Raw genomic sequence first — 84,674 nt, 5'->3', positions numbered from 1 at the left:
ACGTGAAGAATCAGCGTTCCTACTCTAGTTGTCAGGGTACGCTCGCGATAGCCATTCCGATAGCTGACACGTCCATCACTTCGCTCATACGGCTCGGCATTCAATTGTTCGCTGGCCTGTCCTCGCAGCACCGCATCAAATACTTTTTCCAGTAATTTCGCCACCCCGTTCTCCCGATTTCCAAGCATAAGGTCTTTAAGAATTTCGTCTTCCAGTGTAAGATGTACTTGAGCCATGATCTCATTCCTTTCAGTTGTTAGTTTCGCAAAACCTATTATACCGAAAGCGAGCTCGTGGCTCTTTTTTATTTCTCAATTTACACCAAGTATACGGACTTTATCGCTGAATATGTATTTTATTTTTAAGTTTTATCTGCTTATGTACGATAATAAATAATGGTGGAACTTTATATGCAGATGGTTCTGCCATCTGATGTGGTAGAAAAAGTTTAACTGGGAGGATAATTATGACTGACGAAATTATTAATGACGGTCCGAAGCTTGAAGGTGAAATAACCAAAAGACCTTTACAGTTTTTCTGGCTGGTTGACTGTTCGGGCTCTATGCGTGGTAAGAAAATTGCTACCTTGAATCAGGCAATTCGTGAGGCTATCCCTGAAATAGCAAGGGCTTTGCAGGCACATCCGGAAGTTCAGGTAATGATGAGAGCTATTGCCTTTTCAACTGATGCAGGCTGGCATGTTGGTCCTGAACCAGAAACACTTGAGAACTTTATCTGGCCTGATCTTACTTCCGGTGGTTATACAGCTACAGCATCGGCTATTGAGCTGTTGCTGGAGGAGCTTGATATTGAAAGAATGAACAGGCGTGGTTTCCCTCCTGTATGCGTTTTGCTTTCTGACGGATTTTGTACGGAACCTGAAGAAAAGTATGAGAAGGCTATCAGAAAGCTTGATCATGCTCCTTGGGGCAAAAAAGCAGTACGTCTTGTTATTGCAATAGGAGATGGCAGTGAATATGATGAGCAAGCTTTGCTGCGTTTTACCAACCATCCTGAGGTAGGAGTTCTAAAAGCTGATACTCCAGGAAAACTGGTTGAGTATATTAAGTGGGCCAGTGTTACGGCATCAGTTAGTTCATCACAATCAAAAACTTTTTACAATGCCGATGAAGATGATCTGGAAAATGATGAAGGTGCCCGCAATGTAATTCTTGCAAGTGCACCTGTCAGTTTACAGATAGATGATGCCAACGAAGTATTCTGATTATATGGCAGCTGATATTCCAGAAAAGTTTTCCAGTAGATATGGAAAGAATTTGTCAGGAAAAGGGATACCGGATAATACTTTTGTATCGGTTAGAACCGGTTCTGCACATATTCGTGAAAACAGACCTTGTCAGGATGCTGCCTCGGTCTGGCGTGGCAGGTTGCCCCAGGGGCAGGTTACAATACTTGCTGTGGCAGATGGCCATGGTGATGAAAGGTATGACCTGAGTCAATATGGTGCAGAACTGGCAGTTAAGACTGCTCTTTGCTGTCTTAGGTCTTTTTGCCGGCGCTTTAATACTTCTTCGTCATTATTGTACGATGCCATCCGTCATGATTTTGCACATAGACTGACCAGACAGTGGAGACAGTCTGTTCAAAAGCATTATGTTGATAATTTTCCTGATGACAAAATGGTATTTAACCGTCCTTCTGCTTCTTTGTATAAAAGGTACGGAACCACCTTGCTGTTTGCCCTGGCTTTCGATGATTGCTTGATTGGTGGACAGATTGGTGATGGTGATATGACAGTCACTCAACAAAATGGCCTTGTCGGCAGACCTATTCCTGCGGCAGAAAATCTGATTGCCAACGAAACACATTCCCTCATCTCGACAGATTCGATCAGACTATGGCGCTTTTGCCGTTGGACATTGCATGAGCCTTGTCTGATAAGTCTTAGTACAGATGGTCTGTCAAACGGGTTTTCCGGTGATAAGGCTTTTGAAGATTTTTTGTGTAGCCTGATAAATAATATAAACAATTATGATTTTGCCAGAACTGTAGAAGTCATTCCTGGTTTTCTTGACCGTGTATCTGCAAATGGCAGCGGGGATGATATTTCTCTTGCACTTTTCTGGCAGTCTGACCCTAAAAAAAGGAGTAGATATGCTAAACCTTGATGATGTTATAACCGGGCAACTGAGCAGACAGCAGTACAGAATAACTGCCAGACTGGGAGAGGGCGGACAAGGCGCTGTTTTTCAGGCTAAGTGCGGCGGTAAAGTATGGGCTGTTAAATGGTATCATAAGCAAAATGCCACCAAAGAGCAAAAAGAAATGATTGCCCGACTGATCCGAATGGGACCACCTAAAGGCGAAGCTGGGAAAAGATTTGTCTGGCCGCAGGATATTGTGCTCAAAGCAGGAGATGCTTCTTTTGGTTATATAATGCCGGTTGTAGATTTGAAATCATATGCTGAATTAGGACAAATCTGGGCAAGATTAAGACCCTCTCCAGGGATGAAACAACGTTGCCGCATATCATGGCAGCTGGCTCAGGCTTATAGACAACTGCATTTATCAGGATATTGCTATAGAGATATATCAATGGGTAATTTCCTTTTTAATCCTGCCAGTGGAGAAGTTTTAATTATAGATAATGACAATATTGGTATAAACCAGCAGTCAGGATCCAGAATTCTGGGAACTATGGAATTTATGGCTCCAGAGGTTATTATTGGTAAAAAAGCACCTTCAACAGGAACAGATCTTTATTCTCTGGCGATATTATTATTCTATTTTTGGATTTGGCATCATCCAATGCATGGAATGCTTGAATATAATATTCGCGTATGGGATATTCCAGCTAAAAAAATGATCTATGGCGAAAAACCTGTTTTTATTTTCGATCCTCAAAACAGCAGTAACAGATTACCTGCTGATCCAGAATATCAAACGCCTTTAAAATTCTGGGATGCCTGCCCTCAGGTGATAAAAGATCTTTTCATCAGATCTTTTACTACTGGAATAAAACAACCTGACAGAAGAGTTACTGAGGGAGAATGGTTGTATGCTTTTCGCCAGCTTGAAAATCAGATTGCACGCTGTCCGCATGACCGTGCAGAAAATTTCTGGCAGCATGGGAGCAAACAGATTCAATGCTGGTATTGCAAACGTAAATTTGATACTCCTCCTAGATTTGTAGTTAAGACTTCTTCCGGATTACAGACAATTCTTGTAGCTGCTGATACAAAAATCCGTCAAAGCGAAATTGAACCATATTGTCAGGAAAGTGATATTGATAATATAGTGGCTGAAGTTATACGTAATCCTCAAAATCCTAAAATATGGGGGCTTTGTAATCTGACAGATACTGTCTGGAAATTCAAACCTGCAAGCGGTGCTCAGGAAATGGAGGTTGCTCCCGGCAGAGCTGTACCTATTATGGCTGGTAATGAGATAAAACTGAACGGACAGTCTGTAATAACAATAGAGGCCTGAAAATGAATGACAATTGTCTTGAAGAAATAGTAGATAAAATGTATCTGCTTTGGCAGGATTTTGGCGAAAGTCTATGGCTGCGTCCTTTTACTTTGCGAAATGCTCTTTCTGATATTTTGCCGCATGAAAAGAAAATAATACATTGTCTGCTTGTTTCTGTGCAGTCAGGAATAGCATATGAGCTCCTTCGTGTAATGAAAAAACATAAAGCTGCAGCAACCATAGACATAAGAAAATTTGAATCTGATTTGCATGAAGACTATGGCCTTGCCTGGCAATATGCCGGTTGGCTTATAAAAAGCTGGGAAACTCTTTTTTGCAGAATCTATGGTTTCAAAAACAGCAGACCATCTTTGCAGGTTGCAACTCGTGAAGAAGTAAAAAGATTAATTGATATGTTGCCTTATTATCTGAGACTTGAACGTTTTAAGGACTATATGCAGACTGCAGAATCGCTTTGCAGGTTAAATAAGCCGGAAGGATACTATGCCCGGGGAATATGCTATCTTAAGGGCTATGCCGTAAAAACTGATGAAATTGAAGCTTTCAAAAGTTTTTTACATGCCGCTGATCTTGGCTTGATGCAGTCTCAGTATGCTGTAGCTATTTGTTATGAATTAGGAATAGGTTGTATCGCAAATATCAGCAAAGCTATTTCATGGTATAAGAACGCATCCGAACAAGGATATCTGCCGGCAGAATATGAGTTGACAGAACTACTGTAACTTTTGTTTTTTACATTATATTAAATCAGTGCTATGGTATAATATATTGGAAGGATCATTATTTCCTAATAAGCGAACAGTTATTGACTGTTTTGCTTAAGATGAATCCGATAGTGACGAAGACAATAATAGATCAAAAGGAGGATTTATCCATGTTTAATGAAATCAGAGACACTTTGAATGGAAAAAGCAAACGCCGCGCTCGTAAGAATGTTGCTGCAGGAATAGGTATTGGTGCACTTGCAGGTGCTATAGCAGGTTTGCTGTTTGCTCCTAAATCTGGCAAGGAAACACGTGCCGATATTCGTATGGGTGCCGAACTTGGTGCAGAAAAAGCCAGAGAAGCTGCTTCTAAAGCTGCTGAAGTTACAAAAGAAAAAGTAGCTGAGGTTAAAAGCCGCTTCCATAAAGAGAAAAATGACGTCGAAGAAGCTGTTGAAGAAACTGTAGAAACTGCTTCTAATATCAAAGAAGATGTGAAAAAGAATGCTAAAAATCTCAAAAAAGATGTAAAGGAAGAGCTGGAGAAATAATATTTCAAAAAGCTCTTTGGTAAACCAGAAATAAAATCGGTTTCTGGTTATGAAGAATCATATGAGAGGTAATAGCATGTTGATTTCAGAAAATTATTTGCCTGCTGGCTTAAGTACTGTGGTAACAGTTGACATTATGCAGTTATTACTGGGTTTACTTATATTGACGGCAGTGGTTTGTTTAATTTTTCTGATTATTCTTATTGCACGTGCGATCAGAACGATTGGACAGATATCTAAGCTTGTTGATGAGCTGGACGAACCTGTAACACAGTCTGTGGAGCAACTGCCCGACTTGATAAAAAAACTTGACCGTACGGTTGATGATGTAAATGTTCTTACAGAAAGTATCAGTGAAACGGTGCCGGTAATTTTACATGATGTTGAAACTGTAACCGGAACAGTTTCTTCTGGAGTTGAGGCTGTTGGTGGAGCTGCCGAGGCTATTGGTGATAACGTTTCTGCTTTTTTTAGCAAAAGCAAGGAATATGCTGGAATACTAGGTGTTATAACACAGGTTATAGCTCAGATTACCAGTTTATTTGGTGGCAGAAGCAAAGGCCGCAGAAGGCGCAGACGTTAAATTACCAAAAATCATTATGAATTTTTAGATTAAGTAAACTGTCTCTTGAGATTAATTAAATCGGGGGACAGTTTTTTCGTATGCAAATATTTACTTGTTTTAAGTCAATTGTAAGCAAACTATTACTTGGCAGTCATATAATTGATATCGCAATTAATGCGCCTTTGGTATAATTTTTATAACGAAACAAACAGGAGGACAGCAAGTGCCAGATCGTTATAGAAAACAAAATGATTTTAACAATTATAATAGAAGCACTAATCCCGACTATGTCAGAACAGGCAGACAACCTGTTTATTCTGAACGAAGTGGTGTCAGAGCGAATCAGGCAGCTGAACGCAGACTTATGATGGAACGAAAACAGGCGGCTGAAAGGCGTAGAAGAATTAGAAGACGAAGAGCTGTGAGAAGGGTTTTTACATTCATTGCTGTTGTTTTGATATTTACTACGATTGCTGGTTTTATATGGTCACAAAAGCATAATGTAAAGGATTCTTTTTCCTCCGTAATGAATCTTTTTTCCTCAAATGATAAAAAGACAGAAAAGGATAAAGACAGCGCCAATGATAATCAGTCGGAAAAAATTAATGAAAATGATAATAAACAAGGAAATTCAAATGCGCCGGAAGTAAGCGAATATGCTTCTGATGGAATGGATTTCGTTCTTAATTCTCAGATTAAGCCTTTTATGAATAATCAGAGAGCGATTGTTCTGATTGATCCGGGACATGGAGGCATAGATGGCGGAGCGCCGGGCAGATTATCAGATGGAACAAGTGTAAAAGAAGCCGATGTAGTTATGAAAATAGCACTTAAATTACAGGCTGATTTAACGGAAAGAAATATTGAAAGCTATCTCATTAGAGAAGACGATACTTTTCATTCGCTTTATGCCAGAGTTGCCAGAGCCAGTTTGCTGTCTCTTGATTATATGAATGCATATCAAATAGATGTTGTTAGTGATCGGGATTTTGTTGAAGGCATAATAGATAAGCTTCAGGTTCCGATAGAAATAAATAGTGATAATCCCGATAGTGGAGGCTTTGGTTTTATGCGTGGCTATGGCATGAGTCAGGAACAGATGAGGCTATTGGATCTGCAGAAGGATTGTAAAAATGTAATTTTTGTTTCTTTGCATTGCAATGCACATGATTATGACACTTCTTTACATGGTATGCAGGCTTATTATTGCCATGATTCTAATGTTGAAGAATCAGAGGCACAAGGTTTATTGGAACAAACCGAGCCTTCAGGAAATGGTGTCTACTGGAATCGTGATAATGAGAGAAATAGAAAACTTGCTCAGTTTGTTTATGATGGTGCTGTTACCAAGGCTCCTCAGATAAGTGGTACGAATGCAGGTGATCCGGTACTTCAAGGCAATTATGCCGTTTTGCGTGAACACGGCCTGGCAGGTACTTTGCTTGAGTTAGCATATATGAGTAATAAAAATGATCTGCAGTTGTTAATGGATGATTCTTTTCAGAAAAATCTGGCTCAGGGAATAGGTAATGGTATTGAGAAATATTTTACCGAAATTTTTTCATAAACTCTTCTTTAGATCAAATTTAAAATATAATTTTCTTATGTCATGATATTTTGTCATTGACTTTTATTGACTCTTTTTTATCATTATTATTGTTTTCTGACTATTTTCCTTTGAAAAAATATATTTTAGCCTGATCGTACTGTATTTCTGATCTTTTTTGCCTTGACATCACCTTTATGATAAGTAAGAATTAGTATAGATTATGTTCCATAATAAATGACGTGAAACATAAAATATTTATCTTGTTAGAGGGGGTTATTTACATGGATCAAACCAGGGTAAAGCTAAGTGTAACTGCTTTAGGCATACTTGCAGTTGTGCTTGGCTATTTTGGTTATGTTGAATTACTGTTTTTGCTCATAGCATATGCAGTTTTTCTGGACAAAAGTCAGCCGCTTGCTAAGATGTCGTTTCAGGCTTTATATCTCAGATTGGGTTATAGGGTTGTTTTACTTGTACTTGGCTGGGTATTTGACTTTTTCCGCTGGTTCTTCAGGCTGATTGAAGCATACAAAGCTCTGGACAGGACCAATTCTTTCTGGGGATATATCAACACGATTTTATCTGTACTCCTTTTTGCTGCTTATCTGTTTGCTGCAATTCAGATAATTAGCAAAAAAAGCTGTAATCTTCCGTTCCTGGGAATGTTGGCTGATAAAACACTAGGACTTGTTACACCAAAGGCTAAACCTGCACCTGGCCCATCTGCTGGAGCTCCAGGGCAAGGCTATCAGCCACCACAGGGATATCAGGCTCCGCCACAACAGCAGCCACCAAGAGGATACCAGGCTCCGCCGCAACAGCCACCACAGGGATATCAGGCTCCGCAGCAGCCGCCTGTGTCCAATGTGCCTGTTCAGCCGCCGATACAAACTCCGGTTAATAATCAACCTGATTCTAAACCTGAGCCTGTCGAGACTGAAGCTCAGAAAAACATTTCCGATAAATGGAAATGTAATTGTGGACATGAAAATACAGGCAACTTCTGTATGAAATGTGGTAGTCCACGTTCTTAAATAAAGGGGGATAAAGTTATGATCTGTTCTTCATGTGGTAAAAATAATCCAGATGATGCTCGTTTTTGTGATGGCTGTGGAAATACACTAGGATCGGCAGCACCTCAGCAGACTTATTCATCTGCTCCGCCGCCTCCTCCGCAACCCCAACCGCAATATCAGCAGCCACCAGTAAATAATAGCTATCAACAGCCACAAAGTTATGCTGCTAATGTTGATAACAGTCCTCTTGGCACAGGACAGTTTTTGGGGATGATGTTTCTGATGTTAATACCGGTTGTAGGCTTTATTCTTCTTCTGGTATGGGCTTTCGGAGATGCAAATGCAAATAGAAAAAGTTTTGCCAGAGCTTATTTGATTTTCTACCTGATCATGATAGGTATTGCTATTGTACTGACAATTGCAACAGGCGGATTGTTGATGTCCTTGCTTGGTAGCTATTAATTTTTATTTAATTGTTGATTTAAAAATTAGCAATCAGAAGTATTAATAAAAGGGGTTGTCATAAGACAACCCCTTTATTTTGCCTGCAAAACAAAATATTTACAGGGAGTTATTTTCCTTTAAGGCATCAATGAATAATACTGTCAGATCAGGATCAAGCTGCATACCGGCGGCTTTTTTTAATTCCTCTATTGCTTCTTCCTTACTTAACGCCTTTCGATAAGGCTTAGGGCTTGTCATGGCATCATAGGCGTCTGCAATAGCGATTATGCGAGACTGCAGAGGAATCTGATATGCCGCAAGGCGTCTTGGATAACCGGTACCATCCCATCTTTCATGATGAGCAAGTACATAATCTGCAATTTCTGCCAGGTCATTTACGGTGCTAAGTATTCTGTATCCTACTTCCGGATGTTTTTTCATTGCTATCCATTCATCTTCGTTCAAGACGTCTGGTTTATTAATAATTTCAGGATCTACATCTATTTTACCTATATCATGCAATTGTCCAAGTAAATATAAATCAGATAAATCGGAATCGGGCAAGTCATACTCTCGTCCAAGCATAACTGCTAATTTCCCGACATTTTCTGAGTGGCTTTTTTCTATAATGCAGTTTTCACTTAATCTTGACATAATAGACTGAACTGTTTTGCTGCGCATTTCAGGACTTTCGTTCAGTTTACGTCTATACATATAATCTTCTGCCTGCTTCATTATGTCTGCGATATCTTCGCGCATATCTTTTTTTACTGCCCAGCCAAGTGAAATTGAAAGAGGGATAGAATCAATAAAGCATTCATCTATTTTTTCTCTCATTCTGGTGACTATTGCTTCTACGCCATTATGATCTGTCTTTGGTAGCAATACTATAAATTCGTCACCACCTAGCCTTGCAACTATATCATCGGCACGACAGGCATCTTTAAGGACATTTGCAGCGGCTTTTATAAGCCGGTCGCCGGTAGTATGTCCGAATGCATCATTGGTTAATTTCAAGCCATTAACATCTGCCTGTATCACTGCAAGAGGTAAATTACGTTCACGGTCAAGTCTATAGACTTCTTCTTCATAAAAATGACGATTATAAAGACCTGTGAGCTGATCATGAAAACTAAGAAAGCTGATCTTTTGCTGTGTCTTTTTCTCCTGAGTAAGATCTATAATTGAACCGACGATAAAAATTCTATCCTGATCAAAAAAAACAGGCGTTAAGCTGATTTGAAGATAAACTGTTTCGTAATTAAGATTTATCTGGAAATCATATTCAAGAGGTTTTACTTCCTGCAGACATTGCCTGCAATAATCTTCTACTATCTGTCCACGTTTTTCACCAAAAACATCGCAAGGGCTTTTGCCTGTAATATTAGCACAGATAGGTGCAAATAACTGCTGATTGGCAAGATTATCACGTATATAACGTATTTGCCCATCAGATCCTGCTTCCATCAAAAACATGGCAGTCTGTGAACTGTTAAAAATAATATCTTTTTCCAGAGTCAAGCGCTCTAGCTTTTCCTGCTGCTCGAATCTTTCTGTAATATCACGGGCAATAGCATATACATATTTCTCATCAGAAATCGCATTCCATTCAAAGTAGTATAGTTTATTGTCTGCTCCCTGATATCTATTGATAAAATTCCTAACCGGTTCCAACTGCCTTAAATTATCCATAGCATGTCTTGTTGTCTCAATATCTTCTAACAAAATATAGTCATAAATTGTTTTGTCTGAAACACTAGTGATATCACCACCAAGTACAGTTTCAAAAGCAGGATTTATTTTGTAAAAGAATCCATCATAATCATGTACGCAGACCATATCCGGATTAACCTTAAAAATAAGATCAGCTTCGACTGATCTGCTGCCATTAGTGTTTAAAGGCATAATTACTGTTGCAAAAAAACCAACTTCCACCTGGTATACATTCACATGCAACCAGCAATTCAATTCTGCTGAGAGATATTCATTATCATGAACAGCACCTTCATATGCTGCCCTGTAAAACAATTCAAGCCAGTATTCTCTATCCGAAAATACCGAGGAAAGATAAAATAGATCTGTTTTATTGAGATCATCTTTGGCAGAAAGACTAAGTAAATGCCGATATCCTGGATTTGCCTTAACAGTAAATAAAGACAAATTCTTATCTTGTTTATCGCCTGTTATTTCATGAACCGCGAAAGCAAAAGGTGCTTTTAATAAAGGATCGCAGGACTTTAAAGATAACATGTCTTCACTCCTTGGCGTGTTGATAACGATATCGTAAGAATATATTCAATAATAGTAAAAAGGCGTTACAAGGTATAAAATAGCATAATGAAACAGCTAATTCAAGGAAAAAACAACTACTTGTTCGATTGTAACTGAATCGTTATAATAACAGCAGTTATTGTGTGAATTATCCAAAAAATATTGCTTAAAAATAGATTGGGTAACTAAAATGTCAAAAAAAGCCAAAAAACCTTCAAGAATACAAATAATAATGCTTTTTATTTTGATTGCAGTCACTTCTGTATCTTTAATTATGATGAGTTATATCAGATTGAAATTAATGGATGATCTGGCTCAAAAAGAAGCCGGCCAGTCTTATACATATCATTATGTAATGATTGCGGAAGATATAGATTCATCATTCTGGCAGGAAGCTTATGCCGGTGCAAGAGCTGCAGCCAAAGAGTCTGATGCGGTTATTGAATTAGTGGGATCGGCGCAATTTACTTCCGATCAATCAATTACTTACCTTGATAGAGCAATTGCAGCAAGATCGGACGGTATTGCAACCTGCGTGACAGACCCAGATGGTGCTGCTAACATAATAGATAAGGCTGTTAACAGAAATATTCCTGTAGTTACGATGGAATACGATTCTCCTTCAAGTCAGAGGCATAGTTTTATAGGAGTGAATAGTTTTAATCTGGGACAGACTTTTGGCAAATTACTTGCTTCCCATGAAAAATCGCGGGATGTAGTTTTACTTATCGGTGACGACCCTGAGAGAAGTAATATTTCAGAGAATATAATTCTTTCTGGTATACAGGATTATCTTGAGAGCTGGCCGGAAATTAACCTTAGTACGGTGGAGGTTAGCAGAGCTAGTGCATTTAGTGCTGAAGAAGCAATACGCGATCTGCTGCTTGATCAAAGACCGCTTGACACTATATTATGCCTTAATGTTCAAGATACATTGCGTTGCGTTGAAGCACTGGTTGATTTTAATCAGACTGACCAGGTTGCTGTTATCGGATATCAAGATAATGCAGCTGTGCTTGAATATGTAAAAAGTGGGATTATTTATTCTGTAATATCTTCTGATGCCTGGCAGATTGGTTATGATAGCATCAAAGCTTTAAATGAAATAAAAACTGCAAATAGAGCCAGCGAGTACATACCTTCGAGACTGATTGTAATTGATCAGGATTCGGTTGATAGTTATATTTCAGACCGTCAGGAGGAGACACAATGAGCAAGGGCATTCGGATACTAAACCGTATCAAACGTGCTTTTACCGTTAATTCTTTGCAAAAAAGGCTGCTCATTCCTATTCTTCTCACCAGTATGTTGTTGGGATTGACTACGGTCTACAATGTTATGTCGATAAATTCTATTGTTAACCGTATAAATGAAACTTATCAGAGCAATGCTGATTTGTTTGAACTAGGTCAGGTTATTGCTAAAGTAGAAGAACACACTGAAAGCTATCTTTCTACAAGAAGCTCAACTGCTTTGGAGAATTATTATAAAGAACGCGAAAACCTGATGAAGTCAATGGATATTCTTAATGATGAAATAATTGATTCTGAAGCAGGTCTGCTTGAACTGAATATTCGCAATATGATTATGTCTTGGCTTGATGAAACTGAACAGGCAATTTCAGCTAAACGTGGGCGTAATATTGAACAATATATTTCACATTTTGATGAAGCGAGAATCATTTATGGATATATAAATGATTATATTTCCAGACTTAATACGGTTCAGTTTCAACAAAATTATGATAATTACCATAATATGGGCAGAGTTTTGAATACTGTTGAGCTGCTTGATTTAATTATTGTGGCTGTTGTACTGATTACAAATACAATGATTGTTCTTGTAACAACTCTTCGAATAACCAGACCGGTGGTTCAGCTTGCGCATCAGGCAGAGGAAGTGGCGCGTGGTAATCTTGAAGTAGAAGAGGTCTTTGTAGGTACTAAAGATGAGCTGAGCATACTGGCAAAATCATTTCATGGCATGGTGCTGAGTCTGCGTGAATATGTTGTTCAGATTAGAGAGAACACAATAAAAGAAAGCAGACATAAGCAGCAGGAGCTGACTATGCAGAATTATCTGCAGGAAGCAAGACTGAAAAATATGCAGGCTCAGATAAACCCCCATTTTCTTTTTAATGCACTTAATGCCGGTGCTCAGCTTGCCATGATAGAAGGTGCTGACCGCACAACTGAGCTGGTAGAAAATATCGCAGATTTCTACCGCTACAATATCAAGATATTTGATTATGATGCTACTCTTAAAAATGAAATAGAAATGGTAAGGCACTATATTTACATACAAAAGGTTCGTTTTGCAGATCGTTTTGATTATACTCAGGAAATTGATGAATCCTGTCTTAATATAAGAATGCCCAGCCTCATTTTACAACCTATAGTTGAGAATGCTTTTGCCCATGGATTAAAAGATGTTGAACAGGGAGGGCTTATTTCTATAAAGGTTGAAAGAGATGAAGAACATGTCATTGTATGTATAAGTGATAACGGTGCTGGATTTAAATCAGAAACAATCAGTTTGTTGATGCAGGCAGGCCCTGAGGAACTGGTTGTGTCTGAGAATCACAGAGAGAAGGAGCTTGTTTCAGATAAAAGAAGAAACCTTGATTCAATAAATAAAGAATATGGAGCCGGAATTGCACTTAGTAATGTTATTAATAGACTTAAGCTTTTTTATCGTCAGGAGCAAATTATGCAGATTAAATCAGGTGGAAAAATCAAAGGCTCTCAGATATATCTCAGAATTCCCTTAAATGAAAATAATATAAGATCATTTTCAGAAAAAAATCAAAAAGCAGAGTGAGGAGAAAATATGTATCGGCTGCTAATTGTAGATGATGAACAGATTGTGTTGGATTCTCTCCAGATAATTTTTAAAAAACAGTATGAGGATGAGTGCAGAGTGGAGACTGCCAAATCAGGTCGGGAGGCTATTGCCAGAGCGGAGGCAAATCATCCGGACATTATATTGATGGATATTAGCATGCCTGGTATTAATGGTATTGATGCTATTCGAACGATTCGTGATTTTTTGCCTTCTGTGGTTATTATTTTGCTGACAGCTTTTGATAAATTTGATTATGCTAAACAGGCAATAAATCTTGGAGTATATGAATATTTGATGAAGCCTGTAAATAAGTCTCGTATTATTCAGACAATTGATGGTGCTATCAGCCAGGTCGATCAATATCGTCAACGCCGTTACGATGATCTGGCAATGCGTGAAAAGCTTGAAAATGTAATAGGTGTTCTTGAAACCGGCTTTATACATGCTCTTTTATTTCCTGAAAGTGGACAGCAGGATTTGGGAAGATATCTGGAAATGCTTGATATAAATGGAGTTCACGGCATTGTTATGACATTGGAATTTGGTGAACAAGGTGATGAAAACGGTCAAATGCAAAACCGTATCGGCAGCCATGTGAGACTACATCGTAATTATCAGACTTTACGTGAAATTATTAAATCTGTTCATGCCTGTCTTGTGGGATCACTGCTTCTGAACCGCATAGTTATTTTTTTGCCGGTTGAACCTGAAATGCTAACAGCATTGAATCTGCGTTCTGTTTATCTTGGCAGAAAAATTATAGATAAAATTACAGAAAGACTAAATGTTGCGGTTAGAATTGGTATTAGCAACCCATGTGATACTATTGAGCATTTGCATCAGGCATGGCAGGAATCAGCACAAGCAGCACAGTATGCAATTGCAGGAAACCTTTTTCTATATAAGGATTTGATCAAAAGTTCATCTGATATGAAAAATTATGATATGCTGGAAAAGCAATACTTTGATGCTCTCAGAGGAGCAGACGCAGAATTAAGCTGTTTGCTCTTTGACGATCTTTTTAGCTGTATGCAGGTGCTGCCTTTAGATCAGTTAAAAAACAGGCTTATGCCGCTTATTGTATTAACTGAACAGGAGAGGCAAAAAAGGCAAAGTGTGATTAATAGTAATCTTGATTTTTGCCAAATAGCTGTGATGCAAAATGCTGAGGAAATAAAAGATCTGGCTCATATACAAATACGTCAGGTTTGCGATTTGATTGCCGGTGTTCGAAACAGGACTGCAACTGATATGATTGAACAGGCAAAAAAATATATTGCAGATAATTTTCATAATTCCAGATTATCTCTGGAAAGTACTGCTGAAGAGATATCTCTCAGCCCTCATTATTTTAGCAGATTGTTCAGTTCTCAAGTAGGAATGACTTTTATAGATTATCTTACCGATCTGAGAATGAGAAAGGCTATGGACTTGCTAAGAAATACGGATCAGTCGATTAAAGAAATAAGCAGTAATTCCGGGTATGCAGATCCAAATTATTTCAGCAGGATTTTTAAAAAAATTATTGGCAAAACACCTTCAGAATATAGATAACAGCACAAAATAGAGATACCAAAATGGAAAGCAGATCAGTGCTTTGGCCGGAGGTCGATATGAATAAATCCCAAAAAAACATATGCATTATGCTGGCTTTGCTAATAGTTTTTTCTTTGTTGACTTTATCAGCTTGTAAAGAAGATGATGACGAAAAAGAAAATGAAAAAAAAGATAATTTACAAGTTCCTGTGATTGGATTGTCAATGGATACTCTTGTTTTGGATCGCTGGATCCGAGATCGTGACGTTTTCGTTTCAACAGCTAATGCTTTGGGGGCGGAAGTGATCGTACAGAATGCTACAAGTGATGCAGAGGAACAACAAAGCCAGATTCGCTATCTGATAAGTAAAGAGGTAGATGTGCTGGTTATAATTTCAATTGATGATGAACAACTGGTTGATGAGGTATCGTTGGCACAAAGCAAAGGCATCCAGGTTATTGCTTATGATCGTCTTATTAAAAATGCTGATGTTGATTTGTATGTTTCCTTTGATAATGTAGAAGTAGGACGGCTTATGGCTCATTCCATGCTATCAGAAAATCCAAGTGGGAAATTTGCGATGATCAAAGGGTCCCGTGAGGATAATAATGTCGAACTTGTGAATCAGGGTATAGAAGAAGTTCTGAGTCTTTATCCTGAGTGTGAGATAATATTCGAAGATTTTGCTGAAAACTGGAGTGCAGATGATGCATATGTAAAAGTAAAATCATGGCTCGACGATGGTATGGAATTTGATGGTATTTTTTGCGGGAATGATGCTTTGGCCGGAGCGGCAATCAGAGCACTTGCTATGCATAAGCAATCGGGAAAAGTTTTAGTTACGGGTCAAGATGCTGATCTGGATGCATGTCAGAGAATAGCTGAGGGTTCACAGTTGATGACTGTTTATAAACCAATTGACAGTTTGGCACAAATAGCAGCCAGATCTGCAGTTAGCCTGGCCGCCAATCAAGATGCACCGGCAAACGATAAAATGAATGACGGAAAATATGATGTGCCATATTATAGAATTATGCCGATAACGGTAACAAAAGATAATTTGCTTGAAGAAATTATTGACAGTGGATTTCATTCTTTGAGAGATGTTTATAGAAATGTACCGCAGGCAAACTGGCCGGAACGAAATAATCATTCATAACCCGGATATGAAAAAATTCTTGAAAATTATAAAAAAGACAATAGTACTATTTTGCAATTAGCATTTTATTGCCATAAAAAAACTTTTTGAAAACAATTAGCAAAAATAATATTCGAAAATGCCAGAATCTGAGCAAGTATGTCCAGATTCTCCTGTGATAGTATGACCGCAGGCAGAAAAAAGTAACTGCCTGAGTAAATTCTTACTTATCTTAAGGAGGTCAATGGCATGAAGAGAATTGTCAGATTTGCAGCATTCGCACTAGTTATGTCAATGGGTTTGTCTTTAATTGCTGGATGCAGTAAAGACAAAAAAGATGATGGTGTTCTGAAAATCGGTATTTCTATACCAACTTTGCAGGAAGAACGCTGGGCACGTGATAAGGAAACTATGGAAAAAGCATGTGAAGATGCTGGTATAGCATATGTCAGTAATATTGCTGATCTTGATGCACAAAAGCAAAAATCACAGTGTGAAAACATGATATCAGAGGGTATTGATGTTTTGATTATTGCACCTCATGATGCAGCCGCAGCCGCAGCTATAGTTGAAGATGCTGTTGCCAGTGGTGTAAAAGTTATTTCTTATGACCGTCTGATTACAGCTACAGACAAACTCGATCTGTACTTGTCCTTTGACAATGTAAAGGTTGGAGAATTACAGGGTGAATATTTCGTTAATAATGTAGATAGTGGAAATATAGTTATTCTTTCAGGAGACCCTGAGGATAATAATGCCAAACTGTTCAAAGAAGGTGCTATGAGCAAACTGCAGCCTAAGATTGACAGTGGAGATTACGTTGTTCTGAATGAACAGGCTTGTCAGGACTGGAAAGCAGAAGAGGCAATGAATCATACAGAAGCAGCTTTGAATAAGAGCACAGATATTGCTGGAATACTTGCTCCTAATGACGGTACAGCCGGTGGTTCAATTCAGGCCTTAAACAAAGAAGGTCTGGCTGGAAAAGTCGTTGTAACAGGTCAGGATGCAGAACTGGCAGCAGCACAGCGTATAGTTGCCGGTGAACAGTCAATGACTGTTTTCAAAGATACACGTGAACTCGGTAAAGAAGCCATAAGAATTGCTCAGAAAATGCATGATGGCGAAACAATAGATACAAAGGGACAAGTTGTAAATAACGGTGTTAAAGATATTCCGTCAGTTCTACTTACTCCTGTTGCAGTAGATGCAAATAATCTAAAAAGTATACTTATAGACAGCGGATATCTTGCTGAAGCAGATGTTTACCAATAAACCACGATAGATCTGATCTTGTATTAGTAGCTGTCTGTCTGATTTGCATCGGGCAGACGGCTATATTAAAAATAGTAAATATTGTAACAAAAAAATAAACAATATTAGTAATCATATACAGGTTAGTTATACAGAAAAGTAATTCTGTTAGGTGGGGAGGGAACATGGCTGACTATATTTTAGAAATGAAGAGCATTACAAAAGAATTTCCAGGTGTTCGAGCCCTCGATGATGTTACTTTCCAGGTTGAACGTGGAGAGATTCATGCTCTTGTCGGTGAAAACGGTGCTGGCAAATCAACCCTGATGAAAGTTTTGAGCGGTATCTACCAGTATGGAACATATGATGGTGATATCGTTTTTAATGGTGAAGTGCAAAAATTTCATAATATTAAAAATAGCGAACATAAAGGTATTGCCATTATTTATCAGGAGCTTGCTCTGGTTAAACAAATGACAATCGCTGAAAATATTTATCTTGGATCAGAAATTACTAATCGAGGCTTGCTTAATGAAGCAGAGACTTATAAAAAAACAGCAGATGTTTTAAAAGAAGTACATCTTGATTTGAGTCCTACAACCAGAGTAATAAATTTAGGTGTAGGAAAACAGCAGCTGGTTGAAATTGCAAAAGCGATTTCAAAAAGAGCAGATCTGCTTATTCTGGATGAACCGTCTGCTGCATTAACAGAAAAAGAAACAGATAATCTTCTTGAGATTCTGCACGAGCTTAAACAAAAAGGAGTTACCTGCATTTATATTTCGCATAAGCTGGGTGAAGTTTTCAGAATAGCTGATACAGTAACTGTTTTGCGGGATGGTAAAACAATAACCACACAAAAAACAAAAGATATAAATGAAGAAAAATTAATATCTTATATGGTGGGACGCGAATTGACACAGTTATTTCCACGTAAGGAACATAAGGCGGGGGAAGTTGTTATGTCAGTTCGCAACTGGACTGTTCATAATCCGGAATTGCCAGACAAGGTTTTGATCGATAATGTTTCCTTTGACTTAAGAAAAGGGGAGATTTTGGGGATTGCAGGTCTGATGGGAGCCGGACGTACTGAACTTGTAATGAGTATTTTTGGTGCTTATGGTGTAGGAATTAAAGGCGAGTTGATTCTCGAGGGGAAAAAGATTGTTATCAAAAATCCTGAAGATGCGATTAATTCTGGTATAGCATATATTTCTGAAGATAGAAAAAGATATGGTCTGGTTTTACGTCAGGATATAAAGTTTAATACGGCTTTGGCATCTTTTAAAAGATTTAAAAAGAAATTTCTTCTCAATGACAATGAAATAATTAAACAAACCGAAAGATATGTAGGAGAACTGCGCACAAAAACTCCATCGGTTGAGCAGTTGACCAAGAATCTTTCCGGTGGCAATCAGCAGAAAGTAGTACTGGCAAAGTGGCTTGTTACAAATCCCAAAGTTATGATCATGGATGAGCCTACAAGGGGAATAGATGTTGGTGCGAAAGTTGAAATTTACAATATTATGAATCAGCTGATTGAGCAGGGCGTTTGTATAATCATGATATCTTCTGAGTTGCCGGAAATAATCGGCATGAGTGATCGCATTATGGTTATGCATGAAGGCAGACTAACTGGAGAAATGCTTTGGGAAGGTGCAAGCCAGGAGAAAATTATGCACTATGCGACTGGAGGTAAACTAGCAAATGAAAGCTGAATTAACAGAGAAAAAACACAATAATGAATCACCTTTTTCTGCTATTATGAAATCTGTACGTGGTAATATTCGTCAATACACCATGATAATAGCTCTTGTCGTCATCTGGCTGATTTTCCAGTTGCTTACAAGTAATTTTCTTACTCCCAGAAATTTGACCAATCTTTTAACACAAAGTGCTGTAGTAGGTATTGCAGCATGCGGTATTGTCCTTGTTATGGTGGCAGGTCATATTGATTTGTCGATTGGTTCTTTGGTAGGTCTTACCGGAGCAATTGCTGCAAATATGCTTGTTGTACAGGGCTTGAATGTTTGGCTTTCTTTGTTTATTACTTTAATCTGCGGCATAGGACTTGGTTGCTGGCAAGGATTTTGGATTGCCTACAGACAAGTTCCGGCTTTTATTGTAACTCTTGCCGGTATGTTGATGTTCCGTGGAGGTGTAATTGGAGTAACAGGCAGCTTGTCTTTATCCCCAAACAATGCGATATTCAGAGCAATCGGACAGGATTACCTGCCGGACATTCTTCCAGGCATGGGATTAAACGGAACTGCCTTGCTTCTGGGAGCTGTTTGTCTGGTAATTTATCTTATATTAAGCTTCAAAAGCAGATCTGCCAGAATTTCCTATGGCTTCCAAACTCTGAGCTTTGGTCTTTTTATGATCAAAATATTATTAATAAGTGGTGTAATAATAGCAATATCACTTGTTCTTGCTTCCTTTAGAGGTGTACCTTACTTGGCTCTCATTCTTGGTATGACGGTAATAGTATTTACAATTATTTCTACTAAAACAGCTTTCGGCCGTCATGTATATGCTATCGGCGGTAATAAAGATGCTGCAATTCTCTCAGGTATAAATATCAAGAAAACAAATTTCATGATCTTTGTTTTAATGGGGCTTGTTACAACTGTTGCTGGTATCTGTTATGCTTCCCGATTAAATGCAGCAGCTATATCTGGTGGTCAGGGCATGGAAATGGATGTAATTGCATCGGCAATAATTGGTGGAACATCTACTCTTGGTGGTGAAGGATCCATAATTGGTGCTATTATAGGTGCTTTGGTTATGGCTAGTCTTGATAATGGAATGTCTCTTTATGGACTGGGCTCATTTGAACAATACCTGGTAAAAGGAACTGTTCTGCTGCTGGCTGTATGGGTTGATATAGCAACTCGCAAAAGGGGCTAGAAGTTTACAATTGTTCTTTGAATATCAGATAAGATTTTTCGGGAAAAATTTTACAAAGGTTGAAAGTATACTGCTTTCAACCTTTGTTTTTGATCTGTACATAAAAGGACATTTTACTAAATAATATTCTATATTCTAAACGGTTTATTTTGTGTTAATATAATCCTTGAGATATTAGGCTGGTAATAGTTATTTTACCAAATTTTTTTCGAGGAGAATCTTGCAATGTCATCTTGGATCACTACTTTAAAAGCAAGCATGAATCCCCGCAGATTAGTGAAGGAGCATCGCTACACGCTCCTTTCGTTTGCAATTCCATTCTTCATGATGTGGCTTGCATATGCTACCCGTGGAATTTTTCCTTTTGGTAACAGAAATCTGCTTACTATAGATCTTTTCCATCAATATGCCCCTTTTATTGCTGAACTTCAGGAAAAAATGAGAAGTGGAGAAGGGTTGTTTTATAGCTGGTCTGGGGGACTGGGCACTAATTTTTATGCTCTCTTTGCATATTATCTGGCTAGCCCGCTTAACGTATTAACAATATTTTTTCCACCGTCTATGCTTTCAGAAGCTATTTTGTTTTTGACTTTGGTAAAAATAGGTCTTGCAGGAGCTTGTTTTTATAGATTCCTGCGCGGTACATATGCCCGGGAAGGTCATTATGCTGTTGCATTTTCGATAATGTATGCTCTTTCTGCATATGTTTTGTCGTATTCATGGAATATAATGTGGCTGGACGGGATTTATCTTTTGCCCCTTATAATGCTTGGCCTGGTCAGACTTTTGAGAGATAACCGGTATCTGCTTTATTGTATCAGTCTGGCATTGATGATTGCCAGTAATTATTACATAGCATTTTTCGTCTGTATTTTTACCGCTATTTATTTTCCCGTTTTACTGCTACTTTTTCTTTGCAGCTTACTTCAGCTGCCGGTGACAAGTTCCCGGATGCTGTTGCCCATTATTATGAACTTTTTGATTATATCGGTCAGCATATGATGCTGCCGGCACCAACTATTAGAGACGGCATGCCCAATATGTATGCTGGTCTTCTCATTTTGATTCTGCTGCCGATTTATTTTCTGTCAAAAAGAATATGTCTGCGTGAAAAATTTGCTCATATTATTCTGATAATTTTCATGATATTAAGTTTTAATATCAATACCTTAAACTTTATTTGGCATGGTATGCATTTCCCGAATCAGTTGCCGTACAGAAATTCTTTTGTCTATATTTTCTTGCTTTTGGCGATGCTTTATCCTGTGACCGGTTGGCTAAAAGAAGTTGGCAGCCGTTTTATAGGATCTGTTTGTCTTGGTTTGATGATACTTGTCTTGCTTGGACAAAAACTAAATCAAACTGAACCTTCTTTACTAAGCATTTATGCAACAATAATATTTTTAGCTATTTTTGCAGCTGTTCTTACAATTGACCGTTCACGGAAAATGAGCTTAAGAGATATATCAAGAGCTCTTCTCTTGATTGTTGTTGCAGAGCTGCTGGTTAATACGCTTCTAACCGTACACACAATAGATACAACCGAGCATTATTCCAGCAGAGATGGGTATGCCAGTGGTTCTCAGGTGGAGGCAATCAGAACTGCAATTAAAAGCATTGAGACTGAGGAAGAAGATTTATTCTACCGGATGGAAATAATGCCGCCCAAAACTACAAATGATCCTTATCTTTATCAATATAACGGCTTATCTATTTTTTCTTCAACTGCTGCTACTGCACCAGTAAGTATGTTTGAAAATCTAGGGTTCCACAGTAATGGCATAAACAGCTATAAGTATGAAGGTTCTACTATTGTACTTGATTCATTATTTGGTATACGCTACCTTATGCGAAGATCTGGCAATGTAAATGATCAAGTCAGGCAGATGATTATGCAAAACGATCATATTACGGTATATAAAAACCCTTATGCTCTACCGATTGGTTATCTTGGGACAGAGGCTGTCACTACCTGGAAAAGTGCTCCCGGAAATCCTCTTGAGGCCCAGAATAATCTGGTGCAGGCTCTGGGAGGTCTGCCGGGTGTTTTAATGCCTGTTGAACAACAGGAGGCGGATCATGAGAACATAACTCTCGAGGAATCAAATAATGTCTATAGGTTCAACAGAACAAACAGTGACCAGTTATCTACAGCCAGAATCAAGATAGTCAATCCGGTTTCTCAGAATTTATACGCCTATCTTAAAGTAACTGCAAATCAACCAAGAGAAGGCTATTTTCTGATTGATGGGGAGAGAATAAGTTTTAATGCCAGACGATCAACAATGGTAGATCTTGGTTATGTTGAGGCAGATGCCGATATAGAGCTGAATTTGTTATTTGATACTGATTCTCCACAAGATAGTAGATTTGAATTCTATAGTTATTCCCTTGATGAGCAGGCATTTGAACAATCGATGGCTTTGATATCAAGTCAGGCACTTAATATTACTAAATTCAAAAGCAGAGTAGTAGAGGGGAATGTATCAATAACACGTGACGGAGTCTTTGTCATGACTATGCCTTATGACACAGGCTGGACTGTAAAGGTAAACGGTGAAAAGGTAGAAACTATTGCTATTGATGAGGGTTTGCTTGGATTTAGGTTGCAGGCCGGTGATCATGAAATAGAAATGAAATATACCCCGCCCTGGTTCATTAAAGGCATGCTGATATCCCTGGGATCTTTACTGCTGCTTCTGATACTATATCGCTTGCCTTTCGGCATTGGTAGGGCTAAAAGTTGGCAGCTTCCTAAAATATATAAAGAGTGGCAGATTATTGAAATTGCAGCCCTTGATGACAAGATAGATAGAGGTTCTACCAATAATTAACATAAGCATGTTTTTAATATATTCTCATTCTGATATAATAGTTCACAGAGGCCGTCCGTTTTACGGACAATAATACTTTGGAGGTATACTATTATGGCATCAAAAGATTTTTATCGCTGCAGTGTATGTGGTAATCTAGTTGGAATGATTGAAGATGGTGGCGGCGAACTGGTTTGCTGTGGACAGCCCATGGATTTATTAAAAGCTAATACTTCAGATGGAGCAACAGAAAAGCATGTGCCTGTATTGACTAAAAACGGTAATACTCTAAAAGTTGAGGTAGGTAGTGTAGCACATCCAATGGTTGAAGAACATTATATTCAGTGGATTTGTCTGGTTCAGGGAAATCGTACTCAACGTGTAGCTCTTAAACCAGGTGAAGCCCCGGTTGCAGAATTTATTGTTGATGATGGCCCTATAGCTGTTTATGAGTACTGTAACCTGCATGGTCTGTGGCTTGCTGAAATGTAAGTTATCCATGTTGTTGAGTTGCAAAAAGCAAGGTAAGTAACGCTGTTGGCGTTATTAATTCCAGTTTGTTTTCAAATCTCAGAAAGTAGATTATAACTGATCTGCTTCCTGGGATTTTTTCTTGAAAATTTGACATTATTGTTATCCTTGTGTATAGTGTTCCTAAATAGAACTACTAAATAAAGCAAGGAGATTTTACTTTGCAATTAACAGATAGGCTAATGATGCTTGGTCTAAGCAGACATGAAGCTGAGATTTATGTTTTGATGCATAGAGAAGGAGCAATGACCGGATATGAGGCGGCAAAACTATCTGGCATCTCAAGATCAAATGCCTATCCGGCTTTGTCGGGTCTGGTTGAAAAGGGTGCTGCTCACAAAATAGCAGGGGATGTGCAAAAATACATTGCGGTTCCGGCAGCAGACTTTTGCCGTAACAAAAAGCGTCAGTATAATGATATTATTGACTGGATAGAATATAATATGCCACAGCAAAAATATACGGCTGAACCTTTTATAACAGTCAGCGGAGAACAAAATATTATTGATCAGATTAAAAATCTTATAAGCCAGGCTGAATTAAGGATTTATGCTGCGATGGATTCAGAGATGATACATCGTATATTGGCAGAACTTAAAAATGCAAGACAGCGTGACTTAAAGGTGGTTCTGATAACAGATGCTTTTGTATCTTTGGCTGGAGCGACAATTTATCATATGAAACGAAAGCCTGGTCAGATCAGATTAATTGTTGATTCTGAGCAGGTCATGACAGGAGAAATTGGTACCAGTAGTGAACCGGCTTGTCTTTTTTCAAAAAATCAGACCTTGGTCACACTTTTTAAGGAAGCTATGATGAACGAGATAGAGCTGATCAGATTAGGTTCGGAGCAAGTATCAAAAACAGATAATTAAATTAACAGTTTTTATCCTTTAATGAAGAACGGAAGCAATATATTATTAAAAGCAGTAGGAGAGAATAATTTATGACTAGATTTTCATTTACAAAGCAAAACAATTTTTTTGGACAGACAAATCCGGATAAACTGATTGAACAATTTGGCAGCCCATTATATGTGTATAATGAGAAGATTTTTCGTGACCGCTGCAAAGATATGCAGAGCTTGGTTCAAGGCCAGCCTTTTACCGCTAATTATTCAATAAAGGCAAACAGTAATTTTTCCCTGCTTAAAATTGCACGGGAAGAAGGATTGTATGCAGATGCTATGTCTCCTGGAGAAATCATGATTCTGGAGAAAGCAGGATTTACTTCAGACCAGATATTTTTTGTTCCTAACAATGTAGGTGCTGAAGAGCTGCAATTTGCAATTGATCGTGATATTTTAACCAGTTGCGATTCTCTTGATCAGGTAGAGCTTTTCGGACAAATTAATCCAGGCGGCAGACTTGCTGTTCGTATTAACCCCGGAGTGGGTGCCGGTCATCATGAGAAAGTTGTCACTGCCGGCAAAAAGACAAAATTTGGTATCAGCATGGATAAAATAGATGCTCTTAATGATCTGCTTGATAAATATGATCTGCATCTTGAAGGCATAAATCAGCATATTGGCTCACTTTTTATGGAGCCGGAGCCATATCTTGAAGCTGTAAGTCACTTTTTGAAGATAGCAGCACAGTTCAAAGAGTTGAAATTAATAGATTTTGGTGGTGGATTTGGTATTCCTTATCAGAAATTGGATGGACAGGAAAGACTTGACCTTGATCGTTTGGGTCGTGAACTGTCAGCAATGATCAATTCCTTTGCTGCTGAATACTCTCAAGAGATTTTGTTCAAAACTGAACCTGGAAGATATATATCAGCTGAATGTGGAGTTCTTTTGGGTAAGGTAAACGCTCTTAAAGAAAATGGCGGCACGCAGTATGCGGGAACAGATATCGGGTTTAATGTTATTGCACGTCCTGTAATGTATGATTCATGGCATGATATTGAAGTATATAGAGAAGGTCAGGTTGTTTTGGAAGAGAATACGAAAGCACAGACTATTGTGGGTAATATTTGTGAAAGCGGTGATATTCTGGCAAAAGATCGTCAGCTGCCTGAAATAGCACGCGGTGATGTTATTGCTGTATTAGATGCCGGTGCCTATGGATATGCTATGAGTTCAAATTACAATTACAGATTACGTCCGGCAGAAGTGCTTATTGATATTGAAGGGAATCCGAAACTTATTAGAAGACGTGACACTTACGAGGATTTATTTAGACAGTTTGATCTGATATAATTTCCCTTATTGGCAAAACAATATCAGGAGGGAAGCATCATGGCAAAAAGAGCAGATTATATCAGTTGGGATGAATACTTTATGGGAATTGCCTTACTGGCGGCAAAACGAAGCAAGGATCCTAATACTCAGGTAGGAGCCTGTATAGTCAGCCAGCAAAATAAGATAATTTCTGTAGGTTATAACGGTATGCCGATAGGCTGCAGTGATGATGAATTCCCCTGGGAGAGAGAAGGAGATTCTCTTGATACAAAATATCCATATGTTTGTCATGCTGAGCTAAATGCTATTTTGAATAATATCGGCTTTAGTCTGATAGACTGTAAAATATATGTTCCTCTTTTCCCTTGCAATGAATGTAGTAAAGCTATAATTCAGTCAGGGATAAGAGAAGTAATCTATATTTCAGATAAATATGCACAAACCGATCCGGTAAAAGCTTCAAAAAGAATGATGGATCATGCTGGTGTAAAGTACAGGCAATTGGGAACAGATCTGGAAGAACTCAACTTGTCTTATCGAGCAGAAGATATTTAACAAAAATCATAAACTGAATTTTAATTGACTGTGGCAGCCTGCTAATTTTTTAGCAGGCTGCTTTTTTAGAATATACTCACATAAACAGGATGAAATTTATTTTGAAAGCCATTCTTGTATTGACAATAAAAGCAGATTTTGTTATTATTTCAATTAAAGAACAAATGTTCTGTTTTGCAAAAACATATACAAATAGAATACAAGTGAGTAGAAGCAATAGGAAAGGATAGGATGATAGTTATGCCGATAGTAAATATATTTTTCTGGTTATCGATGCTCTTAACGGGAATAGCAGGTGGAATGATTTATATATATATACAAAAAGCGGAATACGATGCAAGAAGGCAGCTTTATTATCTGGCAGTAAATATGTCAGGTTTCGGCGCTGGTAAAAAAACATATAGAAATAATGATCTGTTTTTTCAAAATAATAGACAAAAAGGTACAGAATACGGTTTTCACAATTATCTTAAGTCCAATTATCAAGGTCAAAAATACAAAAGGACTAATTTAGAAAAAACAAATCAGACCGGAAAAGCAAAATATGTGGTTAAATGTTCTGTAAATTCTAATTATGTCGTTTTCAACAACAAAGAACATATGTTCAGAAGAGTGAGCATCTTCACTACATTGCCTTCAAAAAAGAGAAAGCAAACTGCTCTTAATATAAAAAATACTTATAAATCTGCTTATTCGGCATAAGCTTGAAAATACTAAAACTAAATTTCTATCGATTTGAAAAAACAATCGCAATATTATTGTCTATCTGCATAGTATTAAATTCAATTTGTACCATGGACATAGCCGTTGTAATTACCTCATTTATAAAATCCAACTTTATATCAAACAGGCTGGTTTCTTCGGTTTTTTCTTCTTCGTTTTGAGTAGATGGTCTGCGAAAAATGATAGACATTGAAATTTGATTTTCATCTTTCAATGATATTTTCGCAGCTTGAGCAGAGTCTTTTAATTCTTCCTTAAAAATGAGTTTGATTGAACGGATTGCTGCTTCTATAAGTTTGATATTAAGAGGAACTTTGGCAGTTGTTGTGTTGTTTTCTATTTCCAGCTTGGCATTGGGAAAATATGCATTCATATATATTGAAAATGTCTCACCAAGTTCAGAAGAGTTATATTCTTTCTTTTCATTAACGACAGCTTTGCCAAAAGCATCAAATAGAGAATCCTCAATAGAAAAAAAGTTTTCATATTTAATTCTTTGCTCAATATCAAGTTTTTTTTCATAGCCATAGATAGCTTTTCCGATCATACATAAGAGTTCGGTACTATTTTTTGCATGAGCAACTACATCGTCCACTTTTTTTAACATATTTTGATAAACTAAATTCTGTGCTTCAAGGGTCTTTTTGTTTTTTTCATTTTCTTCCTGGAGAATATAATAATCCAAGGCTTTCTGCACTATGAGAATGAAATCATCAAGATCCCATGGTTTAGTAATAAATTTAAAAATATCTATCTGATTTATTGTTGCTAAAACTTGTTGAATCTGAGTATATCCGGAAAGTACAATTTTAACAGTTTTAGGCCATAGATCAGAGACCTGTTTAAGCAGTGCCAATCCTGTCATTTCTGGCATTCTCATGTCTGAAACTATTACATGAACAGGTTTTTTTGCCATTAACTCCAAAGCTTCTTTGCCACTTCCCACAAAATAGCAGGCAAACTCCTCGTCTATGAGCCCTCTTCGAAGAGAGCTTAGTATATTAATTTCATCATCCACAAAAAGCACAGAATATTTTTCGTACATAGCATAGTCTCCTTAATGATTTTCTAGGTTGATTATATTTGGTAATTGTATTGTAAATGTCGTTCCTTTTCCAACTTCACTATCGACTGATAGGAGTCCTTTATGGATTGTAGTTACTATATCATAAGAGATACTTAAGCCAAGGCCTGTACCTTGTCCGATCTCTTTTGTAGTAAAAAACGGATCGAATATTTTAGTTAGATTTTCTGGTAAAATACCGGGACCATTATCCGCGACATATATATTGACATAATCATCGTCACTATTGGCTGAAATAGATATACAACCTTTTTCAGATCTTTCTTGTGATTTGATTGCTTCTGCTGCGTTGGCAATAATATTGATCAGAACTTGTCCTAATTGAAGTCGGTTGCAATAAACATTTAAGTCTTCCGGAACATCGATTTTGATCTCAGAAACGTATTTGACTTTATTGTTCATAATGATTAAAACTTGATTTATGATATAAGGGACACTATAAAATTCTTTTTCATCTTCATCTGTTTCTCGTGCGAAACTTCTGATTGCCTTTACGATTTCAGTTACTCTTTGTACACCATTCTTAGACTCAGCCAATAATCCAGGCAGTTCAGTCTGAATTATATCTATTTTTTGCCTTTCATATTCAATTCTTATTTCTTCAGCAATTTTGGCGGCAGATTCACTATCATTTTCTAGTTCATGCAATTTGTCATCAGTTTTTTTGATAAATTCAGATATTTTTTTGAAATATTTATTTAAAACTTCAAAATTATTGCTGATAAAACCCATAGGATTATTTATTTCATGTGCGATACCGGCAGACATTTGACCAATAGCTGCCATTTTTTCAGATTGGATAAGGTGGAATTTTGTTTCTTTAAGTTTTTGATTTGTGTCTTCTAATTCTTTGTTTTTTTGCTGAGTGAGCATAATCATATCTTTTGCATCTTTGGCACTTTGAGCTAATCTAATTGCAACTTTGATGCGGGCATTGAATTCTATGAGATTAATTGGTTTTTGAATATAATCATGCGCGCCTAATTCAAAACCAAGTCTGAAGCTTTCATTATCAGATAATGAAGTAAGTATTATGATGTGAATATCCTCATGTTCGCTGCCTTTTATTATTTTTAAAATATCAAAACCGCTTAATTTGGGCATAACAAGATCTAAAAGCAATATATCTATCTTGTTTTGCTGAAGAATACTCTCGACATTTTCAGGTTTTTCACATTTTATAATTTCTGATATTTCCGGGAATGCTTTTAGGTATTCTTCGACTACCATTAAAATTAATATGCTATCGTCAACGATAAGAACCTTCATAATACCTCCAAACTGCAAACAATTTTGTGTAAAAAAGGTTTATATTAAGTTCTGAAAAAAGCTGAAAGCTTAAATAAAAGCTTTGTTAATAGTTTACATTTATTATATATTTTTTGCTAGTAGTGATATGTTGAAATTATGCATATTCTAGAATTTTGCTTCTTTGTTAGAAACAGGAATAACAGAACAAAGATAATTAAAAAATTTTTTTTGCAGTAATTTTTTTGTGTAACTTAGGTGATTGACTATTTTGTTAAAATAATCTAACTTTATTTGCGAAGAGAACGATATTGTTTTCTTCACAATTTTGACATCTTGCCCTGCGATCGGACAAGTCATGTGAAGGATGGAAGGTGAAATAATAAAATGTTTAAATCAGTTAAAAATTTAAGAAGCATTATAATTACAGTGTTATCTTTGGTAATTGTAATAGCTATGATAGCTGGTTGCAGCTCAGGACAGACAGTTACTGAAACAACTGCAAGTGATTCAGCTGCAGAAACAACTACCGCTGATACATCGGCAGAAACAACACAGGAGGAAACCCAGGAAACAACTGAACCGGTTGAGATGCCTGAGGTTATAAGAGTAGCTGGACTTAATGGCCCAACCGGAATGGGAATGGCAAGTATGGTTGAGGAGTCCGAGAACGGTAACCTTGATCTTAATTATGAATTCAGTTTTGCCGGAGCTCCTGATGAACTTACAGCTAAAATAATCAGTGGACAGCTCGACATAGCTGCGTTGCCTACTAATCTTGCTGCTGTATTGTATCAAAAAACTGAGCAGGAAATACAGTTGCTGGCACTAAATACACTGGGCGTTTTATATGTTCTTGAGTCTGGTGATTCTGTACAGACTTTTACAGATCTTGCCGATAAAGAAATATTTGCTACAGGTCAGGGAGCCGTCCCTGAATATGTTCTTTCCAAATTGCTGGCTGATTATGAGATTGCCGATACTACAACCGTGACTTTCAAAACAGAGCATACTGAATTGGCTACTCTTGCCATATCAGGACAGGCAGATCTTGTTATGCTTCCAGAACCTTTTGTGACTAATGTTTTGGGAAAAAGAGAAGATATGCGTATAGCTCTTGACATGACTCAGGTTTGGCAGGAAAATCAGGAGAGACAAAACAAAGAGGGAAACCTTGCAATGGGATGTCTTGTTGTAAGTAAGTCTTTTGCAGATCAGTATCCTGAAGCTGTTGAGCAATTTTTAGCTGATTATAAAAATTCAACAGATTTTACAAATGCTAATCCTGAGGCTGCAGGTGAATTGATTGCTAAACATGGCATAATGGCTGACGCTGATCTTGCTGCAAAGGCAATTCCTAATTGTTATATTACAATGATTTCGGGGGGAGCTATGAAACCTATGCTGGAGCCTTTGTTTGAAGCCTTGCTGGAAGCTAATCCACAGGCTGTTGGCGGCGCGATACCAGATGCCGGTTTCTATTATGGAGCAAATGAATAAAAATTCAGATTTAAAAGCTGAAATAGATTTAACTCAAAATATAATTAGAAATAAAAATGATCAGGATCATGTAAATAATCCGAATGATCAAAAAGGTCGCATTAGAAAGTGCGCAGGAAAGATCCTGCGCTTCTTTCTTGTTTTTGCGTTTTGGATCATTATATGGCAAATAACATATGTTATTATTGGCCGGGATATTGTCTTTTCATCACCTGCGCAGGTAGCTTTAAGATTGAGATTTCTATTTGTTGAGAAAAGCTTTTGGATATCAACATTAAGTTCTTTGGCAAGGATAGGTACCGGTTTTCTAATAGGTCTGGGCAGTGGCATTGTATTAGCAATTCTATCGGTTAACAGCAAGTTTTTTGACTATTTATTCAAACCCTTACTCAGTATGATACGAGCTACACCTGTATCCTCTTTCATAATTCTTGCTTTGATTTGGATGAGCAGTGTAAGAGTTGTAATATTTATTGTTTTTCTGATGGTAATGCCGATAGTTTGGGCAAATCTCACTGAAGGTATTAAAAAGACTGATCTGCAATTACTTGAGATGGCAAAACTTTTTAAATTAGGTACTGTCAAAAAAATAAGATTGATATATATTCCGTCTATTTCTCCTTTTCTGATCAGTGCTGCCACTACAGGTTTAGGTCTGGGCTGGAAAGCCGGTATTGCTGCAGAGGTTTTAAGTACACCACCATTTTCTCTAGGTAAATCCCTATACGAGGCAAAAATATATTTAGAAACACAAGACCTGTTTGCTTATACGGCAGTAATAATAATATTAAGTATGATATTGGAAAAAGTTCTAATTAAAAGTCTTAGACTGCTGCAGGATTTTATTAGCCATCAAGGTCGTATTTACAGAAGGTATTCAAGAAATTTGCTTAGCAGAAGAAGCCTGAAAAAACCACCATATTAACAAGGAGCATTCGTAAAAATGATTTTTTTAGATCAGATATACAAAAAATATGGTTCGCTGGAAGTCCTTAAGGATTTTTCTCTTAAATTACCTGATAAAGGCATTATAGGCTTTTCTGGACCTTCTGGCTGTGGTAAAACAACTATGATTAAGATTTTGGCGGGATTGGAACAAGCAGACCGCGGTGAAATAAAGGGAATAGATGATTTAAGAATTTCTATGGTTTTTCAGGAAGATAGATTATTGCCGTGGATGAATGTAATCGCAAATCTTATGGCAGTACAGCCGGAAGCAGCCGTCATAAGATACTATCTTGAGTGCATGCAGCTTACTGAGCAGGCATATTCTTTCCCTTCTGAATTGAGTGGAGGTATGCAAAGAAGAGTTTCGCTGGCCAGATCATTAGCATATGGTGGAGATGTTTTTCTGCTTGATGAGCCATTTAAAGGATTGGATAGCGGACTAAAAAATAAAATATTCCCTCATATTAAAGATTTGGCAAAAGAAAGCCTTGTAATTTTAGTAAGTCATGAAACTGATGATTTAAAACTGCTTTCGGATCAGATCATGTTTTTTTCAGGAACCCCCTTAACAAAAGAAAATTAATAAAAGAAGAGGATGCTTCATTATCTGAAACATCCCCGAATTATCTATCATTCATTTGAGACCGATCTTACTATGCTTCCAGCATTCTCTTATGTTCTGGTAACATAAGTATAATTAGATAAAAGCCAATATTCGGTTTTTAGAATTTCCTGGTGGTTCTTGATCTATAACTGCGTTCAAAGCTCCTTTCGCAATGTTTCTGTTTCCAGAAAAGGCGTATGTTTCTTCGATTTCAGTTTTTTAATCATGTTTCCTTTGCCAATAATTCTGATTATCTTTTAACGTGGTCATCGTCCACGGTCTGCTGGAAGACTTCTGTCGGCTCTCGAATGACTTGGCTTTATTATAAGCTATAGTCAACTTAAAATCACTACTATTGTGTTACAATTTTATGAAATTGAGTCCGAAAAATTGACGAAAAGAATTGTGCAATTATGAATTGAAAAAATAGTTAAAACGTTTATTGATTTGTGTATTGTTTTCGTAACCTCAGGCTCGCAAAAAAATTTGGAGTTTTGTTATATTATTTCTCATGGGATATTAATATACATGTTCTTATTTTCTTCTTTTGTTGTATTACTGCTCGCAAAATCGTTATTAAGTTTTTTCTTTTAGGCTTAATAGTTAAGCTGTTCACAATTTATTTTCAGAATAATCACAATCCAATATTTATATCCATTTAGAATGACAATGTTGGTCTTTTTATTTGTCCGGAGGTATCGATTTATAGATGTTAAAAAATAATGTTAAGATGACGACTCATGTTCGCAATATTCGAGAAAATGTTTTTACAGACAAAAAAGTAAGAAATCACCTGATCGGCATGATGCTGATCGTCGTAATATATTCTCTAATGCATGTTTATTTAGGTGTAAGAGGTTGGCAGGCTTTTGAAACTGTTTTTAACAGACCTCTGTACGTTTCAGGTATAGTTTTCCTGGGCTTGTTATATCCGGCGGCTTTTATTACTCTGGATCAGGGCAGGGAATCAAGACCTTTGTCAAAAGCGATCGCTTATCTTGGATATTACTGGGCTGCTTTCTTTTTGTATTCTGTTTTAACCATAGGCAGCATTGATTTGCTGAGATTAATTAACAATATTAGTCAAAGACGCTTAGAAAGACTTTTACCTGAAGGTTTTCCTGTTAATCTTCCTGCTGCGGGATATACTGTTATGTTTTTTGTTATTATTTTGCTGGCTGTAGGTACAGTGATGGCAAGATTTCCCAGAATTCGCAAATATCCCATTATGATATCCAAGACGATGCAATTAGAGCGTCCTCTCAGAGTAGCTGTGCTTTCTGATATACATTATGGAAGTCTGGTTAGTTCGGCAGATTTGAATCTGATGAGCAAGCAGGTTAATAGTCTTAATCCTGATATTATTCTTTTGGCCGGAGATATTATTGACAATTCTCTGAATCTGATTGAAAAAACTCCATTTGTTGAACAAATTGGTCAGCTTAAAGCCAGGTATGGCGTCTTTGGTGTGCTTGGCAATCATGAGTATGCTAATGCAGATCCTGATGAAACTATAAAGCTCTTCGAAAAAGCAGGCATAAAAATGCTTAAAGACCAGTCAATTCTAATTAATGATAGTTTTTATCTTGCTGGTAGAAATGAAAAGCGATCAGAGTTTTCAGGCTTGCTTGGTCAAAAGAATCCACATGAGCTTATAGATGAATTAAATCATGATTTACCAATAATACTGATGCAGCATCAGCCTAATGATTTACCTTTGATTGATCTTGCCGGAGCTGATGTTTCGGTTGCCGGGCATACCCACCGTGGACAGTTATTTCCGCTTAATCTCTTAAGCAGGAAAAAGTTTGCTCATAGTTTTGGTTATCATAGAGTTGGCAATCTGCAGACCGTAGTTTCTTCCGGTTATGGTACCTGGGGACCGCCGATCAGACTTGGCAGCAGATCAGAGATTGTTCTGCTTGAAATCGAAGGGAAATAAATATGAAACCATTATTGATGTTTGAGCTTAAATATTGTGGTTATTGCCGCAGGGTCAGGAAATATCTTGAGGAAATTTTTGAAGAAAAACCTCACTATAAACAGATTCCTCTGGAAATTGTCGATGAAGCAAAAAATCCGGAAATGTCAAAACAGTATGATTATTATTATGTTCCCACTTTTTTTATAGACGGCATCAAAGCTCATGAAGGTGCGATGACAAAAAAAGATGTTGAAGATGTACTTGAGCAAGCCTTTAACAGTTGATTTTTAATAGCTCTTGAATCGTCTGGATACATTTATTCCTCATTTTTTTCTCTAAATTTGTGCACTGTTAATTATTGACAGGACACTATGTCAGTTTTATACTTTTTGTGTTAAGGCGGAGGGTGGATCTCGACTGGCCGAGGACATCTCCATGCTTTTATGCAGGAGGGTAGTCATTTGTTACAAGAAGAATGTGGTGTTTTTGGCGTTTTTGGAACGCCTGGTACTGAAGCTGCGAGAATTAGCTATTATGGTCTTTTTGCTTTGCAGCACAGAGGACAGGAAAGCTGTGGTATTGCAGTAAACAATGATGGACAGGTTTCTGTCTACAAAGACATGGGTCTTGTACCCGAGGTTTTCAGTCCTGAAGTATTGACGGGTCTGCCTGGGAAAGCAGCAATAGGCCATGTGAGATATTCTACAACAGGGCAAAGTATTCGCGAGAATGCTCAGCCTCTCTTAACCAGATATAGCAAGGGCACAATGGCTCTTGCCCATAATGGTAATTTATCAAACACAAATCAGCTGCGCACTGCTCTGGAAGACCAGGGTGCTATGTTTCAAACAACTATTGATTCAGAAATAATTGCTTATTTGATAGCTCGGTACCGGGCTCAGACTAATAGTGTTGAAGAAGCTATAAGCCTGGCAATGGACAGTCTGGAAGGATCATATTGCCTTTTGGTTCTTAGCAAAGGTAAAATGCTGGCTGCACGTGATCCTCTTGGTTTTAGACCTTTGTGTATTGGGCGTCTAGGTGATGCTTATGTTTTTGCTTCGGAATCATGTGCACTTGATGCGGTAGGTGCCGTTTTTTTACGTGATGTAGAGCCGGGAGAGATTGTCATAGCAGACCGGCATGGTCTGCGTTCTCTTAAGACGAAATGTCGTCAGGTAAATCACAAATGTATTTTTGAATATATATATTTTGCCAGATCAGATAGCAATATTGACGGTATAAGTGTTTATCAATCAAGGCTGGAAGCTGGCAGATTATTAGCAAGGCAATATCCCGTAGATGCTGATCTTGTCCTGGGTGTTCCTGATTCTGGTCTTGATGCCGCTATGGGCTATAGTGAGGAGTCCGGCATTCCGCTGGGAAAAGGTTTTGTAAAAAATAATTATGTGGGTAGAACATTTATAAAGCCTTCACAAGATGAAAGAGAAAATGCTGTTCGTATCAAGCTTAATCCTGTACGAAGCTGTGTTAGTGGCAAAACAGTCGTTATGGTTGATGATTCAATTGTCAGAGGTACTACAAGTGCCAGAATAGTTCAACAGCTTAAACAGGCAGGCGCAAAAGAGGTACATGTAAGAATAAGTGCACCTCCATTTATGTGGCCATGCTATTATGGTACCGATATTCCATCTATAGAAGAGCTGACAGCTCGTAAGCACAGCATTGATGAGATTTGTAAATTGATCCATGCTGATTCATTAGGATATCTTAAACTGGAAAGTTTAGGACAGATGATACAAGATGACGGTCATAATTTCTGTGACGCTTGCTTTAGCGGGGACTATCCTGCATTGAACATAGCTGATTAATTATACATAGATCAGCTATGTTCAGACTTGATTAAACTTTACAATTGATTAACCTTTACTGTGATCAGTTAATCTTTTCAATTCTTTAATCTCCTTGGCAGTCAGATAGCGCCATTGGCCTTTAGGTAGATTGCCCAGAGTAATGTGCATTATCCTGACTCTGATTAATCTTGTAACATTATAGCCGCAGTATTCGCACATTCTGCGAATCTGGCGGTTTAATCCCTGAGTAAGTGTGATTTTAAAAGTTTTGCCGTTTTGCTGTTTTATTTTACACGGTTTTGTGACCGTATCGAGAATAGGTACTCCTGAAGACATTTGCTTTATAAATTCTTCAGTTATATCCTTATCAACTGTCACAATATATTCTTTTTCATGATTATTACCGGCACGAAGAATTTTGTTTACTATATTGCCGTCATTGGTCATAAAAATCAGGCCTTCTGAATCGCGATCCAGCCTGCCTATAGGGAAAATTCTTTTTGGATAATTGATCCAGGTTACTATATTATCACGTCTTCTTTCGTCTGTTGTACAAGTAATACCGGTTGGCTTATGAACAGCCAGATAAACAAGATCATCGTCTGGCAAAATTGGTTCGCCATCAATTTTAACAATATCTGTATCGCTTACCCTGACACCAAGTCCAACCGGTTCATCATTAATTGTTACCCTGCCGTCTGCAATAACCTGATCTGCCTCACGGCGACTGCAGTAGCCACTATCGGCTATATATTTGTTAAGTCTTACTGTTATATTTTCCGTCACCTGATATCCCTCAAAATCTTCATACAAGAAATTATCCGCACATTATATCAGGCAGTGTGCAGTGATGGCAACTTTTGCAAAGTTCCATCATGATCAACTGTGATAACAGGAGTTTGCGGGAATTTATCCTCCAACTCAGAAATAAATACACTATGTCCCGGTTGAGGCGGTGTACCTACTATCACAAAATTAACTTTGTTTTTCCTGATATAGTCTGCAGTGGCTTCCACAGGATGATCGTTAAATATAACTATCATTTCTGCATCAAGCTTTTTAGAAAGATTAAATAAATATTCGACTTCCTCACTTGCAAGCCAGTTGGCTGCTTTTTTCGGTTGTACACAAATTACTTTTAAAGGAATATTTTTGATATCTGCCAAACGTCTTCCGGCATATATAAGGCGACTGCATGTTTCCTGATCTGTTACACAAACTAAAACCATGATGAGCATCCTTTCAATAAAAAAACTGGTTAATTTGTCACAACTATATTTTACGATCTATTTATGAATCGTCTGTGTACAGGCCGTGACAAACAGAGTTCAAAATTGTGTATCATTTGTTTTTTTTGCCGGACTTTATTTTTTTCGATCCAGAGTAAAGAAAAATTCCGCACCCTGATTCAGCTGGCTTTTTACCCAGATTAGCTGGCCGTGTCCATTTAATATCTCCTTGGCAATTGCTAATCCCAGACCTGTCCCTGGCTGGCCATGTGCTTTATCCGCCTTGTAAAAGCGTTCAAAGACATGTTCAATATCTTCTGGAGCAATACCGGGACCGCTGTCTTTTACAGAAATTATTACTTTATACTCATCCCACTGTGTCTTGATTTCTATCAGACCGTTTTCCTGAGTATATTTCATCGCATTATCCAGCAAAATTACCAACACCTGTTCAATCCTTTCGGGCTGCCCCAGTGCATCCGGACAATTGTCTACATTAGAATCAAGTTTGAGATCCATACCCAGATCTTCAGCTCTGTTTTTATACTTCATAACAAGGTCAGACAATAGATCTTTAGGTTTAATAGTTGTTATTTCCAGATCTATAGTTCCTGCCTGCAACCTTGATAAATCAAGCATATCATTGATAAGACGGGATAATCTGATTGTTTCCTTTAAAAGGATTTGATAATATCTTTGCCGATCTGAATCTGATTTAACCATTCCTTCATTCAGAGGTTCAATCAGTGCCCTCATAGCCGTAAGAGGAGAGCGAAGTTCATGCGAAATATTAGCAACATAATCACGTCTTGTCTGCTCTAGTCTCTCACTTTCGGTTATATCGCGGAAAAGAGCAACAGCTCCGCAGACAATACCATTTGATTCTTCTATAGGGGCAATCTGACAAGCTATCAGTTTATGATCTGCTTTAATATTAATTGTTTTAATTTTTCTTTCTTCAATCACTTCCATAATACTTGATTTTAAATTATCAATTGACATAATATCTTCAATTGTCGCAGGCTGATGTCTTTTATCCAGTCCCAGAAGAAACCAAAGCATGTGATTTGTTAATGTGATCTGCGCATTTTTGTCCGTCGCCAGAATTCCTTCTGCCATACCGTCAATAATCTGCCTAAGTCTGTTTCTTTCCGTTGTTAATGCGGAGATAGTTGCAGCAAGTTCATCTGCAAGATGATTCATGGTTGAAGCCAGTTCGCCGATCTCGCCATGCTGCCGGATATTTGCTCTGACATTAAAATTACCTTTAGCCATGGCAAGAGCAACATCTCTGGTCTGCTTAAGCGGCTTTATCAGTCTGGCTGCCGCAAGATAAAGAGGCAGGAGCATCAAAAGAAAAACTGTTATAGAAGCTGTAATGAGTGCCAGATTCATACTCTTGAAACCTGCATCAAGTTCCGACATTGGTTTGACAAAATAAAGAGCGCCTATTATTCCTGTTTGATTACCGAATCTGAAAGTAATAGGAACACCAATGAACAGCATTTCTTCACGCGTGTTTCTTAAACTGCGTGTAAACCAGACAGATTCATTTTCGCCGTCAAAAAGAGAAGAAGAGCTTTCTACAATATATGTCTGAATTTCATCAGGATCTATTCTGCCGTCTTCCGGCATACTGCTTGCATGAACCTCCATATTTACTCCGTCAACGACAAAAGTCCAGGCATCAAAAAGATCATAAGATGACTGGACAAGAGAGTTAAAATAAGGATCTCCCTGCAAAAAGCTGTTACCGGCAAGTGCTGCCAGTGATTGAGCCTTAGGTTTGAGCTCAGAAACTTTTATCTGAGTAAAAATAGGGCGTGAACTATAATTATAAAAGGCCGCCGTTAGAAGCGTCCAAAGCATAAGCGCAAGCAACAGCATTGCCAGAAGTCTGCGAAAAAAAATACTTTGATGCATTTATTTGGTTACCTCAAATTTATAACCTACTCCGTAAACTGTTATCAGACCGAATTTAGCACCATCATAAACAATTTTTTGTCTGATTCTTTTGATATGAGTGTCTACTGTTCTGGTATCACCAAAATAATCGTATCCCCAGACTTGTGACAGGATTTGTTCACGATCCATTACCTGTCCCGGATGAGAAGCTAGTAAATGAAGTATTTCTACTTCCTTCGGGGTACAGGCGATAATCTCATCACGAACCTTTACCTGATAATTATCAAGGTTTATTTCCAGACCTTCAAAGCGAAGTATGGAATTACTTTCCTGCACATGATCTGCCAGTCTGCGTAATACAGCTTTGATACGGGCAATTACTTCGCGGGGACTGAATGGCTTTACGATATAATCATCTGCTCCCAGCTCTAAACCTAATACACGGTCGATTTCCTCACCCTTGGCTGTTAACATTATAATCGGTACATTACTGAATTTGCGAATTTCACGACATACTTCAGTGCCTGTCTTTTTTGGCATCATCAGATCAAGGATAATCAAATCAGGCATATTAGCTCTGACCTGCTCTATGGCCTGATCACCATCAAAAGCCGATCTGTGATCATATCTTTCTGCATCTAAATAAAGACCCAGCGATTCGTGTATAACCGGATCATCATCACATATAAGTATTTGAACTGTTTTTGGCATTTTTAACACCTCCATATATATTATAGCCGAAAAATTAATCAATGTATGACATGATCACAATTGTTCGAAATATGTTAAACAACATGATATAATCAGGCAGTAATTTCAGATAGTAGAAATGAGGATATATATGCTGATAGCAGATAAATGGCAGGATTTTGAACTTATTGATGCCGGTGATGGTGAAAAATTGGAAAGATGGGGCAATTATGTCTTAAGGCGTCCCGATCCTCAGGCTATCTGGCCCAAGGAAAACTGGCCAAGACCAGATGCACATTATCATAGAAGTAAAAGCGGTGGCGGACAGTGGCAGACTTTTAATAAATTACCTGCACAATGGACTGTAAAATATCCGGCAGGTGATAATTTACCTTCCGATCTTGTTTTTAAGGTAGAACCTACGGGATTTAAACATACAGGTTTATTTCCTGAGCAGGCTGTAAACTGGGAATTTTTCGGACAGAAAATAAAAGAAGCAAAATCTCAGGGCAGAGAGTTTAAAGTTTTGAATCTTTTTGCCTATACCGGTGCTGCTACTGTCGCCTGTGCAGCAGCAGGCGCTGATGAGATTGTGCATCTGGATGCTTCAAAAGGTATGAATGCCAAAGCCAGAGAGAACCTGGCCGCATCAGGTCTGGAAGATAAATATGTGCGCTTTTTTACTGATGATGTTTCCAAATTTGTGGAAAGAGAAATCAGAAGAGGGCGTAAATACGATGGTATAATCATGGATCCTCCATCTTATGGAAGAGGACCTTCAGGTGAATTGTGGAAAATAGAAGAAGCTTTATATGATCTTGTGCAAAGATGTGCTTTGCTTTTGGGATCACAAGCCTCCTTTTTTGTAATAAATTCTTATACTACAGGTTTGGCACCAACTGTTCTGGCCAATATTCTGGGACTGACAATATGCCCTTTGCTTGGAGGAAGTGCAGCAGCTCAGGAGATTGGTCTGCCGGCAACTGCCCGTAGCCTGGTTTTACCATGTGGGTGTACTGCACGCTGGCAGCCTTGATTGTCGGGATTGTGATATTTTGATTGCAAATTGTTTATGTGAGGAGACCTTACGATGAGCGATCGCTACTTGGGGGATAAGAGCGAAGCTTCCTTTTATGAATATCAGGGATATTTGATTAGGATTATATATGAAGATAATCATCTTATTGGCGCTGTAAAACCGGCGGGAATGCTTTCCCAGGCGGATGGTTCAGATACTCCCGATATTCTGACTGCTTTGAAAAGCTATATCAGAGAAAAATATCAAAAACCTGGTGAAGTTTGGCTGGGGCTTGTCCACCGGCTTGATCAGCCTGTTTCCGGAGTGATGATTTTTGCCAGAACCTCTAAGGCTGCTTCAAGACTTTCGGAACAGGTTCGTAACCGCAAAATCGGCAAAAAATATCTTGCAGTTGTTCAAGGTGATAATATACCTGAATCAGGTTTTTGCCGTGATTATCTCTGGAAAAATGAAAAAACAGGCAAGGTTTTTGTTGTAAGTCAGAATTCTAAAGATTTCAGTAAAGCTAAAGCTGCTGATCTCGAGTATTGCTTGCTGGCAAAAATTAGGATTAAGCAGCAGAATATAAATCTTCTTTCAATAAAACTTGGCAGTGGCAGAGGTCATCAGATAAGAGTTCAGCTATCTCATAGAGGCTGGCCGATATTAGGTGATGGACGTTATGGCGGCTTAGCTGATTTTATCACTAAAACCACGGACAAAGATGGAAAAGTTCATACAGATCTTGCTTTGTTTTCCTATGAACTATCATTTTCACACCCAACACAAAAAGAGATAATTATATTATCTGCTTTGCCTGCGGAAAATCTTCCCTGGAACATGTTTGATCAATCGCTTGATACAATCTTAAACAAATCTTAAGAATTTCGGTAAAACATTTTAAAACATTTTAGTGCATAATAAATCCGGAGGGTTGCTTATGTATAATATTCTGATCTGTGATGACGAAAAAGATATAGTATCTGCTTTGAAAATATATCTTATGTCAGATAATTACACACTGTTTGAAGCTTTCAACGGTGCAGAAGCTGTAAAAATTGTTGAGAATAATGAAATTCATTTGATTCTGATGGATATAATGATGCCGGTCATGGACGGCATTATGGCGATGAACAGAATTCGCGAAAATTTCAATACACCAATAATTCTTTTAACGGCTAAAAGTGAAGACGTTGATAAAATTATGGGTTTAAATAATGGTGCGGATGATTATGTAACCAAACCATTTAATCCTATAGAGCTTCAGGCAAGGGTAAAATCACAGCTCAGGCGGTATTTGCAGCTGGGAGCAGGCAAAATTAAACCTGAACAGATACGTATCGGTGGGATCGAACTGGATGATATTGAGAAAACAGTTATGCTTGATGGTGAACAGGTCAATCTTACACCAACAGAATATTCAATCTTAAAATTATTTATGCAAAACCCAGGCCAGGTTTTCTCTCCGGCGCAGATATATAATCAGGTCTGGCGTGGAGTTTCATACGGCTCAGAAAGTACCGTAGCCGTCCATATCAGACATTTGCGTGAAAAAATAGAAATAGATCCGGCTCAGCCCAGATATCTTAAGGTTGTTTGGGGTCAAGGCTACAAGCTGTCTAACAGCTGATAATTGGAGGACTCGAAAATGAACAAAATAACACAGAATTTTCTGGCAAAATCTTTTGCCTTTGTTTTACTGTTTTTGTCTTTTTCAATATTTTTACTAAACTTTGTTGCTGCTATTATAATGTATAATTTTAATTTCTATACGAGAACATATGAGCAAACGAGAACGGAAATATTGCAAGATGTTGCCTATAACAGCATGGCACAAGCATTTGATTGGGAATATGATTCTGAGGATCCACAAAGTATTCGTTATTATAAGAATGAATATTATTCCTATGATAATAATACTTTAAATATGAAATTCATTTTAAAAAACTCAGAAGGTGAAGTTGTTTTCAATGATTATAAAGACGAAAAATATATTCTTAAAGTAAGTCAGGAAGTTTCTCATGACATATGGAATTATGATCATGAAGCGCAGCAGGAAATTTTATTAGAGGGAAAACCATATTATATAGAAGGTTTCGTTCTTGAAGAAATGATAGCCCAGGACCGTTTATACTATGCAAATTTATTTGTTGAGACGGCATATTCTTTGCGCTATCTGGTTATAGGCATAGCTGCAGGTACCTTAGCTTTATCAATAATGCTCTTTGTATTCTTGATGATAAGTGCCGGCAGGCAAAAAGACAGTACGGAAATACATGAACGATTTTTCGATAAAATACCTCTGGAAATTTTAACTTCTCTTTATGCAATAATGTTTGTTTTGCAAGCTTTAATTGTTTTTGATTTTATTTATCATGAGATAACATCCTTGGTTGTGGCAGGTATTTTTATTGTTTTAGATGTTTTACTAATAATTCCTTTTGCTATGTCAATTTCTGTACGTCTTAAAAAACATAAACTGCTAAAAAATACAATTACATATAAAGTGCTAAGGTTTTTTGTTAGAAAAATCAGAAAAATAATCACTTATACAAAATACACCATAGCAAAATTGCCGCTTGTATGGAAAGTTGTATTGTTTCTGCTAGGCTGGTGCTTCCTGGAATTTATAGGTATTGTTGCAACAATTTATGGTGTTTCATCTGTATATTTTTTCTGGTTTATAAGTCGTGTTTTTATTGCTGTTTTTATTGTAGTAATTGCGATAAATTTGCGCAGATTACAGGAGGCAGGGCAAAAAATTGCAACTGGCAATCTGGAATTCAAAGTGGATTCAGAATATATGTTTGGTGATTTCAAACGTCATGCCCAGGATTTGAATAATATAAGCATGGGCATGGCAGGGGCTGTTGAAGACAGGTTAAAAAGTGAAAGGTTCAAAACAGAGTTGATTACAAATGTATCTCATGATATTAAGACACCTTTGACTTCAATAATTAACTATACCGATCTGCTCAAAAAAGAAAAAACAGATAATAAGAATATTAAAGATTATATAGAAATCATTGATAAACATAGTCATAGACTAAAAAAATTAACCGAGGATCTGGTAGAGGCATCAAAGGCATCTACAGGTAATATTCAAATTAATCCTGAACCTTGTGAGCTTAAGGTTCTTATAAATCAGACTATCGGTGAATATGAAGAAAAGCTTAAAGAAAACAATCTGAATCTGGTAACAAATTTCCCTGAATATCCAGTCAGTATAATGGCAGACGGAAGATTACTTTGGCGCGTGCTCGATAATATTATGAATAATGTGATCAAATATGCGCAGCCCGAAACCAGAGTATATTTTGATTTGACGATAAGAACTGACTATATAAACAACATTTATCAATCAAGAGCAGTAATAATGATCAGGAATATTTCAAAATATGAGCTTAATATCAGCAGCGAAGAACTAATGGAGAGGTTTGTTCGAGGTGATAGTGCCCGAAACACAGAAGGAAACGGTCTTGGACTTTCTATTGCCCGCAGCCTTACCGAATTGCAAAACGGAAGCTTTGCCATAGAGATTGACGGCGATTTGTTCAAAACAATTGTGACTTTCCCCATACCGGTAGAAACAAATACAGCTCAGGAGAATTGAGATGGATAGTATAACAGTATTTTTGGTCATAAATTCAATGAGAATATATATAAAACAGAGATATAAAGAAATATTAAGAAAAATAAAACCAAGTAAAAATCTAGGAAAACAAGTTGTTTGGAAGGAGATCAGACAGTGAAAAAAAAGCAAAAAAAATCATTTTTCCAACCTCTGCGAAACCTTTTTAAGACATACAAAATTTGGAAAATTGTTGACAAAAGCGAACTTGCCACTTCCTGACAGTTAATAAATATGCTTGCAGATAAACATGGTTATGATAGAATATTTCTTAGTAAGGTATTATTTAACTGTTAGTCTACGGAGCTAATAGTTAAAATTGATGCTAATTTATTAAGGAGGACTATTATTATGGCTAAATTAGAAGGCACACAGACTATTCAGAATTTGATGAAGGCTTTTGCCGGTGAATCACAGGCACGTAATCGTTACACATATTTCGCATCTGTTGCAAATAAAGAAGGTTATCGTCAGATTGAAGCAATCTTTATTGAAACAGCTGATAATGAAAAAGAACATGCAAAGCTTTTCTATAAGCATATCGCAAATGATCTGAAAGCTGCCAAAGCAGTTCCGATTGAGATAACAGCTTCATATCCAGTTGCTTTTGGTACAACATATGATAATCTGATCGCAGCAGCTGAAGGTGAGCATGAAGAATGGGCTGATCTTTATATAGCTTTTGCTGAGACAGCAGAAAAAGAAGGATTTGCAGATATTGGCAAAACTTTCCGCGAAGTTGCAGAAGTAGAAAAACGTCATGAGACCCGTTATCTTAAACTTGCTGAAAATATTAAAACAGATAAAGTGTTTAAGAAAGATGCTCCTGTCGAATGGAAATGCCGTAACTGCGGTTATATCTATGAAGGTACAGAAGCTCCTGTTGTTTGCCCTGCATGTAAGCATCCTACAGCACACTTTGAAGTTCACTGTGAATCATACTGAGTGAATCATACTGAGTGAATCATACTGATAATTTTTTATCTTAATAATCACTTTATAATGATAACTTAAAAACTCGTTGTCCAATTTTTTTGTCAGACAACGAGTTTTTTTATAATCATAGTTTTGATTTGGCAAAAGACTGATATGTTTATTTTTCGATTTTTTCTACGATATCACCATTATTTTTATATATGCTTTTTGCCGGTACATAACCTCTAACCATAGAAAGAGGATAAACATTTGATTCTGCACCAATGACAGTTCCGGGATTAAGTACGCTGTTACAGCCTATTTCAACATGATCTCCTATCATTGCTCCGAATTTCTTTAATCCTGCTTCAATAACCTCATCTTCTACACGTACTTTGACCAGAGTTTTATCAGACTTGACATTTGAAGTGATTGCACCAGCTCCCATATGAGATTTGTATCCCAAAATAGAATCACCCACATAATTATAGTGAGGAACCTGAACCTTATCCATCAGGATAACATTTTTCAGTTCAGTTGAATTACCGACAACACAACCCTCTCCGATCAGAACATTGCCTCTGATATAAGCACAGTGGCGTATTTCTGTTTCAGGACCAATGATCAAAGGACCGTTCAAACTTGCAGAAGGAGCAATGCGGGCACTTCTTGCTGCCCAGATATTATCAGAAATCTGCTCATAATCACGAGTTGGAAGTGTAGGCCCTATTTCCAATATCCACTGCTTTATCAATGGCAGAGCTTCCCAGGCAAAATTGATATTTTCAAGATATTTACCAGCCAGGGAATGACTGATATCAAACAGTGATTTACAGGAAAGATTTTCTCTTGCAGACATAATAAACTCCTCATCTCTTTCGATAAACTTATTTACACAGGCAATTTTATCACGATTTCAAGTATGTTCATATTATTTTGAAATAATTTGATAAATATTTGGAATACCGACAAGAATAGATTGGGTTATAATTAAATCAGTTATTTCGTTTTTGTCGTACTTATCTGCTTTTCGTTTACGAAAATAAAGCCATTCACATTTTTGAATGAGCTTCTTAGAACAACGGAGGTATATTTTAATGAATTTGAAAAATTATCAATTCTGGTTTATAACAGGAAGTCAGCATCTTTATGGTGAAGATGTTTTAAAACAAGTTGCAGAACATAGCAAGATCATGACCGACTGGCTTGATCAGCAGTCTGCTTTGCCCGGTAAGCTTATAAACAAGGGAATAGTAGCAACACCTGATCAGATAACCGAGGTTATGGAGGCTGCAAGTCAGGATCGTAATTGTGCCGGTGTAATTACCTGGATGCATACTTTTTCACCTTCAAAGATGTGGATAAATGGCCTCAGCCGTCTAACCAAACCTTTGCTTCATATAAACACTCAATTTAACAGAGATATCCCCTGGGAAGAAATTGATATGGATTTTATGAATCTCAATCAATCTGCCCATGGTGACAGAGAACATGGCTTTATTGGCGCCAGACTACGCATACCACGCAAAATAGTTGTTGGATTCTGGCAGGATCAGGCCGTGCTTGACAAGATAGGCGGCTGGATGCGCTCTGCGATTGGTGTACAGGCTGGTAAAAATCTCAAATGTGCAAGATTTGGTGACAATATGCGCGAGGTAGCAGTCACCGAAGGAGATAAGGTCGAAGCACAAAAGATTTTTGGCTGGTCTGTAAATTATTATCCTGTAGGTGATCTGGCCGGAATTCTTGATCAGGTTACCGAAGAGCAGATTGATCAGCAGATGGAAGCATACAAAGAAAAATACGATATTAATGCCGACGACCTTGCCCCTGTCCGTTATCAGGCAAAAATGGAAGTCGGATTGAGCACCTTCCTGGAAAAAGGCGGCTTCTCAGCTTTTACCTCGACTTTTGAAGACCTTCACGGACTGGAACAACTTGAAGGTCTGGCTGCTCAGGATCTGATGATTCAAGGAATCGGTTACGGCGCCGAGGGCGACTGGAAATGTTCATGTCTGTCACATATTATGAAAGTAATGGCAGACGGGCTTGAAGGCGGAACCTCTTTTATGGAAGATTACACTTATCATATGGAGCCTGGCAGCGAAATGGTTCTGGGAGCACATATGCTGGAGGTTTGCCCCTCTATAGCCTCTAATCGTCCGGCAATAGAAGTCCATCCACTGGGTATAGGTAATCGCAATCCACCGGCACGACTTGTTTTTGACGGTGCTACAGGACCAGCGATACTGGTATCACTGATAGATATGGGCGGGCGTATGCGCATGATAGTTAATGACTGTGTTGCCCAGCCACCACTAAAGGATATGCCTAAGCTGCCTGTTGCCCGTGTAATGTGGAAACCGGCACCCGATCTGCAAAAATCAGCCGAAGCCTGGATTTTGAGTGGGGGAGCACATCATTCGGTAATGAGCTATGCCCTTACTGCCGAACAGATGCGAGACTATGCCGAAATGACAGGCATAGAATTTGTCCATATACATGATAAGCTTGATCTTAATCAACTGCGTGATCAGCTACGCTGGAATGATCTGGCTTTTAAACTTGGCATTTAAGAAAAACGAGAAGTTCTGTTATGAAGAGTTAAAACGCAACAATTGCCTGGCACTACGTGTCAGGCAAAATTTTTGCCGCATATATGTCCGGTGAGGAGCGTAATAGTTGTCATAGTCCGCATTTTGTGTGTTCTGTCTGTTGCCTGTTAACGAGTATTATGTAAAAATAATGAAATGATTTATGTTCAGGATTGAATTTGTTTGAAAGTAATGAAAGGTTATTTATAGATGTTAATTGAAAGTGCTCTGGTTGTGGCTACCCAGGTTTTTATATTATTTCTGCTAATAAGTGTTGGCCTTGTAATGGCCAGATTGAAATGGGTTAATGAGCAAGGTGTTAAGCAGATGACCCAACTGCTGTTAATGATTGTTACACCTTGTGTAATTATTGATTCATTTCAGATGCCTTTTTCGATAGATCTGTTATCAGGACTATTGATATCAGCCGCCAGTGCAATAGTAACACACCTTGTAGGCATAGTTATCTGTCGTTTTCTATTCAAAGGCCAAGAGGAATCAAACCGCAAGGTTTTAAGATTTGCCGTTATTTTTTCAAATTGCGGCTTTATGTGTATTCCCTTACTATTTGCAGTTCTAGGCCCAATGGGTGTTTTTTACGGCTCAGCTTATATTGCAGTATTTAATATAGTACAGTGGACATACGGTATGATTCTAATGACAGGAGACACCAAATCAGTAAATGCCAGAAAAGCTCTCCTGAACCCGGGAACAATAGGCATGTCCTTAGGAATGTTTTTCTTTATAGGCGGCATCATGCTGCCGGAGGTTCCCGCAACAGTCATATCAAGCCTGGCAGCCCTTAATACTCCGATTGCCATGATCATTATTGGAGCACAAATGGCAAACAATTCTTTAATCGAAATTTGGAAAAATAAAATGAATTATAAGGTCGCCCTCTGGCGCCTGATAATTATCCCGCTGATAATAATGGCAGGCCTTGTGTTTTTGCCGATAGAAAGAGATCTTCTAATAGCCTGTATAATACCTGCCAGTGCACCTACCGCAGCAGCAACCGCTTTGTTTGCGACCAGGTTCCGGCAAAATGTTATTTTAGCAACACATGCGATAACTTTAACCACGATAGTATCCATTATAACAATGCCTCTCATGATACTTTTAGCAGACACAATCAGATATTTCCTGGTCTGAAAATAATTTTTGCATCGGTGGTGACATTTTCCTTGATGATTTATACCATGACATTATCACTGATTAATAACAATTTTTGTTTTCGGTGTTGCTTTTTTATCTGTCTTTGGTTATAATGGTCGAGCGGTCAAAAACAGCAACGACTGCAAGCAAAAATTTAATAACGAGGTGTAGCGCAGTTTGGCTAGCGCGCCTGCTTTGGGAGCAGGATGTCGGGGGTTCGAGTCCCTTCACCTCGACCAAAAGAGACATACTTTCTGTTAATCGGAAAGTATGTCTTTTGCATTGTTAATGTATGATGCTTTGGCAATAGTTTTGTCTTGAAAAAGATGTCATATGATATTGGCATTAAGAATAATATTGAATTCGCTTTTTGGGTTTTAAAAACCAGATAACATGGGAGTATTTTTGTTGAATAGTTCCAGCGGTTTTTTATTTTCTAACTTATTTCTATAATTATAAGAATTTTTTCATATTTAAGATTGATTTAAACCGTAGATTGAGGTTAACATACTAGGGTACATATATGCTGCTTTATGTGAGAACGTGTGGAGAGGGCAAGTGTGTAAGTTAGTAGGTTTGAAAATACTTAGCTTTGAGGTAATTCTAAATAGAAAAAATTATTATAAAGAGTGTTTTAGAAAACAATTTAAAAAACGGGAAAATTTATAGAGAGGAGATTTAATGAACTCTGATAAAAAGAAAACTAACGAAGCATCAGGAGTGTTGCTCAGGTTCAAATCTCTGATTTTTGACTGGTTGTTTATTTGTGCTTATTTGTTGCTTTTATTTATAATTGCAATTTCCTTTTGCTTTCTGGTGCTAAAGGGAATACCAGAGCTTACAAACTCTCAATTGCAATTAATTGCAACCTTCACATCTGTGATTCCAATAATTATCATTTTTTCAATTATGGAAGGCTCAAAAAAATTTGCTTCCTGGGGTAAAAGAAAATCAAATCTGAAGGTTATTTACAAAGACGTGCCAATGAAAAGAAGTATTATTAGAAATATATTTAAATTTCTCCCCTGGCAATTTGGACATATGAGCACAATTAATGGCATTTATAACGACTTTGATACTCCTTTTTCCATGATCTTTTTCGCTTTGTCGATGATTCTTGCAATTATCTATGTTCTGATGGCTTTTATAAGAAAAGACAATAGGCATCTAGTGGATATTTTGGTTGGAAGCAAGGTTGTTAAAAATTATTAGTAATATAGATGTTTTTGAGGGTGTTCAGTTGTGTGCGGGAATAGGTCGAAAACATGGCCTATCGCTCTCATTTTGCTCCTTCCGTTAATATGCTCCAGAATGATTTTTGGTTTCTGCCTCAATTTAATTACTTCCTTCTGATTATCATCTCAGTAGCTGCTGAAAGGATACTACTATTTGAAGTGATCTAGTTTTTAATTAACATTTACAGAAGGTCTCTTGGTCAAATAATGACCGGGATCCTCCCCGATTGTGCCTTGCCGTTATATCGAACCAAAAAAGAAAGTCTTTGAGATAAGTTTTTGCTTGTTTTAAGTAAAAACTATTAGATATTTCTAGAATTTTTGGTTATACTATTAGATAAGGGAGGCGATATCATGATTATCAGATCAAAGTATATGAAGACCCTGAAAACCTACCGTGATGTGCCGCTTGTAAAAATACTGGCGGGAATTCGGCGTTGCGGAAAATCAACGATTTTAGAAATGTTGCGGGACGATTTGCTGGAAAGCGGTACTCCAGCAGATCATATCATCAGTATGCGATATACAGCAGAGGATTTTGATGATGGTATGACTGATAAAGATATGTACAACGGCATTAAGGAAAAAATGTTTGACGATGATCGGTACTATATTTTGCTGGATGAAGTGCAGGAAATAGAAGGATGGGAAAAAGCCATCAACAGTCTGCTGGAAAATGCAAATACAGATATCTATGTAACCGGTTCAAATTCCAAGCTGATGTCAAGTGAAATATCCACCTATCTAACGGGCAGATATATTTCGATTCCGATATTTACACTGTCCTTTGCTGAATATTTAGAGTTCAAAAAATCAAGTAAGCTTTCCCAGAAAGAACTCTTGAACGAATATATTCGTATGGGTGGATTTCCGATTGTTGCCCGAGGCAATTTTGACGAACGCTCAGCATATCAGATTGTGGAAGGCATCTATAACTCGGTTATATCGAATGATGTTACAAGGCGACACCACATCACAAACTTTGATTTGTTCAACCGTGTTGTAAGATTCATTGTTGAGAATGTAGGCAAGACTTTTTCCGCCAACGCCATCGTGAAATTCTTGAAAAGCGAAGGCCGTTCGCTCTCCGTAGAATCTGTATATAACTATCTGGAATGGTTAGAAAAAGCCTTTGTTATCTATCGTTGCCCACGATACGATTTACAGGGGAAGTCAGTATTAAAAACGCAGGAAAAGTTCTATCTTGCCGATGCTTCTCTAAAATATTGCATAATGGGTTTCAATCCGAAGTCGATTGCATCGATGCTTGAAAACATCGTCTACTTTGAATTGCGCCGAAAGGGATATGAGGTCTATATCGGCAAACTCGAAACCAAAGAAATAGATTTTGTGGCAGCACGTCGTGATGAACGCATTTATATTCAGGTATGTCGCAGACTGCCGGAGGAATCCGACAGAGAGGTTGCAAATCTTCTTAAAATTAAAGACCACTACCCCAAGTATGTTGTGACGCTTGATGAGCTTGCCGCTGGTAACATCAATGGTGTCAAGATCGTGCACATGGCGGATTTCTTTTTGAGTGAGGAGTATTGATTCTCAGGGTTATTAAACTATTTCCATTAAAACGATAAATTATTGATAGTGAAAGGGTGGGGATGGATCATATGAGGTACAAAAATAAACAGTACTGTCGTGCAGAAAATATTATAAAAAACAGTTATGTTTTTTGCGGTGATACTGGTGGTGGAGTGTTCAGAAGTAAACCCTATCCATTTGTATTGAAGGACTGCAATGATAATCTCTATACTCAAGTAAACAATGATATTTTGAATTACTTTTAAAAAACAGAATTTCATGGTGGAACGGTAAACTGACAAACCATACTCTTTCGTCTCAGGTTGCGTGCCTAAACCACCTGTTCCCGATACGAGAAGATAAAGATGCTGTTTTATCCATTGTAAAGCGTATTTCACCGGATATCACAGATGTCCTAAGAGTAACAACTGACCAATATAAGCCTGCCGATATACAGTTTGAAGCCGTTAGTGATATCGATCACCTCAATGAGATTACTTCAACAAGAGGCAGTAATTGCACATCTATTGATGCTTTTATTTATGGGGTACATAAAGACGGGCGGAAAATCCTGTTTCCGATAGAATGGAAATATGTCGAGGTATATAATAACGAAAACAAGGCAGGTGGCAAAAAAGGGAAAACTCGCAAGGATCGCTACACCGAATTGATAAACAAAGCAGCTCAATTGAAAACGGATAATCATGATGTTTTCTATTTTGAACCATTTTACCAATTGATGCGTCAAACTCTCTGGGCAGAACAGATGATTACTAACAAAGATACGAAACTATTAAAGCCGATGACTATATGCACATTCATGTTATACCAGCAGAAAACATGGAGCTATTATATAAGGCATATTCGTGTAGTGGCAAAGAAATGTAGGAAACTTGGCGTTCTTCCATAAAAGATCAAAGTAAATATATGATTATTTCTCCGAAAGATTTACTTGCTCCTATTGATCGCGTGTAATTTCGATCTTTGTTCGATTACTTGGAACTAAGATATTGGTGAGTTGCTGCTTCTAATCGACTAACTGTTTCTCTCTGAGTGTTATCGTTAGCCACAATAAAACTTGTGTATGGCAAACATAAAGATTGCAGAGACTCTGGAGGCTAAAGCAAAAACAATTTTAGATAACATATTTAAAGAAATTGATATGACTTAGTTCCGTTCCATCTGAGGTGTTATTTTTTTGATTTAATGACCTAACTTTCACTTGTCAATATACCTTTTGAGCGACATTTCTATTCTGCTATATGCTAGATTTTTGATTGTCGACCATCTGCTTTTAGTATATACTGTATCTATAATCTAGTAAAAATGGAGCTATTTTAATGAGTTTTCTTAATACAATTGACGATATATATAGAATATCCCGAGAGGATTTTGACATTCAGAAAGAAAACACGATTTTTAGTTGCTTTATTCCTGTTGTACCTTTGGGCTATAAGACAACGAGCCAGTTTATAGTAAAGAAGCAAGAAAAAGCAAAGCTGTTGCTTGTTAGTGGAAAACAACGTGTCTATATTTCGGATTTGCAGATAATAAACACGATACTCGATATGGACAATGATGATATTGACTGGTTTTTGCAACAGTTTATAGCGCTTTATAAAGGCGTTATGTGTACAGTGAGATTTGAAATTAATGGAGAAGTTTTTGATGGGGAGGGCATTGAGCTTTATCCCCATAAAAAATATATAAGTTTATTTTCTGACACCTTAATGGAGATTAATGACTTCATCTTTATTTTAAACTTTATTTTTTCAAAAGATAAATGCTGGGAAGAAATGAAGAAAAAAGAAGGCTTCAGCAAAGTAACAATATGCAAATACATAACACTGATTGACTATTATTACAAAGCAACCACGAGAAGCAAAGATTTTCTTAAAGATATTGAATATCCAGTCGAAAATCCGTATCCAGTTGATGATAAAAGAACTAAAAATATCTTTAATCGCATAGAAAAATTTGATATTACTTTATATGGATGATATACTTGCGTACAGAACTCCAGTAAGGCAAGTTGCCGCCTTAGCTTTTAAGGTTATTGTAACTACAATTTGTTGAATTTGGATGGCTTCCAGCCATGCTACGAAGAGGCACAGAAAACAGCATCGACAACCCTGTTGCCCGCGGAACTCCGCGATCAACAGGAACGCCGTTACTGTTATCAGACCTTTCAATAAATTGTACCAAATTCAAGTGGAGTTCTTTTTTATGCCATTCAGAAAGGAGTGACGTGCACTTGTTGGTGTATAACAATTCATTTTCATATTGTGATTTTTTGAATATTGTTTTTTTGTGTGGCAATAAGTACGATAAGACCGATCATCGAGAAAAACGTATTATTTTGAAAGAGTTTTTGAAGAAAAATATAGAGAATTGTAGGGTTATAATACTGGAAGAAAACTTTGTTTTTGGACGTACAAATATGCAATACCTTGCGTATGATGATGCTTTTCTTAATGGACTTGCTGAAGTTGAACAATTAGCTTCTCTTTTCGCCAATAAGATTATTATAATACATGAAACGATTTCTACTGCGGCAGAATTGGGCATGTTTGCAATTAACCCTGCTTTATCCCCCAAAATATGTGTACTTGTTCCAGATGATATTTCAATTGAGGAGCGCAAAATATCGGGCTTTATTAAGCTGGCGTTTATGAATCGGAAATCTGAGAATACAAAAATTGGTAAACAGATTGTTTATTATCCAGATATAGAAGTCAATAGACTGTCCGCTGAAAAAAGCGACTATAACACATACTTTCATAACAATGAAATAGGAGAAAAACTTAGCGAACAGATTATTTCGTTCGTTAAACCTGAAAAAGCTAAAAAACAGCTAAAGATTATGAAATGCCCTTTTGGTAAACCGAATACTGATTCTAATGTTGTAAACTATAATGTTCATATGACAAAAAATGAAATCGAAGTGTTTGTTCATGTGGACACTCTCAAAATCCAATTACTTTCTTTGTTTTTTGTCGAAGAATATAGAAAAGAATTTAGGCAGACAAAGGCTATCAAAGATCATGTTTCTTTTATCTGCGAGAAATATCAAGAAATATTATCAAATACTATTGCAGAAAAAGAAGGGTTAGAGGTTCAACAGTACCCTATAAAAACCACTCTAAAAGGCACCAACGTTTGTAAACTGCGCCAAGCGGTAGGATATTATTTATATATGCTTCAAGCAATCGACTTAATTGGGTTGGAACAAGATCAAGAGTTAGAAGGATATCGACGAAAGATTAGAATATCTAATAATTTAGATGATTGTAAAGAAGAACTGAAAGGTTTGATCTATTCAAATTGTTCAACCGAGTTTGGGAGATTGAAAATATGAACATTCAACATCCAGATATAGTTGTTCGTCACATTAGAGCCAAAAACAAAATAAGAAAAATAGTTGCATATCGTTCTGATGATTGTGACCTACGCATTTATCACAAAAAGATTAATTTATTTCTGAAGCAAAGATTTGTGCCATCGATTTTTGCAAAAGGATATATTAAGCGAAGATCTATCTACCACAATGCACTTGCTCATATGTATAACGATTATTTTATTATGTTCGATATTAAGGATTTCTTTCCTCATATATGTCATAAACAATTATCAGAAAAAATATATCACGAGATAAACTTGATTAAATCCGGACAAATAAGCAAAAAGGAATGTATCGACATCGTTGATCGCTGCAGCGTTAACAGTCGAGGGTTGCCACTTGGCTTTATAGCCTCACCGATATTATCAAATATTTATTTAAAGGAATTTGACAATATATTTTATGGCACTCTAAAAAAATTAAAATTTAAAAATATGATATATACACGTTATGCTGATGATATGGTAGTTTCTTTTCAGTGTGATACACAAGAAAAAATGACTGATCTCGAAGGCCAAGTAATTGCTACCGCTGCTGCAATCCTTGTACGGTACGGGTTACAATTAAATAAACATAAAACACGTTCTTATAATTTGAATGTCTCAAATCATGTAAGGATTACTGGCATTAATATTACCAAACAGGATTTTGGGAAACGCAAGTTGACCGTTGGCAGATCAATTAAAAATCAACTTTTTTGGGATGCGCTTAATTGTGTGCAGAAGAGGGAGGTTGAGCAAATACAACATGTTAAAGGTATTCAATCCTTTATACTTTCGGTTGAAAAGCTTGGATACGAAAACTGTTATTCTTCGGCAATGATGAAACAGGTTAATGAGATGGGATATAATACGCTAAAAGAGTTAATTGATTTTCTATAGATATTACGTTAATCAACTTTTCACACAGTGATGGTAGTGTAAGAAATTTTGTGTATCCCTCAGTAGTTATCAAATCGGTCTGACGGTACAGCCTAAATCAATCGGCAAACTGTAATCCGTCCAATCACAAAAAGTATAATAGTCGATTCTAAGATCTGTAAAGATGTCTGGAATCGGCTTTTTTATCTATAATTCTCAGGCTTGATCTTATCAGAGAAAAGAATCATCAATTATCCAAAGATGCTTTTTCAATCATGAATTACATCCCGCTTTATAGTAATATCCTTGATTGCTAAGTACAGAGATTTTAGTAGGTCTGTATCCGAAGGGTAAGCAGCCTTGGCTTTAGTGACTTTTCTTAAACTGTGGTTGAAACTCTCAATCCGATTAGTTGTGGAAATACAACACTTTACTTGACGCTAAGATAAATTACTTGCCTAATAAAATTATCTGCTCATAATGATATGGCGTCATACCTAGAGACGTATGAATTCGCTCTTTTGGGTAATAATCTTCAATATAGTTACTCAACAGAACTTTCATTTCAGCTTTACTCTTATGCTTATAGGGATAAACCAGTTTTGTTTTAACCGATTTAAAGAAGGCTTCCGCGATTGCATTATCAAAAGGCGAACCGGGCTCACTCATGGAATGCAGGATCCCCTGGTTCTGAAGAAGTTGCATACAATCATGGCAGCGATATTGAGAACATCAATCAGAACTATGCATAATTCGGTATAGTTCTGATCAGAGCCTCCTCTACCAATAACCCAGATATCGAAATTATTTGAAAAAATCAAACTTCAATCAATCGATGGGCGCTAAAGGTAATGCTTATGACAATGCGGTGATCAAAATCTTTTTCGGTGCACTAAAATGCGAGACCATCTATCTGCAGAAAGTAAAGACGTTGTCAGATTAGATCAGAACCATCGATCAATAAATAAATACTATCATAGGATTAAATTAACCTTAGGCGGATATTCACATATTTAATATAGGCTGATGCATCAGCATGTATGATACAATGTCGACATAGTTGGGAAAGTTCAAGAAAATGGTATCACTTTACGAGTAAACATTTAATTAATGCTTAAGGAGTTATATGAATGAAACAATATCTTCTTACAGGTAATGGGATTAACATTCAGCATGGAGGGTATGATTGTTGTAATGCTGCAATTGTTTTACGGGCACTTAAGTGCTTCAAAGACCCCAATTTCCCGAAGTATATAATAACAGACGACCCCATCGAGGCGAAGTGTTATATTGGTTATCTGTTTTTAGAAATCTCCCGAATTATCAAGGGTGGCTATGACAAGTATGCAAACAGTACCACCGAAAGAGAGTCATTAGAGGAATTTAAAAACAAGTATAAGGATAGAAGATCGTTAAAAATAACTGACGTTGGATTTGAGGATTATTATCTTATCCATGACTTGTTATGTCATCGAATCGGTATTGTGAATCCTGAGCGGTATGTGGTAAGAGAGGCCATGAAATGCTGTTTCCTGAATGCAATTTATGACAATGGGAAGGTCAATACCTTGAGCAATAAGTACTCCCCGGAATTTATTACGTGGCTGCAGGAATTCGATGTCATTTTCACAACCAATTATGATACCAACATCGAAATGGCGACTGGTGTTCCAGTTCTCCATCTTCACGGCGACTTTGTAACAAGACGAGATGTCTACAATCCCGACTCTTTCAGAAATATGCTATCGGATCAACCTTACGTGGATTCGGTCATTGACGAAGATTATGCACATCTATACTCAACCGCTCTTACAACTTATAGCGGAGATTATAAACAGTACTCCATGCAAGAGGGTGAGTTGGTAAATGCCGCAGTAGAGAAAATGGCCATTGCATATAAAGAAAATCCGGCAGTTCATGATGACATTGATTCCTGGGAGAATGACAGAAACATTCTTGTGGCTCGGATGAAAGAGTCTATTATACTTAAGTTCGAAAACCCCGATTTGAGATTCGCGGAGCTTTATCCAATCCAGCCCCTTCGCGACATCGATGGAGAATTATTTATACTGGGGCTATCTCCGTATAACGACAGGCATCTATTTAAAATTATTAATGAGTCCAAGGTTAAGCAATGCACCTTCTATTATTACAATGAGGCAGAGCGAGATATAATCAAGGCGCTGTTGCCAAATATTGATGTGCATTTTGAAGACGTTCGAAAATTTTGGGAGTCCAAAAATAAAGCGAACCTAAAAGCAAAGGCAAAGACCTCCAAAGGAAAACGCATCATTTTTAAGGATATAACTCGTGCAAGTTTCCATGACTTTGCGGAGTGTCATCGCGCTTTATCTGGAAGCATTATGAGCGATGCAGATATGGTGCGCCAGTTTAACGCCGTACCCTATCATGCAAGAACACAAATTTGTCGCCGGATAAAAGAATTAGAAGTTGAACGAAGTCGGGTGCCGGATCAACAGTTCGTCTTAAGCATTGTTGATGTACATATCCTGGCCGAAGAATTTAATATCGACCCGGCGGTCATATGCTGCGTAGGAGTTGATCGTGGAAGGAATGAATTCATTCGTTTAAGATAAGTATTAACTGATATTTCTAATTATGTAGACTTGTTTCCATGAACGGATAAAAGATGTAATATACCGTGGACATGTTCCCACGTGCGGATAGTACCTATAAAAACCACTATTGACCTATTTTCTCAAACGTACAAAACGAAAAATACAGACCAGATATGAATTTGATGCTATCGTTTCACGCTGAGTGCGCAGTATTGATGACGAATTTATCTCAGCAATAACCAACAACCCCTATGCATCTTTACTTGAGTCAACATTGTGCCAGCTTAAGCCCCTGAATATTATTGACAGGCAAACCAACCACTATCATTAATCATCGAAAGGTTTGACTTATTTTCTAACACTGCCAGTAATAAAAAAGTGGCAGAAGTGATAGAAACTGATATAAAAGGTGATATTATGTGTTTATATGAAAGCAAAAGTATCTAATAAAAAGAATTCTATACTCCTGGATTGAAAAGGACGTGTCGCTCTATACTATACTTTGTTTTTTCTTCATTTCGTTTTAGGCAGGCTGTTTTTGAGGTTTTTCTGTCGTATGTGGTAACTATATTTTGCTACTTAACACAAAATGAAACTTCTCTGGAAGTCTCTGTGTAAGCGACAAAAAATGACATCTACCTAACTCTAATCAAAGCCATTACACTGGAGCAAAAAACCAGAGGTGATGGAAATGACACTAGCAGAGCGGGATCAATATTGGAGAAAACAAGTAAAAAACTGGCAGTCAAGCGGCACATCGATGCGAGCCTGGTGCAAGGCTAATGACATATCGGAAAAGAATCTCAGCCGCTGGAAAAGAAAGCTGGCGGGGCTAAAGAGATTCAGAAAGCACCTGACGGCTGGTGTGAAGTTAAGACCAAGCCGGCTCAGAAGACAAAGCCATCTGGTATCAAGCTGGAAATAAACGGCCAGATCAGGATCGAGCTAAACCATGGTTTTGATCATAATCTGCTGAGAGAAGTAATTGAGGCACTTACCAGATGATCGTACCGAACGTAGAGCGGATCTATCTGGCCAAGGGAGCAACGGATCTGAGGAAATCTATCAATACACTGGCAGCTCTTGTGCAGGCATCTTTCGGGATGGATCCATACGATAAAAGCATGTATGTGTTTTGTAACCGCAGCCGAAATAGACTCAAAATATTACAATACGATAAAAATGGATTCTGGCTCTTTTACAAAGCGCTGGATACCGGCAAGTTTGCCTGGCCAAAAGAAACAGATGGACTAATGGAGCTGACCGAGGAAGAACTAAGCTGGCTTGCACATGGCCTAAGTATTATGGATAAGCAAAGTATAACTGCTCCGCAGATGAAGTTTTCCTACTAAGAAAATAAGTTTATGATAAACGCTAAAAAGCCTGTAAAATAAGCGTTACAGGCTTTTTGGCGCGCTCGTTTTATGGTATAATATTGACATGAAAAGTGAGCAGCAAGATACCTCAAACACTCTCGATTTAAAGCAGGAAAACGAGCAACTGAAGCGGCAAAATGCCGCTCTTTTAGAGCAGCTGGAACACTACCAGCAGCAGTTTAGATTGCTGCAGAAAAAAATGTTTGGTACATCCAGTGAAAAAAACATCGTTATGCCTGAACAGCTGAGCTTGTTTAATGAAGCTGAGATCACAGCAGACGAAAAGATAGATGAACCTACAATTGAAGAAATTACCTATACCAGACGCAAAGTAAAATCTACCAAGGAAGAAAACCTTGAGGATCTGGTAACAGAAGTTGTTTTACATGACCTTGATGAAGCACAAAAGATCTGTCCTGACTGTGACAGCCAGATGCAGGAAATAAAGACAGAGAATCGTTATGAACTGAAAATTATTCCTGCTAAAGTGGAAGTGATAAAACACATAACACCCGTCTATGCCTGTAATAGCTGTGACGGTAAGGATTTTCACACAAACTTCGCCAAGTCGAAAGATTATGAACCCTTCTTACCAAAAAGCTCAGCCAGCATAGAAACAGTCGCCTGGCTCTTGGAACAAAAATACAGTTTGGGGATGCCTTTGTACCGTTTGGAAGAACAGGTTAAGCAGATGGAGCTTACGCTGAGCCGCCAGACGGTGAGCAACTGGCTGATAAAAACAGCAAAATTGTATATAAGTCCTGTATATGATTACCTATACCGGAAGCTTCTAACCCAGAAGCATATACATGCTGACGAGACCACATTGCAAGTTCTGAATGAACCAGGTCGGACAGCACAGCAAAAGTCATATATGTGGATGTTTCGAACAGGCAGAGGCAGTCCGCCGATTGTTTTGTATAATTACCAGACAACCGGAGCATCTAAGCATCCGGTCAAATTTTTGACGGGTTATTCAGGCTTGCTTCAGGTAGATGGCTACCAGGGATATAACCAGCTGCCTAAATCTATAGAACTTGCAGGCTGCTGGGCGCATGCCAGGCGCAAGTATACTGATATTTTGACGAGCCTGCCCAAGGGAACGGATACAAAAGACTCACTGGCAGCCAAGGCTCTTGAGATGATTGGACAACTCTACGGAGTCGAGCGCATGCTTAATGAAAAGTATGACAACTGCTTCGATGATCTGACACTGGCAGATATTTACCAAGCCAGACAGGAGCAAAGTAAACAGATCTGTGATGAATACTTCAGTTGGTGTAAAGCCAACCGCAGCAGGACTACCGGCAGCTTACGCAAGGCGATAGACTACAGCCTTAACGAAGAAAAGAAGCTGCGTGTATTTCTTGATAATCCTATTTGCGAAATTGATAACAATCGAGCTGAGCGTAGCATAAAACCCTATGTAATGGGCCGAAAAGCCTGGCTGTTTTCCGGGTCAGCACATGGTGCTGAAAGCAGTGCCATGATCTACAGCCTGATAATTACGGCCAAAGAAAACAAGCTTAAGATTTATGATTATCTGGTCTATCTGTTTAACCATCTGGCCACAAGCAAAGGTGATATTGATTTGATCGATCTGGAAGATTTGATGCCGTGGTCAGAAACCTTGCCAGAACAACTTCGGGTCAGAAGATAGTCGTCAATATGCTATTATTTGACGCTCACGTCTCTGTTAACTAAGAATGAGAAAAAAGAGACTTGAAATGCAAACTGGCAAAGGAAAATAAAAAACCCATCACCTGTTTGGATGAAAGTAAGGTAACACGAAGGGAAATCGAAAGCAAGTGTGCTGTTGAAAGAAAAACAGACACAGCAAACAAACCGGTGAGAGCCGGTAAAGTGAACCTTGAGAATTGAATATTACTTAAGCTATTAAAAACCAGCTGTCCCTACTTCGTTTTGACGAATCAAGTCCAGCTACTTGAGCTGGGGTTAGGTTGTCCAGAGACGAATGGGGGCGCAGGAAGTTGTAAAAGTAGATAAATGTTGCTAACAAGCGATTGGCGCTGTCAAAGGAACCAAAACCACGTTTCTGCTTATACCAGGCTTTAAGTTGACCGTTGAACGCTTCGATGAGGTTGTTGGAAATGACATCGTGGAAGTCTTCAACCTGGATATGACTGGCCTTAGAAAAAAATAGTTTAACCGGCTGCTTATAAGCAAAATACCGGTCAGAGACAATAGCAGATTGAGGAGCTCCAAACTTATCTTTGCAGCTCTTAACCAGGCTAAAAGCACTGTCGGAGTTGCGATAAGGTGAAAGGTTAAAGTCGAGAACGAAACGTGTTTCAGAATCAATGGCCAGCCACAGATAGTAGTCTTTACCATTGATCTTGACATAGGTTTCATCGAAGTGCCACTCGTCAGAATCAGACAGATTGACCTTTTCCAAGAAGCTGTTTTGCAGGTACTGAAAGACAGGTGTAAAGCGCTTGATCCACTTGGAAATAGTGACATGAGACACATGAACCTGATGAACAGACCAAAGCAGCTGAGAGGCCTTGCGCATGGTGACATTGGCCATGAAGCAGTAGTTGAGAGCCGCAATGACGATATGAAGAGGATGTCTCATGCGTTTCATGCAAAAAGCATGTGTCATCAATGCTGAAGAAGGTGGTTTTATGTTGATCAGTTTAGGGACAAAGAAAGAGTGATAGCAGGATTTATCACCACAACGGTAGTTTGAGTAATACGTATAGTCGTGATGCAGAAACGAAGCTTTACCACACTTGGGACAGCTTGGATATTTTCTTTTGCCAGACCTATGTCTGGTTAAGGGGTTGTCTGGAGCAAACTGCCTTTTACACACAAGGCAACGATATTTCTGAAAACCTTGCTGATCCTTGCCAAAATAGTGAAGTTTTTTCGAATGACATCGCGGACATACGACGTTTTTTGGTATAATTTTCATGAGACTTGAACACGTCTTTTCTGGGAGGTAATGGCTTTGTCGTGATTCCATTGTACCAGAGGCGTTTCAAGTCTCTTTTTTAGTTTTAAGTTAACAGACCACTCTGGAAAGAAAGGAGAAGATAAATGCAATACGATGTACATACTGTTGAGAAATACATTGCTGCACTACCAGATAACAGAAGATTTGCCATAGAAAAGCTTCGAAATATAGTTTTGACAAACTTACCCAATGGTTTCGAAGAATTAATATCTTATGGCATGATTAGTTACGTTGTACCATTATCAAGATATCCAAAGGGTTATCATGTAAAAAAAGATGAGCCACTGCCTTTTATTGCAATAGCATCTCAAAAAAACCATATAGCTTTATATCATTTGGGTTTGTATGGTGATAATGTTATAGAAGAATGGTTTGTCAAAGAATACGCAAAACGAGTGCCAACTAAACTTGATATGGGTAAGAGTTGCATCCGGTTTAAGAATCCAACTTATATTCCGTATGATCTTATAGCTGAATTATGTCAAAAAATTACTGTTGAAGAATATATAAGTATTTATGAGACTGCTAAAAGAAAATGACTCGAATCTAAACATTAAGAATTTTGACGGTTCGGTGAGCTGCATAATAGTATTGCACAAGGACATTCGTGCTAAAATAAGCAAACCGCCGGACTACATTTTAAAAGTTAATATTATGGAGAGAGCGAGGGAATATTTTATGTGGCAATGCCCAAAATGCGAACGTGAGTTTAAGAACCGAAACCAAGACCACTTCTGTGGCGAGCCGCCGCAAACGATTGATGAATATATTGCTGCACAGCCTGAGAGTGTTCAGCCTTTTTTGATTCAGGTTCGAGATACAATCCGTGCCGTACTGCCAGAAGCACAGGAGCGTATATCGTGGAGCATGCCGACTTACTGGAACAAACATAACATCATCCATTTCGCGGCCTTCAAAAAGCACATCGGTATATATCCCGGACCTAAAGCTATAGAGAATTTCGCCGACCGATTAACGGAGTACAAGACAAGCAAAGGTGCGGTGCAACTATCATATAGTAAGCCGCTCCCGCTTGATCTGATTGCCGATATTGCGAAATGGTGCTATGAAACGGGAAATCACCATTAATTGGAATATTAGTAATGGGTAAAATCACTTATTCTGTTATCCGTTTCAGATCAGCCTCTATTCAAGTATAAAGCAGCTGCGTTATTATACATAATGTCATCTGCTGTTTGGCAGGCTTCTTCAAAAGAAATCATGCGAGTATCGACTTTTGCACTGAGAGCCTGTGCCAAAGTGTGCCTGATAGCCAGTAGTGCACCGAAACTTTCTTCTGAGGTCCAGGTGTCACAGCCCCAACAAACACGGTCTGATATTCCTACATCTATTAACTCGCCGATAAACTGGGCGGCTCGCACAGGTGATTGCAAAGGCAGCCAACAGAGGTCTGGATAGACATTGCTGTAATTATGTAAAAGTGCAAGTACATCGTCTGTCCAGGGGAAACTGCAATGAAAAAGTACAAATTTCGTCTGAGGGTTTCTGTCAATAATAGAATGAAGATGCATAGCCCGTGTCTCCTCAAGCAAACCCAGGCCGGTATGGCATTGGAGGGGCATATCCAGGTCAGCTGCGATTTTGCAGATCTGATCGAAGATATAATCCTGCAACTGGCGAATATCTTCTTCTCTTTTCTGCTCTTGTGACCAGATTTTTTCTGAGGTTTCTTTTGTAACCGGTTTGAAGTCAAGGCTGCGGTCGTAGGCGAGAGCACATTTTAGCGCTACGCAGCCATTTTCTTTTTTTATGATTATAACTTGACGTATTCCTTCGATATAGGTATCGAGGCTGCTCATATTAATATCGTAGAGCAGCGTGGCATTATTGCCATTATGATCAGCTGCTGTCGGATCATAGCCGTAGAGAAAAGAGTTAATGCGAAAGGTTGGCCTGAAGATATCTGCATGTCCGTTGTCATCACCCGGCCGCCAGAAAGCGTCAAGCACAATGGCTTCATAGCCACAAAGCTCTTTTAGCAGTTTCAGGTGTTGCTCAGGATTTCTATGCGCCTGACGAATTTTCCTATCATACAAGTCCCAGGTTTCTTCTGACAGAGGCTCAGCCAGATCATACATCTCCTGCAAGGCTCCTGCCAGCCAGACATAATATGATTTGCGTCTAACTTTTTTAAAGAAAACATCACTGCCGGCAGCTTCGCTTGGTATATCAAGTCCACTCCAGGAAACATAACTGTTTTCCAAAAGTTTCGTCAAGCCGAAATCCTTGAAGTCTTCGTCCTTCAGATGATGTGAATGAGTGCTGAAAACACGACTGTTTTTTATATATTCAGTTAAGGCTGTGTAACTCCCTTGAGAGCCAATACAGTCACCGGGATTTATCATATTAATCAACCTCCGTTTTGTTGTATTTGATGTTGCTCAGTATTACACTGACAATATATGTATTATAGCGAAAAGCATACCTTTCATGTTAGTTAGAAATAGCAACAATGAGTTTTAAATGTATAATTAATTTGCATATACTTGATCAGCCATATAATTCATGACAACTAGCGAGGTGTAATTTTGCAAGTAGATAATACAAAAAAGAGAAAAACTAAGAAGATTATAATTTTTAGCCTGATTGGGTTTCTATTACTCTTTATTATTATTTCCCTGATAGCAGTTAAAATTATTTATGATGGTCAGTTTCCACGTTATGACAGGCATGACGAAACTATAACAGCAAATCTGCGTTATCAGGACTTGGAAGCAGATTATCCAAGAGAACTGGTTAATTTCCCATCCGGCGAGAACCAGCTGCAAGGCTATCTCTACGGTCAAAATGATGCTTTAGGACTAATTGTACTTGCACATGGTATCGGCGGCGGTGCAGATTCCTATTTGACGCAAATCACCTGGTTTCTAGACCAAGGCTGGCAGGTTTTCGCTTATGATGCGACAGGAAGTTTTGGCAGTGAAGGCAAAACCACGCGTGGATTCCCACAGTCATTGCTTGATTTAGACGCAGCTCTTACCTATATCGAATCCAATACAAGTATATCCGAGTTACCTGTCATGTTGTTTGGACATAGTTGGGGCGGTTACGCTGTCGCCAACATCCTTCATTTCGATTATGATATCGCCGGTATTGTAAGCATTTCAGGCGTGAGTAGTGCGATGGATATAATAATCGAGCAGGGTAAGAATATGATGGGACCCTTTATCTACACACAATATCCGTTTCTGTGGGTTTATCAGAGGATGCTCTTCGGCAGTGTAGCATCTCTTAATGCAGTAGATGCCATAAACAGTAGTGATGTACCAGTTTTGATAATTCATGGTTCTGAAGATGAAATGATAAGCTTTGACGGCAGTGCTCTGATTGCAAGAAGAAATGAAATTGACAATCCTTCTGTAAAATTTCTTGTAATGGATAAACCAGGACAAAACGGTCATAATAATTTATTCAGCTCACCTGAAGCTATTGACTATATTTACAAAGTAAATATTGAGTATCGCGACATCTACGATCAATACAATCAAGATATCCCTTACAATGTCAAACAAGACTTCTATGCAAAAATTGATCGAAACTTAGCACAAGATCTCGATCCCGACCTGATGTCAACAATTCATGGCTTCTATCTTGATTGTCTTACTGATTGAAACGCAGTTTCTTTAAGTTCTCAAGTCAGGATAACTGCAGTCTGACTGCTTCAGGCACGCCTGCAACCTGAACAATGAATCTTAAATTCATACATTGGATTGTCCCTGAACTGCCTGTTGCCAATCTTAGAATAATAAATGATGTTAAACATCAAACTGATGTAATTATGCGAGGTAATATTACTTTGCTTCCTGATTTTGAAAGTTTACCTCCAGATATTAAATCCAAGTTTAAAAAAGGATTATACACGGTGTAACAATCAAAGCAGACGGTGTATTTATGCAGCTTTTAGAGTACATAGGGGATGCAAAGACTACAAAAAATATATTGCAGCAGTATCAGCGAATTTTAGCTGCTTACGAAGATGATATGAATAGACATGGGTATTAAACAAATATAAGAAATCTTGTTTTGATTTTAATTAGACTCGAAATTTGAATTAATAAGAGAGAACATTTTATGGGTGTATCTGATGGTGAAATTTAAGTTACTACTAAGTGGTCAAAATGAAATGTTATCTGACCAGATGGAGATATGCATAATTACAAGGTCTTTACTTCTAAAAAAGAAGGTCTGATTTCACATAATATAGATGATATTATTTACTCATATAGATATTTTGGAGGACAACAATATGCAGGAAATAGCAATGTTTGCAATGGGAACAAGAGGAGATATTCAGCCATATATATATCTGGCAAGAGCTTTAATTAAGGCTGGATATGAAGTTGCTCTTGGTTCTCATCCATGCTGGAAAGAGTTAATTGAAAAAGCGGACGTGAAATTTGTGCCTATTGGCTCTGATATTGATATTGAGAAAGAGGCTGCTTCCATAAGAGGAAAGTGCTCGAATCCTGCTATCAGCATGTTGAAAACAATGAGCTTTGTTTTTAGAATTATTCAAACTTCAACGAATGAAGTTTATGAAGCATGTAAGGGTAAAGATTTAATTATTGTAACACATAGCCAGATGGGGGCTACTGAAGCTGAAGGATTGGGAATACCAGCTGTTAATGTTACGCTTCAGACAGAGATGATTGCAGAAAAGTTGAAACAGCAGACATGGAAAGATAAGATAATTGGAAATATTATTGGCAGACAGATTGCCAAACCGTACAATAAAATAAGAAAAGTTTATGGATTACCAAAAATAAAATCTTCAGATGAAATTATATCAAAGAAATTGAATCTAATTCCAATTAGCAGATATGTCAAGGAACGAAATCCCTACTGGGAAGAACAGCATGTGTTAACCGGATATTGGTATGAAGATGAACCCGCATACCAACCAGATGATAAACTGATAAATTTTCTGGAGAATGGAGACAAACCGATAATACTAGCTCTTGGCGCGATGTCTTTCGAAGATAAGTCTGAAAAAGAAAAGCTAGATATGTTTGTCAATGCTTTTAAGCAAACGGGATACCGTGCTATTATTCAGGGGTTTCAGAAAACACTGCAAGAGTATGATCTTCCAGATACAATGTTTGCATGTGGGTCAGTACCGCATAGCTGGCTTTTTAGACAGGGATGCTTTGTAATCCATCACTGTGGTTTTGGTACTGCGGCGGCAACTATGATCTATGGAATTCCTTCCATACCGGTACCACATGTACTTGATCAGGCTGGTTTCGCAAAACAACTTAGTGAGATAAACGTTGCTGTAAAACCTCTTTCGGCAAAAGAACTAAGTGAGGAGAAAATCATTGATGCTATTGAAGAAATAAAACGGACATATGAAGAAAAGAAGAAAAATGCAGAAGAAATATCTTATAAAGTTCGTTCTGAAGAAGGATTGGCAAGAACAGTTTGCTTGATTACCAATGTCTTAAATAAAGTGTATTTGTCAAGTGAAAATTAGATCAAATGATTAATGAAAATCAGGTCACTAAATCCAAAAATAACACCTCAGCTTAAACCCTCGATAAGCGTTCATGAGAACATATCGTGGGTTTATTTATGAAAAACTTGACGAGCTTCAATAAAAACTTATTGACAAGCCGATTTCTAAAATAAGTAACTGCAAGAGTACCAAAATGATTGACAAATAATACCTTTCTGACTATTATATAACTTAAGTAATATAACATGTTGTAAGGAGTGATATATATGCCACCTAAAACAAAATTTGATAAAAAAGCAATTATAGATGCTGCTTTAGCGGTCGCAAAAGAAGACGGCTTATCCGGAATCACCGCCCGACGTGTAGCTGCTAGGCTTAAATCTTCGGTAGCTCCTATCTATGTCAATTTTGTTACAATTGATGATTTGGTTGATGCTGTGGTAGAGCGAGTGTTTTCTATATCAGACGAATTGCTAAAAAAGCAAAAAGGGAAAAGTATTTTTGAAAACATTGGGAAAGCGAGTTTGGATTTTGCTCGAGAGTATCCGGTATTGTTTCGAGAATTGTCATTACAGCCTAATCCATATATGGCTTCTTACGAAACAATAGAGAAAACTATGCTTGAGGCAATGTCTAAGGATGTTGCTATGCTTGACTGGAATTTTGAGGAACGCAGACGATTATTGCTAAAATTACGGATCTTTCAAATGGGGTTATCAGCCATGGTGGCCAACGGACATGTACCTTCATGGATAGATAATCAAGAGTTCGACCAGTTACTTATGGAAGTAGGAGATGATGTTTTACTGGCACATCAAATGAAACGAAAGGAAAATTTGTAATGAAAAAAATAGTTATTATTGGTGGAGGGATCGCTGGATTAAGTGCGGGTATTTTTGCTCAAAAAAATGGTTTTGATAGCGTTATACTTGAGAAGCACCATACATTAGGTGGAGAATGTACTGGTTGGGATCGTCAGGGTTATCATATAGATGGTTGTATACATTGGTTGGTAGGCACAAAAGAAGGTACACCTCTTAGAGATCTTTGGAACACTGTAGGTGCTCTTGATGGGGTGGATATTTATCATCCTGAGAGTTTTATGGCTGTTGAGCACGGAAATGTTACCGTGCACTTTTATCGTGATATTGAAAGGCTAAAATCCAGTTGGCTGGAGATTTCTCCAGAAGATATAGGTATCATTGAGGAGTTTTGCAAAGATATCAAGCAACTACAGTCCTTTACCATGCCAGCAGGAAAGCCAATGGATATGATGAATATTGTTGAAAAAATAAAGTTCATGCTTTCTATGAAGGATGCAGGCATGATTATGAAAAAATATGATAAAGTCACATTCAAGGATTTTGCTAATAGGTTTAAGCACCCTGCGCTTAAAATGGCTATTTATTCATTTATGCCGGAAGGAGAATACAGTGTCTCATCAATTATTTTTGCCCTAGGGACATTCACCGGAGAGCAGTCTTCTATTCCTATAGGAGGATCTAAAGCAATGGCTCAGCGAATGGTAGAACTATACATTTCTCTAGGGGGAATCGTAGAGCCTTCCTGTGAAGTAGTAGATTTTGATATTGAAGGAGAAATGGTAAGGAAAGTCAAGTGTATGAACGGTAAGTCTTTTGAAGGAGATTTCATTATTGCTGCTTGCGATGCAAATGCTCTATATGAACGAATATTAAAAGGACAATATCCGGATCCTGAAATTCAGAAAAGGTTTAATAATGCTGAGGTATATCCCTTAGCCTCAAATATTTATGTTGGAATTGGTTATGAAGGTGCAATGGAAGATATTCCTCGGACTCTTAAGTTTCCTGTAGAATCAATAGATATCAAGCAAAACAAAAAGCCAATAGATCATTTACAAATGACGCATTATGCCTATGAAGCAAACTTTGCTCCAGAAGGTCATACTGCAATAACTTTTGCCATTAATCAGTTTCAAGACGAATTGGAGGCATGGGAAGCTTTATATAAAGATAAAGAGGCTTATAAAAATGAAAAGAAGCGAATTGGTGAAGTAGTAATTAAGGCTATGGAAAACAGGTTTCCCCATATGGTAGGGAAACTAAAACTGCTTGATGTAGCAAGCCCTCAAACCTATGAACATTATTGCAATGCCTATCGCGGTGCTTTTATGGGTTTTTGGCCTACTCTTCGCGGAAAATCATTGCAACATACCGGGCGTATTAAAGGGCTTAAAAATATGGTCTTAAGCGGACAGTGGCTTCAACCTCCAGGAGGACTCCCAATAGCAGTAATTACCGGGAAAGATACAATTATGCGACTTTGCAAGAACTTAAAACGGCCTTTTATAAGTGTTTAGAGTCATTTGTTATAAATACGATAATAATAATTTAAGCGCCATCATAGTTTTAATAAATCCAAATGAGAATATCTTTTTTTGTAGGAAACATCTATTATAAAGAAATAAAAAGACGTAGCTAGTAATATATTTCGATTAAACAAAATAAAATTTGAAAATAGGATGCTATTCTTTGTAAAGGAGAAGTGAAAATATGGAAAAATTAATTGAACTTAATAACGGTAACATTGCAGAAGAACACTTGTGCTGTGCCATTTCTGATAAGAAATGTGAAGAAAGTTATGAACTAAAAAGAAATTGGTTAAAGAATGAGTTTGATAATGGTTATGTTTTTCGCAGAATTGATGCCAGAGCAAAAGTTTTTATTGAATATGGACCTGCTGAAAAGAGCTGGGTTCCTGTAGATGCACCAAACTATCTGTTGATAAACTGTTTTTGGGTTTCTGGCAAATATAAAGGGCAAGGATATGGAAAAGCATTACTGCAAACTGCTATTGAAGATGCAAAGCTTCAAGGCAAGAGTGGTCTGGTAACTGTCGTTGGCACAAAAAAATTTCATTTTATGAGTGATACGAAGTGGTTATTAAAGCAAGGTTTTTCAGAATGTCAGAGAATATCAGCCGGGTTCAGTCTTTTGGTTTATAAAATAGATCCAGATGCGCCAAGCCCTAATTTTAAAGATTCGGTGTTAAGCGGGGAATGTTCAGACAAAGATGGTATTGTTGTTTATTACTCAAACAGGTGTCCATATGCAGAGTACCATGCAAAGACTTCTTTGGTAGAAACAGCTGAGAAAAGGAATATACCATATAAGAGTATCAAACTAGAGACAATGGAGCAGGCTCAAGCAGCGCCAAGCCCGGCAACTATTTTTAGTTTCTTCTTTAATGGAAAGTTTGTTACAACAGATATAAGTATCTGCATGGACAGTCGTTTTGACAAATTATTCGGGAAAAATTAAAGGTAAAGGTGCTAATTACGTTCATAATAGTGTATAATGCCAACCATATTTTCATTAAATTCATTGGTGTTCACCTGTGAAACAATGAATTGAAACAGGCGTGGAATCTGGGTTGTACATATTGTTCAGACCATGCAAGTTGTCTGCAGGAATACGGGGGATTAATCCTGCATCTTACAGGGGAGGGAAGATGATCATGCGAAGAACAATTTATCATCTGGCGATGGTTGTTCTGCTGGTTATAGTATGGGTTTCTCTGATTGAACAGATTACCTTGGCCAGTGTATTGTCCGGCATTGTGTTTGCCTTTGCAACCGTAATGCTAACCCGACTGCTCCAGCGGGGTGAAACCGTTCTTGAGCCGCGTTATTTCAGTTTGTGGAATTTACTTGTTTATGCGGTATATCTGACAGGACAAATATATATTGCTGGATTTCAGATGATTAAGTTGATTTTCTCAGGGCGAATTAATGTAGATTTGGTTGATGTTGAAACAACCTTGCAAAGTGATCTGGCGATTTCTGTGCTTGCCTGTTCGATTACTTTGACTCCCGGAACCGTTACGGTTATGCGGGAGAATCAGTCACTTAAGGTGCTTTGTACCAATTGTGATACGAGCGATTCTGCGAAAATCAGCAGTCAGATTAAGAAAGAACTTGAAAATATCCTGCTTAGACCGGAGGAAAAAATGTTGAAAAAATGAAAAAGAAGGAGTAAGTATGTTTTTGCGGATTATTTTGATAATTATGACGCTGCTTACAATTAGCAGCACCTATATTATTTTTCGTGGTCCCTCATCTTGGGATCGCCTTCAAGGGCTGGCGGTTTTGTCGTCAAAAGCTATTATGATCATTGTTTTATTGTCACTTTTTCATGAACAGGCATATTTTGTAGATCTGGCAATTTTGTTCAGTTTACTTGGTTTTATCAGCTTAATGCTGATTGCCAGGCATATTAGCGGAAGGAAAAAGTTATGACTGTATATTGGGCTGCGAATATTGTAATTGCTGTAGGGGTGACACTGATCGCAATCGGTATGTTCGGGCTTTTGCGTTATAAGCGATTGGCTGTACGTATCCTGATTGCTTCAAAAGTAGATACTGTAGGTTTTATTACCGTGATGATCGGTGCTATGATGCATGCTGGATTTACCGGTCATTCTGTAAAAATATTTCTGATAGTTATCTTTACTATTGTAACGAATCCACTGGTTACCCATGCGATTGCCCACTCTGCTCATTCGAGTAATCATGATCTCACGAGAAAGGGGAGCAGCGATGATTGAGCAAATATTCCTGCTTTTGCTTCTTCTTTTTGCGATTTTAGCATTACAGCAGGAACGATTGCGTACGGCTATTATATATCTGGGTGTTTTTTCACTTGTTGCATCGATGGTTTATCTTCTGCATAAATCTCCGGATGTAGCGATGGCAGAAGCTGTTATCGGTAGTACCTTGGCTACGGTATTGTATCTTGTTGCTTTGCGCAAACAAGAATCCATGCGTGAAGCATCGACCAGATTTAAATATATCAGTGACAAATCACATCGTAAAATTATTATTCAGCGCTTGCTTGCTGCAGTTGCTGTTGTGATGCTGGCCTTTGTTTTCTTTCGATTTTATCCGTGGCAGATTCAGCCGTGGCCGGGTGACTCGATCGCATCTTATTATAAAGAAAACTTTATCCGCGATACAGGTGCTTTAAATGCTGTTACTGCCATATACCTGAATTACAGGGTATATGACACGATCTTTGAGACACTGACACTATTGGCCAGTGTTATAGGCGTCATATTCTTTTCACGTTATCATATGCAGGAAACAGACAGCAATATTAACCTGCCCGAATATAATCAAGTGGTACTGGATGGGGCTTTGTATGAAAACATAGCGGCACCTATTTTACGTATTCTGTATCCGTTTATAATCCTGACTGGACTTTATACAATCATCAATGGACATGTCAGTCCGGGCGGCGGTTTTCAGGGCGGCGCTATCTTGTCTGCCATCCTGGTTTTGCGTTATATGACACTGCCGCGTAATGATATGCAGATGAGCCTTTTACAGATCATGGAAAAAATTATGTTTTTGCTGATCATTGTGACTTCTGCATTTTTTATTTTTAGTCGCATGCATTTCCCGTTCGACTGGCTGCGTGTACCTTATCTGATTCTTCTAAATTCACTGATCGGGATTAAGGTATGTTTTGGAATAAGTATTATTTTTATCCGTTTTATTTTTTACGAAAGCAGGTCATGATATGAGTTTTATCAATGGAGAAACAATTAGTATTATACTTTTTTGTATTGGTTTATACGGATTGCTGGCCAGACGGAATATGATCAAGTCGATTATCAGCCTGGGAATCATGGAAGCATCTGTGATTATCTACTTTATTACCATGCATGTTTCAGCGGAAATGTTACCGCCGATTGGTAATGTTGCGGCAGAAAAGATGGTCGATCCAATGCCACAGGCGCTGATGATTACAGCGATTGTAATTGGTATATCTGTTACTGCTGTAAACCTGACGTTGTTCATTACTTTTTATCACCGCTATGGAACAACTAACTGGTATAAAGCCAAGTTAATGCAAAAACAGGAGTGTGAGGATGTTTAATCTTACCGGTTTTGTCTTGATTCCCCTTTTTGGCGGCGTTCTGGCGTATCTGCTGCCAAAGCAGTTAATCAGACCGCTTACTTTACTGATTCAAGGTGCGCTCGCTGCGGGTTCTTATGTCCTGTTCTGGCAAGTCAGTAATACCGGTTCTTTGACAGAGATAATCGGAGGCTGGTCGGGCTACACCGGGATTACTTTGACGGCTGATCTGCTTGGAACGATACTGGTGGTCATGACTACGACTTTATTTTTGCTGCTCCTGATTTACAATTACAGACGACCTTATGTTGATCACCTCTTTCTGGTTATGTGGATGATCTTCCAAAGCCTTATTCTGGGCATCTTTTTATCAACCGATCTTTTTAACATCTATGTTTTGATTGAAGTTTCTACGATTATTGTCACTCTGCTTATTCTCTTCAAAAAGGAAAAGCGATCTGTCTATGACGGAATGATTTATCTGATGATAAATATTGTCGCGATGACCTTTTTTCTATTTGGTTTAGGAATGCTGTACCGGATCGTCGGCGTTCTTGATTTTGTAAACCTGCGTGAGCGGATTGCAATGGTTGATCCTAATCAGCTGATTTTGCCATGTGCTTTGATGCTGACTGCAGCTAGCTTGAAGGCAGCGATTTTCCCTTTATTTAGTTGGCTGCCCAAAGCACATGGTACGCCCGGTGCACCAAGTGTTGTTTCGGCTGTTTTATCCGGCCTTTATGTAAAAACCGGTATTTTTCTGCTGATAAGATTGCAGCAGGTTTTCGAGCCAGCCTTTGACTTCGGGCCGTTTTTTATGGCGATAGGATTTATAACTGCATTTGCTGGAATTGTATTGGCGCTGTATCAGAAAGATATAAAAAAGCTTTTGGCTTACAGTACCGTGTCCCAGATGGGTCTGATTCTGATAGGGATAGGGCAAGGAACAGATAATGCTTATTATGGTTCGATTTATCATATGATTAATCACGCATTGTTTAAATCAGCATTGTTCCTCATAAGTGGACAGATTATCGAAATTTACGGAACACGCGACATAAGCAAAATCAAGGGTGTATTCCATCGTATACCGGTTCTTTCAATTGCTGCCATCGTTGCAGTGCTTGGAATAACGGGTGCACCATTTTTTAATGGCAGTGTATCCAAATACCTGATCGCCAAGGATCTCAATGGAAGCTTGTTTACTCTAGGTATTGTGCTGATCAATCTCGGTACAGTCTTGTATTTTGTACGCTTTTGTAATATTTTCCAAGGTAAATCACAGACAGCGGAGAGGGTCAGGATTGATAAAAATCAGACCGTGGTTATTTCACTGCTGGCGTTGCTATGCCTGGCAGGCGGACTACTCGGAGCAAAAATTGTCGCGTCTTTATTCCCGATATATATTCAGTTTGACTTCATCTTCTACATGGAAAAATTTCTGATTTATATGTTGACTCTATTGGGAGGCTTCCTCCTGTATAGGGCTCTTAAAGGGAAAATGCGTCGCTGGACTGCCCGTCTGTTCTTCGAGCCAGGATTTAATCAGATGTGTCTGGCTATTATCTTTTATTTTGTCGGTCATGTTTTCTTTTTACACTGGTTTGGCTAATATCGTAGATATACATAAAAATCAGTGACGAACAGATTTAATTTAACAGTAGTATTTCTAATTATTTGAACATTTGTCACAGGCTGATTTGTTCAAAAAACGATGAATCTACAATTTCTCTTTTATAGATTTTTTCTAGTGTCTGTTCCGGGAAGGGTGCCCCTATTTTGTATTCTTCCCAACCGTTTTCTTTTTGTCCGAGCCAGCAAATTTGTAAGGAACGGTTGACTGTATCCATGACTACTGTTTTGATGGTTCCGAACCAATCATTATAATAGTATGCGCTCATACCCTGTGGATACTTGGTTAAGAAAAGATTTTTAATGTCTGCTTCTTCCAGCTGGTTTTTGCCGTCCATGAATCGCTCTAAAGTATTATACCGAACTATAGAGTTTTTCATGGCAAAAGGTTCAAATTTCTGAAAAGAGGAAATTGCAATATGATTGGTTCCAAACAGATATTTTTTCTCGTTTTGATAAGATATTTGTTCAAAAGAAAATTCTCCATCCATGGTTTCGATAATACAGCCATTACCCTTGGCGTCTGCCAGATAGAGATTAATATTATACGCAATAGGCATTTCTTGTGCCATTTTTAGAGCGTCTTCCACATCTTTACAGTTTTCCAGAATGCTTCTTATTACTGCCCAAAACTGAAGTCCTTTTATCTTAGGAGGGCGCATTCCTGCTAGATTACTTACAGGAAATCCGCAAGAAGACATGGAGACGGCAAGACCACATTCATTGATGCCTTCTGTTCTGCCAAAGAGTGCAATGCTTCCCCCAATATGTGCATATTTTCCTCTTGGACTTGTCTCGCATAGCATAAGATCCTCATCTTCAACACTAAATTCATAATTACGTATAAGGCGGGTGTGTCCGTCATTCATCAGACTTCCTTCTATGATTAGTCCAGAGCAGTGTGGTTTAAGATATGTCATCCAGGTGTAGGCAATATCGCTTAATGGGATATTGTATGAGTTTGCATATCCCTCCAGTTCTTCTAAAAGACCTGGGCAGTAAGTTTTATAAAGAGTTATAGCTTCTTTTAATTCATTTTCGGTAAAATACTTTGGAGCAGGATAGACTGATCTGTTATTTTTGATCTTTCTAGCTAGCTGTCTTCCAATTTCTGTATAACTGCCTTCTAATTTAAGATAAGTGACATTTTGTTTTTCCATAGAATTATTCCTCTCTTTTTTTTGTAGATTAATTCTATCTAACAAAACAAACATTATCCTGTCATTTTGGGCTTTTTTCTGTCTTGCATCTAAATCCGTTTTTTTACTGGGATCCAAATTTCGCTTTGATAATTTAAATTGTTAATGTCTGCCTCTTCATAGATTTCTATATTGTACCCTGCAGCAATTTCATAGTCCGCATTTTCAGGAAGCCATTCATTAAAAATTCTTGTGTTTAGTGCTTGTAAAGCTTCGGGCATTGGTCCTATACAACGAAATTTTGCCCAGGTCAGGGCTGGTATATTAACTATCTTAAGATCATCTTGAGCCGAATCTAAATTTTCTTTATAGTCTCCTGCAATCAAATAGTAAAAATCTTTGCCGTTTAATTTTTCATCGATGCATATTCCATACTTACCTATATTGCTCATTGATAGAGCAGATTCCTTCTTGCAGCACCATTTCTTTTTCCATTCCTGCCAAAATAAAGGTATTTTATTAAATGCTTCTTCATAGGTAAAAATACATCCTATTCCCATTATCTCAAATGCATCCATTGATTCGATACTATATTCTATCTGCTCACCACCTTTTACAGATACACTGATTACGAGAGGAAGGAATGGTTTTACCTTATAAGGCTGCTCTTTAAGTTGAATGGGGGATAATCCATGAAATCGGCTGAATGCTTTGGTGAAACTTTCGGGAGTATCATATCCATAGCGGTAAGACAGTTCAATGACTTTTGTTTCTTTTTTTACAAAATCAAGTGCCGCCAGATATAACCGTCGGTTTCTTATGTATTCTCCGATGGTATAACCTGTCATTATCTTAAATGCTTTTTGAAAATAGAAGGGAGAAATGTGAACATGATTTGCAACTTTCTCCACAGAGCAGTCTGAAAGCAGATTTTCTTCTATATAATCAATCGATTCTTTTAATGCTTTTGTCCATTCCAAATTCAACACCTCTTTATATAATTCCTTTATGATTGTAAAATAATAAGGTTTTTATTATTTCAAAAGAGTTATCGTATATGAGTCAAACTGAATTAAGCCATCTTTTTTCATTTTTGCCAATTCTCGAGATAAAGATGTGCGTTGAACTCCGATTTTTTCAGCAAGAGCTTTTTTGGTTATATTTAGCTTGATTACGGTAGAATTTTGTTTTTTGCTTTCATAATTGAGATAGTTCATAATGCTCTCGCGTATGGTTTTATTGATATAATGCTTTATTTTATCTCCGAGAATGAATGCATGGTCGGACGTAAGTTCTAAGTATGTTCGTAAGAAAATAGGATTATTACAAAACAATTCAAATAAAGTTTCTCTATCAATTTCCAATATATATGTAGGGGAGTTTGTGGATACAGTCATAGGATAATAAGGATTTTTTGAAAACAATAAGTTTCCACCTATAATATCATCTTTATAAAACTCTGAGATTGTAAGTAGATTGCCAGATTCATCAATACGGTCTACAACAACTTTGCCAGATAAAATTATTTCTAATTTACTACATGTTTCTCCATCAAAATGAACAACGCTATTTTTTGTATAAGAAGTTATTTTAAACTTTCCTTTTTTGAGGTTAGTAAGTATATCATCATCTGATAAAGCTTTTATTAATATTATATTTTTTATTAAATTAATATTCCTAGTCATATATAATCTCCTGTGTGTTACCAAGGTAACACCTTTTATACTATCATAGCGCTATAACATTATAAAAACAAGAAATAATGGAGGCTCTGTATGAAGTATATTATTAATACAATACGTGTTTTATTTTTTTTGCTATTTATAATTTTATTGCTTAACGGGAAAACGATACTATGGCTTGCATTATATGTGGTAAGTCTCTTAATTACATTGCTATTTGGCAGAGTGTATTGTGGTTATATTTGTCCAATGAATACATTGATGATTCCAACAGAGTGGCTTTCAAAAAAGATAAGGATACAGACGGATAAGTCTCCCAAGTGGCTTATAGCTGGCAAATTTGCATGGTTGGCATTGGTGGGCAGCGTAGCAATAATGTTAATTATACAAAAATTGTTAAATAAAAACATACCAATTTTACTAATTTGGTTAGCGATTTCAGTGATTATAACACTTAGATATAAACCGGCAGTATTTCATAATCTGATTTGTCCGTTTGGACCACTACAAAAATTTTTTGCAAGATTTGCTAAGTTTTCAGAAAAGATAAATAAAGAAAACTGTATTGGCTGCAAGCTTTGTGAGAGGGTTTGCCCTACCGAAGCAATAGAGGTTAAATCAATAGATAAAAAAGCTGAAATTGAAACTTTAATATGTTTGCAATGTACTAACTGTCAGCAAATATGTCCGAAGAATGTAATTCATTACTCAAAATAAAAAGAGTCATTTTTGTACAAATGTTTATATGAAGATGACACGTTGGAATTGATTGTTGTAAAAGCACTCGCTCCGACAAAATAAAATCTTGACCGCCACTTTTTCAGGTGGCGGTTTTTTAACAAAAATATTGACATCTTTGCCAGGCACGATAAAGTATAAAAGTAATACTTTTAATTTAAATATTCACAAATATTTTATGGCGGAATTAAAACACTCATGACGTTTTGAATCCGGTTTTCAAAACTATATTGATTAGTGGAGAAATGAAATGAAAATAGCTTGGTTTTGCATCCCCGCGTTCGGTCACACAAATCCGACGCTTGGCTTGGTCAAAGAAATTACATCTGCTGGACATAAAGTTTATTATTTTTCTTTTGAAAAATTCCGGGAGCGATTGGAAAAAGCAGGTGCTTATTTTATACCATGTGACGGATATGATTTTGAGATGGAAGATAAGGAAAACGCAGACAGGGTCGGTAAGGATATGGCTTTTGCAAGTGAGCTTCTTGTTAGCTCTACACTTGCACTGGATGAAATGGTTTCAGCAAAGATTGCTGAAATTATGCCAGATATTATTGTATCTGATTCTATTGCCTACTGGGGCAAACTTATTGCTTTGAAGCATAAAATCCCTTATGTATCTTCTACAACAACTTTTGCATTTAATAAATATTCGGCCAAGCTGATGAAGCACAGCTTTGGTGAAACTTTGAAAATGATTTTTGCCATGCCAAAAATCAACAAGCAGATTAAGCGTCTTCAGGAAAAAGGCTATCCTGTAAAGAGTTTTCTGGAAATCGTTCAGAATGACAATGAAACAAATACCATTGTCTATACATCAAAATATTTTCAACCTTGTTCGGAAACCTTTTCCCCCAAATACCATTTTATCGGTCCGTCTATAAGACCTATTGAAAAGACTATTGAAAAAAATGCTGAAAAGACAATATATATTTCTATGGGTACCGTTAACAAGAATGAATCTTTTTATCAAAACTGTATAGATGCTTTCCGTGGAACAGATTATCAGGTGATTATTTCCCTTGGAATAAATAAAGGAAATTTCGATAATCTTCCGGATAATATACAGATTTATGAAAGTGTCGATCAGATGGCTGTTTTGTCTATATCAGATCTGTTTATCACCCATTGTGGGATGAATTCTGTTTCGGAAGGTCTCTATTTTGAGGTTCCACTGCTTCTTTTTCCACAGACTCCGGAGCAAGGCGCAGTCGCAACCAGAACAGAACAGCTTGGTGCCGGGTTAAGATTAAAATCAATCGCATCAAAAGATCTTATTATGCAAACGAATGAGATTTTGAATAATTCAAAATACAAAGAACAGGCTAAAAAGATTTCTGAGAGCTTTAAAAATTGTGGCGGGGCAGCAGAGGCAAGATCTTTTATAGAAAGGTTGGTTTCTGAATCATAAGATTCACATAGTATGTATATGTTTTGTTTTCTAGAATGTTTTTTTTGCTGTTTGATATATATTACAAAAATTCATTCCCTCATTTTTCAAATCAAGCCGATATATTTAAGTATTCCTGTTAACACTAAAATAATTGATATAAGTGTAGGTACAGTAGACACCTTAAAAAGATATACTTTTATTTTACTGTTTTTTCGTGGACATACTTCAATACAACGCATACATTTGATGCATTCAGAACTTGTGATTGTATCAGAGTTGGAAAGATTTATCCCCATAGGGCATTCTTGAGAGCATCTTTTACAAGCACCACAATTTTGTAAAGGTTTACTAATACTGAATACTTATTGAGTAAAAATGGTGTTTATACTACCAGTAATAATGGGAATACCTGGTCGGTTGCTTTTGCCGCGACAATGCCTGGCAGTTATGAACCCAGAGGAATGATGAAACATAATGGCAGCTATTATATAGCTACAAAAAAACAAGGTGTATTTGTTTCCGAAAATGGTGAAACATTTACCAAACTTGGTGGCTCAAGTCTTTCTGGCGATGCTGTAGATGTAAGAGAAATTATTATATCAAATGATAATGTTTTGTTTGCTGCTACCAAAAAAGGTATTCACAGTATTGATTTGAATAATCCTGGTGCATCTTTTGTTTCGATACCGGGAAACAACGAAGATTTTTCTTCTCTTCAGATTATTAATAACACTGTTTTTGCCGCATCAAAAAAAGACAATAACATGTTTTATATTAATGAAGAGGGAAATTTAACGGCATTTTCGAATCAGACAATGGGAGTTTTGTTAGATGATCCCAGAGGTTTTGTATATTTTAATAATGAAAAAACTTTTCTGGTTGCACATAAAAAAGGTGTTGTAGAAATTTGTTTTGAAACAATACATTAGTACAGATGGTGGTATTACCTGGGAAGATCCAATAACAACAATTGGTTTACCCTCAGAAAAAGCTGAATCTTTCATTGTCATGGAAAATGGAGATATGATAGCTTTCATAAGCAAGCACGGTATATATCGTTCTGTTGACGGCGGCTATAATTGGTCTGTTTATAACAATAATATGCCTGTTAATCCTGAAAAAACAAGTGAATATGATTCAAGGATTTTACATAATTTTGCTGGTAAATGGTATAACGCAACCAAAAAACAGGGAATGTACGTTTCAGATGACTTTGAATCTTGGACACAATTGAAAACAAATGGTTTAGAATCTGAAGCTTTAGATGTCTGGAGTGTCCATGTCGAAGGCGAAAACATTTATATTGCAGGCAAAAGAGGCGTCTGGAAAACAAATATGAATGATTCCAGTGATTGGGTTCAGATGAATAGCAGTGAAGGCAGACAACTTATAAAAATTCAGAATGATCTTTATTTTATAAGCAAAAGCATGATAGTTTATAGATTGGAAAATGATGAATTCGTATATATCAGTGAAGTACCTTCTTCAATGAAATTTGAAGATCCCAAATGTGTAATTTATGCCGATGGTATGATATACATGTCTAACAAAAAAGGATTGGCTGCTTTTTCCATTCCTGCAAAAGATATTGCAAATTATAATATAGAGCTTTCTTCTTCTGCATATACATACGATGGAAAGACAAAACACCTGCAGTTACACTTAAAGATGGTTCTGTTATCCTTAAAGCCGGCACAGATTATACAGTAAATTATATGAACAATACTCAGGTCGGTACGGCTACAGTGAGAATAACAGGTATTGGAAATTATACCGGTATATTGCTGGAAGATTTTACTATCAAGGCAAAATCTGACTCCTCCATTCCGAAAAATAATGAGGCAACATCAGGTTCGGCAGCAAAGGGCAAAGACACAGTAAAAAAAGTACCGGCAAAAATAGATAATAACGGCAATATATCTGCAATTGTTGCGGAAGATATTATAGTAGATGCGATAGCTGCTGCAAAAGAAAAATCTTCTGAAAAAATAGAGGTTAAGATAAGAATAGATATACCTGCCGAATCAGAGTCATTGGTTGCAACATTTTCTGCAGCATCTGTACGCAAATTAATTGAAGAAGATGTTTCGGCAGAAATAAAAAATATTATTGGAGATCGGCCTTTATACAGTATAAGTTTAAAAGCAGTTCAAAATGGAGAAACTGTTCAAATTGCAGATCTTGGAGAGGGTTTTGCAAGAATTGTTCTGCCATACACTCCACAGGAAGGAGAAGATCCTTCAAAACTTTATGTAGCATATATTGATGATAGTGGAAATATTCACTATATGGCAGGATCATATTATGATGCCGATTTGGGCGGTGTAGTTTTTGAAACAAATCATTTCTCGCTTTTTGCAGTAGCCTATGATGCAGAAACAAGTCATGATCTTGAGCAGATAGGCACTAAAACCGGCGGTTCATTGCCAAGTGAATGGATTACAGTAATATGGTGCATTTTAGCAATTGCAGTTATTTCATTCGGGAGAGTATTTTTAAAAAGAAAATATTTAAATGAAATAAAATAAATAGGCAGTAAATATTGTAAACCTTAAAAACTTAAAAAGGGGCTGTCTCAAAACTGTTTGAAAGAACGTGAGAGACAGCTCCTTTTTCATGCCTAAACAGGCTAAAAAATTGGGAAAACCAAATCAGGACAAGTAAATTTTGTGGAAAATCAGTAAAAAACAAATTTATGGCGTACGAAATTAAGCTCAGGAGCGAATCTGAACTGAAAAACTTTTTTTTAGCGGCTTGTTCAGGCGAAAATAGCGCCTGCCCGATTCATCCGCATTGAATTCGCTTGTGGAGCTTGTTGTCATATACCCTATATGTCATAATAGTTGTCGTAGCAAAAATGCAGAAAGGAACCCTTAAATGGAACCTGAAAAAAACAAGCAACGACACATAGTAGACCGGTCGAAACGCCATCCCAAGAGAATTAAGGATGCAGTGTTGAGAATGATGCTGCCGCCAGAGAATTTAGGGCCAAAAGCGATACATGAAATAGTAGGTGTACCGATTGATACAATAAAGAAGTGGCGTTATAGGTGGAAAGTAGCAGGCAAACTTGATCTGGCGGATAATGCCCAAGCAGCAGAAAAATGGGGCAGTGATTCAAAATTCGCGATTGTAATGGATACAATAAAATTAAACGAAATTGATTTGATAAAGTATTGCTTAGATAGAGGATTATCACCTGAGCAAGTTCACAAGTGGCAGGAAAATTGTTTGAGAGCAAATACTGCAATGACATCTACCATAAGCGAATTAATGGAAAACGAAAAAGAAAACGAGAAAGAAATACAGCAAGTAAAAAAACGTCTTAAGAAGATGGAGTCTGAGCTTGCTGAAGCCAGAGCTTTACTAGAACTAAGAAAAAAAGTCGAAGCGATCTGGGGAACCTCGCAAACAGAACAAGAGGAAGAATGACCATTGCCTCAGAT

At 37.6% G+C, this 84,674-nt stretch carries 81 protein-coding genes, 1 tRNA gene and 2 pseudogenes; 67 read left to right on the top strand and 17 right to left on the bottom strand.

The features are described from left to right. On the bottom strand, positions 1-236 hold a 236-nt coding region (locus AC0KSB_RS12290; protein ID WP_472309683.1), incomplete at its 3' end, for a transposase. A gap of 230 nt (positions 237-466) precedes the next feature. On the opposite strand from AC0KSB_RS12290, the gene AC0KSB_RS12285 reads away from it, so the two are divergent. The 9 genes from AC0KSB_RS12285 (at position 467) to AC0KSB_RS12245 (ending at position 8,300) form a co-directional block, all read left to right on the top strand. Next, positions 467-1,225: a vWA domain-containing protein gene (locus AC0KSB_RS12285; protein ID WP_472309681.1), complete on the top strand. Its 759-nt coding sequence runs from the start codon at positions 467-469 to the stop codon at positions 1,223-1,225. After that, positions 1,206-2,129: a PP2C family serine/threonine-protein phosphatase gene (locus AC0KSB_RS12280; RefSeq protein ID WP_472309679.1), complete on the top strand. Its 924-nt coding sequence runs from the start codon at positions 1,206-1,208 to the stop codon at positions 2,127-2,129. The genes AC0KSB_RS12285 and AC0KSB_RS12280 overlap by 20 nt, the downstream gene beginning before the upstream one ends. Next, positions 2,116-3,450, top strand: a complete 1,335-nt coding sequence (locus AC0KSB_RS12275; RefSeq protein ID WP_472309677.1) for a protein kinase domain-containing protein — start codon at positions 2,116-2,118, stop codon at positions 3,448-3,450. Before AC0KSB_RS12280 ends, AC0KSB_RS12275 begins: the two co-directional genes overlap by 14 nt. A 2-nt stretch (positions 3,451-3,452) precedes the next feature. Next, a complete protein-coding gene (locus tag AC0KSB_RS12270; protein WP_472309675.1) occupies positions 3,453-4,175 on the top strand; it encodes a tetratricopeptide repeat protein in 723 nt (240 codons plus the stop codon). 152 nt (positions 4,176-4,327) lie between these two features. After that, complete coding sequence (locus tag AC0KSB_RS12265) at positions 4,328-4,708, top strand: YtxH domain-containing protein (protein WP_472309673.1); 381 nt, start codon at positions 4,328-4,330, stop codon at positions 4,706-4,708. A gap of 76 nt (positions 4,709-4,784) precedes the next feature. Further along, on the top strand, positions 4,785-5,291 hold the full coding sequence (locus AC0KSB_RS12260) for a hypothetical protein (protein ID WP_472309671.1): 507 nt from the start codon (positions 4,785-4,787) through the stop codon (positions 5,289-5,291). A gap of 205 nt (positions 5,292-5,496) precedes the next feature. Continuing rightward, positions 5,497-6,840, top strand: coding sequence for an N-acetylmuramoyl-L-alanine amidase family protein (locus AC0KSB_RS12255; RefSeq protein WP_472309669.1), 1,344 nt, complete (start codon positions 5,497-5,499; stop codon positions 6,838-6,840). 263 nt (positions 6,841-7,103) lie between these two features. Beyond that, the gene (locus AC0KSB_RS12250) at positions 7,104-7,856 is read left to right on the top strand and encodes a hypothetical protein (protein ID WP_472309667.1); all 753 of its coding nucleotides are present in this window, start codon (positions 7,104-7,106) and stop codon (positions 7,854-7,856) included. A gap of 18 nt (positions 7,857-7,874) precedes the next feature. Continuing rightward, positions 7,875-8,300: a zinc-ribbon domain-containing protein gene (locus tag AC0KSB_RS12245; protein WP_472309665.1), complete on the top strand. Its 426-nt coding sequence runs from the start codon at positions 7,875-7,877 to the stop codon at positions 8,298-8,300. Positions 8,301-8,399: 99 nt separating this feature from the next. Here AC0KSB_RS12245 and AC0KSB_RS12240 read toward each other — a convergent pair whose 3' ends face one another. After that, positions 8,400-10,532 carry an HD domain-containing phosphohydrolase gene (locus tag AC0KSB_RS12240; RefSeq protein ID WP_472309663.1) on the bottom strand — a complete coding sequence of 711 codons (2,133 nt, stop codon included), beginning with the start codon at positions 10,530-10,532 and terminating at the stop codon, positions 8,400-8,402. Positions 10,533-10,743: 211 nt separating this feature from the next. Here AC0KSB_RS12240 and AC0KSB_RS12235 point away from each other — a divergent pair, with 211 nt between their 5' ends. The 13 genes and pseudogenes from AC0KSB_RS12235 (at position 10,744) to AC0KSB_RS12175 (ending at position 27,022) form a co-directional block, all read left to right on the top strand. Further along, the gene (locus AC0KSB_RS12235; RefSeq protein WP_472309661.1) at positions 10,744-11,766 is read left to right on the top strand and encodes a sugar ABC transporter substrate-binding protein; all 1,023 of its coding nucleotides are present in this window, start codon (positions 10,744-10,746) and stop codon (positions 11,764-11,766) included. Then, on the top strand, positions 11,763-13,373 hold the full coding sequence (locus AC0KSB_RS12230; protein WP_472309659.1) for a sensor histidine kinase: 1,611 nt from the start codon (positions 11,763-11,765) through the stop codon (positions 13,371-13,373). Before AC0KSB_RS12235 ends, AC0KSB_RS12230 begins: the two co-directional genes overlap by 4 nt. A gap of 9 nt (positions 13,374-13,382) precedes the next feature. Beyond that, entirely contained in the window at positions 13,383-14,951 is a 1,569-nt protein-coding gene (locus AC0KSB_RS12225; protein WP_472309657.1) for a response regulator, read from the top strand. Between the two features lie 59 nt (positions 14,952-15,010). Continuing rightward, on the top strand, positions 15,011-16,093 hold the full coding sequence (locus AC0KSB_RS12220) for a sugar ABC transporter substrate-binding protein (RefSeq protein ID WP_472309655.1): 1,083 nt from the start codon (positions 15,011-15,013) through the stop codon (positions 16,091-16,093). A 228-nt stretch (positions 16,094-16,321) separates the two neighbouring features. Continuing rightward, positions 16,322-17,347, top strand: a complete 1,026-nt coding sequence (locus tag AC0KSB_RS12215; RefSeq protein WP_472309653.1) for a sugar ABC transporter substrate-binding protein — start codon at positions 16,322-16,324, stop codon at positions 17,345-17,347. 164 nt (positions 17,348-17,511) lie between these two features. Further along, positions 17,512-19,044: a xylose ABC transporter ATP-binding protein gene (locus AC0KSB_RS12210; protein WP_472309651.1), complete on the top strand. Its 1,533-nt coding sequence runs from the start codon at positions 17,512-17,514 to the stop codon at positions 19,042-19,044. Beyond that, the gene (locus tag AC0KSB_RS12205; RefSeq protein ID WP_472309649.1) at positions 19,034-20,236 is read left to right on the top strand and encodes a sugar ABC transporter permease; all 1,203 of its coding nucleotides are present in this window, start codon (positions 19,034-19,036) and stop codon (positions 20,234-20,236) included. The genes AC0KSB_RS12210 and AC0KSB_RS12205 overlap by 11 nt, the downstream gene beginning before the upstream one ends. Positions 20,237-20,461: 225 nt before the next feature. Next, positions 20,462-23,070 (top strand): annotated as a pseudogene (locus AC0KSB_RS12200) (YfhO family protein). Positions 23,071-23,163: 93 nt separating this feature from the next. Further along, positions 23,164-23,541 (top strand): desulfoferrodoxin, encoded by a 378-nt coding sequence (locus tag AC0KSB_RS12195; RefSeq protein WP_472309647.1) that lies wholly within the window; start codon positions 23,164-23,166, stop codon positions 23,539-23,541. Between the two features lie 200 nt (positions 23,542-23,741). Further along, entirely contained in the window at positions 23,742-24,455 is a 714-nt protein-coding gene (locus AC0KSB_RS12190; RefSeq protein WP_472309645.1) for a TrmB family transcriptional regulator, read from the top strand. Positions 24,456-24,526: 71 nt separating this feature from the next. Continuing rightward, positions 24,527-25,783, top strand: coding sequence for a diaminopimelate decarboxylase (gene lysA / locus AC0KSB_RS12185; protein WP_472309643.1), 1,257 nt, complete (start codon positions 24,527-24,529; stop codon positions 25,781-25,783). Positions 25,784-25,822: 39 nt separating this feature from the next. After that, the gene (locus AC0KSB_RS12180) at positions 25,823-26,320 is read left to right on the top strand and encodes a deoxycytidylate deaminase (protein ID WP_472309641.1); all 498 of its coding nucleotides are present in this window, start codon (positions 25,823-25,825) and stop codon (positions 26,318-26,320) included. 240 nt (positions 26,321-26,560) lie between these two features. Further along, positions 26,561-27,022 carry a hypothetical protein gene (locus tag AC0KSB_RS12175; RefSeq protein WP_472309639.1) on the top strand — a complete coding sequence of 154 codons (462 nt, stop codon included), beginning with the start codon at positions 26,561-26,563 and terminating at the stop codon, positions 27,020-27,022. Positions 27,023-27,047: 25 nt separating this feature from the next. Here the strand turns inward: AC0KSB_RS12175 and AC0KSB_RS12170 are convergent, their stop codons facing one another. Then, a complete protein-coding gene (locus tag AC0KSB_RS12170) occupies positions 27,048-28,088 on the bottom strand; it encodes a response regulator (RefSeq protein WP_472309637.1) in 1,041 nt (346 codons plus the stop codon). Positions 28,089-28,100: 12 nt separating this feature from the next. Beyond that, positions 28,101-29,396, bottom strand: coding sequence for an ATP-binding protein (locus AC0KSB_RS12165; RefSeq protein ID WP_472309635.1), 1,296 nt, complete (start codon positions 29,394-29,396; stop codon positions 28,101-28,103). Between the two features lie 366 nt (positions 29,397-29,762). Between AC0KSB_RS12165 and AC0KSB_RS12160 the strand changes: the two genes are divergently transcribed. The 6 genes from AC0KSB_RS12160 (at position 29,763) to purF (ending at position 36,183) form a co-directional block, all read left to right on the top strand. Further along, entirely contained in the window at positions 29,763-30,875 is a 1,113-nt protein-coding gene (locus AC0KSB_RS12160) for an ABC transporter substrate-binding protein (RefSeq protein ID WP_472309633.1), read from the top strand. Continuing rightward, entirely contained in the window at positions 30,844-31,800 is a 957-nt protein-coding gene (locus AC0KSB_RS12155) for an ABC transporter permease (protein ID WP_472309631.1), read from the top strand. The genes AC0KSB_RS12160 and AC0KSB_RS12155 overlap by 32 nt, the downstream gene beginning before the upstream one ends. Positions 31,801-31,818: 18 nt before the next feature. Beyond that, positions 31,819-32,406, top strand: coding sequence for an ATP-binding cassette domain-containing protein (locus AC0KSB_RS12150; protein WP_472309629.1), 588 nt, complete (start codon positions 31,819-31,821; stop codon positions 32,404-32,406). 730 nt (positions 32,407-33,136) lie between these two features. After that, a complete protein-coding gene (locus tag AC0KSB_RS12145) occupies positions 33,137-34,369 on the top strand; it encodes a metallophosphoesterase (RefSeq protein ID WP_472309627.1) in 1,233 nt (410 codons plus the stop codon). 2 nt (positions 34,370-34,371) lie between these two features. Then, positions 34,372-34,635, top strand: coding sequence for a glutaredoxin family protein (locus tag AC0KSB_RS12140; protein ID WP_472309625.1), 264 nt, complete (start codon positions 34,372-34,374; stop codon positions 34,633-34,635). Between the two features lie 159 nt (positions 34,636-34,794). Then, on the top strand, positions 34,795-36,183 hold the full coding sequence (gene purF / locus AC0KSB_RS12135; RefSeq protein WP_472309623.1) for an amidophosphoribosyltransferase: 1,389 nt from the start codon (positions 34,795-34,797) through the stop codon (positions 36,181-36,183). 48 nt (positions 36,184-36,231) lie between these two features. Here purF and rluF read toward each other — a convergent pair whose 3' ends face one another. From rluF to AC0KSB_RS12115, 4 genes are all read right to left on the bottom strand, one after another. Next, complete coding sequence (rluF, locus tag AC0KSB_RS12130) at positions 36,232-36,951, bottom strand: 23S rRNA pseudouridine(2604) synthase RluF (protein ID WP_472309621.1); 720 nt, start codon at positions 36,949-36,951, stop codon at positions 36,232-36,234. 47 nt (positions 36,952-36,998) lie between these two features. Beyond that, positions 36,999-37,394, bottom strand: coding sequence for an adenine nucleotide alpha hydrolase family protein (locus AC0KSB_RS12125; RefSeq protein ID WP_472309619.1), 396 nt, complete (start codon positions 37,392-37,394; stop codon positions 36,999-37,001). Positions 37,395-37,529: 135 nt separating this feature from the next. Beyond that, entirely contained in the window at positions 37,530-39,317 is a 1,788-nt protein-coding gene (locus tag AC0KSB_RS12120; protein WP_472309617.1) for a HAMP domain-containing sensor histidine kinase, read from the bottom strand. After that, positions 39,318-40,010: a response regulator gene (locus tag AC0KSB_RS12115; RefSeq protein WP_472309615.1), complete on the bottom strand. Its 693-nt coding sequence runs from the start codon at positions 40,008-40,010 to the stop codon at positions 39,318-39,320. A gap of 130 nt (positions 40,011-40,140) precedes the next feature. Here AC0KSB_RS12115 and AC0KSB_RS12110 point away from each other — a divergent pair, with 130 nt between their 5' ends. The 6 genes from AC0KSB_RS12110 to rbr all read left to right on the top strand — a co-directional run bounded on the left by AC0KSB_RS12110 (position 40,141) and on the right by rbr (position 45,583). After that, positions 40,141-41,025: a class I SAM-dependent methyltransferase gene (locus AC0KSB_RS12110; protein ID WP_472309614.1), complete on the top strand. Its 885-nt coding sequence runs from the start codon at positions 40,141-40,143 to the stop codon at positions 41,023-41,025. A 54-nt stretch (positions 41,026-41,079) separates the two neighbouring features. Beyond that, on the top strand, positions 41,080-41,889 hold the full coding sequence (locus AC0KSB_RS12105) for an RluA family pseudouridine synthase (protein WP_472309613.1): 810 nt from the start codon (positions 41,080-41,082) through the stop codon (positions 41,887-41,889). Positions 41,890-41,947: 58 nt separating this feature from the next. After that, entirely contained in the window at positions 41,948-42,637 is a 690-nt protein-coding gene (locus AC0KSB_RS12100; protein WP_472309612.1) for a response regulator transcription factor, read from the top strand. 18 nt (positions 42,638-42,655) lie between these two features. Next, positions 42,656-44,620, top strand: a complete 1,965-nt coding sequence (locus tag AC0KSB_RS12095) for a sensor histidine kinase (RefSeq protein ID WP_472309610.1) — start codon at positions 42,656-42,658, stop codon at positions 44,618-44,620. 1 nt (position 44,621) lies between these two features. Next, positions 44,622-44,759, top strand: coding sequence for a hypothetical protein (locus tag AC0KSB_RS12090; RefSeq protein ID WP_472309608.1), 138 nt, complete (start codon positions 44,622-44,624; stop codon positions 44,757-44,759). A gap of 230 nt (positions 44,760-44,989) precedes the next feature. Further along, positions 44,990-45,583: a rubrerythrin gene (rbr, locus tag AC0KSB_RS12085; RefSeq protein WP_472309606.1), complete on the top strand. Its 594-nt coding sequence runs from the start codon at positions 44,990-44,992 to the stop codon at positions 45,581-45,583. A gap of 148 nt (positions 45,584-45,731) precedes the next feature. On the opposite strand, the gene AC0KSB_RS12080 is transcribed toward rbr, so the two are convergent. Next, positions 45,732-46,412 (bottom strand): acyltransferase, encoded by a 681-nt coding sequence (locus AC0KSB_RS12080; RefSeq protein ID WP_472309604.1) that lies wholly within the window; start codon positions 46,410-46,412, stop codon positions 45,732-45,734. Positions 46,413-46,650: 238 nt separating this feature from the next. On the opposite strand from AC0KSB_RS12080, the gene araA reads away from it, so the two are divergent. The 10 genes from araA to AC0KSB_RS12030 all read left to right on the top strand — a co-directional run bounded on the left by araA (position 46,651) and on the right by AC0KSB_RS12030 (position 56,354). Beyond that, positions 46,651-48,129 carry an L-arabinose isomerase gene (araA, locus tag AC0KSB_RS12075; protein ID WP_472309602.1) on the top strand — a complete coding sequence of 493 codons (1,479 nt, stop codon included), beginning with the start codon at positions 46,651-46,653 and terminating at the stop codon, positions 48,127-48,129. Positions 48,130-48,357: 228 nt separating this feature from the next. Continuing rightward, positions 48,358-49,299, top strand: a complete 942-nt coding sequence (locus AC0KSB_RS12070) for an AEC family transporter (protein ID WP_472309600.1) — start codon at positions 48,358-48,360, stop codon at positions 49,297-49,299. A gap of 164 nt (positions 49,300-49,463) precedes the next feature. Further along, a tRNA-Pro gene (locus AC0KSB_RS12065) sits at positions 49,464-49,541 on the top strand. 442 nt (positions 49,542-49,983) lie between these two features. Continuing rightward, complete coding sequence (locus tag AC0KSB_RS12060; RefSeq protein ID WP_472309598.1) at positions 49,984-50,514, top strand: RDD family protein; 531 nt, start codon at positions 49,984-49,986, stop codon at positions 50,512-50,514. A gap of 377 nt (positions 50,515-50,891) precedes the next feature. Further along, the gene (locus AC0KSB_RS12055) at positions 50,892-52,091 is read left to right on the top strand and encodes an ATP-binding protein (protein WP_472309596.1); all 1,200 of its coding nucleotides are present in this window, start codon (positions 50,892-50,894) and stop codon (positions 52,089-52,091) included. Between the two features lie 71 nt (positions 52,092-52,162). Beyond that, a complete protein-coding gene (locus tag AC0KSB_RS12050; protein WP_472309594.1) occupies positions 52,163-52,339 on the top strand; it encodes a hypothetical protein in 177 nt (58 codons plus the stop codon). 8 nt (positions 52,340-52,347) lie between these two features. Continuing rightward, on the top strand, positions 52,348-52,983 hold the full coding sequence (locus tag AC0KSB_RS12045; protein WP_472309689.1) for a PGN_0703 family putative restriction endonuclease: 636 nt from the start codon (positions 52,348-52,350) through the stop codon (positions 52,981-52,983). Between the two features lie 430 nt (positions 52,984-53,413). Then, entirely contained in the window at positions 53,414-54,073 is a 660-nt protein-coding gene (locus AC0KSB_RS12040) for a hypothetical protein (RefSeq protein ID WP_472309592.1), read from the top strand. A 254-nt stretch (positions 54,074-54,327) separates the two neighbouring features. Then, the gene (locus tag AC0KSB_RS12035) at positions 54,328-55,431 is read left to right on the top strand and encodes a hypothetical protein (RefSeq protein WP_472309590.1); all 1,104 of its coding nucleotides are present in this window, start codon (positions 54,328-54,330) and stop codon (positions 55,429-55,431) included. After that, positions 55,428-56,354, top strand: a complete 927-nt coding sequence (locus tag AC0KSB_RS12030; protein WP_472309588.1) for a reverse transcriptase domain-containing protein — start codon at positions 55,428-55,430, stop codon at positions 56,352-56,354. Before AC0KSB_RS12035 ends, AC0KSB_RS12030 begins: the two co-directional genes overlap by 4 nt. Before the next feature lie 230 nt (positions 56,355-56,584). Here AC0KSB_RS12030 and AC0KSB_RS12025 read toward each other — a convergent pair. Beyond that, a pseudogene (locus AC0KSB_RS12025) lies at positions 56,585-56,755 on the bottom strand (IS256 family transposase); the annotation flags it as partial. Positions 56,756-56,783: 28 nt separating this feature from the next. Next, positions 56,784-57,038, bottom strand: a complete 255-nt coding sequence (locus AC0KSB_RS12020) for an integrase core domain-containing protein (RefSeq protein WP_472309586.1) — start codon at positions 57,036-57,038, stop codon at positions 56,784-56,786. A gap of 425 nt (positions 57,039-57,463) precedes the next feature. Here AC0KSB_RS12020 and AC0KSB_RS12015 point away from each other — a divergent pair, with 425 nt between their 5' ends. The 4 genes from AC0KSB_RS12015 (at position 57,464) to tnpC (ending at position 61,948) form a co-directional block, all read left to right on the top strand. Further along, a complete protein-coding gene (locus AC0KSB_RS12015; protein WP_472309584.1) occupies positions 57,464-58,930 on the top strand; it encodes a hypothetical protein in 1,467 nt (488 codons plus the stop codon). 673 nt (positions 58,931-59,603) lie between these two features. Continuing rightward, the gene (tnpA, locus tag AC0KSB_RS12010; RefSeq protein ID WP_472309582.1) at positions 59,604-59,837 is read left to right on the top strand and encodes an IS66 family insertion sequence element accessory protein TnpA; all 234 of its coding nucleotides are present in this window, start codon (positions 59,604-59,606) and stop codon (positions 59,835-59,837) included. Between the two features lie 76 nt (positions 59,838-59,913). Beyond that, entirely contained in the window at positions 59,914-60,264 is a 351-nt protein-coding gene (tnpB, locus tag AC0KSB_RS12005) for an IS66 family insertion sequence element accessory protein TnpB (protein ID WP_472309580.1), read from the top strand. An 88-nt stretch (positions 60,265-60,352) separates the two neighbouring features. Then, the gene (gene tnpC / locus AC0KSB_RS12000; RefSeq protein ID WP_472309578.1) at positions 60,353-61,948 is read left to right on the top strand and encodes an IS66 family transposase; all 1,596 of its coding nucleotides are present in this window, start codon (positions 60,353-60,355) and stop codon (positions 61,946-61,948) included. A gap of 228 nt (positions 61,949-62,176) precedes the next feature. On the opposite strand, the gene AC0KSB_RS11995 is transcribed toward tnpC, so the two are convergent. After that, on the bottom strand, positions 62,177-63,223 hold the full coding sequence (locus AC0KSB_RS11995) for an IS6 family transposase (RefSeq protein ID WP_472309576.1): 1,047 nt from the start codon (positions 63,221-63,223) through the stop codon (positions 62,177-62,179). 125 nt (positions 63,224-63,348) lie between these two features. Here AC0KSB_RS11995 and AC0KSB_RS11990 point away from each other — a divergent pair, with 125 nt between their 5' ends. Then, positions 63,349-63,804 (top strand): iron chaperone, encoded by a 456-nt coding sequence (locus AC0KSB_RS11990; RefSeq protein WP_472309574.1) that lies wholly within the window; start codon positions 63,349-63,351, stop codon positions 63,802-63,804. 139 nt (positions 63,805-63,943) lie between these two features. Continuing rightward, positions 63,944-64,354 carry an iron chaperone gene (locus AC0KSB_RS11985; protein WP_472309687.1) on the top strand — a complete coding sequence of 137 codons (411 nt, stop codon included), beginning with the start codon at positions 63,944-63,946 and terminating at the stop codon, positions 64,352-64,354. A 50-nt stretch (positions 64,355-64,404) separates the two neighbouring features. Here AC0KSB_RS11985 and AC0KSB_RS11980 read toward each other — a convergent pair whose 3' ends face one another. After that, on the bottom strand, positions 64,405-65,631 hold the full coding sequence (locus AC0KSB_RS11980; protein WP_472309572.1) for an amidohydrolase family protein: 1,227 nt from the start codon (positions 65,629-65,631) through the stop codon (positions 64,405-64,407). A 183-nt stretch (positions 65,632-65,814) separates the two neighbouring features. On the opposite strand from AC0KSB_RS11980, the gene AC0KSB_RS11975 reads away from it, so the two are divergent. The 11 genes from AC0KSB_RS11975 to AC0KSB_RS11925 all read left to right on the top strand — a co-directional run bounded on the left by AC0KSB_RS11975 (position 65,815) and on the right by AC0KSB_RS11925 (position 76,253). Then, a complete protein-coding gene (locus AC0KSB_RS11975) occupies positions 65,815-66,897 on the top strand; it encodes an alpha/beta hydrolase (RefSeq protein WP_472309570.1) in 1,083 nt (360 codons plus the stop codon). 635 nt (positions 66,898-67,532) lie between these two features. Further along, complete coding sequence (locus AC0KSB_RS11970) at positions 67,533-68,759, top strand: glycosyltransferase (RefSeq protein ID WP_472309568.1); 1,227 nt, start codon at positions 67,533-67,535, stop codon at positions 68,757-68,759. Between the two features lie 248 nt (positions 68,760-69,007). Further along, positions 69,008-69,583, top strand: coding sequence for a TetR/AcrR family transcriptional regulator (locus AC0KSB_RS11965; RefSeq protein ID WP_472309566.1), 576 nt, complete (start codon positions 69,008-69,010; stop codon positions 69,581-69,583). Continuing rightward, positions 69,583-71,082, top strand: coding sequence for a phytoene desaturase family protein (locus tag AC0KSB_RS11960; RefSeq protein WP_472309564.1), 1,500 nt, complete (start codon positions 69,583-69,585; stop codon positions 71,080-71,082). Before AC0KSB_RS11965 ends, AC0KSB_RS11960 begins: the two co-directional genes overlap by 1 nt. 193 nt (positions 71,083-71,275) lie before the next feature. Then, positions 71,276-72,043 carry a GNAT family N-acetyltransferase gene (locus AC0KSB_RS11955; protein ID WP_472309562.1) on the top strand — a complete coding sequence of 256 codons (768 nt, stop codon included), beginning with the start codon at positions 71,276-71,278 and terminating at the stop codon, positions 72,041-72,043. Between the two features lie 196 nt (positions 72,044-72,239). After that, on the top strand, positions 72,240-72,746 hold the full coding sequence (locus AC0KSB_RS11950) for a Na+/H+ antiporter subunit E (RefSeq protein WP_472309560.1): 507 nt from the start codon (positions 72,240-72,242) through the stop codon (positions 72,744-72,746). A 16-nt stretch (positions 72,747-72,762) separates the two neighbouring features. Continuing rightward, the gene (locus AC0KSB_RS11945) at positions 72,763-73,020 is read left to right on the top strand and encodes an MrpF/PhaF family protein (protein ID WP_472309558.1); all 258 of its coding nucleotides are present in this window, start codon (positions 72,763-72,765) and stop codon (positions 73,018-73,020) included. Beyond that, positions 73,017-73,328 carry a cation:proton antiporter gene (locus AC0KSB_RS11940; RefSeq protein WP_472309556.1) on the top strand — a complete coding sequence of 104 codons (312 nt, stop codon included), beginning with the start codon at positions 73,017-73,019 and terminating at the stop codon, positions 73,326-73,328. The genes AC0KSB_RS11945 and AC0KSB_RS11940 overlap by 4 nt, the downstream gene beginning before the upstream one ends. Beyond that, the gene (locus AC0KSB_RS11935) at positions 73,321-74,301 is read left to right on the top strand and encodes a hydrogenase subunit MbhD domain-containing protein (RefSeq protein ID WP_472309554.1); all 981 of its coding nucleotides are present in this window, start codon (positions 73,321-73,323) and stop codon (positions 74,299-74,301) included. Before AC0KSB_RS11940 ends, AC0KSB_RS11935 begins: the two co-directional genes overlap by 8 nt. Position 74,302: 1 nt before the next feature. After that, positions 74,303-74,662, top strand: coding sequence for a sodium:proton antiporter (locus AC0KSB_RS11930; protein ID WP_472309552.1), 360 nt, complete (start codon positions 74,303-74,305; stop codon positions 74,660-74,662). Then, complete coding sequence (locus AC0KSB_RS11925; protein WP_472309550.1) at positions 74,655-76,253, top strand: complex I subunit 5 family protein; 1,599 nt, start codon at positions 74,655-74,657, stop codon at positions 76,251-76,253. The genes AC0KSB_RS11930 and AC0KSB_RS11925 overlap by 8 nt, the downstream gene beginning before the upstream one ends. Positions 76,254-76,329: 76 nt before the next feature. Here the strand turns inward: AC0KSB_RS11925 and AC0KSB_RS11920 are convergent, their stop codons facing one another. The 3 genes from AC0KSB_RS11920 to AC0KSB_RS11910 all read right to left on the bottom strand — a co-directional run bounded on the left by AC0KSB_RS11920 (position 76,330) and on the right by AC0KSB_RS11910 (position 79,097). Beyond that, a complete protein-coding gene (locus tag AC0KSB_RS11920; RefSeq protein WP_472309548.1) occupies positions 76,330-77,433 on the bottom strand; it encodes a C45 family autoproteolytic acyltransferase/hydolase in 1,104 nt (367 codons plus the stop codon). Positions 77,434-77,522: 89 nt separating this feature from the next. Beyond that, the gene (locus AC0KSB_RS11915) at positions 77,523-78,392 is read right to left on the bottom strand and encodes an AraC family transcriptional regulator (protein ID WP_472309546.1); all 870 of its coding nucleotides are present in this window, start codon (positions 78,390-78,392) and stop codon (positions 77,523-77,525) included. A gap of 54 nt (positions 78,393-78,446) precedes the next feature. After that, the gene (locus AC0KSB_RS11910) at positions 78,447-79,097 is read right to left on the bottom strand and encodes a Crp/Fnr family transcriptional regulator (protein ID WP_472309544.1); all 651 of its coding nucleotides are present in this window, start codon (positions 79,095-79,097) and stop codon (positions 78,447-78,449) included. Positions 79,098-79,187: 90 nt separating this feature from the next. Between AC0KSB_RS11910 and AC0KSB_RS11905 the strand changes: the two genes are divergently transcribed. Next, on the top strand, positions 79,188-79,811 hold the full coding sequence (locus AC0KSB_RS11905) for a 4Fe-4S binding protein (protein ID WP_472309542.1): 624 nt from the start codon (positions 79,188-79,190) through the stop codon (positions 79,809-79,811). Positions 79,812-80,082: 271 nt separating this feature from the next. Beyond that, complete coding sequence (locus AC0KSB_RS11900) at positions 80,083-81,246, top strand: macrolide family glycosyltransferase (RefSeq protein ID WP_472309540.1); 1,164 nt, start codon at positions 80,083-80,085, stop codon at positions 81,244-81,246. Between the two features lie 86 nt (positions 81,247-81,332). Here AC0KSB_RS11900 and AC0KSB_RS11895 read toward each other — a convergent pair whose 3' ends face one another. Then, on the bottom strand, positions 81,333-81,581 hold the full coding sequence (locus tag AC0KSB_RS11895; protein WP_472309685.1) for a 4Fe-4S dicluster domain-containing protein: 249 nt from the start codon (positions 81,579-81,581) through the stop codon (positions 81,333-81,335). A 12-nt stretch (positions 81,582-81,593) separates the two neighbouring features. Here AC0KSB_RS11895 and AC0KSB_RS11890 point away from each other — a divergent pair, with 12 nt between their 5' ends. The 4 genes from AC0KSB_RS11890 to AC0KSB_RS11875 all read left to right on the top strand — a co-directional run bounded on the left by AC0KSB_RS11890 (position 81,594) and on the right by AC0KSB_RS11875 (position 84,660). Next, positions 81,594-82,157: a DUF6242 domain-containing protein gene (locus tag AC0KSB_RS11890; protein ID WP_472309538.1), complete on the top strand. Its 564-nt coding sequence runs from the start codon at positions 81,594-81,596 to the stop codon at positions 82,155-82,157. Next, on the top strand, positions 82,141-82,938 hold the full coding sequence (locus AC0KSB_RS11885) for a WD40/YVTN/BNR-like repeat-containing protein (protein ID WP_472309536.1): 798 nt from the start codon (positions 82,141-82,143) through the stop codon (positions 82,936-82,938). The genes AC0KSB_RS11890 and AC0KSB_RS11885 overlap by 17 nt, the downstream gene beginning before the upstream one ends. Positions 82,939-82,943: 5 nt before the next feature. Beyond that, positions 82,944-83,756 carry a hypothetical protein gene (locus AC0KSB_RS11880; protein WP_472309534.1) on the top strand — a complete coding sequence of 271 codons (813 nt, stop codon included), beginning with the start codon at positions 82,944-82,946 and terminating at the stop codon, positions 83,754-83,756. 349 nt (positions 83,757-84,105) lie between these two features. After that, positions 84,106-84,660 carry a hypothetical protein gene (locus AC0KSB_RS11875; RefSeq protein ID WP_472309532.1) on the top strand — a complete coding sequence of 185 codons (555 nt, stop codon included), beginning with the start codon at positions 84,106-84,108 and terminating at the stop codon, positions 84,658-84,660. Positions 84,661-84,674 lie beyond the last annotated feature (14 nt).

Source organism: Ercella succinigenes (assembly GCF_900002895.1).
The sequence above is the reverse complement of the archived record's forward strand: the minus strand, read 5'-3'. Positions and strand labels throughout refer to the sequence as shown.

What these genes read in the sequence shown, in the direction of transcription:
- AC0KSB_RS11925 (WP_472309550.1), top strand. Translation starts at nt 74,655, where the DNA reads ATGTTTAATCTTACCGGTTTTGTCTTGATTCCCCTTTTTGGCGGCGTT.
- AC0KSB_RS11880 (WP_472309534.1), top strand. Translation starts at nt 82,944, where the DNA reads ATGAACAATACTCAGGTCGGTACGGCTACAGTGAGAATAACAGGTATT.
- AC0KSB_RS11955 (WP_472309562.1), top strand. Translation starts at nt 71,276, where the DNA reads ATGGAAAAATTAATTGAACTTAATAACGGTAACATTGCAGAAGAACAC.
- AC0KSB_RS12245 (WP_472309665.1), top strand. Translation starts at nt 7,875, where the DNA reads ATGATCTGTTCTTCATGTGGTAAAAATAATCCAGATGATGCTCGTTTT.
- AC0KSB_RS11935 (WP_472309554.1), top strand. Translation starts at nt 73,321, where the DNA reads ATGATTGAGCAAATATTCCTGCTTTTGCTTCTTCTTTTTGCGATTTTA.
- AC0KSB_RS12210 (WP_472309651.1), top strand. Translation starts at nt 17,512, where the DNA reads ATGGCTGACTATATTTTAGAAATGAAGAGCATTACAAAAGAATTTCCA.
- AC0KSB_RS12235 (WP_472309661.1), top strand. Translation starts at nt 10,744, where the DNA reads ATGTCAAAAAAAGCCAAAAAACCTTCAAGAATACAAATAATAATGCTT.
- AC0KSB_RS12160 (WP_472309633.1), top strand. Translation starts at nt 29,763, where the DNA reads ATGTTTAAATCAGTTAAAAATTTAAGAAGCATTATAATTACAGTGTTA.
- AC0KSB_RS12265 (WP_472309673.1), top strand. Translation starts at nt 4,328, where the DNA reads ATGTTTAATGAAATCAGAGACACTTTGAATGGAAAAAGCAAACGCCGC.
- AC0KSB_RS11960 (WP_472309564.1), top strand. Translation starts at nt 69,583, where the DNA reads ATGAAAAAAATAGTTATTATTGGTGGAGGGATCGCTGGATTAAGTGCG.
- AC0KSB_RS12125 (WP_472309619.1), bottom strand. Translation starts at nt 37,394, where the DNA reads ATGGTTTTAGTTTGTGTAACAGATCAGGAAACATGCAGTCGCCTTATA.
- AC0KSB_RS11875 (WP_472309532.1), top strand. Translation starts at nt 84,106, where the DNA reads ATGGAACCTGAAAAAAACAAGCAACGACACATAGTAGACCGGTCGAAA.
- AC0KSB_RS12120 (WP_472309617.1), bottom strand. Translation starts at nt 39,317, where the DNA reads ATGCATCAAAGTATTTTTTTTCGCAGACTTCTGGCAATGCTGTTGCTT.
- AC0KSB_RS12040 (WP_472309592.1), top strand. Translation starts at nt 53,414, where the DNA reads ATGAGTTTTCTTAATACAATTGACGATATATATAGAATATCCCGAGAG.
- AC0KSB_RS12100 (WP_472309612.1), top strand. Translation starts at nt 41,948, where the DNA reads ATGTATAATATTCTGATCTGTGATGACGAAAAAGATATAGTATCTGCT.
- rbr (WP_472309606.1), top strand. Translation starts at nt 44,990, where the DNA reads ATGGCTAAATTAGAAGGCACACAGACTATTCAGAATTTGATGAAGGCT.
- AC0KSB_RS12155 (WP_472309631.1), top strand. Translation starts at nt 30,844, where the DNA reads ATGCCGGTTTCTATTATGGAGCAAATGAATAAAAATTCAGATTTAAAA.
- AC0KSB_RS12015 (WP_472309584.1), top strand. Translation starts at nt 57,464, where the DNA reads ATGAAACAATATCTTCTTACAGGTAATGGGATTAACATTCAGCATGGA.
- AC0KSB_RS12140 (WP_472309625.1), top strand. Translation starts at nt 34,372, where the DNA reads ATGAAACCATTATTGATGTTTGAGCTTAAATATTGTGGTTATTGCCGC.
- tnpC (WP_472309578.1), top strand. Translation starts at nt 60,353, where the DNA reads ATGAAAAGTGAGCAGCAAGATACCTCAAACACTCTCGATTTAAAGCAG.
- AC0KSB_RS12145 (WP_472309627.1), top strand. Translation starts at nt 33,137, where the DNA reads ATGTTAAAAAATAATGTTAAGATGACGACTCATGTTCGCAATATTCGA.
- AC0KSB_RS12060 (WP_472309598.1), top strand. Translation starts at nt 49,984, where the DNA reads ATGAACTCTGATAAAAAGAAAACTAACGAAGCATCAGGAGTGTTGCTC.
- AC0KSB_RS12055 (WP_472309596.1), top strand. Translation starts at nt 50,892, where the DNA reads ATGATTATCAGATCAAAGTATATGAAGACCCTGAAAACCTACCGTGAT.
- AC0KSB_RS12105 (WP_472309613.1), top strand. Translation starts at nt 41,080, where the DNA reads ATGAGCGATCGCTACTTGGGGGATAAGAGCGAAGCTTCCTTTTATGAA.
- AC0KSB_RS11900 (WP_472309540.1), top strand. Translation starts at nt 80,083, where the DNA reads ATGAAAATAGCTTGGTTTTGCATCCCCGCGTTCGGTCACACAAATCCG.
- araA (WP_472309602.1), top strand. Translation starts at nt 46,651, where the DNA reads ATGAATTTGAAAAATTATCAATTCTGGTTTATAACAGGAAGTCAGCAT.
- AC0KSB_RS12110 (WP_472309614.1), top strand. Translation starts at nt 40,141, where the DNA reads ATGCTGATAGCAGATAAATGGCAGGATTTTGAACTTATTGATGCCGGT.
- AC0KSB_RS12165 (WP_472309635.1), bottom strand. Translation starts at nt 29,396, where the DNA reads ATGAAGGTTCTTATCGTTGACGATAGCATATTAATTTTAATGGTAGTC.
- AC0KSB_RS11950 (WP_472309560.1), top strand. Translation starts at nt 72,240, where the DNA reads ATGCGAAGAACAATTTATCATCTGGCGATGGTTGTTCTGCTGGTTATA.
- AC0KSB_RS12095 (WP_472309610.1), top strand. Translation starts at nt 42,656, where the DNA reads ATGAACAAAATAACACAGAATTTTCTGGCAAAATCTTTTGCCTTTGTT.
- AC0KSB_RS11910 (WP_472309544.1), bottom strand. Translation starts at nt 79,097, where the DNA reads ATGACTAGGAATATTAATTTAATAAAAAATATAATATTAATAAAAGCT.
- AC0KSB_RS11940 (WP_472309556.1), top strand. Translation starts at nt 73,017, where the DNA reads ATGACTGTATATTGGGCTGCGAATATTGTAATTGCTGTAGGGGTGACA.
- tnpA (WP_472309582.1), top strand. Translation starts at nt 59,604, where the DNA reads ATGACACTAGCAGAGCGGGATCAATATTGGAGAAAACAAGTAAAAAAC.
- AC0KSB_RS11920 (WP_472309548.1), bottom strand. Translation starts at nt 77,433, where the DNA reads ATGGAAAAACAAAATGTCACTTATCTTAAATTAGAAGGCAGTTATACA.
- AC0KSB_RS12240 (WP_472309663.1), bottom strand. Translation starts at nt 10,532, where the DNA reads ATGTTATCTTTAAAGTCCTGCGATCCTTTATTAAAAGCACCTTTTGCT.
- AC0KSB_RS12280 (WP_472309679.1), top strand. Translation starts at nt 1,206, where the DNA reads ATGCCAACGAAGTATTCTGATTATATGGCAGCTGATATTCCAGAAAAG.
- AC0KSB_RS11990 (WP_472309574.1), top strand. Translation starts at nt 63,349, where the DNA reads ATGCAATACGATGTACATACTGTTGAGAAATACATTGCTGCACTACCA.
- AC0KSB_RS11905 (WP_472309542.1), top strand. Translation starts at nt 79,188, where the DNA reads ATGAAGTATATTATTAATACAATACGTGTTTTATTTTTTTTGCTATTT.
- AC0KSB_RS12205 (WP_472309649.1), top strand. Translation starts at nt 19,034, where the DNA reads ATGAAAGCTGAATTAACAGAGAAAAAACACAATAATGAATCACCTTTT.
- AC0KSB_RS12195 (WP_472309647.1), top strand. Translation starts at nt 23,164, where the DNA reads ATGGCATCAAAAGATTTTTATCGCTGCAGTGTATGTGGTAATCTAGTT.
- AC0KSB_RS11980 (WP_472309572.1), bottom strand. Translation starts at nt 65,631, where the DNA reads ATGATAAATCCCGGTGACTGTATTGGCTCTCAAGGGAGTTACACAGCC.
- AC0KSB_RS12030 (WP_472309588.1), top strand. Translation starts at nt 55,428, where the DNA reads ATGAACATTCAACATCCAGATATAGTTGTTCGTCACATTAGAGCCAAA.
- AC0KSB_RS11930 (WP_472309552.1), top strand. Translation starts at nt 74,303, where the DNA reads ATGAGTTTTATCAATGGAGAAACAATTAGTATTATACTTTTTTGTATT.
- AC0KSB_RS12230 (WP_472309659.1), top strand. Translation starts at nt 11,763, where the DNA reads ATGAGCAAGGGCATTCGGATACTAAACCGTATCAAACGTGCTTTTACC.
- AC0KSB_RS12225 (WP_472309657.1), top strand. Translation starts at nt 13,383, where the DNA reads ATGTATCGGCTGCTAATTGTAGATGATGAACAGATTGTGTTGGATTCT.
- AC0KSB_RS12150 (WP_472309629.1), top strand. Translation starts at nt 31,819, where the DNA reads ATGATTTTTTTAGATCAGATATACAAAAAATATGGTTCGCTGGAAGTC.
- purF (WP_472309623.1), top strand. Translation starts at nt 34,795, where the DNA reads ATGCAGGAGGGTAGTCATTTGTTACAAGAAGAATGTGGTGTTTTTGGC.
- AC0KSB_RS12285 (WP_472309681.1), top strand. Translation starts at nt 467, where the DNA reads ATGACTGACGAAATTATTAATGACGGTCCGAAGCTTGAAGGTGAAATA.
- AC0KSB_RS12220 (WP_472309655.1), top strand. Translation starts at nt 15,011, where the DNA reads ATGAATAAATCCCAAAAAAACATATGCATTATGCTGGCTTTGCTAATA.
- AC0KSB_RS12260 (WP_472309671.1), top strand. Translation starts at nt 4,785, where the DNA reads ATGTTGATTTCAGAAAATTATTTGCCTGCTGGCTTAAGTACTGTGGTA.
- AC0KSB_RS11995 (WP_472309576.1), bottom strand. Translation starts at nt 63,223, where the DNA reads ATGAAAATTATACCAAAAAACGTCGTATGTCCGCGATGTCATTCGAAA.
- AC0KSB_RS12170 (WP_472309637.1), bottom strand. Translation starts at nt 28,088, where the DNA reads ATGTACGAAAAATATTCTGTGCTTTTTGTGGATGATGAAATTAATATA.
- AC0KSB_RS12050 (WP_472309594.1), top strand. Translation starts at nt 52,163, where the DNA reads ATGAGGTACAAAAATAAACAGTACTGTCGTGCAGAAAATATTATAAAA.
- AC0KSB_RS12115 (WP_472309615.1), bottom strand. Translation starts at nt 40,010, where the DNA reads ATGCCAAAAACAGTTCAAATACTTATATGTGATGATGATCCGGTTATA.
- lysA (WP_472309643.1), top strand. Translation starts at nt 24,527, where the DNA reads ATGACTAGATTTTCATTTACAAAGCAAAACAATTTTTTTGGACAGACA.
- AC0KSB_RS11970 (WP_472309568.1), top strand. Translation starts at nt 67,533, where the DNA reads ATGCAGGAAATAGCAATGTTTGCAATGGGAACAAGAGGAGATATTCAG.
- AC0KSB_RS12275 (WP_472309677.1), top strand. Translation starts at nt 2,116, where the DNA reads ATGCTAAACCTTGATGATGTTATAACCGGGCAACTGAGCAGACAGCAG.
- tnpB (WP_472309580.1), top strand. Translation starts at nt 59,914, where the DNA reads ATGATCGTACCGAACGTAGAGCGGATCTATCTGGCCAAGGGAGCAACG.
- AC0KSB_RS11945 (WP_472309558.1), top strand. Translation starts at nt 72,763, where the DNA reads ATGTTTTTGCGGATTATTTTGATAATTATGACGCTGCTTACAATTAGC.
- AC0KSB_RS12270 (WP_472309675.1), top strand. Translation starts at nt 3,453, where the DNA reads ATGAATGACAATTGTCTTGAAGAAATAGTAGATAAAATGTATCTGCTT.
- AC0KSB_RS12215 (WP_472309653.1), top strand. Translation starts at nt 16,322, where the DNA reads ATGAAGAGAATTGTCAGATTTGCAGCATTCGCACTAGTTATGTCAATG.
- AC0KSB_RS12250 (WP_472309667.1), top strand. Translation starts at nt 7,104, where the DNA reads ATGGATCAAACCAGGGTAAAGCTAAGTGTAACTGCTTTAGGCATACTT.
- AC0KSB_RS11965 (WP_472309566.1), top strand. Translation starts at nt 69,008, where the DNA reads ATGCCACCTAAAACAAAATTTGATAAAAAAGCAATTATAGATGCTGCT.
- AC0KSB_RS12020 (WP_472309586.1), bottom strand. Translation starts at nt 57,038, where the DNA reads ATGCAACTTCTTCAGAACCAGGGGATCCTGCATTCCATGAGTGAGCCC.
- AC0KSB_RS12080 (WP_472309604.1), bottom strand. Translation starts at nt 46,412, where the DNA reads ATGTCTGCAAGAGAAAATCTTTCCTGTAAATCACTGTTTGATATCAGT.
- AC0KSB_RS12175 (WP_472309639.1), top strand. Translation starts at nt 26,561, where the DNA reads ATGCCGATAGTAAATATATTTTTCTGGTTATCGATGCTCTTAACGGGA.
- AC0KSB_RS12180 (WP_472309641.1), top strand. Translation starts at nt 25,823, where the DNA reads ATGGCAAAAAGAGCAGATTATATCAGTTGGGATGAATACTTTATGGGA.
- AC0KSB_RS11985 (WP_472309687.1), top strand. Translation starts at nt 63,944, where the DNA reads ATGTGGCAATGCCCAAAATGCGAACGTGAGTTTAAGAACCGAAACCAA.
- AC0KSB_RS12070 (WP_472309600.1), top strand. Translation starts at nt 48,358, where the DNA reads ATGTTAATTGAAAGTGCTCTGGTTGTGGCTACCCAGGTTTTTATATTA.
- AC0KSB_RS12090 (WP_472309608.1), top strand. Translation starts at nt 44,622, where the DNA reads ATGGATAGTATAACAGTATTTTTGGTCATAAATTCAATGAGAATATAT.